The organism is Lactobacillus sp. PV037, from assembly GCF_014522345.1.
Classification (GTDB): domain Bacteria; phylum Bacillota; class Bacilli; order Lactobacillales; family Lactobacillaceae; genus Lactobacillus.
The window spans coordinates 1-115,343 of the sequence record NZ_CP041987.1 but is presented as its reverse complement, the minus strand read 5'-3'; the positions used below and the strand labels follow the sequence as shown (position 1 = coordinate 115,343).

The following is a 115,343-nucleotide window of genomic DNA, read 5'->3' as shown; positions in this document are numbered from 1 at the left end:
TCGTTCTTGGATTAACTTCTTTTGAATTTGCAACGAGTCTAACAATAGTTGCTCATCCCCAGAACCAATTGTCATCTCACGAATGTCACTTAAAGAAAAACCAAGGTACTTTAAAAGGAGAATTTGCTGTAACTTAGCAAAATCACGGTCAGTATAGCGTCGTGCACCACCACTTGTATAGGCAGATGGTTTTAATAAATTTTTTTGATCATAATAGCGAATAGTACGAATTGATACGTGTGCTTTTTCGGCGAATTCGCCACTGGTGTAGTATGTTGGCATGATTTTCTCTCTAAAAAGCGTTAAAAATAGAACTAAACTTTCTGGTATTGAGTATTTACAGAGACCCCTATCTTCCTTACTTTTCCTTTATTAATCAGAATTTGTAATAATTTTCTTACCCGATAAGGGAGAGTATCTATAATTTTTGAATGTCCTTGTGTGACTGATTACCATTTTAAAATTGCTTTTAAACCAATTTAGTATCTCTAATAGTTACTTCGATAGCATTCGGACTTATAAAATACTTTATTCAATGAAAAAAGCTACACTTCTTTATGAAGCGTAGCTTTTAACCTGAGTCAACTAGGCACGAAGCTTCGTTGACCAACGTCATTAGCGCTGATTCCTTAGTAATTATTATAACTCAACGTTTTAAATATTCAATCATTTTGTTTAAATTAGCCATAAATTCAATCAATGTTTCTTCATCATTATACCAATTATGTCTCTGGAATCTTTTTATTAAACTCTTTCCTTTCTGGTATTGAAAATTTCCTAGCCTTTCACTTTGAAGTAACTTATGAAGATAGAATACCGAAACTAAATCAACCATTTTTTCATAATACATGTCTTTATTTTTAATTTTCATGCTATTAGCAATACCGGTAATCTGAGCGGGCTTTTTATTTATTTTATCTGAGTTAGACAATAAATTTACCAAAATAGGTGTATTATGTGCACAAGCATTTCTTATATTCTTACAATATCGTAAAAGTTTACTAATCTTTTTTAACTTTATATTACTTTTTCTATTATTATAAAAGTATTCAGTAAATGCTGTTAATCCACCAAATGAAGTTGTTTCCAAATAGACCCATATAGGCGGATTTTCCGAATATTTATTGCTCATCTCTCTTAAATACTGATTAGTTTTCAAATTATTAATAGTAGCTTCATACTGATTATATCCAAATGAAGAACTATTTCTAAAATCTTGAACTACTTTGTAACCATCTTCATCATCTAAATAGTTAGATGTAAGATCTAATATTAAAACCTTTACAGAATGCTCTATATCTAAACATAATTCTAGCAAGTATTGTCTCAATTGCATATCAATTGCTGCCAAATCAGTTAAATAAGCAAAATCCAAATTTATGTATCTACCATCTTTATCTTTTTTTAAATTTTTCCTATATGACGCCAACTTAAAGTAATAATTCAACGTTCTAAGACATTTCTTAGCATCATTCTCTGTCATATGATTGAAAGTAATCCCCTTTTGCTTCATATGTTCTAGTAACTGAGATGTTGTCATCATCTTCTTCAAAAAATCATCCATTCTATATTGAGACTCGTAATTCTTTTCAAATAACTTTAAAAGCTATATTTATAATCATATTACTACACTTAGTATAGCAGACCACCTACCAGAAGCTTGTATGTGTCAATACTTTTTCGGTAGTTTTAAACCATTAGTTTAATATTAAATTACTAATATTGACTTAAAGCATATATTTAGTAGTCCCCATACGAGCCAGTATTAACCAAAATGGCATTGAATACTTGACTACTAAGTCATTTTTAAACTTTAGCTAGCTGAAAATTGTTAGAAAGCTGGCCATTTTTCGCAACACAGCAGCTAAATATCGTAAAGGTATCACGTACATTAGAAAAGAAAAACTCGTCATGGCTGATAATTCAGGACGAGGTAAAACACATATACCCCATTGGTATCGGATTCAAGGCTTGTCAAGCAGGCAAATCTATGCTGTTCAAAAATACTTCTATATTGTCAACTGAACTTACCGAAGCCAAGAATAAATATCAACTAGCCAAGCTTGAAAAGAAGATTCAGAAAGTAGATCTCCTAATCCTTGATGAAATGGGCTATGTCAGCTTTGAGAGTTACCAATTAGAGCTCTTATTGAAAATAATAGCAGATCGAAGTGAGCGTGGCAGTACTATTGTCACGACTAATTTGCCATTTTTAGATTAGACAAATTTCAAAAAATGAATCGCTTGTTTCAGCTTTGGTTGATCGATTGACTTTCCGCTCCTACGTTCTTGATATGGATGGAGAGTCATATCCTTTACAACATTCTAAAATGAACAATTAAATTTAATAAGTGGTTCAAATATTGACTGTCATTCTAACGTAACTACTTCAAATATTCATCGTCAATTACAAATGCTTACATTTACTCTAATTTATTAATAATATCTCTTGACTATTATATTAAATAGCTTTTCACATCTTTTATTAATAAAATCAATGTCATTAATTATAAACCTTTTATTTAAAAGATAGGGAATAATTGGATTCATATTTTTTCTCATTTTTAATTCTAAAGAAGGTGTCTCATTTTCAATATTCCAACAATTTCTTTTATTAAAACTCCCCCTATTATCAATAGCCATAGGGACAGAAAATGCAACAAGCCCTAATATAAAAGTATCCATATCTTTATGTCTTTCTATTAATTTTTTGAATTCAGTTGGTATACGTTCCTTATTCAAAATTCTTTCTAATTCTATCTTCCTCTTTAAATCTGCATAGGGAAGCCATATAAAATCTTTATTTAACAAATCTCTATTTGTTAATAATTTATATAAATCAATATCATAAACAAATATTAAATCACTAACTTTTTTCCATTTACTTTTATACTTTATAGGAATAATAATATTCGACAAAAAAATCCCGTAACTTTTGTCCCAGTTCTTTAATCTTTTCATTTCTCCCTTAAACACATTATCATCTGAATTTTTCTGACCAATACTTTGAAAATAATGGATATGATTTGTATCTTTCTTTAAATAGCCGCTTGATACCATTTTATCTAACTGATTGATGTAATCTTTTAAAGAATGAGGATTTGTAAATGTCTTACATTCAATTAAAACTGGCACATTATCATTATCAATAACTAATAAATCTGTTTCTTGTCCATTTTTCTTATATAAAGTATGTTGACATCTGTATTTTTTTCAATAAACAAATTGTAATAATATTTTTCATACTGATTACCGATAAAATCTTGCCAAGTAACTAATTTATCTTTTACTTCAATTCTATTCTCTACGTCCTTAGCTTGACGCATCAATTTCGACATCACATAAACTGGATCTAAATGAACTATTGAAGGTAAAAAAACATATTTTCCATAGATAAATGGCTTATCTAACAAATCACACTCTTTTCCAAAAGATAACTTATTAATCATAATCTCACGTTCTTTAGAAGTTAAAGAATTATTTTGAGAATATTTAATTTTTATAAATAAATTATTTTTCCTTATATTTTTCTGACTTAACGTAGTAATTTGAATATCAACCAAGAATTTTAACCATTTTTTTAATTCAACATTATATAATTTTTGATTAGAATATTTTTGTAAAAGTTTTTGTTCACTTGAACTATACTCTTTAAATGTTGGTTTGATTGGAATATAAAAAATAGATGCTAACCCTTGAAAAATATAATCTTCTATTCGCGGAAATTTGTCTAAATGAGTTTTAAAATTTACTTGTCTTACTTCAGAGTTTGTCAACATGGTACCTAAGTAACACTTTAATTCTTCCGTTACAGCATCTATTTCAATGTATCTTTTAACTTTTCTCAACTTTGCATCAGCATATTTCCATAAAGAAATTATTAACTTATATTGTTCTTTGTTAATAAAATACTTGTCATAACTAATCTTGTTTAATTCCGTCAGTGACAAAATAGTATTAAAACCATGCAAATAATCCGACATATATCGACAATTTGTTTCATAGTCTATTGAGGAAAAGTCTATTGCTGGAAAAATTTTAAATCTAATCATACAATTTTCAAATTTCCTAGAGATCTTTTTCAGAAGTTTAATTTCTAAAATCATTCTTTTCACTTTCGAACGTTGCCTACAAATTAAATCATCTCTAGATTTTAATCTTTTTAATAATTTTAAATATTTTCTAAAATTACCACTTAAATTTCCATCATCATCAATCAAAATATCCGTCCATTTAATTAAGTCAAATAATCTATCAACTTTTTCAACATTATTATTATTAGATAAATTTAGTTTCTTATCTTCAATAAATTCCTTTGCTTGTAAAAAGAATTCAACTTTATTCGCATTAACCATCTTCTTGGTAGCGATAAAATTCCATTCATCATAAAAACTAATTATTTTTTGTCTTTTTTTAAACTTCATAAATGTTCCCACCTATATCCAGTACTCTCCTAGTACCATTTTACACTTTATTACTCGTGGTGCTAGTTAAGTCGTTCTGATTATAAAAAGTCCAATTAGACTAGACTCAAAGTGTAAAAATCAATAAAAAGAGGTCTGATCTAATTGTGAAGTGCCATAAAAAAGTTAGACATTTTATAAAATTTTAAATATTTGATAGTACACGATTTCTGTATTTTACAGGAGTCGTGCATTTTAATTTGTTTGAACGTCGAACATTATTAATATACTTACTTAATACCTGCTTTATCTCTTCAAGAGAACCTATCTTAATACGATCTTTTCATTAATTTAAATATTGTTTCTCCTGGCGCATTATCATGACAATTACCCTTCCTTTATAAGAACTGTACCCAGCTGTATTCTTATGATAAATCATAATTTTAATACCCATATCACGCATAATTTTACGAACAGTTTCCTTGGCAAGATTGATACCAATATCTTTTAAAGCGCCCCAAATACGCCGATAACTGTATGTTTATAACCGTATGTTTCATTGCTTTCATCATAGTAAATAGGATTAATTTGCTCTTTAACTTTAGCGTATTTATCGCACTTATTAATTCGATTTTTTAAGTTATCATAATATGTTTTTCGATTAAGCTTAAGCAGACTAAATAAGGTATTCAGCTTTACAGTTGGCACTTTAGCCCGAATATCCTTGATAATTAGCGTTTTTTCTTTGTTGGATAGCGAGGATAACGGGCAGCCACTTTTTTTAAGACAAGATTCTCCAGTTTTAATTTTTCGATTTCCGCTTCTTGTTTAATAATCTTCTCTTCATATTTTTGCTTCTCACTAAGTTTTATCTTTTGAGCTTGTTTCTTTTTAGGTTTCTTAGGCATTTTGGATGGATGTCCTTTCTGCTTAGGAAGTAAACCAGCCATACCTTCTTTTTTAAACTTATTAACCCAAGTGTAAACCTGAGAAGAATTTATATTGAACTTGGCAGCTACTGGAGTTATTCCTAAATTAGGATTATTTAAATAATAGCGTACCACATTTAACTTAAACTCAGGAGAATAGTTCATCTTCTTATGTTTAATTTTAAGAGATTCAAGGCCATTTTCATCAGCCTGATGAATCCATTTATATACCATAGAGTAAGGAATATTGTACTTTCTACTTAATCCCTTTATTGAATCTTGATGATTAAAGAATTCAGAAACAATCTTAATTTTGAACCCATTAGAATATTTAGTCATAAAAAATACCTCACAATCGTTAGATCTATGTCTAACAATTATGAGGCACTTCATAATAATTGGTGTCTTTCCTTCTTGATTAAACTCTTTCATCATCCCAAGCACAATACTTTTTAATTTTTGTAATTATAGGTTACTTTTCAATAGATTTTCCGCCGAACTTAAATTATTTTCTCAAATTGCATAAAAAGATACAATCCCTACTTTTTTTACATCCTCCTTGGTTAACCAATAGCCATTCTTTCTCTTCCCATAGTTTTGTATTCTATCTTTTCGATAATTAGCTGGAATTTTAGGATTAAAATTACTCTTATTTAATTTTTTACTTATTTTCTTATTTATATCATATAGATAAGCACCTTCAAATTGATCTCCAATTTTATTATCACCGGTTTATATCTCCATTTGCCTAAAATCAAACAAGCTTGAATAATGAAAATTACCAAATAAAGTTGATAATAAAAATTCTTTAGCAACAAATTTTACTAAACAAATAATTTTATTGGCAGAGTCTGTATAATGAGAAGTTAAATAATATTTTTTATTATATACAAAATCAGCTAATATATTTCTAGATATAAACTAAGCTACATTGACTTAGATTAAAATTTATTTTTATCTTCATTTAATTTTAATGTAATATTTAAGTTAATTATAAATTTCATCATTTATAGTAAGTTCTTAAAATTTTATATCTAAATTCTAAAAACTATATCATGAATAGAGTAATTTACTGCATATAAAAAATAACTCTTATAATCAACACTCTCTTCTAAAAAAGCACTTTACTTATTCATATTTTCTTCTGCATAAAAATATGCCGAGCTTGACTTTCCCGATTTAAACTTTCTATCAAATTTTTGAACAAGTTTTTCATCATTAGCAATAATACGGTCATCTCCAGAAGTAGTTATCATTCTGTTCCTCCCTTTAACAAAATAATAAGTTGTGTTCCCTTCAGAGGCATACATATATCCAATTTCATTTGCAGAAGATCTAAATTTTATAAATAGTGACTCCCAATTTTTAAAATCACTCTTTGGAACCAAAACCATTGCGCTATTTTTCGAAACTCCATGAATCCTATAGCGTTCCACTTGATTATCATGAGAAAAAATTATTTTTAAAGAATAAATACCATTTTGAGAAATGTTATTTATTCTAAAAAAATATTCATCTTTTTGTTTTAACCTCTCCTTGATATTTTGAGGAGTACTTTCTTCAAAATAATTAGGTCTTAATACTCTATCACCTTTTGATATTCTAGTTGTACGTTCATAGAAAAATCTCGGTCGTTGTTTTTCTATTTCAAATGCTCGAGATAATTCTGTTTGTTTTCTAAACTGATATATTCCCCATACAAATACAATAAATGTTAAAGTTACTCCTACCCAATCTGCTAAACTTCCCACTGTTATTGTAATCTTCTCCTTATTAATTTAGCTTTAACTACGTTAAGATAACGACTTTTTTATAACTACTTAAAAATTACTGAAATTAATGCTGTAATTATTCCAAATATCAATGCAGTTCGTGGTAATGAATCATGTTCTTGTTTATCTTTGGCAACCCAATCTCTCACCATAGTAACAATCCATATTATATCCATATTAATCACTGTTAATATTCCCCACATTATTAACACCATTGTAACTGTTATTTCTCTAGCCTCTGCCCATCCTACTATTAAACTCATCGTAGTAAAAAACATTCCTACATTTGCTACAGAAGCAACTATTTGATATATATTTTTATATTTTGTCTCCCTATTACTTATCATATTCCTCTCTCGAAAATACTCTAAAACTGTAATAAGTAATGGGAAAAATATTAAGAATAGTGTCATAATTAAAATAACGAATTGTTCACTATTTTTATTTGTTTTAATTTGAATTATTAGTATCTTACGTAAATAGTTTTGATACTTATCAAAATTTGCTCCGTAGAAAATAACTATAATTCCTATTAAGCCAGTACTCACTATAATAGCAAATGCTATTCTTTTAAAAATATATCTATAATTTATTATAAAATTAATCAACTTATTTAGTATTTCTTGCAAATCATTTTTTAGATTCTTAATTATTTTATTGATGTTAATCTTTTTATTACTGTCATTAACTCTTACGCTGTTATTTAATTCATTATTATTTTTACTACTGCTGTATTTTTTAGAATTTCTTTTACTGTTACTATTATCCTTATAATTTTCATTATCATCCTCTACCCATAAAATACACATTAAAATAGTTGCTACAACTATAAAAACAGACACTCCTACCACGTTTGTGATCATCATAAAAGAAAACTTTGGAAATTTTATAAACAAGTTATAAATTAATAGCATAAGCATTAGGAGGGTAAAAATACTTACTGATATTTTTCTCCAGGTTTGCTTTAAACTTTCACTCTTTATGGTTACTAGTAAAATAAAGAAACTGCATAAAATAATATTTATTCCTACCTTTAGAATAGAACCTAACCTTATATTTTGATACCACCCAAAAAAATAATGTAGTATCATTATGAAAATAGTACTAAAAATTACTGATATAGATAGTTTCTCGATTTTCTTCAAGATATGCTTCCCCCAAAAAAACATAAAACCCCACCCATTTTTCAAATGAACGAGGTTTTAAAGCAAGTATATACATATTTTAGCTGGTTTAATTATATCTTATTTTTGAAATCTTTGCTTAAATTTTTCTAAATAATTGTAAGCAATTTTATTCTTACACAAAACTAAAATTGCCCCATAAATTCCAACTGAAAGAAATACAGAAAAAATAGTCCTTAGAACTAATGAAGAAATACCTATTTTTAATAGCCAATAAATAAGAACAATTCCCACACATCCAAAAATTGAATTTAATACATTTTTTCTAGTTTGCTTTGATCGTAAAATTGGTCCAACATAATCTCTAGCAAACCGACCGTTAAAAGTCATAACTATAAACTCTGCACTATCAAATTTATAAAATACTATAAATTAAATTTTTTTATTTCTAGATAATAAATAAGAATCGGTATAATTCTTATACCATTTATTTTGTTTTAAAACGTTATATAGTTCTCTATCAGTTCCCGCTAAATCACTTATTGATTCTAATTTAATTGTATACTTTGACATTTGAACCAATTCAATAAAACTTTTTCTATATTTTTTTGATTTAATTTGTTGTGCAATTATTTTTTGAATTGGTTGTTTAAGAAATATATTATTTTTTCTATACCAATTAAATACTCTTGGATGTGTCGCATATCTAAACTCAAATAAAAGAATCTCTATTAAAAAATCCCCTATCTTTTTACTATCTTTATTTAATCCTATTTTTAATTCTTTATTTAAATCATCAAAAAAACTGTCCCATATGTTTTTCAATAAAGTAATATTAGTAGTAAACTGAAAAGAATTGTTCTTCTGCATACTACTTTTTATCCACTCTATTACAAATTTATAATCCTCATTCTGTTTTACCATTCTTAAAATACTATGTATTTCTTTATATGAATCATTTTTTAAATTTACTAAAGTAGTTAATATTTTATCTGAATAAGCATATTGAAAATCTGCTTCAGCAGACATAAGAGCATTAATAATTTCTTTAGGATTATTAACTTGAATATTATGCAAAGGACTTCTTTGGTTAATAACATTTTGTACAAATCTTGTATCCTCTACCCCTAATTTATAAGGAGTCGGAGAAATATAGTCATAAAATGTTAAATCTATTAAATTATTAAGAACCAAAAATCTTAATATTTCTCTATTATTAATGTAACTAATAGCCTGGTATAATTGTTTATTACTATTTTTTATAAAATTAAGCCTTTCATTATTTTTGGTTATATATTTAAATATAGTTCCAATTTTTGCATTTTTTAAAGTAATGTTTCCAATATCATCCTTATGTTCGATGAAATAAGCAATATTGGATTTTTTTATAGATATTCCTTCAAAATCCTGAGGAAATAAATTTTTGTAAATAATCATGGCCAATAATTTTTTTTGAGATATAGCATTTAATTTACATGTATAAATATCCAATTCCGAAATAAGATTAACTATTTCTCGTGGATCATATATATAAATACCTAATCTATATAAAAAGGGATCATCAATATCAGAATTTCTTAAAGAAGGATATTTATTAATTTCTCGTTTAAAATATTCTTTTGAATTTTGGAAACTGTTAATAGGCATTAGGGGTAAAATATAATCAAAGAACTTAGCTCTTTTCATTGCCACTTGATTTTCATCTCGATTCTTATTTTCTATATCCTTTTGTATATCATTTGCAAAAATTGAATCCTTTAGGGTATAAATAAAAACAATTTTATTTCTCCCCCTATTCAAATTAATATTTAGAGCCCTTAAACGTTGAAAAATTAGAGCATCATCATACCGATCAAGGTCTTCAAATATTACAAATTTTATTTTTCTTTTAAAAATTGATTTTCTATTAAAAAATAACTTAATTCATCATGGTATAAAACAAATAAATTAATATTAGCATCCTTATTACTTTCATTTACTTTAATTTGCAATTGTGTTGGACCAAATTTTGTTGAAATAGTCCAGACTAATTTGGTTAGTGAATGAATTAAAAAGTATATAAGTAAAAATAATAAAAGATTGCCTGAAATAAAAACTCCAATTTTAAATGGATTAAATAAAGAGGTAATTGCTTTATAACCATGAATAGAACCAAAAATAGATAGAACAAAAAAATTAACTAAAAGTAGAAATCCCATCAACCAACTAGTTTTATATTCTTTTAAACGTGTTATTTTTGAATCCGGATAATACCATGGATTAACATTAAACAATAATTGATCTATTATTTCCTTTTCTAATTCTTCTTCTATCTTTTTATTATTTTTATTTGAATCAAAAAAATTAGATAAAGAAATAAATCTAAAATCAACTTTACCTTCTTTTATATTCTTACGTGCTTTTTTATAAGAATTAAAATTACGAAACTTTTTTGATTCCAATTTTATTTTTTCTCTATTTGTAAAATATGTAAGTAAAAAACTCGTCTTCCCTGTGTCATACGCTCCACTAATAGCAAGATTAGTAATCCTTTCATCTTTCAAGGCAGTATCTAGTTTCTTCCACTCTACTTCTCTATTCTCTTCCTTTATATTTTTATTCAAGTTATCATACGGATATAATGCTCCTGGTGTCCTTTGAAAGGTGTGTGATATTTTGATTTCTTTATATTTTCTTTCTTTTTTCAATTTCTTCTCCCATAAACAGTTTTTTCTACTATTATAAAAATAACTTTAAATTCTATTTACTAAATATAGTTATCGTAAATATAATAAATTATAATTTAACAAAAAATACACTAGATTTGTTATAGTAACAAAGATGTGTACGACTAAATATTTTTCTTAAACTTATAAATTAAAGTTTTTTCATAGGATACTAGACATTTTTTCTAACTTACACAAGGCTTATAGTCAAAATATATCATAGATAAGCATTAACCAACTAAAATTCATAAATAAAATTAAGGATTAATTTCGTTTTAACATCGAAACTAATCCTTAATTTTATAAATATTAGTCAACACTCTGTAGTATTTTTTAAAGTTTATATAATATCTAATTATTCTTTTTAAACTTTTTAATGCCTAACTAGCATGCTTGCTCAATATAATGAACACCCATAATAATGCTGCTGTAAATATAATTATAATTAAACTTCCACAAATATCTATTCCTGGTTGCATAAATAATTTAAGTACAGGTGCAAAAATGAGAGCTTTAAGCATGAACTCTATAACATCAAATGTACTTAAACTTACCATAACTTTATTTTCTGAAGCACTTTTAGTAAACGTTGCAATCCCATAACATGTAATATCTAAAGCAATTAATACAAGATAAATCTAACATAACTATTCATAATAGCCTCCAATATTTTTAATATTATGTAAGAATGCAAAGTAAACTTGTAAAATTACCATTTATTCTAAAAGCTAAATTTTTTCAAAAGTCAAATATATAATTTAAAATTATATATTATTTATATTCTCTCTTTTTCCACTTTTTTTACCAATTTATATTCTCCAGTTAATACCATTAAAACAATAAACACTCCCATCAAATATATTCCCTTAACTAGTAAAGATAAAAATATATTTGAAATATTAAAATGATACAGTCCTACTGCAATTTCCATACCAAATAATATGATTAAATCAGGTAATATATTTCCAAAAAACATACTCATCTTGTACCCAAAACCTAATTTTATAAGCATATAATAAGCAGTAAAGAAGTGGCAAATATAGGCAATAGCTACAGCTCCGGACAATGCCACAATTGACTTACCCAAAAAGATTCCTATCAATATTGCTACTACCGTAATCCCAGTATTTATGCATGAATTCAAAAATAAAAGACGAGTATTTCCTATTGCTTGAAAAACTCCCCCCGCGCTTGAGTTCAACATTTGAGGTACAATTGCTATAGATAAAATCTGGAAACAAATAATTGAACTCTTCCAATTACTTCCATACATAATTGTTATAATTTCTTTACTTGATAAAAAACAAAATGGGGCAGCAAAGGCACTTAAACAAAACAAAATTTTAAATACCTTTAAATATTTATCATAAATTATTTTTAAATTATCTTGAAAGTCAGATAAAATCGGATGGAGTACCGGAGTTACAATTCCTGTTAAGTTATTCACAGGATATAACATTAAATCATAAGCCTTATTATAGTATCCTAGCTGAACATCTCCCATAAACTTTCCAGTTAATAGGTTATCTAAGTTTCTAGCAAAATAATTTACAAAGTTAAAAGCAAATTGATAACTTGAATAACTGAGTACTTTTTTTACACTTGAAAATTGAAATCTCAATTTAAATTTAGGATGGGTATCAATATAATTCCAAAGGAAAGTAAAAATTGATGTTACAATCGCTTGAATAACTAATGAATAATATCTAAAGCCATTCATTGCAAGTATTACTGTTAAAATAGATGCCAGCAAGTATACTACTACAGTTCTAACCGCGATTACCATAAATTCTTTATTTTTATTTAAAATACCATTTGGTACCATATTCATCGCATCAAATAATAATGAAATGCTCAAAAGCAACGTTAAAGATACATATGCATTATTATGGTAGAACTTACTGATAGGAACAGCTAATAAAGAAAACAGCAACATTAAAATAAGGGAAATATAAATTGTAAAAGAAAAAATATTGTTTATATCATTAGAAGTTAATTTTTTATTTTGAACAATTGCTACTCCAAATCCCATATCTGCTAAAGTGGAAAAAAATGTTGAAAATACTGTTACAACTGCTACTATTCCATAATCCCCAGGAGAAAGTAATCTTGCCAAAATTGCGTTTACTATAATAGAAAGAAATATTTTAGAATATTTTCCAACTCCATTTATTATAGCCGCTTTCTTAATAGATATATTTTTCATTCCGTAAGTTTACTTTCTTTTAATACCTTTTCATATACCTTTGTAGAGTTCAAAAGGTTTTTTGTTCGATTTATTTTTTGATCTAATATTGATTTAGAAGCCTTTGAGGTACTAACTGCTTGTAGGTGCTCAACTTCATATTCCGGAGAATAAACCATAAGTAGTTGTTCTCTATCACACCGAACTTTTAAAATATCCTCTTCTCGATATAAAAAAGTTCTGCTATCATAAAGTTCATTATATTTTTCAAAATAATTTTTTGAAAAAACTTGAAAGGCTCCATGCAAAGTTTTTGTTTTTGTTCTATCTTTATAGATATGATTAGGCCACTTGGGAATTTCAAAAGATTCTTTATAATTCAAAAACTTCTTAATCCGTAATTTTATCAAGTATTTATTTAAATTACGGATTTTTTTATGTAATTCATGTATATTTCTTGTTTCGTTTTCACCCGGACTCTGATAAAAATTACCACGTTTTGAATAGATTGATGGACCTAAAACTCCAAATTTTTCTTTTGCATACTCATTTACTATCCATTCAAATAATCCTTCTTTTTTTGCATACGCATCGCTATTAGATACAATTATAAAATCAGGATTCATATATTTTTTTATTTGATCATAGCCATAATTATTTCCCTGTGCAAATCCTAAATTTTTTTTAGTTTTTTCCACTTCTACAAGTGGATCGTTGGTAAATTCCTTTTTTAATATATCATAAGAACCATTATCAGATGCATTGTCTACAATAACAATTTTTATCTTAAACTCATCTTTAATTTGTTTTTTTAACCAATAGACGCTCTCTTTTGTTTCTTCATAGGCCAAATAATTTAATATAATTATTCCAATAGAAACTTCATGCATTTTTATCTTCTTTCGTCCTTTCCTGACGTAACATTTTAAATAATAAGATGTAGTTAAATTTTTCCAAGAAAGTCACTAAAAATTAATCATAAATATTACTTAAACAGAAAAATTAATTTTCCTGATAAAATCAGATTTAATGTCATTCCACCAAAAAACACTTAAAAATTAAATATCTATTATTGATTGTATTAATTTCCCTACCTGATGCAAGTTTAAAGTGATTAAAAATAATATTAACCCATAACTGGGATTTAACACTTTCTGTAATTAAAAAACTTATACGAAACAATAGAATTATTCATATTTACCTTAAAAGTTACATATGTTACATATAAGATAGACAATAATTGGAAATAAATACTTAAACTTTACTTTCTTTTAATTAATTTAGTGCTAAACTGTTCAATTACTTTATAGTTTAACATAATGAATTTTTCACTATCTTTAATCTTCTCTAAAAATATCTCTCGTATAAACTTTATCTTTTACATCATCTAACTTATTACTATATCGATTAGCAATAATACTATCAGATAATTCTTTAAATTTATCTAAATCATTTACCACTTTGTTACCAAAGAAAGTAGAACCATCTTCCAAAGTTGGTTCGTAGATAATAATATCTGCACCTTTGGCTTTTACACGTTTCATAACACCTTGGACAGAACTTTGGCGGAAATTATCACTATTAGCTTTCATAGTTAAGCGATAAACGCCAATAGTGACCTTCTTTTCTTTATTTGCATCAAAAATATTATCTTCATCATAAGAATAATACCCAGCTTTCTCTAATACTTGATTAGCAATAAAGTCTTTACGAGTATCGTTAGATTGAACAATCGCACTTATTAAGTTTTGTGGGACATCTTGATAATTAGCCAATAATTGTTTAGTATCTTTTGGTAAACAATATCCACCATAGCCAAATGAAGGATTATTATAGTAATCACCAATACGAGGATCTAATCCAATTCCATCAATTATTTCCTGGGTATTAAGTCCCTTTTCTTCCGCATAAGTGTCTAATTCATTAAAATAACTTACGCGCAATGCTAAATATGTGTTTGCAAATAATTTAACTGCTTCCGCTTCAGTAAATCCAAGAATAAGAGTAGGAACATCTTTATCCTCTGCTCCTTCTTGTAATAATGAGGCAAAAGTATTAGCCGCTTCAACTAACTTAGTATTTTTTAAATCAGTTCCTACAATAATTCTAGAAGGATGAAGATTATCATAAAGCGCATGACCTTCACGTAAAAACTCTGGACTAAAAATAATATTTTCAGAGTTAAATTTTTTACGAATTGCTTTAGTATAGCCAACTGGAATAGTTGACTTAATAATCATAATTGCATTTGGATTAACTTCTTGTACTAGCTTAATTACAGCTTCTACAGCAGATGTATCAAAGAAATTCTTTTCGCTATCATAATTTGTAGGAGTAGCAATTACTACAAAATCCGCATCTTTATAGGCACTCTTACCATCAGTAGTAGCTTTTAAATTTAACTCTTTATTTGTAAGAAAGTCTTCAATTTCTTTATCAACAATTGGAGACTTATGATTATTTATTAAATCTACTTTTTCTGGCACAATATCAACTGCTGTCACTTCATTATTTTGTGCTAACAAAGTAGCTAAGCTTAAGCCAACATATCCTGTACCTGCTACAGCAATTTCACATTTAACCATTTGCTATTTACACCTCACATTAAATCCATTATTTTTACAAACTTATCTACATCAGAATTAAAATTGTTTATTTGAGAAAGTGTTTTCCTTCTATACTTATCAAAATAATGAACATACTCATCATAATTGTCACACATATCGACTATCAGTTCACAAATTTTAGAAACATTTTCTTTTTTTAAATCAAATTTAAACTTTTTAGGAATAGGAACATCTTCGGAATTTTCTGCAGCTCCAACTGTAGAAGTAATGATATTACAATAATTCACACTCGCCTCTCTAGGAATTCTTTCTGGACCAGGGAAATATCCCAAATCTAAATATACTTTTGCTTTTTTTAAATACATTAATAATTCCTCATGGTTAAGTCCCTTTAAAGGCTTAAAAATATAACTTGAATAATTTTTATTCATATATTTTAAAACTTTTTTAATGAAATATGGTGAAGCTTTTGCAGGATTATAAACTATCAAGTTTTCCTTCACTGTAGATAAAGCTTTTTTATCCTTTGCTTCAACATCAATAGGTCCACATAAATAGGTCATTTTTGATTTCTGAATGCCTTGCTCCAATAGATATCTATGAACATACTCACAATTATATAGATGATAGTCTATATTTTTTAGTTCTTTTGGAAAAATATATGAGACAGCCGGTTCTTTCAGTTTTATGTGAACATATCTTAAATAATTAAAAAAATTGGGTTGATTAAAAAATTTAGTTCTAAATTTTGAACGCCACCAAATATTATTTTCTAAATAAAAATATAATGACAACCACCAAATAACTTTTCTTATATTATGGAATTTATCTAACCATCCTGTATCACTTTCAGGTACTATAAGAATATTTTCTTTGTTATCATCTATTTTTGTTGCAATTTTTGCATTGCTATCTGCATAAAGTAATTTATTTACTTTATCTCTTTTGCCTTTTAGACCATAATACATGTATACATCAATTCCATTTTCAACTAATCTGTTCCCTAATTGATGTAAGCTCCGAGTACCACCACTCTTATTGTACGGACAAACAATATAGGCTTTCATAAATTTCTCCCTCTATTTCCTTTTAAATAAAAATAATTACTTATTTTTAAATTCCTTTAGCCACTCAAGATACTTATATTTTCTTTCTTGCGTAGGTTCTAGTATCATGCCCTCAGCCCATTCATTCCAAGCATTAATAAACAAATATTCTTGATCTTTTATTAAATCCATATATTTAATAAATTTAGCGTGATCATATGGAGTAATTACATATCCACGTTGTTTATGTCTAGGTGTATTATCCCATTCAAACCATAACCCATTCGCTATGTCTTTTCCAAGGGGTTCATGATGCAACTTAATATCCATCAAGTTGTTTCCATTAATTATGTAAGGCTTATGAATCCATCCTTTTTCTCTAATTTTCTTATTAAAATGGTGATAGGTACGTCTAAAAATATTATGGTGTATATATTCAGATTGTGAAATCAAAGGTTCTCTAAAAAAAGTATATTGAGTAACACCTGATTCACTATTCTTAAATTCTTGAAGATTTTCTGAACCAGAATATGTTTCAATTAAACATAAGCCACTAAAACCCTCTTCTTTGCAACGTTTATCAAAATAATTAAATAATGCATTTTTCTCTTCAAAATCAGGATTAAATATCATGAAAAGAGGTTTATTATTTCTTTTTTCGTATCTTGAATCCTTAAAAAAGGGAAGTAAATACTGAAAATGTTTCTCCCAATCTTTTTTTGTTCCATAAGTTTGTTCCTGTAAAATATCAGTTTTACCTTCCCATGAACGTTTCCATGTATGATTAGCCCAACAAAAGAAAAAATGCTGAGGAATTTCCTTCCATCTCAATAGATTTTCAGCTGGCTTTTCCAATAACATTTTTCCTGTAAAATAATAATGGTAATAAATAAATCCATCTAAGCCATACTTATTCATCAGATTAGTCTGCCATTCCATCGTTTTTTTATTTAACAAATTATAATAATTATTATTTAATGGATGCTTAGGTTGCTCCTGTCCTTTATACAAGGGGGAAGCTTTACGGACATTCGTCCACTCAGTAAATCCTTTACCCCACCACTTATCATTTTCAGGAATTTCATGAAATTGTGGTAAAAAAAATGCAAATTTTTTCAATTAATATACTCCTTCCTCTTAACTCACTTAGTACTAATATTGAGCACCTAATCAATTAATACTCTAGTGTATTGTTCTACTCTTATCAAAATTATTTTTTATAATCTTATAGCCTATTAAATATTCTAACTATAAAATAAAAATACCTATATTTCCCACTTAATTCACTTATATCAATAGGATGCATCTTTATAAACTTTCGTGCTTTCTTTACGTCAGCATTTAATTGGCGAAACCCACTTTTATATATAAGTTGCAAACTATTTATTATCATCGCCGGAAGAGCTTTATTTACCAAAAAAGGATATTTTTTTTCTATAAAATTAAACTGATTATATCTAAAATCAAAAGCATCTTTTATGTCTTTTATATTAGTAGAATGCATAAGACTATCACTTCTTTGGAAATAAAAATATAGATATTCATCAATGAAGGCTATCTTATCAGCACGATCAACAACTTTATACATAATTCCTAAATCTTCAAATTTTTTACCAATTGTAAACTGTAAATCATTAAATAAGTCTTTTTTATATATTTTATTACAAGTATAACTCCCCACTACGGAATCATCTAAAATTAAACTTAGTGCTTCACTTTTAGAAATCTCTTTGTACTGTTTTTCATTCAAATAACTTCTTTTTTTATTAATTAGAGTTCCCTTTTCATTTACAAAAGATAATTTAAACATTCCCATATCAGCTTTTGTATTAATTACCGCATTTAAAGTGTGTTCACACAAATACGGAGATACCCTGTCATCACTATCAACGAATATTACCCACTTACCTTTTGCTTTACTTATGGCATTATTTCTAGCTGCAGCAACCCCTTGATTTTCTTGATAAAAATAATGTATTCTCTTTTCCTGACTAAATCTTAAACATTCATTTTTAGTATTATCCGTTGATCCATCATCTATTACAATAATTTCGATATTTTTATAACTTTGATTAACTAAAGAATTTAAACATTCAAAAATATATTTTTCACCATTGTACACTGGAACAATTACACTAATTAATTCATTTTTCATTTAGCGCCTCTTCTTTCTCTATATTTCTTTAGTTTAAATTTAGTTAGTATCTTGGCAAGCACATATATCTCCAGAATAATAATCAAGGTATTTTTAGACCACAATAAATAAAAACGTTCTACCACTGAATAATAAAAAGGTCCTATAGCAAGATAAGAATAAATTAAGGTTGTAACATCTAATATATAGGGATTAAATTTTTTCTTCTTTATTATCAAATAATATAGTGAATAAAATAGAGCTTCAATGCTAGTTAGAATAATTATTCCCCATACACCAAAATCACTATAATACCTTCTAAATGGCGTATATACATTACCTAATGCCCAGTTATTAAACACACGAAATTCCAAATTAGAATGGGAGGGAATATTAAATCCAAAGCTTTCCCATAAATTAGAAAAAGTTTCCTGACCTATATAAAAATGAGGTAGTCCCCCCCCATTCTTTAAAAATAAATCAAATAATTTAATAGGGGCACCTATATATATGGCCAAGTAGTCCCATGTAGAATATGTACTTGTACGTCCAACAACTCCTCTAAAAATTGAAAAACTTATTAATGCTAATACTAATCCCACTATAATTTTTAAAGTGGCTTTTTTACTTAACTTTTTATTCTTATTTAATTGCTTGTATTTTACGTAATACATAATTATAAAGGCTAAAAATAGTTGAATTATGGGATTTCTCCCACCTGTCAGTAATGAACAAGCAATAAATATAATTATCGGTGTAAAATGTAATATCTTCCATACAAAATTACTTTTTTTCTTAGCCACTAAAAATTGGACAATAATCCCCATATATATATATGCTAGTGCTGTCATTAATCTATAACTATTAAGTGAAAACGAAGAAAGACCTGTTCCCGCATCACCTAAGGAACCAGCGTCTCTATAATTTCCTATCATTTCACTTAAAGAAGAGTAACTTCCTATCATAAGACTATGATTTCTCACATTCTTAAAATAAGCTATAAACCCAATAACTTCAAAAATAATCAAAAGACAGCTTATTACTGGATTAATATCCGCATAATAAGTTGAATTTTCTTTTTCAACATAATCATAATTAAAGTTCTCTTTTCTAATAGAAACCTTTGAAAAGATAATAAATACTATAATTCCGACTAGTGTATAAGTAGTTATTCCAAGTATTAAAAGACTAAAAGTCGTATTTCCAATATCTATTCCCCAAGTATTAGATTCACTAATAAAAAAACAAATACTTATAATATACATTCCCAATACTATATTAGATGGAAATGCCCAATCTCTTTTTGTTACATTGAAAGAAATAAACAAGTAGATTATGACGATTAGCAAAAAGACATACATCTTCATATCTTTCTCCCTTTTTACTTCTAGTTATATGCTTTATGTCTTTGATTTAAATCATTATAATATTATAATTTTACAAAAATATAATTTTCTATTCAGCCTACTCCGAGATAAAGTTTATCTATCTTTTCTATATTGTCTTTCTCTAATTTTCCGAAAAATTTTATTAGGAATTAATCCTATGAGTATAGGCTTAACAATATACGGTAATCCTTTAAAGCCGTACCCCAAACTTTTAAATCCTTTATATCGTAATTTAGCTTCATTTATTCTATCCTTCATAGGGCGATACTTTTTATACGGGTTTCGATCAATATAATATTTATACAAATTATCTTGAATATTGTAACCTTTATAACCTCCTGCATATAATCTTAAGAACAAATCATAATCTTCCCCCCGCATCGTTTCTTTTGCAACTCGATATCCCTTAACTTGCTTTAAAGTTTTCTTTCGAAACATAACCGAAGGATGAATATACGGATTACTCCATAAAAATGAATCCTTAGTTGGTATTTCAGGTGTTTTATATTCTCCCCATCTACCATCTTTATCAAAAACAGTAGCCGTTGTTCCTACAAAATCATACTTAGTATTTTTATCTAAAAAATCTACTTCTCTTTCCAAGCGTGTTACTTCCGATATATCATCATCATCTTGAGCTGTAATATAATCTCCTTTTGCCACTTTAATCATCTGATTTTTCGCATAAGCTAATCCATGATTATGGGAAGACTCTATAACTTGAATTCTCACATCTAAATTTGCTAATTGATTTATATATTGAGACGTTTTTCCATTATCTGTGGATCCATCATTATATATAATTAATTCCCAATCCTTAAAGGTTTGATCTAGTATAGATTGTACACTATTGTATATTTGAGAATAATTTTGACAATTAAATGTTGACATTAGAACTGAAATTTTTGGCATTTTTTATCCTTCACATTTTTTCTACATTCAAGGTGCTATTAATTTTATTCGTAACTTAAAATATATTATTGATTCAAATTTAACCTTATTTCTTCTTGATTGTCATTTGTAAGTTTTAAAATGGTATTGCTAGGTACTTCTCCTGATACTACACATCCTGCTCCAATAACACAATTATCCCCTATACTCGTTCCTTTAAGAATAATGACATTACTACCAATCCAACAATGTTTTCCAATATTTACTGGTGCCGACTTATATCCCTGATATTTTATAGGTACATTGGGATCTCTAAATCTATGATTATGATCATAAATTTTGACACCTTCACCAAATAATGTACCATCACCAATTTTTATAGTTTGAAGTGAATTTATTGAACAATAATTATTAAAAAAACAATTTTTTCCAATCTCTACTTTACCATCTTTTCCTATAGTTACACTCAATCCTTTTCTCCAAGTAGTATGAGCTCCTATTATTAATTTTTTCCAAAATAAAATTAATAATACCCACTTTTTTAAAACAGCTTTTCCATGATAATAAGCACTTAAAATTTTCATTTTATTTTCCTAGATATATTTTTATATACTCTTTTTTCATAACTTCTGTATTATAATGATTAATAATTTGTTTATAGGCTTTATCTCTTACCTCTTCACAATTTAAAGAATTGGTCAACAATATTTTGAGTATATTAATAAAATCATTCTTTGTGCTCCCAATAAATCCATTAATATTATTTTTTATCACATCATTATTTCCAGGAATATCAGAAACAATACAATACTTTTTTAAGTACATTGCTTCTAATAAACTCATTGGTAGCCCTTCCCATTTAGAAGGTAAAAAAAACGCATCTGTACTTTTAGCAATTTCTAGTGCCTTTTTTCTCTCTACCCAACCGGTTATTGTAATATTAGGTGCCTTCAATTTTTCACGTAATTCTCCATCACCAATCCAAATAAATTTAATATTAGGTAATGCCTTTGCTACTTCATTAAACATCTGAGGATTTTTCTGTTCACTAATTCTTCCTAATGTAAATACTGTAAATTCATTATTTTTGGGTATATCTTTTATGCTATCAAGTTCTTCTATTTCAATCCCATTTTCTACATATACGGCATTTGGAGTTAACTTTAAAGTTTCGCGATGCTCTCCCAAACTACAACTAATCGTAGTCGTATTTTTTCGCGCACTTATCTTTTCAATTAATTTATAAGCAATTCTTTTAGACTTACTTGAATTTTGCATTAAAAAACTGTAACCATGGGGTGTATAAAAGACTTTATGCTTTTTATTGTTTATTCCCCATCGTCCTAGGATACCAGCTTTACTACTATTTAAATGAATGATGTCTGGATTTATTTCTTTTACTACTTTTCGCAACTCAACAAATGCTTTTAAGTCTTTTTTTAAGTTTACTTCTCTTGTAAAATCTTTAATTTTAACCCAGTGAATATCTTTAGGAAAATATTCTTTAAAATTTTGAGGTGTTTGTTTTCTTAATCCATAAGCAATATAAATATTAAAATCATTGTCTAATCTATTTGCCAATTCAGCTAAATATGTAAATATTCCCCCACCGAATGCTTCCACAACATAAAGAAGTTTGAGTTTACTGTTTTTATCAATTTTTTTCATAAATTTATTTTCTTTACTTAGTATAAAAGCCAGTCGACTAAACTAGCCAACTGGCTTTTTCTAATACCCACTATTTGGTTTAAACAATACACCAACAGTCTTAAAGATAATTCCCATATCATAGAAAAAGCCACTGTTGTTAATATAGTCTAAATCTAATTCTACCATTTCGTCAAAGTTAGCATCATTGCGCTTAGTTACTTGCCAAAGACCTGTACAACCTGGAGTAACTTTTAAACGTTGTTTATCATATTCTGTATATTCTTCAACTTCAGAAGGCAAAGGTGGACGTGGCCCAACTAAGGACATCTCCCCTTTAAAGACATTTACCAATTGTGGTAATTCATCTAAGGAATGACTTCGAATAAAGTGCCCAATCTTAGTTACCCGCGGATCATCTTTAATTTTAAACATGGCTCCATCAATTTCGTTTTGATCTTCTAATTCTTCAACCATTTGGTCTGCATTAGGTACCATGGAACGAAACTTGTAAATCTTAAACTTCTTGCCATCCTTGCCAACTCTCTCTTGGCTATAAAAGACTGGACCACCATCTTCTTTATGGACTTTATAAGCTAAGTAGCCAAATAAAGGAGAAAGTAGTACCAAACCTGCGCCACTTCCAACTATATCTACACTTCTTTTAAAGAAACGGTAGAAAGGACGTTTCTTAACTTTTTTAGGGTTAAGTTCAACTTTTGTCACGTCCTCTTCCTCCATTCCTTGACTTTCTAAAATATCCAAAACTTTTTCTTCCTTCTAAGAGGTTGCCAATCTAAACTAACATTTTCTCCATTAATAATATCTTGAGCATTTTGCTTAAAAATGGCTACTACGTCACTCCCAGCCTCTTTACTCAACTTATCATATGCTTCAGTCATCTTGCTCTCACGCTTAGCTAAGCTATGAGCATCTGACGCAAAGGTTGCAACTTGCCCCGCTGCAATTAATCTCTCACTTAAATCTGCAATCTTGTTACCAAAGACTCCCACATAAGAACTGGCAGTAACTTGAGTTAAACAACCTTGTTCCAAAAATTTCTGTAGTAGCTCTGGCTCTTTCAAGATGCGACTATTTCGTTCAGGATGCACGATTATTGGCGTAATTCCTCGTGCTAACAACTGATAAGTCATCTCTTTTGCATATAAGGGTACATCTTCACTAGGCATTTCTAGTAACATGTAAGTTCCATCTTCATCACAAAATAGAATGTCATCACTATCCAACGCAGCTGGGATCTCACTACTTAACCGAACTTCTTGACTAGGGAAAATGGTTAAGTCAATTTTTTCTTGTTTTAATTGTTCTTGAAACTGCTCAGTTAACTTAATTACATCTTTTTTGTGATTGCTATAACGCCCATTTAAATGATGAGGTGTCATTAAAGCATGAGTAATTCCATCTTCAACTGCAGCTTTTGCCAGCTGAAGTGAGGTTTCCATATCAGGTGAACCATCATCAATCCCTGGCAAAAGATGAGCATGAATATCAACTAAAACCATTTTATTTTCCTTTGTCATCGTAGCCATAGCCATATCCGTAACCATAGCCATTGGCCCCTGTACGCACATCATTCATAATATAACCCAAGATACGTGTCTTAGTCATCTTTAGTAATTCAACTGCACGCGCAATTCCAGCTTTTTGGGTTACTCCTTCACGTACAACTAAGATTACCCCATCCATTTCACCAGCCAAAACTTGACTATCAGAAATTTCTAAGACAGGTGCCATATCAATGATTACCATATCATAATGGTTTGAGACATTATCCAAAAAGTCATGCATTCTCTTAGAACCTAGTAGTTCTGAAGGGTTTGGTGGAATTGGACCAGATGGTAATACTGATAAATTGTCTACTACTCCTGATTTAACTATATCGCTTAGATTTATTTCAGCTGATTCAGAAGTTAAAATTGTTGTTAACCCTGCTTTATTAGGAATATTAAAGGTTTGATGAAGAGTTGGACGGTGTAAATCAGCATCAATTAGTAAGACCTTTTTACCAGATTGTGCCATCGTTACAGCTACATTCGCAGTAACGGTTGATTTCCCTTCAGAAATATTAGCCGAAGTAAAAGCTAATTTTTTAATTTGTTCATCAACACTCATAAAGTTGATGTTAGTTCTGATTGTTCTAAATTGCTCTGCAACAGGGCTTTTGGGTTTGGCAACTGTGATCAGTTTAGCACCATGTTGCATTGTTTCATTTGTACCACGTTTATTACGTCTAAATCCTGCCATTGGGTGCCTCCTTAAACACGCTTACCTTTGCTTTTATCATCTTTACCATTAACTTTAAAATTGTTAGATAAGCGGAAATGAGTAACTGTTCCTAAATTAGTTAATCCAAGATCTTGGGTTAAGTATTCATCACTTCTAACAGTAGTATTCATTGCATCCCGAATAATAATTATTGCAAAACTAATTAAGAAACCAATTACAAGACCTGCAGCTGTAAACAACTTAGTGTTCGGGAAACTTTTTGCTCCTTTGTTAGCAGTTGAAACAATTGTCACGTTATTAACGTCCATGACGCTTGTAATCTTCTTCTTGAAAGAATTTGCTACTGCGTTAGCTACTGCTTGAGCTTTTTCAGGAGTATTAGCTTTAGCAGTAATTGTAAATACTTGGGAATTTTGCTGAGTTTGCACTGAAATCATCCCTTGTAACTTTTGGGAACTAATTTCATAACTCTTTCCATCACGTTCAACAACTGCTGGGGTAGCCTTTGAAACTAAAACTCGATTACCAGCTGCATTACGACGATAGACAGCTTTTTTAGCTTTTTTAACTACTTTAACTGGATTTGCTAAGTAAGATGATGCATCTTTTAAAACCACTGGACTGGTAATTAAATCCTTATAAGTATTAATTACCTGAATATTGGCTTGTTGCATTGTATATGCAGCGTTCGGATCGTTGCGATCCTTTTTTTGGTTAACAAGGATTTGCGTACTTGAACTATATTTTGGTGGAATTACAAAAGCAGCGACTGCAAAGCCAATAATTCCTAAACCAATCGTCCAAATAATAATCCGCCAAATATTGCTTTTTACTAAATTCCAGAGATATTTTAAGTCAATTGTATTTGTTTGTGTTGCCTTTTCTTCCATTAATTAATATTCTCCATCGTCCATTACGTTAATTCTATTAATTTCTAAGGATTGACGAATTTCGTTGTTAATACGTTGACGTTCTTTCTTATCAACCACTTCAACTTCCATTTGACCATATTTTTGATTGTTGATCATCTTACTTACTCCTTGAGCATGATCTGTTACTTCATGCTTAGTAGCTTGGCGATAATCTGTTCCAATCTTATACATTTGGGATAAAGTTAAGTCGGTTTGCATTTGAGTTGAAATTGATTCTAAGAAATCCTTATTCAAAAGTGTCTTAGGGGAGACAGACTTCTTAAGTAAACCAACAATAATTCGACGATCACGTTCTTGACGGCCATAATCTTGGTTAGGGTCCCCATGGCGCAATTGGGCAAATGCCAGAGCTTGTTTACCCATCATATGATAAGTCTTACCTTCTACAAAACTATATCCCATGTTGTTAAAGGTAAGAGGAGAAGTTACAGTAACTCCACCTACTTGATCAATGGCTTTCTTTAAGCCACCCATATTCATCAAAATATAACCATCAATTGGAACACTATAATATTTATCAAGTGTCTTAATTGTTTCACTTACTCCACCCAAAGTATAAGCAGAGTTAATCTTAATTGGTGAAACATTTGGATAATCAGGTAAACTTGCCTTCATATCACGTGGAATTGAAGTGATTCTAGTTGTTTCAGTCTTAGGATTAATTGAAAGCATCATAATGGTATCAGTTCTACCTTTCCAATGCCGATTCATTGCTCCTGTATCAATTCCTAGTAATAAAATATTAATTGGCTTCTTTTCTGCTAGTAATTTATCCAAATTACTTCTTGATTTATTACTTTTAGTAGTTTTAGATACTGGCGTATACATGTTATCACTAGCATCACGTAAGTTCTTATACATGTACCCAGCAAAGAATAGTGCCACTACTGCAGCTAAGCCAATAATAATCCAAAATACTCGCCAAAACTTCTTACGTCGATGATGGTGTCGACGGCGATGTTTTGATGAATTTCCTTTTTTATTTTCTTGATTGTCCATTACTTACTCACTTTCAAAGTAAAACCATTTTTGCCATTTAAGTGAATAGCTATTATTATAGTACACTATTTTTGGCAATAATATCGGTAATTTTAACAATAACTACTGTATTTTAATACTATTAGCTAGTTTACACAAGTTGTCAATTACCTCAAAAGTGTTTAGACTTGAAAGAAAAAGAAAATTTATTGAGGTTTTATTTTATGAAAACAATTTATTTAGTTCGCCACGGACAAACTTTTATTAACCGCTATGATAAAATGCAAGGCTGGTGCGACACCCCTCTTACTGAGCAAGGAATTGCGGGTGCAAAAAATGCTGGTAAAGAATTAACTAATGTTGATTTCGATATTGCGATTTCTAGTGATTTAAAACGTGCTAGCGATACATGTGAATATATTATAGAAGAAAATATTAATCGTAATGAACTTCAGCATATTGCTACACCATTTTTTAGAGAGCAATTTTATGGCTTTTTTGAAGGAATGAACTCTGATGAAGCCTGGCGGATGATTGGTGGCGGCCATGGCTATCCCAGACGAGAAGACTTGTTTACTCATGTGGACATTGATACTGTGAAAGATTACATGAAAGAAGCAGATCCTTATCATGATGCTGAAGATGCTCAAGAATATTGGAAACGTGTTGACAAGGGATTTGAGATGATTAAACAAATGGAAGGTGCTGACAAAATTTTACTTGTCAGCCATGGTTTTACCATTCGCAGTATTGTATCTCGCTTTGCACCTGGACAATATAACTTAGCTCACGGTCCACAGAATGCTTCAATTACTATTTTAAAGATGGATGATGAAGGAAAGATTAATGTAGATAGTTATAACAAAATGACACTAGATGCCTAATTCTAAAATATTTATTCCACTATTTTTACTTAAAAACCTCGCTACTAACTTATCCAAAAGTTGATAGCGAGGGTTTTTATCCCCAATTTAGCTCATCATATTTTCTTTGAATGAATTCTTTAAACAAAGGAAGTGTATAGCCTAACTTGCCTCGAATAATAGGTTTGATTAAGCCATATTTAATTAATTTAGTCCGGTAGCCATTTACATATTGCTTACTCTTGCCCATGTCTTCAATTATAGTACTAATTGTTCCATCTTTACCCATTGCATACAAAAATTGAAAGTCTATTTCTGTTAATTCGTGAGCAATTACATCATAGGCTTGGTTAAATAAAATATCTTTGAAGGCTAACTGTGAATAGTCCCATGCCTGAGCAAAATCTTTTCTTTCTATTAAATTTTCAAACATCAAGTCTCCAATTAATTGGAAAGCGTAGGCGTATCCTTGAGTAGCTACAGCCATTTTTTCAGCTTCTCTACTACTAATACCTAATACCTTCATGTAAGTTTGAGCCATTGATAGTGGTTGTAGGTTCTTAATATGAAACCGATCAGCACGAACTAAGAAAGTTAAGTTGTGAGTACTAGACAGTTCAGAAACTTCTTTTAATAATCCCGTCATAATAATCGAAACTTGAAGTTCATTGAGACTCCAATCATTGAATTCTTCTGCTAGTTTCTGGATTGCAGGTGTATTCGAAACCTCATCAATACAAAATACTACTCTCAAATTTGCTTGTTTTAATAACTTTAGAATTTTTGTTATTTCAGTTTTATAGTATATTTCATCATGTTTTTCACTGGCTTCTGCAAAATTCACCGAAATGAAAGGAAATTTAATTGAGATTGAAGTATTCCACTTTTTTACTTTTTCTAACATCGGAGCTAATTTAATATACATTATTCTAAACAAGTCATCAGTATTGTGAAGAGTAATCACAATAGTGTCCTCATACTTGTTCAATTCTTGTCCTATTTTATTCATAAAAACGGTTTTTCCTGAACCACGTACACCAGTAATGAAAAGAGAATAGGTAGGATGTTTTTTTGAGCGATGAATTTTATTAGCATATTTTTTTGCATCTTCATTAAAATCTAAATACAATTCCGGAATTCCACCAAATTCTGCATCAAATGGATTTTCTTCGTACATTAATTTCACCCTCTCACTTTACTTCATTTTACTTTTTTGTCCAATTCTTTACTTCATTTTACTTCATTTTACTTTTTTGTCCAATTCTTTACTTCATTTTACTTAGCAAAAACTCTAGCTAAAAAGCTAGAGTTTCAACCTACATTAATTCTTCACGTGCTTGTTCACGTTTTCTAAGCCATGGCATTACAAAACCAAGACCAAACAACACAAGGACAGTAATAATATTCATAATTAATTGGTGACTAAAGCCACTAGTTCCAAAAGCTACATTTTGTGGAATAAAACCTAGTGTTGCACATACAAATGTAAAGATTAGACACCAGAATCCGACAGTTAGCGCACCAGTTTTATTTTTGATGAACACATAACTTGAATGATATTTTTCTTGTTGCATCCGCATTGCTACAAAGGCAAAGAATACCCAACAAGTTTTATATGGAGAAATGATACCATTAACATTCAAAAGCCAATTGTAGATGGTATTAATATTAGGCAAAGTTCCAGTTAACAATAGTAAAAATAGGCTAAGTCCTGCAGTAATAGTATAACTATGGATTGGGCGACCGTTTTTATTCTTTTTTGTTAGCCATTTAGGCATAAATTTATCTGCTACATCCCCTGCAAACACTCTACTTGAAGCATCTAGCAACACTGCTAGTTGCGCCATCATAAAGACTGCCTGCACTACTGCAAAGATATACATCAAAATTTTACCCATTCCCAAACTTTGTCCTAGTAGCTGAAAGGCGTAGTAGGGGCCATTCATCTTAAAGTCATTTGGAATATGGTGAGCATTGAAAAACATCGCTAAAGCTAATGTCCCAAAAATCGTCAAAAATCCTGTCATCAATGCCAACATCCACATTGACTTAGGGAAATCACGCTTGGGATTTTTCATTTCAGAGACATAAGGTGCAGCTAATTCTGCCCCAGAAATTGCAAAAATCAAAAGTCCTGTTGTTGAAAAGTAATTCAAACTAAATGATGGCTTAAAGGCACCCCAGTTAAATGGTTGGGTAGCAATGTGGTGTCCGTGCATTACCGCATAACCTGCCAAAAGCACAAATAAAAACGACATGATAAACATTGCCCCACCACCAATTAAGGAAAGGACTTCCAGAGAATTTTTTAATAAATTTTCTAGCAAAATAAAAGCCAGAATGATTACAAAAGTTAAGATTCCAAACCAGAAGGTGGACATCTTTTTGTCTAAAGAATTATTTCCTAAAATCATCCAACTAAAAGAAACAATGACTGAGTTTGAAACATCCACAATATAAGGCACACTTTGAACCCAATACATCCAACTTGTCCAGTATCCTAAAGTGTCATTACTACTATGCCGTACCCAAGATGCAAGACCTCCAGCTTGATTATCAAACGTTAAGCTCATTTGTGCAGAAATTAACGCATAGGGCAAAACGTATGAAAAGAATAGAAAGATCCATGAGATAACTACTGAAAGCCCTTGGTTTTGAAAAGGATAAAAAATATTTTCAAAACTAATAATTGTTACAAAGTCAATTAAAGCAATAATTGGCCACGCCATATAGTGCTTCTTCTTAGGCTCAATGTATTCCATATGTTCCATAATTAAAAATTTACCTCCAAAATAAGTTTATTTTAATATTTCTGGGAAATACTTCTTACTTTGGTGGCTTTAATGGCAGCAATGGACTCAAAATTTTCACTTGTACTGCTCTCCAAAATCTTTATAATTTATCCATGAAAGGACATCTGTCCAAATTATATAGATTTTATAAAATTATTCAAGACTATTTTTCATTTAGACTAATCGGAGGTTTTTGTGAATTATTTAGATATTGCTCTAGGCAAAGATATTACCTTACCCCAAACTTCACAATGGAATTTTGTAAAGCTTACTGCTGATGTCAATCCAGCCACGCTAGCTGCCATTGTAATTGATGGTAAAAATCAGGCTGAACTTGAACTAATTCAAAAATTAAAAACTACTACTGGTCTCAATCCTCCCCTTATCAAACTTCCTTCTAATCCGGATGAACAAATGTTACAGAAAGTCTTTGCTCAAGCCAGTGCTTACTATGAAAAGATGGTACCCCAATATTTGCGAGATTTAATCAGCTTTTCTCAAACTCAACCAATAAGTTTTACTACTCCTGGCCACCATAATGGTCAATACTACGATAAACATCCCTCAGGAGTCGTCTTCAATCGCTTTTTTGGCAAAAATTTAATGTACGCTGACACCAGTGACACTGTTCCCCAACTTGGTGATATGATGACTCACGAAGGTGGGCCGTTAAGTGCTGAACAACAAGCTGCAAAGACATATCATGCGGACAAAGTTTATTTTTGCACTAATGGAACAACTAGTGCCAATTCAATTTGTAGTAGTGCCTTGCTAACAGAAGATGATTTAGTATTATTTGATCGTAATAACCATAAGTCGCTTTATAATAGCGCTTTAGTAATGACAGGAGCACACCCTGTTTATTTACCAACCGACCGTAACGCTTTGGGACTCATTGGCGAAATAAATTCTCAGGCTCTTAATGAAGAAGCAATTAGAAAAGAAATTGCCAAAGTTGATCCCCAGCGTGCAAAAGCTAACCGGCCCTTCCGTCTAGCCATTATTCAACTAGAAACCTATGACGGAATTTTTCAAAATCCAAAATATATTATTAACAAAATTGGACACTTGTGTGATTACATTTTATTTGATTGTGCCTGGGCTGGCTTTGAAAACTTTTTACCAATTATGGCAAAGATGTCTCCGCTTAATTTAGAATTAGGCCCTGACGATCCAGGAATTTTGGTCACCCAATCACTGCACAAACAACAAGCTGGGATGGGCCAAGCCTCACAAATTTTAAAAAAAGACAGTCATCTCAAGGGGCAACGCCGTTATGTAGATCATAAGCACTTCAATAATGCCTACCTTAAATTTGTAACAACTAGTTATTCTTATCCGCTTTATGCTTCACTAGTTGTTAATTCTGCTTTGACTGCTGGTAGTGGCAATAAGTTATGGTGGGATAAAATTCTACGACTAGGGATTGATTTTCGCAAGCAACTTTTAGCTAAATCACAGCTTTTCAGACCTTTTGTTTCTGAGAACTTTGCTAACTACACTACAGAAGAACTAGCAACTAATCCCCAACTTTGGGAACTTACTCCACAAGACAAGTGGCATGGTTTGAGCCAAATTGCTCCTCACCAAGCAATTATCGACCCAATGAAAATCACCCTTGCTACACCAGGAATTGATAATTTTGGAGCAAAATATACTGCCACTGGCTTACCGGCACCTATTGTTTCTGAATTTTTAATGGAAAAAGATATTATTCGTGCGAAAAATGACCTTTATTCTTTGCTTTTCTTATTGACCCCAGGTGATACTGAACAGGATTTAACTATCTTATTGGATGCACTCTTAGAATTTGAAGAACTTTACTTACAAGATGCTCCTTTAAGCCAAGTTTTACCAAAGTTAGCTGCGCAATATCCTGAACGTTATCGCGATTACACTATTCAACAGTTGGCCAATGAAATGCATAGATATTACTCCGGTAATAAAACTTTTTCTCTTCAAAAAGATTTATTTGCAAAAAAGGTCTTTCAAAATTACTCTTTGACACCAAAAGTTGCTGACCAAAAGTTTATGAAAAACCAAAGTGAGTTAGTGGACTTAGCGCAAGTAAAAAATCGCATTGCTTTAGAGGGAGCTCTACCTTATCCACCAGGGATTTTTGTAGTTGCACCAGGAGAAATTTGGACTAAGACAGCTCAGCAATATTTTGAAGTTCTGCTTGGCGCAATTGAACAATTCCCTGGATTTGTACCGGAAATTCAAGGAGTCTATTTTAATAAAGATAAAAATGGTACACTAAAGGTCCAAGCGGAAGTTTTGAAAGAAAATAATTAAGGAGAAATTGCAAATTATGAGTTTATCTTGGAAAGAAAACTTACCTCAAGAATTACAAGAAAAAGTTGCTACGGTTGAAAAGAAAATTCAACCCCGATTAGAAGAAATTGACAATCAAGTTCTTTATAATCAACAACGTGTTTTAGACTTATTTAGAAAGCATCATGTTGCCGAAGAAGATTTAGTTTCATCAACTGGTTATGGTTATGATGATGCTGGGCGTGATAAATTAGAAAAAATCTACGCAGACTACTTTAAAGTTGATGATGCCTTAGTACGTCCTCAATTTGCTTCTGGTACACATGCTATTACTGTTGGACTTTTCAGTATGCTCCGTCCCAAAGATACCCTTTACTACTTAACCGGTACTCCTTATGATACAATTCAACAAGTAATCGGTTTAGTTGGTGACAAACCAGGTAATATGCAAGAATATGATATTAATTTCAAAACCACTGAATTGAAAAATGGCGAAGTTGATTACGAGCAAGCTCGTCAAGATATCATGGATCCTACTATTAAAGTGGTAGCAATTCAACGTTCTCTTGGATATTCAACTCGTGCAAGTTTTACCGTTGAAAAAATCAAAAAAATGATTGAATTTATCAAAGAAGTTCGTCCTGATGTGAACATTTTTGTTGATAACTGCTATGGTGAATTCTCCGAAAGTATTGAACCTACCTTTTACGGGGCTGATTTAATGGCCGGTTCTCTTTACAAAAATGCTGGTGCTGGTATTGTAAAAAGCGGTGCTTTCTTAGTTGGACGTCAAGATTTAATTGATGCAGCCGGCAGTCGCTTAACAGTTCCCGGAGCTGGTAAAAGTGAAGGTGCTACATGGGGCTATCTACGTGATATGTATCAAGGTTTCTTTATGGCACCTCACACCACTGGTGAAGCAATTAAAGGAATGATTTATACTGCAGCTTTATGTGAAGAAATGGGAATGGATGTAGCACCAAAATGGGATACACCAAGAACTGATATTGTTCAAACTGTTACCTTTGGTAAACCTGACCCAATGGTGAAGTTTTGTGCTGCTATTCAACACTATTCTCCAATGAACTCCTTTGTTGATCCTATTCCTTACCATCAAGAAGGATATGAAGATCAAGTTGTAATGGCTTCTGGGAGCTTTATTGAAGGTTCTACTATTGAACTATCTTCTGATGGACCACTTCGTGACCCTTACATGCTTTATATTCAAGGCGGTCTCTCTTATGCACATGATAAAATTGCCATTACCCGAGCAGTAAAAGATACTTTTTATAATGACAAATAGCAAAAATGATCATCTAATCTAAATAGATGATCATTTTTTCTATAGAAAAGTAATAACATGTTGTTTCGGCCGTGAGGATACCCTTTTGATAATAATTTATCCCCTTACCTAAGCTCATTATTGATAAAAATACTATTTTGTTAATAATTATGTTGTTACTCTAAGCTAATTATCGACAAAACCCCTATTTTGTTAATAATTATTCTTGATTATAAACACTATTCTCAACAAATACTAATTTTGTACGTTATACTTTTCCTCACTTAGCACAATTGACCGATATATTAACACGGTAATAATGTAATAAATTACATATAATACTCCAAAAAGAGTAAAGGGAATCCAAATTTGATTATACGGATTAGCAAAAATTATCTTAAAAAGTTGTAAACCACAAATTACATCTAATACTCCTAAAAGTGCCGGTAAAGCAAATAGAACACCAATCTCTTGGAAAATAGATACTGTTAACATTCTGGATTGAACACCAATTTTTTCTAACATCCTATAGCGAGGTACATCTTGGGCAGCACCGCTTAATACCTTAAACATTAATGTAGAAGCAAGCATTGCTAAAAATGCTAATCCTAAAAAGAAGCCCATAAATTCAAAGCCTGCTGCTAAACCTGAAATTGTCTCATAAATATCTACTTTTGTGTTGAGAGAATTTTTGAAATCAGTTGGCATCCCTGCTAACCCCAAAGCCTGCAATTTTTTAATATTAGCAAAATTTTGCTTAAAATGTGCAAGCTTAAGTAAGTATATCTTCTCAGTTTTGCCTTTTGTCTGAGCAAACTTTTTAGTTGAAACTACTGTAAATTTTGCTCCCAATTTTGGTAAAAATTGTGCAAATTCGATATTTTGATCAGAATTCTCAGTCATTACTTGCTTAAGTGAATAAGTAACTGTTTTGAACTTATACTGACCATTTTTTTCATAGCTTTTTTGCGTTTTAATTCCTTGGTCAATACTCTCTTCTGATACATAGTAACGTGCATTCCCTTCTGAATCTTTGCCTACTTCTTTGGCTGAAATTACGGCTTGATGTTGCACCTCTACTTTTTTCAATTGTTTTTTAATTGCTGCATCTTTTTGGTACAAAATAGCGTCATAGTAAACAGACTGTAATTGTTCATCAGTCAAGCGATTAAAATTCAGCCCAACAGTAATCGCTCCTAAGGCTAAGGCAAAAAGTAAAGAAATAACTGATAGCAACCGTGTATAGCTTTTCAGACGAAATTTTAATTGTCCCAAAGTAAAAGAGTGGAGCTTGTGATAGTGAAATTGCTTAGTGTTACGTAACATATCAATTACCACACTAAAGACAGCATCAAAAGTAAAATAAGTTCCAACAACAATCGCAAAGAAACTAATTCCAATTCCCGCATTCTTGAGTTTAATAATATTAAAAATTGCCCAATATCCTAATGCTAAAAGTCCAATTCCTAATAAAGCTTCAATACCACGCCAAATCTTATTTTTGCTAAATTGCACCGGCTTGGTATCTTCTTTTAAAAGTAAGATAATCTTGGTCTTAACTAACTGACGACGATTCCAAAGAGCTGCCAAAAAGAATAATGCTGTAAAAAATATTCCTGTGCCTATTATTGCCGGGAAATAAAAGCCAATGAATTGATGGATTAAAAGACCCAACGACTTCACTAAGAGAGTTGCTACCCATTGAGTAAGTCCTATTCCAATAACAATACCAATTCCTGTTGCAACTAACCCTACAATCAATGTCTCTACGAAAATTAATATTCCTATTTTTGCTGGCCGTGCTCCTAACATCATATAGGTGCCATATGTCTTTTTACGCATACTTAGCAAAAAATTATTGGCATAGATCAAATAAATTAAAATAATAATGGCTAGCAATGCAATTCCAAATTTAAAAATTTGCTGCGTCATTGAAAATTTTACAACTGCTACGTTACTCTTTAAAAAGCTTTGATTAAGGGCAATTGACAAAAACATATAAAAAATTGCACTAGCCAGCGTTAACCCAGAAAATAAAATTAAGTAATCTTTGAAACGAGTTTTAATGCCATTGAGAGCTAATTTAATAAGCATTTATTTTCCTTTCTTTTATCGTTGACCTAATTTACTAATAATCTTTTGATAGAATTCTTCCCGACTCTCATTATCCTTTCGCAGTTCTTGACCGATTTTACCATCTTGGATAAACAAAATTCGATCTGCATAAGAAGCAGAATAAGGATCGTGGGTAACCATTAAGATCGAAACCTGATCATTTTTATTTAAATCACTCATTGTATTTAAGAGTTCAGTCGCACTTTTTGAATCTAAGGCTCCTGTTGGTTCATCTCCAAACAAAATTGCTGGATCATGAATTAATGCACGGGCAGCAGCGACCCTTTGCTTTTGACCACCAGATATTTCGGCAGGATATTTTTCCAAAATTTTTTCAATTCCCAAGCGTTTAGCAATTTTTCTAACTTTTATTTCTATTTGTTTGGTTTTTACATTTTGCAAAGAAAGTGGCAAAGCAATATTTTCTTGGTTAGTTAAATTATCTAGCAAGTTGAAATCTTGAAAAATAAAGCCTATTTCTTGTCCACGAAAATCTGCTAATTGCTTTTTCTTTAGTTGAGTAATATCTTGGCCATTGATGACTACTTTCCCACTTGTTGGCGTATCCAGTGTTGATAAGATATTTAAAAGAGTTGTTTTACCAGAGCCAGATGCTCCCATAATTCCCACAAACTCTCCTTTTTGTACTTCAAAATTGATTCCTCTTAATGCTGTATATTGTCTCTTTCCCTGTTTTCCATAAGTTTTCACAAGATTCTCTACTTTAACAATTGTTTCCATACTTCACCTCATTAAATTGATATAGTGTAATACTTATCTCATACACTAATATAATACCGATCAATAAATCTCTTGTAAAGTATCCAAGGCCAATTTTTTGACTTATTTTTAATTTGGATTATTATGAAAATGAGAAGCATCTCATAAAGAATTAAAAAGTAGTTAAAGAGATCACTATAAAGTTGGACAATACCAATTAAATCCACGTAGTCAGCTTAATAATTACTATGTGTTAGTGTATTTTTTCTACAATTACTACAAACTAAATTTAACAACAATTTCGTTTTAACGATTATGATTATTCAGGTAGAGGTAATCATAGCTGGACAATTTTCTATGTATTTTTTTAGAAATAGGAAATAATAGAACTGGCATTTCCTCAACATTCTAACCTCAACCAAAGGTAAATTTCCTTATTCAATTTTATTTTTTAATACTTTTTAATTCTTTACTCTCTGAAGGAGTCTTATGCAATCTAGCTAGTCAGATTGCATAAGACTCTTTCTTTTTGCTTGAATGAGTTTTCTCAACTATAATTATTTAAGCAATCACATAAAAAGTAGGTGAAAATAAATTTGATAACTAATAAAATACAAAAGAAAAAGGCCTTTTTGGCCGGAGTCAACATTAATGAGCCTAATTTTGATTACTACATGACTGAATTAGATGAATTGGCTCAAGCTAATAATTTAGAAGTAGTAGGACAAGCTAGCCAAAATGCCGAAAGCATTGTCGCAGGAACATATTTTGGCAAAGGAAAAGTTAATGAAATTAAACATTTAGCCCAAGGCCTTGGAGCAAAAGTTCTCATCATTAATGATGAACTAACTCCTACTCAGATTCGTAATTTAGAATCACTAACTAAACTAGAGGTTCTAGATCGTACAGAGTTAATTCTAGAAATTTTTTCAAATCGTGCCAAAAGTCGCCAAGCTAAATTACAAGTCCAACTTGCTCGCCTTCAATATGAATTACCACGCTTGCATCCATCCGAAAATAATTTGGATCAGCAGCGTGGTGGTGGCGGATTTGCCAACCGTGGTGCTGGTGAAACTAAGCTTGAAATGAATCGTAGAACAATTGGAAAGCAAATTAGTGCTATCAAGAAAGAACTTAAAGCTATCACTAGACAAGAAGAGATTAAATCATCAAGACGTAATAATTCAAATCTTCCTAAAGTTGCCTTAGTTGGTTATACGAATGCTGGTAAATCAACTACAATGAATAACTTATTAGCAACTTTTACTGAAAATTTTGAAAAGAAGCAAGTCTTTGAAAAAAATATGCTTTTTGCTACCTTAGATACTAGCGTTCGGCGAATTGACTTAAATGATGAATCTAGTTTTATTCTTTCAGATACAGTCGGCTTTATCTCTAAACTTCCACATAATTTAGTTGAATCATTTAAAGCTACTCTTCAAGAAGCTAAAGATGCAGATCTTTTAGTAAACGTTGTAGACAGTGCTGATCCAAATATGGTTCAAATGATTGATACCACCAAAAAAGTCCTGGCAGAATTAGGGATTAGTAATATTCCCATGATTACTGCATACAATAAAGCCGATTTAACCGCTAGAAACTTCCCTCAAATTGAAGGAGATGACATTCTTTATTCCGCAAAAGATCCTCATTCAATTAACTTGTTAGCTGATCTAATTACTAAACGTATATTTGCTAGCTATGAAAAAATTGATCTCCTCCTACCAATTAACGCTGGTAAAGAAATCTCTTATTTGCATGAACATGGTCAAGTAAGTAAAGAGGATTACCAAGATGATGGCATTCATGTTAGTGTGCGTTTAAGTCAAAAAGACATGCAAAAATTTAAACAGTACATAAAATAAAAAGTCAGGATTATTTCCTGACTTTTTTAGTATGTTGCTTATTCTTCTTTGTTTTCTTAGCATGATGTTTTTTATGGGGCTTATTTTTTACTTTTACTGAGACTACAACACCTGGGCGCATCATCCATCCACTTAAGACTCCACTTTTATTAGCCTTGGAGGAATTGTACCCCATATTCATTCCTTCAGTACGAAACTTATATTCAGCATGAGGAGTCAATTGTTCTACATCCGTAGAAATAACTGCTTTTAACTTCATTCCCTTTACAAACTCCACATAAGCACCAAAGCCACGATAAAAGTTCACTTTTCCCTTTTTAGTTTGATAATAAAAATCTACAGTAGTTGTTGAACCAATTTTTCCTTCATTTAGGTACAAATCTGAAAAAGTTTTATGCTTACTACGATATGCTTTTACTGTTTGTCCCGCATAAACTGTAATTGCCTTTTTTGATTTATATAGTTTTAAATTACTGGTAGCAGCACTTGCAGAATTACTAAAGATACAAAGTGGTAAGATAGCAGCAAGTAAAATAATTAATATTCTAGAGATAGTTTTCTTTTTCATAGTTCAAAGTAAAAATACGCCTAAACAGCGTATTTTTTAGTTTAATAAATTTTAGTATACAATTACAGGTTCATGAGTTGAAACATTATCCCAAACACTCTTAATTTCTGCTGGTCGAACGTTTACACACCCATGAGATCCACCTTTAAGATATGCAGTCTTAGACCAATCGGTTCTCCAACTTGCATCATGGAAACCACAGCCATCAACAGTAAATGGCATCCAATAACTTACTTTAGAGGCATAGCTTGAACCATCATCATTGGTTCCTCTTAATACACTAGGAGTTTGCTTATAACCAATGTACCAAACACCAGTTGGTGTAGCATCTGAGTCACCTTTGGAAGTAGTTACAGTACCAGTTACTACATCATCTAGCGTAACCACTGGTTTATTATTTTTATAGATCCACACTTTTTGAGCACTCAATGAAACTACAATATAATCTTTTCCTAAACCATGATTTGCTGTGATACCATACCCTGTTCCTTCATCAGTAAAGCCATCTCCAAAGATAGTACTTTTACCATCTACAGTTTTAGCACCACTACTCAAGCCATCTTCAATTGCTTTTACTGCTTGCGGAGTATTAATTGCCCAACCATAACTTTTATTTTGGATAGTAATGGTTTTACCAGTTGGGGTTTTGAAAGGATAAGAGGTACGTAAAGTGTTTACCTTTGAAGCAATAGCTTTAACTTGTTTAGTCAAAGTAGAAGCATCCAAGTAAACATATTTACCATCTTTGTAAGTTACCTTATTTAATACATCTTTAGCTTTAAAAGTATAATCTTTGCCAGCTAATTGATAAGTAGTGCTTCTCTTAGCAAGAGTAGATAATTTTTTAGCAGATTCATCAAGGTCTTGACTACCATAATTACGCTTAGTAGCATTTGGCATTCTGGTATATTGTTCATCAAAGTAAGTCTGAATTTGTTTTTTAGTAACCTTTTCTTCTCCTACTTGACTATAGATAACTTTTCCATTTTCTAAAGTTACTTGATTTTTACCAAGTTTATTAACTTTTTTGTAGGCTTGGTTAACAGTCAACTTACCAACACTTACGTCCATAATTTTAACATTTTCATTAAAATGGGACTTGTTATATTCTTGTGCAGCAGCATCTTGTTGAGCTTTTACATGCCCAGCAATTAAGCCTCCAACAACAAGCACTACTACCAAACCAACTATTGAAATTATCCAGGGAGTATAATTTCTAGCCTTTGGCATTTTCTCATTCATTATTCTTCTACCTTCTTTAAATCAATTCTACTTAGTCAACAATTTACGCTCTCATAGAACTTTTCTTTCCAGAATTTGTTTCTGATGTAGTTCATTATACCATCTCAAGCTAAGCAAGAATAGAGATACAGTAAAAAAGACCACTGATCGCATCGCCCAGTGGTCTTTCTCTATTCATTAAAGTACACGCACTCCGTATGATGGGTAGAAGTAGCTACTAATAGTAGCAGTAGTTACATTTTGACCTGGTTGTGGAGCATGAATGTATTGGTTGTTACCTAAGTAAATACCTACGTGGTAGTTACCCCAGAATACTAAATCACCTGGTTTTAAGTTTGAAATAGAAACTCTCTTACCAGCATTTAATTGTACATAAGTTGTACGACCAATATTCTTACCAGCAGCTTTGCTAAATACATAGGAAGTAAGTCCTGAGCAGTCAAAGCTAGATGGACCAGTAGCACCCCATACGTAAGGTTTACCAATTTGTTTCTTGGCTAAGTTAATAACTTTTTGAGCAACAGCTGAAGTATTAGTAGTGGTTGCTGCTGGAGCTTGAGAAACAGCTTTAACTGCCTTTTTCTTAGCCTTAGTCTTAGTTACAGTGTAAGTTGCGTCCTTTTCAGATACCCAAGCATCAGTTCCGATCTTGTACCAATGAACACCAGTTGAATCAACGGCATTATCAGTTACCTTATAAGTAGAACCAACTGCTAAAACTTTTGCAGTAGCTTTGCCGTGGTTGTATGAAGAACTGGCATTAACTTGTTTGTTAATCTTAACAGTCTTCTTTGTAGCTGCTTGCACATTGTGATGAGAAGCATCATTGTGTGAAGTAACTGCTACACCGGTTAAAGTTAAAGCAGCTGCGGCAGATAATTTGATAAAGTGACGTTTGATATTCAAAAAAATTCCTCCAAATAGGTTAGTTAAATTTGTAAATTTGTTTAAATTCGTAATTTCTTAATTGACAATTTTTATTGTAGACGTTCTTTGTTACAAAACTGTTACAAACATAAACCGAGCTAATTACAAAAAGCCATAAAAAATTACAAATAGATAGCAATTTTTTCAAATATTCATGATTCGCTCTTTTTGAGCTTATTAATTACTTTATCAAGAGCAATCTTTGTTTCTTCCCAGTCATTATTTTCTAACATATGAGCTTTCTCGGCTAACTCATTATTTAAATGTAAATCTCTTTTAAACTCCGCACTAGATAATCGTTTTTTAATTTCCACAACATCATCACCACGTTCGAGCAAGCGTTGCGTCAAAATTTGCGGCTCATTGACGGTTAAATAGATGAAATAAACTTTATCTCTTAAAGCATCTAAATATGACTTTACTCCATCTGTTTCAACTATTAGTGAAACAAGATCATTTTTTTCCCAGGCGCGTTTTAAAGCTTCTTTACTTGAACCGTATTGATAGTCCCCATATTTCACATGTTCAAAAAAGTGTAGTTTTTCAAAACTTTCATCACTTTCAAAGTAATAGGATTTTCCATCTACTTCTCCTTTTCTTTTAGGTCTTGTAGTATGAGTCACTACCCTAGGAATTTGATATTTTTCTTGCAAGTATTGCGACACCGTTGTCTTCCCTACACCACTTGGTCCCGCAATAATGATAATTCTACGCAAGCTACTACCCCTCTTTCTTGAAATACGATATTATATATATTAGTATTTCAGTGTTATTGAACACAAGAATTTTTTGAAAAAAGGTGTTAATTATGAAAAAATCTGAAGTTAAATTAGGACAAATTGTCGCTGCTACTTCTGAAGAAGAATTAAAATATCCTTTTGAAGGAAAAGTAGATAAAATTTATGAGAACTCTGCTTTGCTTGCAATTACCTCTTACGATCCTAAAGATGAAACTGCTGTTAGTGAATTAAATCATAAGATGGTTGTTAACTTTAAAAAATTGAAAAAAGTTAAAGCTCCTGCTAAAACAAAAGTAGCAGCTACAAATGATATCAAAGTTTCAAAAGTTGATGAAGATGATAAAAAATCTTCTAAGTAATTTAAAAGAGCAAGAATTCTCTTGCTCTTTTGTTATAAAAGGAATTCAATTTTATGCAAAAAAAAATTCAGAAATTTTTATTTTGGTTTATTTTAATTCAACCCTTTTTAGATTTCTACTGGCTTAATACTCCTCCACTATCAGAAATCTTACCTTTTTCGTTTCCAACCATCATTCGAATAATTGGAATTATATTTTTGGCAGGGATGTATTTAAGTAAAAAACAAAGCTGGCGACTTCTTAAGCGGCAATGGTGGATAATTGGTTACTTGATTATCCTTACTCTGTACTGTATATGTCACTTAGTACATGTAGCTCAATTTAAGTCACTTTCAGCAACTAGCTATCATTACTCACTAACTGCAGAAATTTTCTATCTTGTTAGAATGTTTTTACCGTTAATAGTTTTATACATTACTAAATATTTAAAATTCAGCGAGCAAACTATTGAGCACCTAGTACAAATTTTAGTAGGAACTTTTTCGGGAATAATTGTAATTACCAATCTTTTAGTAATTTCTTTACGCTCTTATGGTGATGGGCGAATTGGTGCTAACTTTTTTGCGTGGTTTACTCCCCACTACCTTTCCTACACTTTAACTGCTTCAAAAGGATTTTTTTACTTTGCTAATACCCTATCTGCTATCTTATTTATGCTAGCAGCTTTAATGATTTACTTTTTTATCAAAAATTTCAATTGGATCAATGGAATTTTGGTATTTTTATTAGGTTGGAGCATGTTGATGCTGGGGACTAAAACTTCAACTCTTGGTTTTATTATTGTCCTTGCAGCTTGGTTTATTCTTTATTTTATTCATGCTTTTATCTTTAAAAATATTCACTTTTCTTGGAAAATTATTACTTGTCTAATTGCACTTGGAGGAATTTACTTAGCTATTATTCCTGCTAGTCCAATGATTGCTCGTCAAAAGGCTGATGCGATGATGTTAGAGCGTGAAAAGGGGACAAAATACAGTGAACCTGTCCTTAATAAGAAATTAGCTACCGGTCTTAAAAAGACTAAAACAAAATCTGAGCGAGAGCAGTATTTAAAGTCTTTCATTAAGGAAAACTACCGCCACTACAGCTTAGATGAAAAATTTGTCAAAAAATCATACTCCTATAAAAATGATCCTGAATTTTGGTATGGTTTGATGACTGGGACTTCAACCTTAACTCGCCTTAACAACCGTTTTACTGAACAAGCAATGTTAAATCAGGTTGTAAAATATAACAACAATTCCGGCGACCGCTGGCTAGGAATTTCCTATGCTCGGACTTCTAATATTTTCAATTTGGAACGCGATTTTATTTATCAATCCTATAGTTTAGGGTGGATAGGAGCAATCCTATTTCTTGGAATATATATTATTAGTGAAATTTACGCTCTTATTGCCTGGGTCAACAATAAAAATAATCATAAATTATTAAATTCAGCTCTGTTACTGGCAAATGGAATTTGCTTAGTGGCTGCCTTTTATTCAGGAAATGTGATGGACTTTTTAACCGCAACTATTTTATTAGGATTTTTCACCGGTTATATGTTAAGTTTAATTACAAAAAAAGAATCTGCAGACTGAAGTGCCATAAGAAAGTTAGACACTTTATAAAATTTTAAATACTTGATAATACACGATTTCTGTATTTTACAGGAGTCGTGTATTTTAATTTATTGGAACGACGAATATTATTAAACCAAGTGACATACTTACTTAACACTTGCTTCATCTCTTCAAGAGAGCCAATCTTAAGTCGATTTAGGCATTCTCTTTTCATTAGGTTGAATATAGTTTCACCTGGCGCATTATCATGACAATTTCCTTTTCTAGACATGCTTTGTGTAATATTCATTTCTTTAAGACGGGCTTGATAACCAGCATTTTGATATTGAAAACCTTGATCAGAATGTAAAATTGGTCGTGCATCTTTTGGTAAATTTACTTCAAGTTCATCAAGCATCCTATAAATAGTCTTCATCTCAGGAGAGTAACTAACTGCACAAGCCAGTATTTCCAGAGATGCTTCATCAACTATTGGTGAAATATAGACTTTTTTGCCATTAGTTAATTTGTATTCTGTTACATCGGTATGCAAGACCTTATAAGGGATAGTCTCATCAAAGATCTGATTAAGAATATTAGGAGCCTTTTTGCCAACGCTACCTTTATAAGAACTGTACTTAGCTGTATTCTTATGATAAATCATGGTTTTAATACCCATATCACGCATAATTTTACGAACAGTTTCCTTAGCAAGATTGATACCAGTATCTTTTAAAGCGCCCCAAATACGCCGATAACCGTATGTTTCATTACTTTCATCATAATAAATATGATTAATTTCTTTCTTAACTTTAGCGTATTTATCGCACTTATTAATTCGATTTTTTAAGTTATCATAATATGTTTTTCGATTAAGCTTAAGCAGACTAAATAAGGTATTCAGCTTTACAGTTGGCACTTTAGCCCGAATATCCTTGATAATTAGCGTTTTTTCTTTGTTGGATAGCGAGGATATCGGGCAGCCACTTTTTTTAAGACAAGATTCTCCAGTTTTAATTTTTCGATTTCCGCTTCTTGTTTAATAATCTTCTCTTCATATTTTTGCTTCTCACTAAGTTTTATCTTTTGAGCTTGTTTCTTTTTAGGTTTCTTAGGCATGTTGGATGGATGTCCTTTCTGCTTAGGAAGTAAACCAGCCATACCTTCTTTTTTAAACTTATTAACCCAAGTGTAAACCTGAGAAGAATTTATATTGAACTTGGCAGCTACTGGAGTTATTCCTAAATTAGGATTATTTAAATAATAGCGTACCACATTTAACTTAAACTCAGGAGAATAGTTCATCTTCTTATGTTTAATTTTAAGAGATTCAAGGCCATTTTCATTAGCCTGATGAATCCATTTATATACCATAGAGTAAGGAATATTGTACTTTCTACTTAATCCCTTTATTGAATCTTGATGATTAAAGAATTCAGAAACAATCTTAATTTTGAACCCATTAGAATATTTAGTCATAAAAAATACCTCACAATCGTTAGATCTATGTCTAACAATTATGAGGCACTTCAGACTAAGCAGATTCTTTTTTATGCTCAAATTAGTGAGTTACTTCTTTAACAAAGGTCCGATCTGGAACGCGAATTAAGTAATATTTAGTAGCTTGTCGACCACTATGAAGGGCTAAGCCATTGTACCAGTTCTTTTTATAGGTTGCTGTATAAATGGCGACGTAAGCTTTTTGATATTCCTTATCTGCATTTTTTAAAGCCTTGGTTGAAAATGGAATAACGTTAGATGCTATATTTTTAGGATCTGTACCATCAGAAATAGTAGCGTAAGTACTTTTTACAGTATAACGACTGCCATTGCTGTAAAAATTATAAGTCTGAACTGGACGCATCCCTTTATCAGAATTAGCTGTCACATAGTATGACTTGTGACTGTTAGTACTTAAAATTAGTGGCTGATACTCCACCTCACTAGTAATTAAAGTATTATCTTCTAAAACTGGTTGACTAAAGAAAGTTAAAAAGATCATTCCACTTGTAGCTGCTAAAAAGATAAAAACTTCAATCGCATCTACAAATGTTGTTTTCCATTCAAAGCGTTTGCGATCCCTAACAATCATCATTAAATGTCGCTTACGAATGTTTTGCACAATAAATACTAAATACAAAACAATTGCCAACCAGGCAATAATTCCTAAGATATTCCAACCAATGCTCATTTTAAATCCTTCACTTTTCTTTACTTACTAGTTTCCTTTTTGGCTGCAGTTTTTTTAGTTGTTGGTTCTGGCTTTTTATAAGAGCGAACTTCTTTTAATTTTTCAACAATATTTTCTGCCAAAATTTCACTAAATTTTTCTGCGTCAGCAACTATTTCATCTACACTTGCCAAAATATCAATTCTAAAATGCGAAACATTAATATAGTCTGAAATTGTTTCAAAATAAATATTTACTGGGACTGAGGTCTCATCATCAAAAAAGTTACTAATCTTCTTATAGTTGGCAAATGGCAAGTTAATAATATTACTTTCCAAAGCAAATGTTACTGGTCGCTGTCCACTAACTGCTAACTGCGTTTGAATCAATGAATCATGGTTGCTAGCTTGCACAACTTCTTGAATCATTTTACTAGCAAATTTTTTGATTTTTGTTTTATTTAGTTCACTATATTTTACAGTTTCTAAATCCTGTAAATAATCTTGATCTTCAATTTTTTTGGTAATTGCTTCTTGATTAATTTTCACAGTAAATCTGTTCCTTTTCACATTATTTCTTTTATTAACCATAATTGATTAAGACAAAAGTTTCAAGAAAAACAAAAAAGAGATTGGAAATTCCAACCTCTCTCAAGCAAAGAAGATATAAATATATCTCAGGGTCTTCGTTTCACAACCGAAGTAGCCCAACATCAACACTTCCCGTGTTTTAGTATCTAAACTTAGATGTCTTTTGTCAAAGAACGCACTTCGCGTTTTTCCTCGACTCGTCGCTAACAAATATTATAACATATTACGTTTCCTTTTTCTACCATTTTTATATTTAAAAAAGAATTCAATTACTAATTGAGCTAACATAAAGCCCATCGCAATCGCAATTGTAACAATTGCTACTTTTAATAACAAATCTTCCCCTTCGGATAACTGACCACTAACTAAGGCACGGACAGCTTGATAGGCAGGCACGCCCGGAACCAAGGTTACAATTCCAGGAATATTAAAGATTATTGCAGGACATTTTTTTCTAATTGCAAACATATATCCTAAAATTCCAATTGTAAAAGCACCTAATAAGTTAGATCCAAGTCTACCAAAACTAGCTTGGGTCCCAAACCAATAAACCATCCACCCACTGGCTCCGGTAATTCCACAAGCAACTAATGCACGATGTGGAACATTAATAATCAGTGCAAACCCAACAGAGGCAATCCAGGAAAACGAAAGATTAATTAAAACATCTAACCAAGATGGTATCATTTAAAGCCCTCCTGCAAATACTTTAATCGCAAACCCAATTCCTCCTCCAAGTGCTACAGCGGTTAGCAAGGCTTCTACTGCTCGTGAAATTCCCGATAACAGATCACCAGTGAAAAGGTCTCGCAAAGCATTTGTAATTGCCACACCTGGAACTAAAGTCATTAAGGCTCCAATAATAATATTATCTACTTTTAAAATTGGCAATAAGTGGCATAAGCAAATCGTACTGGTTGCCATAACGATTGCAGTTACTAATTCTGCTAAAAATCTCACACTTGTGTAACGCTTCATCCCCAAGAAAAAGCCATAGCTTCCTCCACCAATAATCGCTGCTGGTAAAAAATCTGCCCAATCATATGCTCCCATAAACAAAATCATTAATGTTGGACTCATAATCGTTGCCCCCAATATTTGAAGCCAAATTGGAAAATCTGGGAGTGCACGAGATATTTCTTGCAATTTTTTCCGTAGCTGTTTTAGCGTAATTTCTTTGGCTGCGAATTTTCGTGAAAGCTCATTAACACGATCTACTAGCTCTAAATTAATATTCCGATTCTTTACCTGGGTAATTTGAGTATAGGAATGCTGACCTAAACTCATGAAGATTCCTGTGGGCGTAATAAAGCAGCGTGCTTCTTCTACTCCGGCATTATGTGCAATTCGGAGCATTGTGTCTTCAACACGGTAAATTTCACTTCCACCTTCAAGCATCAGCCGTCCTGCTTTTAAGCAAGTATCTAAAATCTCATCCGCTTGCTTTTCAGCTAATTTTGTTTGTGTCATCTCTTAACCTCAATTACTGCATATTTTCAATGTCAATTGTTTTATCAATCCAATCTCCCCGGAAAAAATCACGCTCGTGACTTACGATAATTACCCCACCTGAAAATGCTTCAATCGCCTTGCGCAATGAATCTTTAGTAGCAACATCTAAGTGGTTAGTTGGCTCATCTAAAAATAATAAATTGGCAGGTTCAAAGGCCATCTGGGCTAATTTAACTTTTTCTTGTTCTCCTCCTGAAAGTTCCTTGAGCGGACTCATTGCTTGTTGGGCAGTTAACCCCATTCGTGCTAAGCTTTGGCGAAGTTCTCTTGGACGTAAACGAGGAAATTCTTCTTGCAAATATTGTAAGGGAGTCATGTTCTTATTTGGCCAAGCTAAATCTTGTTTAAAATAGGCTAATTTAGCAGTAGTAGAAAGCTCAAAAGAGCCATAGATCGGTTTTAATTTTCCCAATAAAGTTTTAAGTAAGGTAGTTTTTCCAATTCCATTAAAACCAGTGACTGCTACTTTTTCACCATTTCCAACGCTAAAATTAAAAGCCGACTTAACTAAAGCTTTATCATATCCAATTACCAAATCACGTGTTTGAAGTAATAAATTGGAAGCTGTTGCTACATAAGGGAAAACAACATGAGCCTTTTTATTAGTTTTAGGAGGATTTAAAAGTTCCATCTTAGAGAGCTGTCTTTCACGTGACTTTGCACTCTTTGATCGTGATCCAGCCTTATTTTTTCGAATGTAAGCTTCTGTTTTTTTGATTTTTCGCTGCTGATTAGCATAAGCTTTCAAATAACTTTCTCGATCTGCTTCTTTTTGCCGCATAGCATGTTTTAAATCACCACTATAACGGGTAATAGTTCCAAAATCAATATCAATTATGCAATTAGTTATTCGTCCTAAAAAATCATAATCATGAGAGACAACGATAAAAGCTCCCTCAAAATCATTTAAGTAATCTGCTAGCCAATCAATATGATTAACATCAAGATAGTTTGTTGGTTCATCTAACACCAAAACATCTGGACTTTGAAGCAATAGCTTAGCCAAAATTAATTTTGACCGCTGACCACCTGACAATTTTTCGACATCATGCTCAAACCCTACTTCAGCTAATCCTAATCCTGTAGCCACACGTTCTATTTTGGTATCAATATCATAAAATTCTTTTTCTTTTTCAAAAAGTTCACTAAAAGCTGTTTGCAAAAATTGTTTAATTGTCATTCCAGGGGTTAATTTAGCATATTGATCTAAATATCCTACTTTAATTTTATTTTGCCACTTAATTTGACCGCTATCTTGGGTAATTTCTCCTGTTAACATTCTAATTAAGGTCGACTTTCCCACACCATTTTGGCCAGTTACACCCATGTGATCTTCTTTATTTAAAACAAAACTTGCATTTTCATATAAAGTTTTATCAACAAAAGTTTGACTTACATCTTTAACAGTTAATAAGCTCATATTTCCTCCGTAAGTTCAGGTTATTTAATAATAATTTTATGCGATTCATTGCTTTCTTCATCTTACCAATAATTAGTATTTTTACCACAAATTATTTAAAATTGGTTGACTTAATTAAAAAAAATACTAAGATAGACTTATCAACAGATACATAAGAAAAAGGAAACTAGTTTCATTACTAGCTTCCTTTTTTATTTGCTACTGCTACTTGAATAAGGAATAGTATCAGAATTTTGATCGTAAACTACATAATTTTCAAATGCTGAAGGATCTTTCCAATCAAGATCTTTTTGTAGCTTATTTTGTCTTGTTTCCTCATTTTCTAATTTTTCTTTTGATAAATCTAAGTTAGTTCTTGTTAAATCAGAAGTATGCTGTAATACAGAAGTTGGAGCAACTTGCATAGCGGCATCCCCTATCCAAGCATCGTGTCCTTGAATGTAGCCACTCTTAACGTTTTTACCTGCAGAGCGATAATTCATTGCAATAGCCGTCATATCATCCGCTGTTAGGTTAGTGCGAACATATTTTGAAAAAACTTTCAAAATTTTACGATAATTTCCACTCATCACATTCACATTCATCCCTTTTTTGACAATGGCTTGAATCACTTGGCGTTGCCGCTTTTGACGTCCATAATCTCCGCGAGGATCATCATGACGCATGCGAACATAATTCAAAGCTTGTGACCCACTTAAGTGACGCCAACCTTTTTTAAAATGGTCGTTATAGGTAAAAGTAAATGGTACTTTAACATCAACTCCACCTAAGGCGTCTACTAAATTTTTTAAGGCATCCATTTGAACTTCCATTGTATAATCAACAGGAGTATTTAATAATTTCGAAACTGTGGCTGCTGATGCCTCTGAACCACCTACTTGATAGGCAGAATTAATTCTAAACATAAAGTATTTCCCGCCATCTTTACCATCGCCTTGAACATCTACAAGTAAATCACGAGGAATTGAGGTCATGGTGGCTTTTTGCTTCTGTGGATTCAAAGTTGCTAAAATCATTGTATCTGAATTTCCACGGTCATGACGTCCTTCAATTCCTTGATCTACTCCCAAAATCAAAATTGAAATCGGCTTTTTATTAATGATGGCAGTTGAAGTGTTTTTCCCAGGATGATAAGCATCTTGTGCACTTGAAAGAGCTGCAAAATAAATTCTTACAAAGTACGCAATTCCTATTCCTAATACGATAATGCCAATTAATCCTAAAAATTTAGGAAATTTTTTCCCTTTTTTGATCTTTGTCGCTTCCGCAGCAAAAAAACTATTTCTCTTTAGCTTCTTTGGCTTCTTCTTTTTACTCTTTTGAGGCTGCATTCCTATTTTCTCCCTTTTTCACACATTTTAATTATCGACAAACTTTTCCTATTTCGCAAGTCCTAACTAATAGCTTATAATTATTTTTAAAAAAGGAGAATTTTTATGGTATTACCAACAAGAAACGAAGTTAGCGATTCTTTAAAATGGGATCTAAGTCGCATTTTTAAAAACGACCAAGAATGGGAAGAAGAATTTAAAAATATTTCTCAGAAAATTGCTAAGATTCCAACTTATAGTCAGAATTTTACCCAATCAGCAACAAATCTATATAACGGGCTAACAGCCATCACTTCAATTGAGCGCCAGCTAGAAAAGCTTTATAGCTATGCTACTTTGTCTAGTGATGCTGACACTACAAATACCCACTATTTAGGTTATGTTGCACAAGTTCAAGATTTAGTTACTAAAATGAACGCTAATAGTGCCTTTGTAGATCCAGCAATTTTGGAAATTGACGAAAAAACATTAACTCAATTTATTGAGGATGATCCACGACTTGAACTTTTTACCCATAAATTTGAAGAACTTACCAAAAAGCGCCCTCATACCTTATCCGCAGATAAAGAAAAGATAATTGCTGATGCAAGCAGTGCACTTAATAGTTCTGCCAATACTTTTAATATTTTAACTAATTCTGATATTGAATACGGCTTTACTCAGGATGATAGTGGCGAAATGGTTCAATTATCAGAAGGAATTTACTCAACTTTGATTCAATCGGCCAACCGATCTGTGCGTAAAAATGCTTTTACTACTTTATATGATAGTTATGCTCAATTTAACAATACCCTTGCTTCAACTTTAGCAGGAAATGTCAAAATGCAAAATTACCAGGCTCAAGTTCATAACTATAACTCAGCTAAAGAAGCTTCTTTAGCTGCTAATAATATTCCTAATATTGTTTATGATACCTTGATTAAACAAGTTAATGAGCATCTACCACTTTTTCATCGTTATATTGCTTTGCGCAAAAAAATATTAAGTCTGCCTGATTTACAAATGTATGATATGTATGTACCCCTAACTGGAAAGCCTGCCTTATCATATAACTTTGAAGAGGCAAAAATTGAAGCTAAAAAAGCACTTGCGATTTTAGGAGATGATTATTTAAAACAAGTTGATTATATTTTTAATAATCGTGTAATTGATCCTATCGAATCAAAAGGAAAAGTCACTGGCGCATACTCTGGTGGGTCTTATGATACTGATGCGTATGAGCTTCTTAACTGGACAAATGATGTCGATTCTCTCTATACCTTAGTCCATGAAACAGGCCATTCAGTTCATTCAATGTACACTCGACAAACGCAACCTTATATCTATGGTGACTACCCTATTTTTGTTGCTGAAATTGCTTCAACTACTAATGAAAATCTTTTAACGGAATATTTCCTAGAAAATATTCAAGATCCTAAAACTCGGGCTTTTGTCCTAAATTATTATTTAGATGCTGTTAAAGGCACTCTCTTTCGTCAAACACAATTTGCTGAATTTGAGCAATTCATTCATGAAGCTGATAGCCAAGGAATTCCACTTACTGCAGAAACTTTAAATAATGCTTATTCAAACTTAAATAGTCGCTACTACGGTAAAGATGTCGAACCAGGTGGTGATATTGCGATGGAATGGAGTCGGATTCCACATTTTTACTATAACTTTTACGTTTACCAATATGCTACTGGCTTTGCAGCTGCTTCCGCTTTGGCAGATGGCATTATGCATGGCGATTCTACGCAACGGGATAAATACCTTGAATTTTTAAAAGCTGGTTCTTCCGATTATCCAGTTAATTTAGTAAAAAAAGCTGGTGTGGATATGACGAAACCAGATTACCTTGAAAATACCTTTAATACTTTTGAAAAGAGACTCAATGAATTAGAAAACTTGACTAATACATTATAAAATGTCTAGGATACTTTTGAAGAAAAACGGTTAAACCGTTAGCTAATCAAGACAATAGTTAAGATTGGTTACAGAAAAAAAGCTCCAACATAAGTTGGGGCTTTTTTGCATTATGTTCTATTAATTCTTTTATTCCCATTCAATTGTTGCTGGTGGCTTAGAAGTAATATCATAGACCACTCGATTAATATTAGGAACTTCATCAACGATTCGAGTAGAAATTCTGCTTAAAACATCCCAAGGAATTTGAGCAAAATCTGCTGTCATTCCATCAATTGAAGATACGGCACGAATTCCAATTGTATACTCATAAGTGCGCCCATCCCCCATGACACCAACAGAACGCATCCCTGGTAAAACAGTAAAGTACTGCCAAATGGACTTATCTAAACCAGCTTTTTTAATTTCATCACGTAAAATTGCATCACTATCACGAACAATTTCTAATTTTTCTGGTGTTACTTCCCCAATTACCCTAATTCCTAAACCTGGACCTGGGAATGGTTGGCGCCACACAAGTTCATGGGGAATACCTAATTTTTCACCAAGTTCACGTACTTCATCTTTGAATAACTTACGCAATGGTTCAATCAATTTAAATTTCATATCCTTAGGCAAGCCCCCAACATTATGATGAGATTTAATTGTTCGCGCAGTACTTGTTCCACTTTCAATAATATCAGTATAAAGTGTTCCCTGAGCTAAAAAGTCTACATCAGTTAATTTTTGAGCTTCTTCATTGAATACATCAATAAATTCTTTTCCAATTATCTTACGTTTCTGTTCAGGATCAGTAACGCCCTTTAACTTACTCAAAAATCTATCTCCGGCATCAACGCGAATAATATTCACACCTAAATCGCGACTTAAAGCAGTCATGACTTGGTTACTTTCACCTTTTCTCAGCATCCCATGATCAACAAAAATTGCTGTTAATTGATCACCAATTGCTCGATGTAATAAAGTTGCAGTAACACTAGAATCTACGCCTCCAGAAAGTCCTAAGATAACTTTTTTATCACCAACTTGTTTACGGATATTTTCAATTTCTACTTCAATAAAATCATCCATCGTCCAGTTAGCTTTTGCATGACAAATTTCAAAGGCAAAATTTTTCAAAATGTCGAGCCCATATTCTGAGTTACGAACTTCAGCGTGAAATTGGATGCCATAAATATTTTTCTCATGATTTTCAATAGCAGCAATCGGACAATTGTCAGATTTAGCTACTTTTTCAAAACCTGTTGGTACTTGCGTAACCAAATCGCCATGACTCATCCAAACTTCTTGCTTAGTTGGTAGACCTTTAAATAAAAGCGAATTTTTAGCGACTACTTCAATTTCTGCCCGACCATATTCTGAGTTAGGTGCTTTTTCAACTTTACCACCTAAGTTGTGAGCGATTAATTGCATCCCGTAACAAATTCCTAAAATTGGAATTCCTAAATTAAAAATCTTTGGATCCACTTTAAAAGCTTCTGCATCATAAACACTATTGGGCCCACCTGAGAAAATGATTCCCTTAGGATTTATTTCCTTAATTTTATCTAGTGAAATATCATGAGGTAAAAGTTCTGAATAAATGCCAAAATCACGTAAGCGTCTAGTAATTAATTGATTATATTGACTCCCAAAATCTAATACTATTATTTTATCAAAATCTTTATGTGTGTTTTCCACTTGAAACCTCTTTCTTAATGGATATTGTTGCTATAGTTAGGGGCACTTTTGGCAATTTGAACATCATGGGGATGTGATTCACGCAAACCAGCATTAGTAATTTGAACAAATTGACTTTCCTCAATTAATTCGTGAATATCTTTTGCTCCTACATATCCCATTCCTGCTCGCAGGCCTCCATCAATTTGATAAATAATGTCACTTACATCACCTTTATAAGGGACCAAAGCTTCAATTCCTTCAGGAACTAATTTATTAGCTTCATTAACCCCACCTTGGAAATAACGATCGGAAGATCCATGTTGCTGTGACATGGCCCCAATTGAGCCCATGCCACGATAAGATTTGTATTTTTTCCCTTCATTTACAAAAATTGTTCCCGGAGCTTCCGTAGTTCCTGAAAGCATAGAGCCTAGCATGACAGCATTTCCGCCTGCTGCCAATGTTTTTACCACATCTCCTGAGTACTTTATTCCACCATCCGCAATGATTGTTTTATGATACTTTTTAGCAGCTTGAGCAGCATCATAAATTGCTGTAATCTGTGGTACTCCTACACCTGCTACTACTCGTGTAGTACAAATTGAACCAGGACCAATACCTACTTTGACAACATCAACACCGGCTTCAAATAGCGCCTCTGCTCCACTTTGAGTAGCTACATTTCCCGCAATTAAAGTAATATCTGAAAAATGTTTCCGGATCTCTGCAATTTTTCGCAAGACACCGGCTGAATGACCATGAGCTGTATCAATAACAATGGCATCTACACCGGCTTTAATTAAACCATTTGCTCTTTCAAAAGTATCACTCGTAATCCCAACAGCCGCTGCTACAAGCAGACGATTATTTTTATCTAAACTCGGATGCGGTAGATCTTTATTAATAGTTTTAGATTTTACAGTTACGACCTCTTGCGCCTGCGCTGGAATAGATAAATTTTTATGAATAACACCTAAGCCACCATTTTCAGCCATTGCAATTGCCATTTGTGCTTCAGTAACTGTATCCATCCCTGCCGAAATTAATGGTAAATGTAACTTCAAGTTTGGGGCTAGCTCAACTCCCAGTTCAACTTCATTAGGCAAAACATGACTTTCAGCTGGAATAAGTAACACATCATCAAATGTTAAGCCTTTTTTAGCAAATTTATCTTCCCATGTACTCATTGTAATATCCTTTCAAAAACTTAATTTTCACTTATTCCGATAAAAAAAGCTTTATTGTCTCTAAGGCAATAAAGCTTTGGTATTGACCTATAGTCCAGAATTTCCGGTTCTGGGTAGAGACTGTCGACCATATTTCGACGTTATATAAGTGAATTTTATTTAAATAATTGTTTAACAGTTTAGCATGTTTTTTCCTATCAAGCAAGTTACGAAAAACATAAGCTACTTTCTTAAACGATGGATAAAATAAGCTACCAGATAAATTACAACCTCAATCATTGAAATGAAGAAGGTTACTGGTAAATTTGTCAAATAACCCAAAACTAATCCTACCCATACTCCAAAAAGAGCAATTCCAATTGACCAAATAGTCATCGAGCCGATACTGCGTCCTAAATAACGAGCAGTAGACGATGGTAGAGTCAACAAAATAAATACTAATAATGACCCAACAATCTGCGATCCAATCGCTACAGCCATTGCCAATACAATTAAAAAAATTATTGAGACTAAACCTGTATTCAAGTGATGACTTTTTGCTCCAATCGGATCAAAGGAATCATAATTTAGACTCCTTAAGACTGCTGCAATGAGCACTAAGACAATAATTGATAAGATGACCATCTGAATTACACCAGAACGATCAACACCAATAATACTCCCAAATAAGATACTAGTAGCGTAGCGGCTGTTTTCACCTGAAATAGCTAAAAATAAGACACCTAACCCAATAAAAAGGGCACTTATGGCTGAAATTGCAGATTCTTTTTGGTTAGTTTTAAGGGTTAATTCTCCTACACCTAAGGATCCTAATAACGTAAACAAAAGCATTCCCCATAACGGTTGCCAACCAAAAAAGGCCGCAAACGCACCACCAGCAAATCCAATTTCAGACAAAGTATGGGCTAAAAAACTATAACTACGCGCTACTACATATACTCCTACTACACCACAGGTTATAGCAATAAATGTACTTGCTAAAAAAGCATAGCGCATAAATGCATATGAGACCATTACTCACTTCCCTCCTTATTAAAGTTTGCCATCTTTCCAGCCTGCATTTCTTTATTTTCAAAAAGCAAATAATCCTTCATATATTTTCTTGCTAAAGGAATATCATGGGTAGTAAACAACACAGTGATGCCGTGTTCTTCATTCAAATGCTTTATTAAAGCCATTAATTCTTCCTTAGCATTCGGATCTAAACTTGCAGTTGCTTCATCCAAAATAATAAAATTAGGATTATTAATTAAGGCCTGAGCTAAATAGGCACGCTGTTTTTGCCCTCCGGAAGCCTCTCCCATTCGAGTATTTTGAATTTCAGTTAAATTAGTTTCTTGTAAAATGTGATTTACACGCTCTTTAATTTTTTTATTTTTAAATAAAGGTGTATTAAGTTCGATAAAAGATTTAATTGACAAGGGATAGTCTGCTTCTAAATTCCTAAACTGCGGAACATAGCCAATTTTAGTATCCGGAGAAAATGTTACTTTCCCACTAGTTGGATGAATCATACCCATCAAAATTCTAATTAAGGTTGTTTTCCCAGTTCCATTTGCACCTAATAGCGCAGTCATTGAACCTTTTTCTAAAGTAAAGTTGACATTCTTGAAAACTATTTTATCCTCAAATTTCATTGATAAGTTCTCAACAGTCAATGCGGTATTTTCCAATTTCACCCATCCTTTCTAATGTAATTAATCTTACCACAAAAGAAAAAGCACTACGACACCGTAGTACTTTTTCTTTTGAATCTAATTGTTTATTCATCTGGATCTTCAGATACAGGTTTCTTCCAAAGACTCATAATTACACCAGCTAAAATTGAACCGATAATAACTGATAAGAAGTAACCCCAAATATTAGTTGCAAGTGGTGATACCCAGAATCCACCGTGAGGAGCAGGAACTCCAACATGCCAAATTCCTACTAAAGCACCAGCAATACCTGAACCAATCATACATGATGGAATAACACGACCTGGGTCTGCTACAGCAAATGGAATTGCACCTTCAGTAATGAATGAAAATCCTAGTACCCAGTTTGAAACTCCTGCACGACGTTCTTCCTTAGTGTATTTATTCTTAAAGAAAGTAGTACCAATCGCAGTAGCAAATGGTGGAACCATTCCTCCAACCATAACAGCAGCCATTAAGATAGCAGCAGTAACTGATTTTGGATCGTTAGCAAATGCACCGGAAGCAAATACGTAAGCAGCCTTGTTGAAAGGACCACCCATATCAATAGCCATCATGGCTGCAAGAACAGTAGTCAAAATAGCTAAGTTAGCAGTACCCATACTGTTTAAGAAGTGAGTAATAGCTAAGTTAATTCCTGAGAAAATTGGGTTTACAATGTAGTACATTAACAAAGCAATAATCAATAATCCCAAGATTGGATATAGAAGCATTGGCTTCATACCTTCAACAGATTTTGGTAACTTAGCAAAGATCTTCTTAAGCAAGACCATAATGTAACCTGCTAAGAAACCTGCAGCAAGTCCACCTAAGAATCCTGATGGTGAAGCAGTTTTAGCACCCATTACACTGGCTGTGTAAGTGCCACCATATGCGCCACCATAAACTGTAGCCATAAAACCACCAACAAAACCTGGCATTAAGGCTGGTAAATCACCAATTGATTCAGCGATATAAGCAGCTAGTACTGGTACCATGAAAGCAAAGGCCATATTACCTGCATTGTTTAAGAAAATAAATGCTGGATTGTTTGCTCCACCAGCAAAGTAGTTTTCCACAATGAAGGAAATAGCCATTAAGATACCACCACCAATGATGAATGGCAACATGTGGCTAATACCACTCATTAAGTGTTTGTAGATGGTTGCCCAAACACCTTGTTTTTCTTTACCACTATCATCAGAACTTGAAGCACTGCTATCAGCATGATAAATTGGAGCTTTATTTTCCAAAATATCTTCAATCAATTCTTTAGGGTGGTTAATCCCATCAACAACTGGCTTAATTACAACTTCTTTACCGTTGAAACGTGGCATATCAACCTTTTTATCAGAAGCAATGATAACACCCTTAGCTTCTTTAATTTCTTCTGGGGTTAATTTATCCTTAACACCTTCAGAACCATTTGTTTCAATGCGAACGTCCACACCCATCTTTTTACCGGCTTTAATTAAAGCTTCTTGGGCCATATAGGTGTGAGCAATACCGTTGATACATGCAGTAACTCCAACGATTAAAGGTTTCTTTTTATCATCTGGAGTTGAGTCTTTCTTTGATGCTGCGGCTTTTCTTGCTTCAGCATCAGCTTTATCTTGGGCATCTTTTTCTGCTTCAGCTAACTTAAAGATATCAATAACTTCTTCAGGTGATTTAGCTGCCTTTAAAGCATTAACAACATCGGGATTGATTAACAAACTTGATAATTTTGCTAAAGCTTGTAAGTGAGTATTATCAGCACCAGCTGGAGCTGTAATCATAAAGAATAAGTGAACTGGTTGACCATCTAAAGCATTATAGTCAATTCCCTTAGGACTTTTTGCAAAAAGCACTGCGGCACGATTAATATATTTATTACGTGCGTGTGGCATTGCAATTCCTTCACCAATCCCAGTGGTTGATTCATTTTCACGAGCCCAAATTGATTTAATGAATTCATCTTCATTATTTACAACCCCTTGCGCTACTTCTAAGTCAGCCATTTCTTTAATAGCTTCCTTTTGAGTAGTTGCTTTAAGGTCCATAATCATTAAATCAGGACTTAAAAGATCCTCAATTTTCATATCATTTCCCTTTCTTAAAAATTACTCTACTTCTTCAACTTTAATGTCAGGTAAAGTTGCTTCGATTTGACTTCTAACTGCAATATCTTCAGTAAAGGCAGTAGCTCCTCCACAAGCCATTCCCATTCTAAAGGCTTCAACAGGATTCTTAGTCTTATAATAAGTACCCACAAATCCTGCAATCATTGAATCACCTGCACCAACTGAGTTTACTGCAGTACCAATTGCAGGAGTTCCATGATAAACATGGTCCTTAGTTACTAAGTAACCACCATCGCCCGCCATTGAAATCATGACATTTTGGGCACCCATCTTGAGCAACTTTTTAGCAGCTTCAAGCATTTCTTCATTATTTGAAAAAGTAGTATGGAACAAATCAGCTAATTCATGATGATTTGGCTTAATAACTAAAGGTTTGTATTCCAAAGTATCAAGTAAAGCTTCTCCAGTAGTATCAATTGCAAATTGGGCACCAGCTTCTTTAATAGTTGGTAATAATTGCTTATAAAAATCAGTTGGTAAACTTGGTCCTAAACTACCACTTAAAACTACAATATCGCCCTCTTGCAAATCATCTAAGCGAGCTTTAAAAGCAGTAATTTCTTGCGCATCAATCTTAGGACCAGCCGCATTAATTTCTGTTTCTTTTTGAGCATGAATCTTAACGTTAACACGGGTATCATCACTGATAGTCACAAAATCACTTTCGATTTTTTTGACATTTAATTGGCGAACTAATTCTTTACCAGTAAATCCTCCGACAAAACCCCAAGCTGTATTTTCAACAGAGAGTTGATTAAGAATTTGTGATACATTAATTCCCTTTCCACCTGCTAAAAATTGGCAATCATTAGAACGGTTTACTTCTCCAGCATTTACTTTTTTTAATTGCATTACGTAATCTAGTGCTGGATTAACCGTAACAGTATAAATCATTATTTTGCCTCCTCAAACTTTAACTCCTTTGGTAGAAGAAGTTTTTGCTTACTTGATAATTGATTGGTAATTAAAACTGCATTTTCTGTATTAGATAAACTTGCAAAATTTGAAGTTCCAATCTTACTGTCATCCATTAAGATAAAACTTCTTTTTGCTTGAATAATAGCCGTCTGTTTTATCTCAGCTTCACTTGGATCTGGGGTAGTAAACTTACCTTGTTTATTTAAACCATTGGCTCCAATAAATGCAGTTGAAAAATTCATTGCTTGCATCTGCTTGATGGTAGAACTTCCAATAACCGCATTGGTTTGTTGCTTAATCTCTCCACCTAAAATTTGGGTTGAAATTCCAGCATCAATACATGCTAAGGCTGTATCTACTCCGTTAGTAATTACATGAAGGTCAGGAATATCTTTTAAAAAATTAATCATTTCATAAATAGTTGTTCCTGCATCTAAAAACAAATGCTCTGCTGAACTAATCTTTTTTGCAGCATACGCAGCAAGTCGATGTTTCTTGTCAATATTTAAATTAAATCTTACTTGTTGCTCTACATCACGAGAATAATTTTGCACTGAGCGTGCACCACCATGGACTCTAACAATAAGTCCACGCTTCTCCATCTCAATTAAATCTCGTCTGATGGTTGATTCTGACGAATTTGTCAATTTACATAACTCTGCTACTCGGCAGATGTCTTTATCATTGATGTAAGCAGCAATCGCTTGTTGACGCTTTTCCGTCAGCATCTCTTACCACCTCTATCTAATATGATAACCGCTTACATTATAAAAAGCAATCAAAATTAATCATTTTTATTCAAAATTAATCATTTTAATTCAAAATAATTCATTTTAATTCAAAAAAATAATTTGAGTTAAAGAACTCAAATTATTTTTACTTATACAAATATTTTTTTGTGGCCTCTTTAGGATCCATCCCATTACGGATGTTTTGCGCTAATTCTATAGAAACATCTGCAATAATTGATTGAGGATCAATAACATTATAAGGATGATCTGGTGCCTGCTCTTGAGCTAAAGAAAGTTCAGTACAACCTAACAGTATCACATTACAGTTATATTTATCATGCATTGTCTTTAAAATCTTATGGTAAAGTTTTTTATCAACAATCCCTTTTTCTTTAATATTACTGTAAATGAGCTCATTAACCATAGGCTGGATTTCAGGACCACCTAATTCAACTTTTTTTCCAACTTTTTCTAATTCATCAGCATACAGATGATCATAAATTGATCCTTCAGTAGCAATTAAGCCAATTTTATCTTCTTTAGGATAATTATCTACAAAATTATGAACTGCAATTCTCATCATATGCAAAAAAGGAACGTCAGTTAATGCAGCTAAATCATCATAAAAATAGTGAGCTGTATTGCAGACCATTATAATAAAATCAGGATTTAGCTTCGATTGATTTTCTATATCATCTTTTAAATCATAGAAAAAATTAGGTTTAGTATGATCCATAATATATGCTGTTCTATCTGGAACTTGAGCATCATTTACAAGTAAATAATTTAAATAGTCCTGGTCACGTTCTGCTTTTATCCGATGATTAATCAATCTCACATAGCTCTCAGTAGCAAGGGTCCCCATGCCACCAATTATTGAAAAAAAGTGTTTCATACTTTCTTTTCCTAACTAATTAGTCTTCGCCTTTTTCCAATTCTTTAAGAATACTTTCAGCAACCTTAATATCAGTTGGATATGGCGTATCAATTCCACGAATCTTTTGGAAAGGATCTGCTCCCTTTCCACAAATTAAGACTACATCATCTTTTCCAGCCAATTCTATTGCTTCATGGATAGCCTTTTCACGATCCAGCTCGATCTCAACATCTACTTTATCATGGTCAATGCCTGCATCAATTTCTTCAGCAATACTCAAAGGATCTTCAAACCCTGGATCATCAGTAGTCAAAAATACTTTATCAGCATAAGCTGTTAAACTTTCACTAAAGCCTGGACGCCGTGAAACTCCCTTATCTCCTGGAGCTCCTACCACTACAATAATTCTTGGATTATTAAATTCTTTTCGCATGAAACTCATTAAAGCCATCATTGAAGCTTTATTATGAGCATAATCAACAACAATTGTACCATGCTTCTTACTTGGCAAAGTTTCCATACGCCCTGGAATTGTCACATGGCGAATTCCTTTGGCAGCTTCTTCATAATTCTCTCCAGCTAAGCCGGCACCAATTATTGCTGCCGTTGCATTGATTTCATTAAAGTCACCAATCATTTGCAAAGTATACTCACCAGCAATTGGAAGTTTCTTTGCCTTGTCAGTTACACACTCCAAGTCAAATTTAGTTTCAGCCATATCAGTCTCTACTGACTTAAAGCGAAAATCAATTGGACTCTTTAAATTTTTTGGACTTTCAAAATCACTTCTTGCAAATAAGTAAATACTATCTGGTTGAGTAGTAGTTGTTGCAGCTGCATAAACTTCTTGGAAGTGATCGGTCATCGCATTAATGATACATTTACGAGAATTTACCATTAATTGTAATTTACAATGCAAATAATCATCAAAGTTAGGATGTTCATTTGGTCCAATATGATCAGGAGTAATATTTAAGAAAAATCCTAAATCATAGGTTAATCCAAATACACGGTTCTTTTTATAAGCTTGTGATGAAACTTCCATGACTAGGTGGGTCATTCCATTGTCAACTGCAGTTCTCATATCTCTAAACAGGTCTAAAGACTCAGGAGTGGTTAAGCTAGACTTAAAAGTGTCTTCAGGTTTAGGACCTACAACATCATCTACCGATGAAATTAAGGCAGTACGGCCACCATTAATTTTATCGAGCATCCCCTTCAAAAAGTAAGCAGAAGTAGTTTTTCCTTTGGTTCCAGTGAAGGCCACCACATATAAATCGTCTTGTGGAAATTGGAAAAAGGCTGCAGAAAGAAGTGCCATTGCCTTTGAAACATCACGCACAATCAAGGCATGCATTCCCTTTCCTTCTGGATAAGGTTGCTCAGCTACATAACAGATGGCTCCATTATCTTTAGCCATTGAAAGATAAGTTGGTCTAAAGCCTTGTCCTTTACAGAAAAATAGGGTATTAGTTTTAATATCACGTGAATCATATGAAATATAATCCATTTTTGTAGGAACAGCATCTTGAACAGCGCTTGACTTGAGCAAGTGGTGTTCTTTTAATATTAAAATACATGTGTTTAAAGAAATGCTAGATTCACTCATTTTTTCTCTCCAAAATTAAATCTTTTCAGCTTAAATTATACCACATCATTTTTGAGGAAGGGATTCTGTAATTTTTAAAGGTAAACGAATAATAAAACTTGTCAATTTTTGGTTTGACTGACAAGTTATAGTTCCCCCATGTAACGCTACGATACTTTGTGTACTGGCTAAGCCAAGCCCTGTGCCACCAGTTTTAAGATTACGAGAAGATTCTACACGATAAAATCTTTCAAAAATTTTTTCTTGTTCTTTCTTAGGAATCGGAGTTCCGTTATTCTCTACTCGTAATTCAACTTGATCATTATTTACCTTATTTGCAATTAGAAAAATTTTAGTTGCCCCATGCCCATACTTTAGTGCATTCGAAATTAAGTTATTCAAAACCCGCACGATTTTTTTAGCATCTGCATCAATAGTTAAATCATTGGGCCGACAAGCAATTTCAAAAGTAACTTTATTTTTTTCTGCTTCTAATTCAAATCCTGCAGCCACTTGTTCTAACATTGATTTCACATGGAGGGGTGCAGTAGTTAATTTATTACGATTTGTTGAACGTAGTGTTGTATATTCAAACAAATCTTCAGCCAAAGACTTCATTTGTAAAGCCTTTTGATAGGCAATATCAATATATTTTTTACTTTCTTCTGGAGTTGGATTTCCATCTTTTAACAAACCTAAGTATCCAATAATTGAGGTGAGAGGTGTTCGAATATCATGTGATACATTCGTAATCAAATCATCTTTGGATTTTTCAATTTGTCTTTCTTCTTCTAAAGAAGCAACAGTCGAAGCTACCAATATATTGATTGAATCTACAACGTGTTGTAGCTCTGTTCTTACTGTAAAAGGAATAGGATGATCAAAATGGCCATTAGCAATATAGTGCAATTCTTTAATCACATGACGCAATTGCATTTGATGATAACGGCGAATTAGCCGCCAGTATACTACAGCCATATCAATTATGAGCATTCCACCGACAAACAATCTTTGCCATGACCATAAATGGTAACCACCTGCAAAGGTCACATTTTTTTTGAAGAAAAAAATACCATTTTCTAAGCCTGGATTATTGATTACTATTAAATTGATTAAAATTACCAGTGAAAGATTTAAAAGTAATAATAAAATTACTGTTACAATTCCCTCACCCAATAGTTCGCTTTTTTCGCGACCAGTTAATTTAACCTTTTCTTTTTTCATTATTCTACTTCTACTTTGTAGCCAACACCCCAAACGGTTTGAATAACTTCTTCTCCATTAGTAGCTTTTTGAATTTTATCACGCAAGTGCGAAACGTGAACCATAACCGTCTTAGCTGAGACAACAGATTCTTGTTGCCATACTCGTTCAAAAATTTCTTCAGCACTAAATACTCGGTTGGGATGACTAGCTAACATGTACAAAATTCCAAATTCGAGGGCAGTCAATTGCACAGATTTTCCTTCAATTGTTTTAACTTCATGTGAATCCTTATTAATTACTAAAGGACCTACTTCTAAGATATCAGGTTTGTTATCAACTAGTTTCTTTTCACTGCGGCGTAACAATGAACGAACACGTGCCATTACCTCAAGTGGATTAAATGGCTTAACAACATAATCATCTGCTCCAGTGATTAATCCTTGAATTTTATCCATATCACTTGTTTTAGCAGAAACTACTAAAATTGGAATTTCAGAATCCTTACGTACTTCTTTGATTACTTCAATTCCCGTCATTTGAGGCATCATAATATCTAAAATCATACAACCAATTTCCGGAGTAGTTGATAATTTGGTTAAAGCTTCTTTTCCACTATAAGCAGGAATTGGTTCATATCCCTCATTTTTTAAATAAATACTTAATAATTCAACAATTTCTTTATCATCATCAACAACTAAGATTTTCATGCAGAATTTTCCTTTCTGTATTAAGTTCATTAATTACTATTATTTCTATTGTACATAGTTTATGTGAATTATTTTAGATCAAGCAAATAATTTAAAAATTAGTTAAAAAAAGCGTCGTCAGACGCTTTTTTAATCTAGTTCTTTCTTACCAGTATAGAGTTGGTAATAATAACCCTTTTGTTTGAGAAGTTCTTCATGATTACCACGTTCAATAATATGTCCATGATCTAGTACTAAAATTAAATCTGAATTAACTATTGTAGAAAGACGGTGAGCGATCACAAAACTTGTTCTCCCAGCTAGTAAGTTGTCCATCCCAGCTTGGACCATCTTTTCAGTTCTGGTATCAATACTTGAAGTTGCTTCATCCAAAATCATTACTGGTTCATCAGCAATCATTGCTCGAGCAATACTTAATAATTGCCGTTGCCCTTGAGATAATTCACTTCCATCTCCATCAATTACAGTATTATACCCATCTTCAAGCTCACGAATAAATTCATCAGCATGAGATAAACGTGCTGCTTGATAAACTTCATCATCACTTGCATCAGGTTTACCAAAACGAATATTATCCATAATTGTTCCAGAGAATAAGTGTGTTTCTTGTAAAACAATTGATAATGAGTGACGTAAATCATTTTTTCTAATTGTTTTAATTGGAACACCATCATAGGTAATTTCCCCAGATTGAATATCATAGAAACGGTTTAACATGTTAGAGATAGTAGTTTTACCAGCTCCAGTTTCACCTACCAAAGCAACCTTCATTCCAGGTTTAGCATTGATGTTAATATCGTATAAAATTTGATGACCAGGAACATAAGAAAAATTTACATCCTTAAAAATGATGTGTCCTTTAATTGGAACTTTCTTAATGCTCCCATCTTTTTGAGGTACATCCCAAAACCAAGAATTGGCTACCTTATTACTTTGAGACATAATAACGTCACCATTATCTACTTCTGATGGCTCATCTTCTAACTCAAAAATTCTTCCTGCACCAGCTAGTGCTAAAACAATTGAATTCAATTGTTGTGAAATTTGAGAAATTGGCATTGAGAATGACTTCGATAATTGTAAGAAAGAAGCAATTGCACCTAAAGTTAAGGGTGCCCAACCATTAATTGCAGCTGCTCCTCCTAAAAACGCAATCAAAACATAAAGTAAATTACCCATGTTACCCATAATTGGGAACAAAATGGTTGCATAAGTATTAGCCTTACCAGACGCAATTCTTAATTCATCATTATAATTATCAAATCCTTTTTCTACTTCTTTTTCATGAGAGAAGACTTTAATGACTTTTAACCCATTCAACATTTCTTCATCGTATCCATTAATTTGACCAAGTTTATTCTGTTGTAATTTGAAGTAGTAAGCAGATTTTTTAGTTAAAAATCTTACAATTCCAATTGATAAAGCAAAAACAAATAAAGAAAAGACGGTTAATTGCCAGCTTAAAATAAACATTGCACTAACCACAAAAATCAAACTCAACAAGGAGTTTAAGAATTGCGGAATTGATTGTGAAATCATCTGCATTAAAGTATCAATGTCGTTAGTGTAGCGACTCATAATATCACCATAGTTATTTTGATCAAAATAAGCTACTGGGAGTGATTCCATGTGAGCAAACATTCTTGTTCTCACATCAAATTGTACTTTTTGTGCCAATACAGCCATTAAAACAGTGAAAAGATAGTTAGCTAATGCACCAATTGCAAAGATTCCTCCCATTACTAAAATTGCATTGAGTAATGGCGTAAAATCAGGATTACTTTGCTTAGTTAAAGGTGTGATGTATTCATCAATTAATCTTTCAATAAATAATGATCCATATACTGTTGCTCCTGCACTAAGCACAATACTGACCATTGAAACGATAAACATGCTAGGACTTGTACGCAAAATTAATTTCAAAAGTCTTCCTAATGTCTTAGCGTGTTTTACTTTAGGTTTTCCTTGAACTTCAGTCACTAATTTTCACCTACTTTTTTTCTTGGAATTCTACAATCGAACGATAAAGTTCATTTGTTTTCATTAATTCATCATGGGTTCCAATCGCTTGAATCTTACCATGATCCATTACAATAATTCGATCAGCATCTTTAATTGAAACTATTCTCTGGGAAATAATAATCTTTGTAGTCTGTGGCATATCATTTTTTAATGCTTCCCGAATATCACGTTCTGTCGAAGTATCTACTGCTGAAGTAGAATCATCTAAGATTAAAATTTCTGGATTTTTCAAAAGAGCACGGGCAATAGTTAAACGTTGTTTTTGACCCCCAGAAACATTATTACCACCTTGCTCAATCATTGTATTATAGCCATCTGGCATTTCTTCAATAAAGCCATTGGCATGAGCAATTTTAGCAGCCCTAATTATTTCTGCATCAGTCGCATGTTCGTTACCCCACATCAAATTTTCTTTGATTGTTCCAGTAAACAAGACATTTTGTTGAAGAACAACTGCTACTTTATCTCTTAAAGCCTTTAAATCATAAGCCTTCACATTATGACCTGCAACCCGAACTTCACCTGATGTCGGGTCATATAATCTAGGAATCATTGAAACTAGGGTTGACTTAGATGAACCTGTTCCACCAATAATTCCAATTGTTTCACCAGGTGCAATATGAAGATTAATATCATCTAGAGCATAATGTTTGTCATTTGGACTATACTTAAAACTCACATGATCAAAGATAACATCCCCATTAGTAACATCCATTAATGGCTTCTTAGGATCAGTAATAGCCGGCTTTTCCTTGATAACTGCTGCAATTCTTTTACCACTAGCATCTGAAATAACCAATTGTGTAGTAATCATTGCCAAAATATTCAAACTAAATAAAACTGAATTTGAATATGAAAACATTGATACTAATTGACCTGTTTGTAAGTTTCCACCAATAATTTCTTTAGCCCCAAACCAAGAAATCAACAGCATTGAAAGATCTAAGACCGCAATCATAATTAGTGAGTTTAAAGACATAATTTTTTGTGCAGTTGAAAATAGAGTGTAGATGTTGCCCGAAGCTTCATCGGCTTTTTGAATCTGTGATTCTTCTTGAACGTAAGTTTTAACTTCACGGATTCCCCGCACATTTTCACGCACAACCTGATTTAACTTATCGTATCCTTTAAAAATTTTAGGGAAATATGGATATGCATTTTTAATAATTAAAAATAATGCAAGTACCAAAATTGGTCCTAAAATCACAAAAATAAGTGCTAAATGTGGACTTACTATGAATGACATAATTACTGAAATAATTAGCATTAGTGGTGCACGAACTGCAATACGGATTATCATCTGATAAGCATTTTGAATGTTTGTCACATCTGTTGTTAAACGCGTAACTAAACTTGCACTAGAAAATTTATCAATATTTTCAAAAGAATAATCTTGAATGTGATAAAACATATCTTTTCTTAAATTGGCTGCAAATCCTGCTGCTGCATGCGCTGAAACATAACTAGCGCTAGCTCCCAAAATAAGTGAAATGATAGTCAAAATCAATAAGATTAATCCCCACTTGTTGATATAACCCATATTCCCTTTTAAAATTCCGCGGTCAATTAAAAGACCAACTAAGTAAGGAATTAACATTTCAATTAATACTTCACCAGCAACAAGTACTGGAGAAGTAAGGGACAATTTTTTATATTGCCGAATAGATTTTTTTAGTGTATTGATCACAGGCACTTCTCCTTCCCTTGAATAAAAAAGACGCTAAGCGTCTTTTTTATTATTTATTTTTTGCATTGTTTACTGCACGTTGGCGTAATGGATCAATGACATGATATTTTTGTTTGAAATAGCGTCTTCCAAGAAAGGCTATCACTGCTAAAACAATTTCAACCCATGGATTAATTACCGGATTAATCACTCTCAATGCTGGTAAACTCGTTAAAGTGATCCAAGCAAATATTACAATTAAGACTCCAATTCCTCCTAAAATTAATTTCCAAATAGCTGGACGTTCATCTTTAGGTTGAACCAAAATATTATTGTAGTACGCCATAATGATTCCAAATAATACTGCTACAGAAATAAGGGTTAAAATTCCTAAAGTTTGTCCCCCTTGTAAAGATTTTTGTGGAGTAAATAGTTGAACTAGACCAAACATTCCAAGGAAAAATGTTAAATAAAGTAACACATTATCTACAGCTTGCATCCAGAATTTTTGCTTTATCGGCTTAGCCTTAGGATGAGCTAACTCTTTGGCTTTCTGAATTGGTGATTGATGGTACAAAGTAGCTGCTGGAACTCCCTTGTACTGGGCAATAACGATTTCTGGCAAAATTATATCTATTGTCTCAGTAACTTTTTCACTAGGTAGCCCTTCATTATTATTTAGGGCTTTTTCTAAGCGAAAAATGTAATCTACATTTTTATTACTTAGCTGCTTTCGTAATTGTTCTGGTGATGCCTGTTTTATTTTTTCAATATTTGCCGCACTTTTTTCTCGTTTTTGAAGACGAGCTTGCTGCTTTTGGCTAACTTTGGCATTTGCGTTCTTTTTTTCAACATTTACTGCTTCAGCAGCTTTTTTATCTTCTTGGTTAAGTGAGTTTTTTTCTTTATTCTCGTTTTCTTGACTCATCTAACCCCTCCTAGACATTGAATCTAAATTCGATGATATCGCCATCTTCAACTAAATAATCTTTTCCTTCAAGACGAAGTTTTCCAGCTTCTTTTACTTTTTGCATAGTTTCTAATTCGTCCAAATCATCGAAGGAAACTACTTCTGCACGAATAAATCCACGTTCAAAGTCAGAGTGAATTACTCCAGCAACTTGAGGAGCTTTCATTCCTTCATGGAAGGTCCACGCACGAGTTTCAGTTCCACCAGCTGTAAAGAATGTTCTTAAGCCTAAAAGGTGGTAAGCTGCCTTAATTAAACGATCTAGGCCTGATTCTTCTACACCTTCCATTTCTAAAAATTCTTTTCTTTCTTCATCATCCATAGCTGCAATTTCTTCTTCAGTAGCTGCACTAATTCCTAAAGCTTCAGCGTTTTCACTTTCTGCATGCTTTTTAACAATTTGGAAATATTTGTCAGCTTCTGGATCAGCCATTGACTCTTCTGCAATATTTGCTACATAAATAACTGGTTTAGAAGTTAGAAGGAAGAGACCTTTTACAATCTTTTTCTCGTCATCATTAAAGTCAATTGATCGAGCTGCTTTTCCTTCTTCCAAAACTGGTTTTAATTTTTCTAAAACTGCCATTTCTGCTTTAGCTTCCTTATCACCTTGTTGAGCAATTTTTTGTACCTTACCAATTCGGCGATTTACAGCGTCTAAATCTGCAATAGCTAATTCTAAATTAATTGTATTAATATCTTCTTCTGGATCTACTTTACCACTAACAGAAGTAATATTAGGGTCATCAAATGCTCGCACTACATGAACAATGGCATCAGTCTGGCGAATATTTTCTAAGAATTTGTTTCCTAATCCTTCACCCTTTGAAGCACCTTTAACTAATCCTGCAATATCAGTAAATTCAAAGGTGGTATGAACAACTTTTTTAGCAGGAATTAATTCTTGAATGCGAGCTAATCGTTGATCTGGAACTTCCACCATCCCCACATTTGGTTCAATTGTGGCAAATGGATAATTTGCCATTTCTGCTCCCGCTTTTGTAATTGCGTTAAACAAAGTTGATTTTCCTACGTTTGGTAATCCTACAATACCAGCAGTTAATGCCATTTTATTTTCTCCCTTATTAAAAATTAATCAAAATGTGGAATAACAATATTTTCCTTAGGTACATAATGAGCCAACTTTTTATTAGCTGGATCATTTTCTTTAGCTAATAATTTTTTTACTTTCTTATTAAACTCAGCATGGGGCATCATAATAATTCTGCCACATCCCATACACTTAAGTTTAATGTCAGCACCTAATCGCAATATTTCCCACTTATTTTCCCCACAAGCATGGGGCTTTTTCATTTGTACAATATCTCCTAATTGATACATTTTCAACCTCAATTATTTATCTAGATTTACTCCTAATAAATCTAAAATTCTATTTAACTCTTGCGTAGAATCAAAGTTAATTGACAAATGTCCCTTACCTTTTTTACTTTCAGTAATATTCACTCCCGTACCAAATCTATCTTTGAGCTGGGATTCACTAGCAACAATAAAAGCTGACTTTCTTATAACTTTTTTCTTAGTTAACTTGTTTTTTTCATTAAGCTTATTAACCAGTGCTTCTAATTGTCTAACTGTAATACCTTCACTTACTACTTTTTTAGCTAGTTTATCAATTCCTTCTTTATTTTTTAACCCTAATAAAGTTCTAGCTTGTCCCATGGATAACTGACCATGCTGAAGCATCCGCTTTGTTTTTTGGGGCAAAGTTAGTAAGCGTAAGTAATTAGCAATATAAGGGCGAGACTTTCCCAATCGTTTAGAAACTTCTTCTTGAGTAAGGCCAAGATTTTTTTGCAAGGTATCATAGGCTTGAGCTTCTTCTAATGGAGTTAAATCTTCTCTTTGTAAATTTTCTAAGATTGCCACTTCCATCATTTGTGCTTCATCAAAATCACGAATGATAGCAGGAATTGTTTTTTCTTTAGCTAGTTTAGATGCCCTAAATCTTCTTTCACCAGCTATAATTTCATAGCCATTGAGAGATTTACGCAAAATAATCGGCTGAAAAACTCCATTTTCTTTAATGGATGCTGAAAGTTCTTGCAAACTCTTTTCATCAAAAGTTTTTCGTGGCTGATAAGGATTAGGTCTAATATCAGTTAAAGTAATCTTTTGAACTTCTTCACCTTGGTCATTTTTCACCTTAGGTGCATCTTCAAATAATGCCTCTAATCCGCGCCCTAATCCTCTTTTCTTCAAATCCTTAGAATTCTTTACCATGTGCACTTAATACCTCTTTTGCTAGTTCATCATACACTTTTGCTCCACGTGATCTAGGAGCATATTCTGTAATTGCCTCTCCATAACTTGGAGCTTCAGCAAGCTTTGTAATTCTAGGAATAATGGTCTGATAAACTTTTTCTCCAAAATATGATTGAACTTCTTTCACTACTTCAGCGCCTAAATTTGTTCGTGCATCCAGCATGGTCATTAATACACCTTCAACATCTAGGTTTTTATTAAAGTGCTTTTGAACTAAACGAATTGTATTTAAAAGCTGGCTTAACCCTTCCATAGCATAATATTCACTTTGAACTGGGATAAGAATTGAATCTGAAGCGGTAAAAGCATTGATTGATAATTGTCCTAATGAAGGTGGGCAATCAATAAAAATAAAATCATATTGATCATTTACTTCATCAATTCCTTGTTTTAATCTAGTTTCTCGTGCCATCATTGAGGTCAATTCCATTTCAGCACCTGCTAATTGAATTGTAGCTGGTACAATATCTAAGTTTTCAACTTCAGTATGATGAATAGTCGAAGCAATAGGCACTTCATCAATCAGAACATTATAGACATCTTGATCAACATCAGACTTTTCAATTCCAAGTCCAGATGTTGCATTCCCTTGTGGATCTGTATCTACTACTAAGACCTTATAGCCATGCTTTGCTACACTAGCTCCTAAATTAATTGTAGTAGTGGTTTTCCCCACTCCACCTTTTTGGTTAGCAACAGATATAATTTGAGCCATTAGTCCTCCTGCTTTCTGAGCATTTCAATGGTAAGAGTATATGAATCTTGATTCTTATCTTCTTTATATTTAACTTCCATTCCTGATTGTTTAGCCTTCTCAATTGCTTCTTTAAAAGTATTAATTTGTAACCTAAAGTCTTTAGGTGTACGCATCCGAACAGTTGGTTTTTTAACTTTTTTCTTTTTAACTTCTGGTTTTTCTTCTTCAGCTAAAAAGCCATCAATATCCTTTACTAAACGTTCAGTATCCTTAACATTCAAATGTTGCTCAATAATTATTTGAGCAGCTCTTTCTTGATCCGCTGGTGTTAATTTTAAAAGAGCTCGTCCATGACGTTGCGTTAAAGTCCTATTTACTAATAATTCTTGAATCTTAGGATCTAGTTTTAAAAGTCTTACCTTGTTAGCAATATAAGATTGACTTTTTCCCACTTGCTTAGCCAATTCTGTTTGCGTTAATTCATTTGATTGCATTAATTGAACATAAGCTTGTGCTTCATCAATTGGATTCAAATCTTCTCTTTGAAGATTTTCAATCACAGCTAACGAAGCTACTTTTTCATCATCCATCTCTTCAACAATGGCCGAAATTTTATTCCAGCCTAGCGATTTTGCAGCCCGATAGCGTCGTTCTCCTGCAATAATTTCATACTCGTCATTCTTTTGTGGACGAGAACGTAAAATGATTGGTTGGAGTAAACCTTGTTGTTCCAAAGTTTGTGCCAATTCTCCAATTGATTCCTCACTAAATGTTTTTCTTGGTTGATAAGGATTAGGAACTATTTTACTTAATTCAATTTCTTGAACTTGTTTTTCCTTAGGAACATCATTTTTTCGATTAAAGAATAATCCCATACTTTCCTCCACTTTATCTCATTATAACGGCTTGCGAGCAGGCGTACCTGCTTGACGCGGGTATTTTTTAGGGGTTATTGCCACCTTTTTTATGACAATTAAAGTTCTTTCATCTGTACTATTTGGTAGCACCAACTCTTTTACTTCTTGAACTTCTCCACCTAAAATTTTAATCGCCTTTTTTGCATCATTTAATTCTTCTTGAGCTTTAGGACCCTTTAAAGCAATTAAATATCCATCTTTTTTCACTAACGGCAAACAATACTCACTCAATACGCTCATTCTTGCAACTGCACGACCAGTTACCAGATCAAATTTTTCACGTAAAGCTGGATTTTTTCCTGCATCTTCTGCTCGACTATGAACTAATGTAACGTTTTCCAATCCTAACTTTTCAATTAAAGCCTTTAAAAAGTTTAATCTCTTTCCTAAAGAATCAATGATCGTTACTTTTAAATCAGGTTGCAAAATTTTAATAGGTAAACTTGGAAATCCAGCTCCTGCACCTACATCACAAAGAGTTTTATTACCTTCAAAAAGCTCCTTAAATTCTATTAAAGGAGTTACACTATCATAGAAGTGCTTACTGTATACTTCTTCTTTATCAGTAATTCGTGTTAAATTTACCTTTTCATTTGTTGCAATCAATTCTTCATAATATGTAGCAAATTGTTGCTTTTGTTTCTCAGTTAATTCAATTCCATTCTGAGCAAGATTTTTTGTAAAAATTTCTGGATTCATTTTTTCACCCGTGAAACCTTGTTTCACACCTATTTAATGTACCGCATTTTACGGTCATCGACAATATTAATTAAATAATTCTTCTTATTTAATTATGTAGTATTTTTAAAAAAACGTCAAAAATCTCATTAAAAATTTCTTTTTTTAAATTCTAATCTATAATAGAGCAAAGAAAGGTTGTAGTTAGAATGATCATTACTATTTTAGTGCTCTTATATCTTGGTTATGAAACCTATAGTGGCTATAAAATCGGATTTGCACAACGAATTATCAATATGATTTTTTCAGCAATTATCTTTGCGGCCGCAATTTTAGGACAAGATCCCCTAGGTAACTTGTTATACAGTAATTTTTCTGGAAACGTTGTTCCTACTTCTGGAAACATTAGCTTAGAACTAATGGCTTATAGATTTTTTGCTTTCATTGTTATTTGGCTTTTCGGAAAGTTAATTATTAAAACCATTCAAAGCTGGCTTCCTCGAAGAGATCCTAATCGCAAAGGATTAGGGCCATTATTAGACCATGTATTAGGAGCTTTAGTTTCATTTATCGCTTCTTATTTCGTTGTCTATGTTGTTTTATCAATGTGTGCCATTTTTCAAAATCAGTGGTTTATCCAACAAACAATCGATGCACCATTTTTAAGATGGATCATTTATAGTACACCTGGTCTCTCTAATGGTGTTTTCAAAACGATCTTCGGAATTAGTCGAACTGTAGGCTAACGAAAAAGGTGTCTAGTTTAATGCTAGACACCTTTTTTATACTCCCACTCTTTTTATAGTGCGATCTTTATAAATTATAATTGCTCCATAGCGACCTTTTTCACTATTTTGCCAATGATCTATCAAATCCGGGCAAAAAAACAATCGTTTACATTCTAACTCAGCTTGTATTGAATCTTTAGTAAAAGTAGTTACAGAAAAAAGGTTAGTTTCTAAAGGATAGCCTGTAGCTGGGTCAAGTAAATGATGGTAAACTTTCTCGCCCACTTGTAAAAAACGTTCATTTACGCCACTTGTTACTACTGAACATTCATTAACAGTAGCTAACGTAATATTTTTCCCTCGCTCTTTTTGCGGATCTTGGACTCCTACTAGCCAGCGTCCATCTTTTCTTTTAGGGGACTTATTTACAAACAAAATATTACCCCCTAAATTAATAATACCTGCTCTGACATCGTAAGCATGCCACAAATCACAGATCCTATCAGCAATATAGCCTTTAGCAATTCCACCTAAATCTAGTTCCATCCCAGAAGCTCGCAAAAAAATACTTTCTGTTTCCTGATTAATTTCAATATTTTTTGGATTAGTTAATGCTAACTTTTCTCTAATAGTTTCCTTACTGGGTACATGGGCATCCTCAAAGCCAATGCGCCAACTATTAACGACAGGACCCATTAGAGCATTGAATCCATAATTTTTTTGACTCTCTAAAATAGCTATTTTTGCTAATACAAAACTTGGGTGAGAGATAGTAACTTGGTTTTTACCAGCTGCTTGATTAACTGCTATTATTTCTGAATAAGATCTATTTACTGTAAACAGATCTTCATAATGATCAATTAACTTGACAGTCTCAGCTAAGATTGACTCATATCTGCTTCCCCAGACTTTTAAGGTGATCTTTGTTCCTAAGGCATAGTGCGTTGTTGTTAGTACATCTAAATTAGTCATCAGCTAAGTAATTATTTCTTAAACTTTCTTCAATATCAGGAGTAATTTGGAGTGCAGTCCGAATATAATTTTGGATGCTTCCCCATCTTTCTTTCATCAAAAAAATCCCTGTATCCAAATATTCATTGGCAACACTACCCAAAGATCGAATAGCTGCTTGTAATTGGAAATTACCACCATTTGCAATTACCCTTTTAGTCATTTGAGCCCGGTAATCATCTAACATTAAATTTGAAAACAAATAGTCTTGTCGAATTATTTCTAAGTCTACTCCCAAAATAAATAGAAGATAAAATGTTACCAGTCCTGTTCGATCCTTGCCTTCAGAACAATGAAAAATAGTTGCTCCTGATTTATTTTCTGCTAAGGCTACTAAAACTTTATGAAAAGCTGCCTGAGCACCTTTATCTAGCACAGAACTCCGATATTGCAAACACATCTTTTTAAAGCCTGCATATTGATCTTCAGCATATTTAGAGCGCAACTGTGCTAACCGTTCTTCAACATCTGCATCCCCACGGGCATGAATAGGGATCACCAAATGTTTTGCAGCTAAAATTTTACTATCAGGTTCAGCTTTAACTTCTCTTAAAGACCGTAAGTCAATGATTTGATTTACTCCATATTTCTCTAGAAAAGCTACATCACTTTGGGGCAGTTTGTATAATTTACCTGTTCTAATTAAACGTTGCTTTTTAATTCTTTGTCCAGATTGGGTAGAATAATTTCCTAAATCTCTCGCATTAGGAACTTTCTTTAGTGGTAAAATAAGCGGATCTATCATTTCTTTGCCTATTTTTTACTTTGATCCACAAACTTAACAAAGTTAGAAAATGCTTGATCAATTTCTTTAATTGTATCTTGATCCACTAACTTACCAGTTTCTTTATCAAACTTATCAGCAACATGTCCAATTAAAACTTCATTACCTGGTAAAACATTGGCTGTTAAATCGGGAGAAAGTAAGATTTCACGCATATCCTCCTGGGCACGACTAGCACCTTGAATCCCATAAGAACCTCCTAAGACCATAACAGGTTTCATATAAAGAGCGCTTTTATCAAAATTACTTTTACCAAGCCATTCCATAGCATTTTTAAGTGGAGCAGTAATTCCATGATCATATTCAGGGGTGGAAATTATTACGCCATCTGCTTGACTAACTTTTTTTCTAAAATTTAAAACAGCATCATTTTCACTAGCTCCATTCTTAAAACGAGGAAGATCATTAATTTCTAGAATTTCGATTTCTGCCTCATCTTTATAATGGTTAGCCATAAACTTTTCGATTAAACGATTAAAAGAAAAATCTGCATTTGTTCCAACAATAGCTACTAATCTCATTATTTTCTCTCCTCTTTTCTAGAACTAACTGTATTATAAAATTCATCAAATTCTTCCAAGAAATATTTCAAGAATTTAGCAGTTCCTTCTGGCAAATTACCATCTTTATCAAATTGTTGGTGTGATGCTCCCATCATAAACTCATCATTGTTAAAAACAATTGCACCAATTCCTGGTGAAGCTAAAACATTTTTTAACCGCACTTGAGCGCGTGCTGATCCTTGAGGTTCTTTGGCTCCTCCAATAACTAATAGAGGCTTTTCTTTAAATGGATGTTCTGCTGAAGATAACCACTCCACTACACTTTTTAATGAAGACGGCACTGAATTTTGACTTTCAGCAGTTGAAATAATTACCGCATCTGCTTCATTAATCGCCTGTCCCATCTTTTTTAAATCTTCAGGTTCATTTACGCCCTCTTTAAACATGGGCATTGCTGCAGCTTCCATAATTTTAACATCGTATTTATCATTAAAATTTTTCTTAATATATTCTAAAAGTTGAGTTTGATCAGAGTTAATTTCATTACTCCCTGCAATTGCAAGAACTTTCATTTAACTTTCTCCATTTCTACTAAATTATTCTTTACTATTATACGATTTATTTTTTCTAGAACCAAAAAAGATACTAGTGGCCCTAGTATCTTTTTACATTATTTTCCAACTTTATCTAAGTGGAAACGGTCATTCTTCATTGAATCCTCTAATTGAGATTTTAAAACAATAACAATTTGATCTTCTGAAAAATTAGACATTTGATTTAATTGCAAAGTAGCTAATCCAGTTGCAGATACCCAATTAGAGATTAGGATATTATGAATTCTTTCGTCAGAAAAGTCCGTTTTCCCAAATTGTTCCTTAAATTTTTCTTTTCCTAATTCCATTAATGTTTGTGAAATTCTATCAGTACCAAAAGTATTATTTACAAACATTGCTTTAAATAAACCAACATGATCCTTTACAAAATAAATATAAGAAAGATCTAAATCAATTAATGGTTCTCCTGTAAAGTGTTGTTGAAGAGTTCTGTTCTTTAATTCATCAGAAATTTTTGCTAATACTTGCTCTTGCAAGTCTGACATATTCGAGAATTCTAAATATATTGGTTGAGTAGAACAATGTGCTGCTTTAGCAATATTACGCGCCGTTAAGCTTTCTACACCCTCTCGAACAGCAAGCTTGTAAGCGGCATCCAAAATTTTCTTTTTATCTATTTCTTTTCGTCTAGCCACTTTTTCATCCCCTATTCACTCTATACATTAAGTAGTTATCGATGTTATATAACGTTAGTTACTTTACATTATATATTAAATAACAAAAATGTCCAACCTCTTAGAAAAAATTCTTCCAACTACTTAACTTTTTCTTCAAAAAAATCTGTATTATTCATTTTTTTAAATTTCTAAATCTAAAACTGTTATAATTAATACACTATTAACGACCTAATGTATTTGTAGGAGAGGAATTTTATATGACACATCAAATTGGACGTTCTTCATGTACTTCTATTTTAATTGGAAAAAATGCTACAACTGACGGAAGTGTAATTATCGGGCGCAATGAAGATGCAAAAACTGCTTGGCCTAAACATTTAGCTTTTAACCAACATGAAAGAATTGAAGATAATTTTTTCAAGTCAAAAGACAATAAATTTGAGTTAACTTTACCCCAAGAAAAATATGCTTATTCTTCTACCCCGGAGTGGACAGATAAATATGGTATTTTTGAAGAAGACGGAATCAACGAATTCCACGTAGCAATGAGTGCTACTGAAAGTGCCTATGCTAATGACCGAGTACAAGCTGCTGATCCATTTAATGAAAAAAGTGGGATTTTAGAAGAAGCAATGGTAACAGTAGTTCTACCTTATATCAAAACTGCTCGTGAAGGTGTAGAAAGACTGGGGAAAATCGTGCAAGAACATGGAGCAGCTGAAGCAGATGGAATTTTATTTGCTGACAAAAATGAAGCTTGGTACATGGAAATTGGTTCAGGCCATCACTATGTAGCCCAACGTATTCCTGATGACTCCTATGCTGTTGTGGCCAACCAACTTGCAATTGAAAAGGTTAATTTCAGTGATCCAGCTAACTTTATTACTTCACCTGGCTTACAAGAATTTGTAAAACAAAATAATCTTTGGCCTCAAAACCAACCTTTTAATTTTCGGCTAATTTTTGGTACCCACGACGATAGTGATTTAACTTACAATACCCCTCGCGTTTGGAGTGGGCAAAAACTTCTTACCCCTTCCCATGAACAAAGCCCTACTACTTTCAATCTTCCTTTTATTCAAAAACCAGACCATCCAATTGCCATTCAGGATGCGCAACGCGTGTTAAGCGATCATTATAACGGTAGTCAATATGATTTAAGTAAAGCTAAAAATCCTGCTCGTTTCCGTCCTATTAGTATCGCTACAACGCAAGAATCTCATCTATTGCAACTTCGAAATGATGATATGTACCACTGGTTAGCAATGGGAATTCCTTCTCAAAGTGTATATATTCCATTTTACCCACAAGGGACAAAAGTTCCTACCATGTTTAAGTACGGTAAGAAAGAATTTACCACCAACTCTGCTTATTGGGTCTTTAAAGAGGCAAGTGTATTAGTAGATCGAAATTGGAGTAAGTATGGTAGTTTACTTACCAATACTCAAAAACAAACCAATGAGCAACTTGTCAAATTACGTTATGATACTGACAAAAAATTACACAAATTATCTCAACAAGAAGAAAAATTAAAGCTTATTAACACCGCTAATCAGAAACTAGCAAACTGTGCAATAAAAAATTATCAACAATTAATCGCACAACTAATTACCTTACAAACTGAAGATTCTCCTTTAAAATTTAAAATTGATCCTAATTTATAAAAAATTAAAAACGTAGCTTAAGAGCTGCGTTTTTTTGTTATATCTGACATTCTTCCATCAATCATTTCATACACCTTATCAGCATACTTTTCTAACCGTAAATCATGCGTAACAAGTAAAATAGCTTTGTGCTGCTGGCGCGCTAAATCCTGGAACATTTGTCCCACTTCCTCTACACGTTCACTATCTAAGGAAGCTGTTGGCTCATCAGCCAATAAAATTTGTGGATTAGCAAATAATGCCCGAGTAATGGCTACCCGCTGTTTTTGACCACCAGATAATTCTTTCGGATACTTTTTCAATAAATTAGTAATTCCCAATTTTTTTAAAAGCTGATCTAACTTTTCTTGAGTTAAGTTATTTTTCTTAACTTTCTCTACCAATTTAAATTGTTCGTTCACTGTTAAATATGGAACCAAGTTGTAGGCTTGTAAAACAAATCCAATATCATTTAGCCGTAATTTTTCTGCCTGCTTGTTTTTTAAATGACTAACATCTTTACCATTAATTAACACTTGTCCACTGGTTGGTCGCTGCAAAGCTCCTGCAATTGTTAAAAAAGTACTTTTCCCTGCTCCAGAAGGTCCAATAATTAAAACAACTTCACCCTTATTTGCTTCAAAATTAATATTTTTTAAAGCTTGAACTTGTGCGTCACCTTTCCCATAAATTTTATTAACATCTTTTAAAGTAATTACTGGCATCTTTATCCTTCTTTCTTTAGCCAATTGCTTTCGCTGGATCTACTTTCATAATTGAGCGAATTGGGATTAAACCACCAATAATTCCTGTAGCAATCATCCCTGCAAAGCCACTAATCATGATCCATGGTGCAAAATCAAGCGGTACCGCTGCTGGTAATACTTTTGTCATAATTAACATTACTACCCAGGCAATAACTGTTCCTAAAATTACTAAAATTAATGATTGCCCTAAGGTAGCTCCTATTAATGTTTTCATTGGAATTCCTTGAGCACGTAAAACCGCATAATTTGGAAGTTTTTGAATAGTTAAGATATATAAAAAGACTGCAATTACAATTAAAGATATTACATATAAAAAGCCAATCATCATTTCAAAAGTTAAATTTTGTGCCATATAACCTGGAAGCTTTTTAACAAAAGTATTGCGGTCATAGGTTTTTGTATTTGTAGAATCTAGCTTAAAGCTATTTTTTGAGATAATCCCTGAGGCAACGGCATTAGGCATCATTGGCCGAATTGCCTTCCAAACAGATAACTTGCCGTAGATAATTGGTGCAATATTAATCTTGGCATTTTTTACAAAACCGACGATTTTATATTTTTTCTTGCTGCTATTAAAAGTTACTTCATTATTTAAGCGATATCCCTTTTCTTTTAAAGCAGTATCAGCTAAAACTTCATTATTTTTTGTTGGTTTTGTTCCTTCTACAATATCTAAGTTTTTATAAATATATTGTTTATAATCTAAACCAATAAATTGTGCTGAAACTGTACCATCTCCTGAATGTTTTACAACAACTGGTGTTTGACCCACGTATGCTTGCTTTTGGTTATTTAACGTGGTATCTTTCATATCCTGTTTGGTAATCACCGATTGGGCAAGATTAATATTTGAATTTTTATTCAGTACCACTGAATTCGTATCCCAACTATTAATTGCTTGTGTATTTTCAGAGGCCAAGCCTGTGGAGAGCGAAGCTAACATAAAAATTAAAAAAGCAATTAAAAAGATCATAAAGGTTATTAATCCGTACCGTAATTTTTCATATTTAATTTCTTTTAACGCTAAAAACATCAATCCACCTCAAAACTCTACTTCTATTCTTTCTAGGCATAATATTTATTATAGAAAACTAAACTCTGCTTTTGCTCATCCAAATAAAGCTTACAGGCACAACAATTTCCCATTTGAGCAAAAGATGTCATATCTCCCTTACTAATATAATGGGCACAAATCATGCGACTAACTACTCCATGACAAACTATTAGTATTTTACCACTTCGATGCTTTTGGACTAGTTCATTCATAAAACTTACGAGCCGTTTTTCAAAATGCTCTTTGCTCTCAATATCTTTTGCATACTTATACATATTAGTATTGGTAAAGCCATTTTTATCAAAAGCGTCAGGATATTTATCTTTTAAGTAGGAGACTGGTTGCTCATCCCATGACCCAAAATCAAATTCTTTAATTCGGTCATCAACCTGATAAGAACGTTCACCTACAAAAATTTTAGCCGTTTCTTGAGCTCTTTGTAAAGGACTCACATAAATAGCATCAAATAGACTGGCATCAAAGTTTTTTGCTGCATTTTCGGCATCTTCTCGCCCTCTTTTACTCAAACTTGGATCTACCCTAGCACCTTGAACCTTTCCTTGTGCATTTAATTCTGTTTCACCATGTCTTAAAATTACTACTTCCATTATTATACTTTCCCCATTAATAAGTCACTACTTTTCAATTTCTCTTATAAAAAGTATACAATACTCTTAGAAATGGAGGTTAATTTTATGACTCAAGTAACAGTTCAAAGAGATGGCTTAACACTAGTGGGAGACTATATTAAGCCTAATCAAGAAACTTATGATCTAGCCATTCTTTTTCACGGCTTTAAAGCAAATCGTAACTCACCAATTATTAAAGCAGTAAGCGATAGTCTGAACCAAGCAGGACTAGCAACAATGCGTTTTGATTTTGATGGTTGTGGCGATTCAGAAGGTAAATTTGAAAATATGACTGTACCAGGAGAAATTGCAGATGCCAATGCAATTTTCCAATTTGCCTTAGCAGATCATCACGTTAAAAATATTTACTTAGTAGGCCACTCACAAGGTGGTGTAGTTGCTTCAATGCTTGCAGGGCTCTATCCTAATGCAGAGTTAATTAAAAAAGTTGTCTTACTTGCTCCTGCTGCCACCCTACGTTCAGACGCACTTAAGGGAGATTTACAAGGAATTCCCTATAATCCAAATGATATTCCGGAAGCAATTCAAATTGGTAACTTTACTGTGGGAGGTTTTTATCTAAGAACTGCGCAAATTTTACCAATTTATGATGTTGCCAAGCGCTATCAAGGGCCTGTTTGTCTAATTCATGGTACTAACGATCAAGTAGTGAGTCCTAACGCTTCCAAAAAATATCATGAAGTTTATAAAAATAGCGTCTTACACCTAGTAGAGGGAGCAGATCACCGCTTCACTCCTCCTTATCAAAAGATTGCTGTTGATTATACAACTAATTTTCTTCACTAAAAATGAAAATGTACCTCCCGATGCAAGGGAAGGTACATTTTTTATTACACTAACTTTTTTCGAATCTTTCCAGAAATCCAATCGATTAGAATTACCATTACAATAATTCCTAATAAAATGATCCCTACTCTGTTCCATTCGCGATATTGAATAGCGATGATTAATGGATATCCAATACCACCTGCACCAACTAAACCTAGAATTGAAGCTGAACGTACCGAAACATCAAAACGATAAAGCGTAGTCGAAATTAACGCTGGCATTAAATTAGGCATCGTAGCAAACATTGTGATATTAAAACGTGATCCACCTGCTGCCACTATCGCCTCATTGACATCCTTTTCTAAGCTTTCAATTGACTCTGAATACAGTTTAGCTAACATTCCAATTGAGTGGAATCCAAGTGCAAATACACCCGCTGGGGCTCCAGGGCCAACTGCTTTAATAAACATCAATGCTAAAACAATTTCAGGGAAGGCTCTAATAATTGCTAAGATAGTTTTTCCTGTTCTAGAAACATACCACTTCTTATGTTTCCCAGTTGCGGCCCAAAATGCAAGAGGAAGGGAAATAAACGCTGAAATAAATGTTCCTAAAAATGCAATACATAATGTATCCCATAGTTGTGAAATTAAGTCTTCTCCCGTACCGTTATAAACATATGACCAGTCGGGATGAATAATTCCATCAAAAATTGCACCTGTAATTTGCCCAGCTGTAGGTTTGATGCCAGAAAAATCTAACCCCGTGCATGACCAAACAACTAGTAATGCTACAATAATTCCAATGCACCAATTAATTATCTTCTTTTTATTTCCAGTATTTTGTGGGGGTAATTTTTTTACTGCATTATCCATTATTTCATCAATGCCTCCCTAGATTTACTTGAAATATAGTCAATTATTAACACTACAATAATAATCACAAAAATGATTAACCCAGTCTTTTCATACTCAAATACTTGAAGTGTCTGCTGTAAGTAAAGTCCGATACCACCTGCACCAATATAACCAAGTACTGTTGATGCACGAACGTTAATTTCAAAAGCGTAGAGAACATCTGAAATAAAATAAGTCATAATTTGTGGCAATACCGCATAATGAATAACTTGAATTTTACTCGCTCCACTAGCTGTTAAGGCCTCAATTGGGCCAGGATCAATGGTTTCAACAGATTCATAAAATAGTTTTACTACAATTCCAAAAGTGAACACTGACAGTGCCATAATACCAGCGATTGGTCCAATCCCCACAATTGCTACAAAAATCGCACCCAATAACAAATCTGGGATTGTGCGAATTACATTCATAATTAAACGCAAGATTCCAGTTACCGCTTTATTTTTAACAATATTTCTTGCAATTAATAAACCATAAATAAATGAAATTACTGATCCAATAAATGTTCCTAAGATTGCCATCTTCAAAGTTTCAATTAACTTAGGAATTGCTAAGGTTGCATAAGACCAATCAGGATGGAACATTTGAACCAAAATTTCTGAAAAATTATCAAAATTATTTGGATCAAATAACTCACTAATATGTGCCCCTGTATCTCCAATTGACACTACACACCCAACTATTAGCACTAGAATCCAAACAATCGTCCAGGTCTTTAACTTTTGTTTAGGTAACTTTTCCTTATTCATTTACTTCCTCCAACTTTTGTCCTTGATATATTTGATCAAAAATTGAATCAGGTGTTTCACTCATCTTTCCATCATAGACAATCTCGCCTGCATGTACCCCAATTACACGATCCCCAAATTCTTTAGCCAATTCAACACTATGGAGATTGGCTAACACAGTCATCCCATACTCTTGATTTAGCATTTTTAAATCATGCATAACATGGCGAGAAGTTTGTGGATCAAGTGAGGCTGTTGGTTCATCAGCCAAGATAATTTTAGGATCTTGTGTCAAGACTCTGGCAATTGCTACACGTTGCTGCTGTCCACCAGATAGCTTATCTGCTCGTACATAAATTTTTTCTCCAAGATTTACTCTTTGTAATGCTTCATAGGCTCTTAATTTATCTTCCTTTGAAAATAAATTAAAAGTAGTCTTCCACGTTGGATAATATGCTACTCTCCCAGTTAACACATTTCTTAAAACGCTGGAACGTTTTACTAGATTAAAATTTTGAAAAATCATACCAATATCACGTCTAATCAGGCGCAACTGCTTTCCACTTGCCTTAGTAATAGATTTACCATCAATTTCAATGTCGCCTTCACTAATATCTTGCAAACGATTAATGGAGCGTAATAGTGTCGACTTCCCTGCTCCCGATAAACCAACTATTACTACAAATTCACCCTTATTAATTGTTAAATTAATGTCCTTTAGGCCAACTGTACCATTAGGATAGACTTTTTTAACATTTCTTAATTGAATCATTGGTTGATTTTTCATTTATCTACTCCTTAACTTAATAATTAATTTTTCATATTTGAAATAACTTTATTATAGTCACGTACTACATTGAAATCGGCATCTTTTGTAGGAACATAAGCTTCATGACTATAGATTGATTCGATTAATGCTTTACCCTTCTTAGATTTTGAAATATTAACCATTGCCTTCATCAATTTTTTACGAAAACTTTGTGACATATCTGGTCTAACTGCAATTACGTCATTAGGTATTTCTCTTGTAAAGTAAATTGGTACAACTTCTTTTTTAATATTTGGTTGATCTTTAAGTACAGAATTTCTTGCATCCCCAAATACAAATGCAGCATCAGTATCCCCATTTAAAACATTTAAGACGGCTTCATCTTGTCCAGTAACAGTTACTAATTTACTATCTTTAGGAATGTTTAATCCTTTTTTATAAAGCTCTGCAATGGGAAAGACATATCCAGCAGATGATGTTGGGTTCTGAACTGAGATGCTTTTTCCTTTTAAATCTTTCCACGATTTAATTTTTGATCCCTTTTTAACAAGAATTTCTGAAGTATAAGATCTTGTTAATGCCTTGGTCCAATTTCCATCTGGTTTCGTTACAGAAAAGCGCTCTGCTTGTAATAAAACGTCTGCTGCATGAAGTTTATCATGAGCTAGAACATAACCGTTAGGTGGTAAAAATCCTGCATCAATTTTTTTAGACTTCATTGCTTCGACTACAGTGGTATAGTCTGTCGACATTGTTACATGAACTGGTATTCCCAATTCTTTAGATAGCAATCCTTCTAAAGGCTTAGCTCTTCCTTCCAATTTATCAGCTGCCTGACTTGGGACAAATTGAATTTGAAGCTCTTTGGGAGTATAAGATTTAGTCTTTTCTTTATGATTTCCACAAGCAGTCATTACTGTAGTGATTAGTACTAAACCAATCATTACAATAATTTTCTTTAACCCTCTCATTTAAATCCTCCGAAACTTAGCATTACTAAATAAATGATAGAAAAAAAGACTTAAAAGAGACACCGGATAATGTTTCTAATAAGTCTTTTATGCGAACAGCAAAATATAAAAGTATAATTTTTAAAGAAGGCACAGATGAGAATGAGTCGTCAAAAACGCATACGTTAGATCTTTTAAGTTGTGATCTAGCTGGCTGACGCATTGTTTAATACCTCCTTAACAAATTTACTTTCACTTTTGTTGTATTATATAGTACTAAATATTTGACAATTTGAAAATATATATTTCTAAATTTAACCCGATTTTTTTATTGGTACCAACCAATTCTAAATGAAAAGATCACTGAATAATAAAATTCAATGATCTTAATTTAGGTTATTATTTTTTTCTAAACACTGGTTTTAAATCTTTGACATCACTTGCGCTTACCCAAAAGTTTGCAGACTTGTTTTTAACATGGTAGTAAATCTTTTTACCATTTTTTACTGGTGTTTCTAATTTAAAACTTTTTGCTTTAATCTTATATTTATTCTTCTTGAAAGTATAAGTTGCTTTAGTAGACTTCTTGGTACTTCTAGTTTTTCTATATAGGGTGTAGTAATAGGAAGATTTTTTGCTACTTTTCTTTTTAGCAGTATAGTAAAGAAATCTCTTTTTCAAATCTGCTTGTTTAGCTTCTTCTTCTTTTTGAAGTTTTTCCTTATACTCTTTTTGAGCATTATTTAAATTAGTTTGAATGTTGGCAGAATACTCATCTCTTGTTGGAATAGAAGTAGATGCATTTACTTCATCTGCCAAAATAAAAATCCCGTATTCTTTTCCAGCAATTGTTTTTCTTTCTATAAAGTATCCCTTTACATGTTGGTTGTTTTCTTTACTGGTAAATTCATAAGAATATTGAACCTTAATGGTTTCACCAGCTTTATAGTCACTTTTTTCTGGTGTAACAGCATTTGCTGAATCAACTTTTAAAATAACTGGATTATTTTCTTTAACTGTCACATTCACAGTAGAAAAAATAGGTTCAAAATGGATTGTGCCTTTTTCATCTTTAGTAATGTTAACAGTTTTATCTGTTGAAGTACCAATTATCGTATTAGCTGCTTTAACAATGTTAGGTGTCATACTGATTCCAGTCCCGATTAAAAGAGCAGTCGAAACTTCAGCCAAAATTTTAACAAAATTATTTTTTTTCATCATTTTCTCCGAATATTATATTAAATCATTAACCTTAAATATCATAACACATGTTACCTTTATTCAACTAGCTTCTTTTCTTTTATCATTCACTTTGTGGTAGCATATTAAGTAAAGAAACTTTAGAAAGAATTGATAATTATCATGAGTGAAGATTTATATGCAGATAACCCTGAAGATTTAAATATTGGGATCGTTTTACAATACCATATTAACTGGGAAGGTAAGATCGACAGCGATACCTTGATCAAAAAAGCTCGGAATAATGGTTTTCGTGGTGTAAGTGTTCGTAACGCTACTAAGGAACAAATTACTAGTTTACAAAAAGCCTGTGAAAAATATAGCATTAAGTTTTGTCAATCACGTCCCGCTTTACGTCTTTACGATGCTGATGATATCACCAAAATTATTATTGCTCGTTTTGAAAAACGCAATGCTTATTTTGAAGTGGACTTAACTAAAGAAGGACATTTAACTTCTGAAGACAGTGACCTTTTACTTCACTTGCGTAACTGGCTTGATTCGTTTGGACATGCTTTTTACGAAGCACGACCTGAAAAAAATATTACTAGTAATCCTCATGCTTATATTTTTAAAAATGCAATTGCACCTTACCAGATTTATATTTTTATTCATCAACCTCTTCCAGAAACTATTACATTAGTTGGAATGCCCGAAATAAAACGTGCTATGTGGATTGATAGTCGCACTGAAATTGATTTTAACCAAAATAAAGATCAAGTAACTCTTGAACTGAAGCGTAACGATGAAGATAAAAAATTCAACATCTACGGCATTCGTTTTGAAGCCCACCGACCTGAGGATGACTTAGGTCCTACTAAATATTAACTAGAAAATACTAAAACATAATTTGTCAGTTGCGCCGCATAGCTATTTGCTTGATTAAATTTTTTAATAGTTTGTCTAGTTTTTTCAATGTCATCTGTAATTATTCCATTTACATGGTAGTACATCATCTTTTTCATAATCTTAGAATTATTTACTGTCCAAGCATAAACAACTTTCTTCTGTAAATGCGCCTGCCAAACAAAGCTATTATTCAAAGTGGAGTATTCCATGGCATAGCCATCAGCTAAACTATGAGGGTAAGTAAAATTATAAGGCTGGATATAGATTAAAAATAATCTTGGATTAAGCTGATGTAGCTCTTCAATTACATGGTAATCAAGCGACTGAACTTGATAATTTTTACTCAAAATTAATTTTCCATATTTTTTATTAAATCGCTTTAACATCCCTGAAGAATCCTTTGGGGTTGTTTTTATTTCAAGCAAAAGTTTCTGATGCAATTTTTGCGCTTCTTTTATATACTCATCAAAACTAGCAATTTTCCCCTGATAACCCTTTTCTGCAATTGTTATCTTTTGTAATTGACGCAAAGTTAAATCATGGGGAGATAAATTTTTACCTGCTAATTTTTTTAAATTTTCATCATGCAGTACTACAAACTTTTTATCAGCAGTTTCATGAAGATCAATTTCAACATAATCAGGTTTTAACGAGGATGTTTTCTTTAAAGCGGTTATCGTATTTTGGATGCCATTTTTATCACTAACCCCTCGATGTGAAATAATCAATGGCTTCTCAAACTTGATTTCTCTAAGATAAAAACTATTGTTCAAAAAAATTAATCCTGCTTCTACTAGTAAAAGGGCTCCTAAAAAGTATTTCCTATTACGCTGAAAACTAACTTTTCTACTATCTTTTTTCTCGTTATCTGTTTTATTCAACAACATCAAACTGCTCACGACAAAACTATAGCTAATTCCCACAAAGGCGATCATCTGAATTAATACTAAATTAACCTGTGCAAATCCAAAGGAAAAATTTCTTGGCAATAAGTCTACTCCAGTTTGAAAGGCAATGATTGCTCCATAGCCAATTGCCGTAGTAATACCAGCAAATATTTCTATTAAAAATAATTGCTTAATTATTCTTAACCCATTTTTTCTCCTAGTCCATTCCCAGCTTTTTTTACGTGCCTCTTTTGCAGATAAATTCTTATTAATCATTAACGGCAGAATAAAAATACTGCGAAATCCCAAATATAAAATTAGTAAATAGCTGCTTACTAAGAGCATAAAAAGTATCCCATTTCTTGTCATATAATCCATAATAAATTGTGGTAAATGGATCTTTGCCAATAATGGCGTCCGATAGACAAGATCTGCAAATGGAACAATTAAGAGAAAATAGATTATCAAATAAACCAAAGAACTTATTTTTACTTTTTTAAGTACTCCTTTAGTTCGAAAAATAGTTTTCCTTAGTCTAAACCCCTGTTTATTAATTTCCTCTATTCCTATCATCAAATAACTAAATTCACCATAAATTACAATAATTATTGCTACCAATTCTACCAGCAATAATAAACACACCAAGGGATGAGTAGTTAACATGATAACAATATTTTGATAAGAAATGAAGGGAACTTTTCCCGCTTGTAAAATAAATGTTGTTAAGAATCGAAAAAATGGAATTAGGATTAACTCTAAAAATAGACTCACACTCAACAATAGACCAATATACTGCCAAAAATTTTGAAAAAATTTCCTAGTCCATAATTTTACTTCTTTCAATTTTTATTCACCCATTTTTTCTAATGCAAATTCATTTAATTTTTTAACTTCTTGTTCTAAATTCTCATTATCATTACATTGAGAAAGTTTATAGCCTACAAAATAAGGTGAGGCATAGAAACGTGGAATTATTTTACAGCAGAATCCTTCACCTTCAAAGCGTGGATAGAAAAAGAGATTATAAGAATCTGTTCGTCCGTTATACATTTTTTCTAGGACATATTGCGCACTGATTTGAATCCAATCAGCCCACAGATCAGTTTCCCCATTATCCAAAATATTTACATTAATCTCTTGATAACCTTGAATTGGGTGCGTAGAAAAATTCACTTCAATATTTTCTTTTTTCAATACTGTAATGCCTTCAAAATTATTAGCCTGAATATATTTATATCCATCTTCTTTTTCTAAGCCGACAATTTGCATATGGGGGTGAATTAAGGAGCCACTAGATTTAGGACCATAATTTTTATACCATAATACACTTTGAAACCGTTCAGTCTTTTCTGTTTCCCAATAACAATCGCGTGCAAAAGCAATTAACTTTCTATTTTTATTTTTATCATAAGTCGTTATATCGCCATTATGATCATCTGATTCTATTAATACAGTTTGTAAAGTATCAGTCAAAGTAGGATAACGATTGTGGAGCCAAATCATTTCTTCTTTTTGCTTATAAATATCAGTCAAGTGCTCCACGTCACAAAATGGACACACGTTGTTCTTGTCCTTTCTAAATGTCGATGGTTTATTTTTGGCAATTTTTAATTTAAAAATTAGAGGATTATTTTTCATAATTTTCCTTTCAAACAAAAAGTAGATAGTTTCCTATCCACTTATTACTTAATTAGCAAATTTATCTTGTGTCTTACTACGAAAAAGTGCAATCACAAATACTAAAATTCCGCATCCAATTGCAATGTAGGCCATGTATCCAACGCTGAAAGCTTGATGAACCTGCGCCTGGTTAAGTTGGTTATTTGCTGCAAAAACATTTGCCCAATGATAAATTAAAAAAGGTGTTAATGCAAAACAAATCATTGAAATTGCTGAACTAATCAATAACGCTCTTCTCGAATATGGTTCTCTAAAAAATTGTGCTAAAACACAAATAGCTGGTGCTACCATCAATACAAACATCCAAATCATAATTGCGCGGCCACCCGGATCATTCATAAACTGAGCACTATTTGTTGCATAACGGTAAGTTCCCCAAAGCGATCCACCTAGTAGTTGATTTAATGTTGAAAGAATGTTTGCCCCCTGAGCAGCATAAGCATTATTTGTTCGAGCTGCTGCTCCCTGAATTAAGTTCAAAGAATCTTGTGAGCCAATAACTTGAAAATTAATAGTTATTACTTGGCGCATATATGTGGCTAAAAACATTAATAATGAGCCACCCAACTGAAGTGCCTTTAGTAAATTTAGTGTTCTTGACCCACCCAATTTAAATTCAAGACTAAAAATCCTCTGCGGATGTTTACTGAGTACAATAATCAAAATACCAACAATAAATAAAACTCCTAAAATGGCTAAACCAAGCCACCACTTTGCCATTATAAATAAAAGCGCCAATACAATGAACGCAACTGTTACATAAGATCGATCTAAGCAAATATCCCAAATATTTAACTTACCTTGACGCTCTACTTGCTTGCGATATTCTTCTCTGGTAGGGATTTTTTTAGAATGCGGAGTTTTTGAATTTGCCATGTTCTTACTCACTTTCTGATTTCTTTCGTCTTTATCTTAGCAAACTCCATACCAATAGACTATTACAAAAGTTAAAAATTTGTGTAATTTTTTGTGATAAAATAATCACCGAATATTATTAATGAATATTGGAAGTGACTCTTTGAATAATACAGATTCTGTAAAACTACCAACTGGCTGGCATAAAACTTTTATTACCTTATGGGCCGGGTGTTTTATTACTGGTCTAGGGTATTCGATGACTATGCCATTTATTTCACTTTTTATGGAACAACTTGGCAATTATAGTAAATTTCAAATTAACCTTTATTCTGGTTTAGCATTCGCAATGACTTTTATTGCCCAAGCCATTATCTCACCTTATTGGGGAAATTTAGCTGACCGGAAAGGACGTAAGCTAATGTGTATGCGAGCAGCTGGGGTAATGAGCTTGACCATTTTTATTACTGGATTAGCCCAAAGCGCTATTTTTATCATTTGTATGCGTTTTTTACAAGGGCTATTTTCCGGCTACATTAATAATGCAACTGCCCTAATGGCTGGTGAAACACCTCATCAACGTAGTGGCTGGGTAATGAGTCAAATGATGACTGCAGGAACTGCTGGTAATTTAGTCGGTCCATTACTAGGAGGGGCTCTTTCTAGTGCCTTTGGATACCGTATTCCTTTCTTTATTACTGGAGGATTAATGTTTATGGTATTTTTAGGAACTTTGTTTTTAACTAAAGAAGACTTCACTCCAATTCCAGCTAAAAAGATGAAGCCAATGAAGAGGATTATGCAAGAGCTACCTGATCTACGCTTAATTATCATTATGTTCATTACCACTATGATTGTTCAATCTTCCACTATGTCAATTGATCCAATCGTTTCCCTCTATGTAAAATCTTTGATGCCACATAGTCATAGCGTTGCACTAGTCGCCGGAATTGTTGCAGCTACTCCAGGACTCGGAACAATGCTAGCTGCTTCAAAAATTGGTCACCTGATGGATAATGTGGGAGCAAAAAAGGTGTTACGGTGGGGATTGTTAGTAGCTACTATTCTTTTTATTCCCATGACTTTGATTGCCAACGCTTGGTCCCTAGCTTTTTGGCGTTTCTTACTGGGGATTGCAAGTGCTGCCTTGCTTCCCGCTGCTCAAACTATTCTTACTTTAAATGTTCCACCTGAAGCCTTTGGTAGAATCTTTTCTTATAACCAGTCCTTTCAAGCAATTGGATCTGTTCTAGGATCATTACTTGGCTCATTAATTTCAGGTATTTTTACTTATCAATGGGTTTTTGCAGCTACTGGCGCTATCTTATTAGTAAACCTAATTATTGTTTTATTTGATAGAAGAAAAAACATTATAAAAGACTAGAACATTGACTGCTCTAGTCTTTTGCTTTACTTTTTCACCTTAATTACAAATCCATTTGATAAAAGTTGGCCAACCAAATAATTTTGTCCAATATCAACTTGTTTTTCCAAACCAATTGCTCCTCTTGTTGGATTAAAGTAGCTATCTAATACTTTAGTTTCGCCAATTCTTTTTACCACTATTAGTTCACGTTCAGGGCCCGTGATCTTCACTCTTCCAGTAGTAAATAGTTCTTTGTGATCATCAATATACTGATTTAATCCTCTTACCCTTATCATTAAGTCTTCGGATAAGTCTTTTCCTTCATACTTTGTCCCATCAACGACTGCAATAAAGGCCAAAATTAAGAATTTTCTTTGCTCATCTTTGAATTTATCCAATAACTTGCTAATTTCCTCTTGGGATTCTTTACCAAAAGCTTCTTGACTTTGATTTAGAAAATCAACAAATTCTTTAGTATCAATTTTTCTATCGACACAATACTCTGTGAGCCCTTCAATTAATTCATTCATTCATTTTTTCCTCTACATAACAACTTACCTTCTATTTTTAATTTATTTTGTCTTACTTCCTTGCACATTTCAATTTTTTACTAGCTTAGTAAATAAAATGTTTACTTAATAATATCAATAGTTACTTCCTTCTCAAAAGCTATCTTAAAAAATATCCCACAGTCGTTCCAACCGTGAGATATTTTTAATTAGTTAATTATTCTTTTTGTAACAGCGATTAAATCATCACCATGATTCTTATTTTCACCGTCAATCTTTTGAACATTTGCATAACTTGGAGTGTTCGTAATAACTACCATTACAGTTGGATCGTAACCAGCGTCAATTACACCTTGTACATCCACTGTTCCTAAGACATCACCTTTTTCAACATGTTGTCCTTGTTTTACCTTGCTGGTAAAGTTCTTACCCTTCAAGTTAACTGTATCAATACCAATATGAATTAAAACTTCTGCACCTTCGTCAGACTTAATTCCATAAGCATGTTTAGTTTCATAAGCAACTGTAATTTCACCAGAAACTGGGGAATATACTGTACCTTCACTTGGAACAATTGCAGCACCTTTACCCATAGCTTCAGTTGAAAATACTGGATCATTAACTTCTGTTAAACTCTTTGCTTCACCAGAAACTGGAGCTGCTATAATTTCATCATGTAGTTCTTTGTTTTCTTTGATAATCTTTTCTGCTTCTTGTTGTTGTTCAACAGCTTCGCCTGCAGAAACAACTTCTTGTTTTGGATTTACCAAAGCCATATGACTACGTCCGTATACATAAGTTACAGCAAATGCTACTACAAAGCTGATTAGTTCAGCTACCAGGTACATTGGAATTGAATGTGCATTAATTGATAAAAATCCAAGCAAACCTGCAGAACCTAAGGATACTGAAATAACTTTCATAATTCCTGCAAAAGCTGCCCCAACTGCAGATCCCACTAAAGCGCAGAAAAATGGGAATTTAAGTTTTAAGTTAACACCAAATAGTGCTGGTTCAGTAATTCCAAGTAAAGCTGAAATTCCTGATGATGATGCTAAACTTTTCATCTTATCATTTTTAGTTAATGACCAAACTGCAAATGTTGCAGCACCTTGAGCAATATTAGCCATTGAGGCAACTACAAAGATAAAGTCACCTGCACCTTGACCATTTCTAAAGGCAGTAATCAATTGAGTTTCAAATGCTGGGAAACTTTGATGAAGTCCAGTCATCACAATTGGTGAGTACAAAGCACCAAAAATTCCCATACCTACAAATCCTAAAGTATTGTAGAGCCAAACCAGACCATAAGTTATCCAGTTAGATACTTCACGAAAGACAGGTCCAATAATTATAAATGTTAAGAATCCTGTAATGAATACAGAAAGAAGTGGAGTAAAGGTAAAGTCCACCGCTTGTGGTAAATGTTTGTGGAAGAATTTTTCTAAAATTGCTAAAACCCATACTGCTACTAAAACTGGAATAACTTGGTAGTAGTAATTAGTTTGGGAAACATGGAGACCAAATAAATTCCAAAAATGTCCTCCTTTTGTTCCAACATCTACTAAATTTGGAGATGTCATCATCATACCCACAGCAGCACCCAAATATTGATTTGCTCCAAAACGTTTAGCAGCGGAAATACCTACTAAAACTGGCATAAAAATAAATGGAGCTGCAGACATGATTTGAATCATTTCAGAAGCACCAGCAATTTGTGGCACCATTTGGATAACTGATTTCGGACCAAATAATCCTGGTGAAGTTAAAAAGTTATTTAAAGCCATTAACAAACCAGCTGCAACTAGTGCTGGAATGATTGGTACAAAAATATCAGATAAAAGTTTAATAAATGACATTATCGGATTAAACTTTTGATTCTTTTCAGCTACCTTCTTTAGATCATCTGTAGATAATGGAGATAACCCTGTCATTTTAATTAATTCATCATAAACGTTATTTACATCCCCAGGACCAATAATAACTTGGAACTGACCATTAGTTTTAAAAGTTCCTTTGATATCAGGATCTGCATCAAGCATTTTAACATCAACTTTACTGTCATCTTTTAAAACTAATCGCAAACGGGTTGCACAGTGAGCAGCTGCGACTAAATTGTCTCTTCCAACAGCTTTAATCACAACTTCAGCAACTTTTTTGTGATCCATAGTGTTGTTCCTCCTCATTTTTGAAAGCGTTTTATATTATATCTATTATATTAGCGCTTTCAAAAAATATGTCAAGCGTTTGACAGAAAAAATATTTTATTTTTTCTTACTTATTCTTTAACAAGCTCACTCATCAGTTCAACGTTTGACATCTGATAGTATTTACCTTAAACTTGCTTATATCAAAACGAATGCGTTTACATTTTAAGATTAAGGTGATAATTTATGGAATGGTCTCGAGAAAAAAGATATACTCCCTACAATAAATGGGATGCAGAAACTTTACTAAAGTTGCAAACACAAGCAGCAACTTCCCCTTATCAAATGCACTATCATGTGCACCCTCTTTCAGGATTAATGAATGATCCAAATGGATTTTCTTATTTTAACGGTGAATATCACTTATTTACTCAATCTTACCCATTTGGACCAGTTCATGGCTTAAAATCTTGGGCACAATTCGCCTCAGATGACTTAGTGCACTGGCACTATTTAGGCCAAGCTATCTTTCCAGATAGCGATTTAGATAATGCAGGTGCATATTCTGGCTCTGCTTTAGAAAATGATGGTAAGCTTTTACTAATGTATACAGGTAATCATCGCGATCCTGACTGGACACGGATCCCTTATCAAATCATTGCAGAAATGGACGAAAATGAAAATATCACTAAACCTGCTAAACCTGCCCTTCTGCCCCCTGATCATGTTAGTGAACACTTCCGTGATCCTCAACTAATTAAACATGATGGAACTTACTTTGTATTAATCGGGGCACAAGATAAATTAACCAAAGAAGGTAAAATTGATATTTTCAAATCTAAAGATCTAGAAAACTGGCAAGAAGTTGGCTATCTTGATTTTTCCAAACAAAAAATGGGGTATATGATTGAATGCCCTAATATTATTTGGGTAAACAAGAAACCTGTCTTAATTTTTTGTCCTCAAGGATTAGAAAAAAATATATCAAATTATAGTAATATTTACCCCAATATGTATTTAATTGGTGACAAGGTTGATTTAAACACAGGTAGTTTTTCTACTACACACTCATTACTTAATTTTGATGATGGTTTTGATGTTTATGCAACGCAAGCTTTTAATGCTCCTAACGGAGAAGCTTACGCTATTGGATGGGTTGGACTTCCTGATTTATCTTATCCAACTGATAAAGAAAACTGGGCAGATGTCTATACTCAAGTTCGGCGTCTTGAAATTAAAGATAATCATTTATACCAACATCCAGTAGATTCAATCAAAGAACTCCGCTATCAAGAAAAGGAAATAGTTAATACTCCAATTATTTCCGATAAAAGTGGACGCCAATATGAATTAAAGTTACACATTGATGCAGATCAAGCCTCTACTTTATTTTTAAATGCTGATGATAAATTAGAACATGGCTTAAAAATTACTTTTAATACAAGAAAAAATGCTAGCTTAACTGTTGACCGTGGTCAATTAAAAGAAGCTGTTAACCCTGAATATGGTACTGAAAGATCTATTCACTTACCAGATAATCAAGCCTTGGACCTAGATATTTTTGTTGATGGTTCTTTAGCGGAAATTTTTGTTAATGATGGCCGTCACGTCTTAACCTTGCGCTTTTTCGCTGATAAAAAGGACCAAAAAATTGCCTTTTCTGAAGCTGTCAAATACACAGGCTACCTTTGGAAGATGCATTCAATTCTTTAGGTGAAAATTATGATCAAATTAACTGATGTCGCAAAGAGAGCTCATTGTTCTCCCACTACAGTTTCCCGGGTAATAAACAACTATGGCTATATAAGTGAAAAGACTCGCAACAAAGTCTACCAGGCCATGAGAGAATTAAATTACCAACCAAATACTGCTGCGCGTTCACTTCAAGGCAAGAAAACTAAGCTAATAGGTGTAATTTTCCCCGATGTAGCGCATCCCTTCTTCGGAGAACTAGTTAGTAAAATAGAAGATTCTCTTTTTCAAGCTGGTTACAAAATGATTCTCTGTAATGCCGGAAAAAATAAAGAAAAAGAAAAAATGTACTTGCAAATGTTAATGGCAAACAAGGTAGATGGAATTATTGCTGGTGCGCACAATTTAGGTATCGAAGAATACAAAAAAACTGGACTCCCAATTGTCTCCTTTGATCGGAAACTTTCCCCCAATATTCCAATTGTAACTTCAGATAACTTTCATGGCGGAGAACTAGCTACTAAAGACCTCTTTCAAAACGGCGCTTCCAAAATTTACTTTGTTGGTAATCCAATTTCTGATGGTCATCCTACTGACCGACGCTTAAAAGGCTACCAAAAAGCTATGGCTGATTTACAGCTAAACCAACATATTTATCCTGTAATTTTTGGTGATACTCCGGCTCTTAAAGAAATGGCTATTGAAAAACTACTAAAAAATCATCAAGTTGATGGAATTGTAGCTGCAGATGATCTAACAGCCCTCTTAATCATTAAAATTGCAAAAAGACTAAAAATTTCTATTCCCCAAGAATTGAAAGTCGTCGGTTTTGATGGAACAAATTTTATTCAAACCTACTATCCAACTCTCTCTACAATTGTTCAACCAATTAGTGATATTGCCCAAATATTAGTAAAACTTTTAGAAGAAAGAATTAAAAATCCTGACTTAACACTTTGTAATTCCCCCTACATTTTGCCTGTCAAACTTTTAAAAAGTACTTCTTCTACCGCTCTTTAAAAAGACTACCGTACCAATTTAATGTACGGTAGTCTTTTTAGTTTAAATAGTTTTCTCGAAAATATTTAAAGTCACTTTCTGTAAATCCTAATTCATTAATAAAGTAATTTTTGAATCCTCCAAAACTTTTGAGGGTTTCAATGAGTGCTAAAATTGATTCTTGATCAGCGGCAGTCACATTCATCTTTTCAATCATTTCTTCTAGATCATTGCCAGAGCCATATTGGTCCTGCCAATTAAGAAGTTCCACTTTATTAGTTAATAAGTAGTCTTTTGTGATTGTCTCTAAGTCCACACTTAGACCTATTAAAATTAGAGCTGCTACTATTCCTGTACGATCTTTGCCCATCGTACAATGAAAAACAAGTGCTTGGTCTTGCTTTAAGGTTAATAACGTTTCAAAAACTTTCCTAAAAGCCATTTTAGCTACAGGATTTAAAAGAGCCTTTTGATAAATTTGCCCCAAATAGGTCTTCACCAAAGGTAAAGGTTCCACTAATACACTTTTTTCATTTATTTCCGGAGAAATTTTCTCATCTCCTTCTTCATAAAGATGAACATCAATTTTTTTAACATTTTTCCATACTCGATCAGGGGCAATTGTTTGTTCATAATTTGAACGTAAGTCTAGATCCTCTACAATATTCAACGCAGAGAGTTTTTCCAAATCCCTTTTTGTAAGGTCTGCTAATGAATCAGAGCGGTATATCTTATGCCACTTTACTGTTTTACCTTCCTTATTTTGATATCCACCTAAATCTCTAAAATTACTTGCTCCTTCTAATTTTACTAAACGTTCATTTTTCATATCTTTTTTCCTTCTTTAGTTTCTTTTCTGTGACTAAACTTCTATACTATAATAAAACAACAAAAAAGTATCAATAGAAAGGAGTTTTTTATGGCTCAATTTACACAAGCTCTTACTATTGCAGGACATGACAGTGACGGTAGCGCAGGAATGCCTGCTGACCTTCATGCATTTTACGCACGAGGTGTTTATGGCATGGGATTATTAACAGCCGCTGTAGCAGGGAATTCTAAAGGAATTTTTGACCAACAAATTATGCCTGCAAGTTTTATTAACAAGCAATTCGAAGTCTTAAATGACGACTTTGATATTAAAGCAACAAAAACAGGAATGTTAGCTAATAAAGAAATTATTGATTTAGTAGCGCATAATCTCAAAAAGTATCATATGAAAAACATCGTGTTAGACCCTGTAATTATTACTAAACATGGTGCAACTTTATTAGCTGATGATGCTTATCAAGCTTTTTTAGAAAAACTTGTTCCGTTGGCTACCATTATTACACCAAACTTTTTTGAAGCACAAAAATTAACTGGTTCACAGCTAGACAGCGATGATGAGATTCAGCGTAGCGCAAAAATGCTTCAAAATATGGGTGCTAAAAATGTTCTTTTAAAGGGTAAACATCCTGAAGGATCTACTGAAGTGCGCGATTACTTACTTCTAGAAAATGGTAATGATATCTGGCTAACTAAACCATACGTTGCTACTGATCGGGTAAATGGAACTGGTGATACACTTTCTGCTGTTATTACAGCTGAATTAGCTAAAGGTACTAATATACTTACTGCTGTAAAAATTGCTAAAGATTTTACCTATCAAGCAATTGCTCATCCAATTGAAGTAGGAAGTAAGTGGGGGCCAATTAACCATCTTAAAGCTCAGGAAATTAGCAATAAAGAATAATAAATTAGTCTTAGGAAATTACTCCTAGGACTTTAATTTTAACTACATTGCATATATTTTTCACCCTATGCTAAAATTAACTATATTTTTAATCAATATTTCATTATTAAGGAGGACAGCTATGTCTGACCACAAAATTAAAATTGCATATTTATACGAAGACTTAATGAATACTTACGGTGATTCTGGGGACGTTAAAGTAATTGCTTATCTTTTAAAAAAACAAGGTTATGAAACTTCAGTTGACAATATTTCACTAGAAGACAAATTTAACGCTCAAGACTATGATTTTATCTTTTTCGGTGGTGGGCAAGATTTTGAACAAACTGTAATTGCTAAAGACTTATTACGCCATCGCGATACCTTAAAGAATTATATTGAAAGTAATAGTCCTATGCTCTGTATTTGTGGCGGTTATCAATTAATGGGTTCTTATTATAAAACAAATTCTGGTGTAACTATTAAAGGATTAGATATTCTTCCACTTCATACTATTTTTAAGGCTGACAAGCGAATGATTGGAGATACCCGTTTTAAAACCGAATGGGGTGAAGTTAAGGCATTTGAAAATCACTCTGGTCAAACGTACTTTGATGACAAAGAAAAAGTTCGTCCTTTTGGAAAGATGATTGAAGGCTTTGGCAACAACCCTCAAGATCAGCAAGAAGGATTACGCTACAAAAACTTTATTGGATCTTATGCCCATGGACCTTTATTGCGTAATATTAATGTCGCACAAGGAATAGTTAAGTTAATATTACAGCGACATGAGGAGCGATTAAAGAATGAAATTCAATCCCTTTAGAAAAGAAAACCTTTCTCGTTATTTAGGAACTGATAAAAAATTTGTCAAAACTTTAGGTGCAGGCGATTTATTAGCTTTAGGAATTGGAGCCGTTATTGGTACCGGGATTTTTATTTTACCAGGCACTGTAGCGTCCACTGAAGCTGGTCCCGGCGTTACATTATCTTTTGTTATTGCGGCTATTGTGTGTGGTCTTTGTAGTATGTGTTATGCTGAGCTTTCTTCCAGCATCCCTGTTGCGGGAAGTGCCTATTCTTATGGTAACTTACTTTATGGCGAAATTATTGGTTGGATTTTGGGATGGGCCTTAGTATTAGAATATATGTTATCAGTTGCCGCTGTTTCAGCTGGTTGGGCTGCCTATTTTCATTCTTTAATTAACAGTGTGGGCTTGCATTTGCCACACCAATTAGAGAACGCCTATAATCCTGCCAGTGGAACTTATTTTAATTTAGTTGCTGTTATCAGCGTGTTTTTAATTGCTTTACTCTTATCACGGGGTTTAAAAACCTCAATTAAATTAAATAATATTGCTGTTGTAATTAAAATTGCTATCATCTTTATTTTTATAGGAGTAGGGTTATTTTTCATTAAGCCAGCTAACTATAAACCCTTTACTCCTTTTGGTGCTAATGGAGTTTTCCATGGCGCTACTACCGTTTTCTTTGCCTTTCTTGGATTTGATGTTGTTTCTGCTTCAGCCGCAGAAGTTAAAAATCCTAAAAGAAATATGCCCATCGGGATTATTGGGACTTTAATTATTGCGGCTATTTTGTATATGGCGGTCTCAATTGTATTAACCGGAATGGTTCATTTTGATAAATTAAATGTTGCTAATCCTGTAGCTTTTGCTTTAAAGCAAGTTAACCAAGGATGGATTGCTGACTTACTTTCAATTGGTGCAATTGTAGGGATGAGTACAATGATGCTTTCCATGATTTACTCCAGCTCACGCCTTATTTATTCAATCGGACGTGATGGTTTACTTCCTAGCTTTTTAGGGAAAATTGATAAACATGGTCTACCAGAAAATTCTCTCTGGATTGTCACCACTATTATTGCTTTAATGGGTGGAATTTTTTCATTAGACGAACTTACTAATTTAGTTTCAATCGGAACTTTATTAGCTTTTGCCTTTGTTTCCTTTGGAGTAATTTTATTGCGCCAACGTAGTGATATTCCAGATGCAAGTTTTAAAGTTCCTTTCTATCCTGTAATTCCAATTATTTCCACCTTGGCATGTATTGGAATGATGTTCTTCTTACCAATTAAAACTTTCATTTTTGCTGCAATTTGGTTTGGCTTTGGTCTCTTAATTTATTTCGTATATGGATATAAACATAGTAAATTAAATACACAAAAATAGTGCTCCTTACCGAGCACTATTTTTTATGTCTTATATCGTGAATTATTTCTTTTAAGTAATATATAATTGCTAATGCAAAAATTGGAATAAAGATTGCTAGGATATATTCCTGTTGTAGAGTAACTCTAATCAAAAAAATTAGGATAATTAAACATGATCCTCCCTTATAAATATTTTCCTGTAACTTAGAAGCACCACCCTGATGAATCATTCTTCGAATTATAAATACACTAATGACAATTATTATATAAATTATATGTTCTGATAAAAAATGTAACATTTTTCCTTTTAAACGCAATTACATATTGACTAGCATTTTTATTTCTTTTTTCTTTCTTCGAGCAAAAGTAACTCTAATATTTCCTGGGAAAACCAACCATTTCTTGATCAATTCGGTCTTTCTTTTAATCTTTCACTTTTTGGTTGCCAACTTAAAGCCATTACTGCCAAAATAATCATTACTGATCCAATCCAATCAATTGGAACCATGACCAATCCAAACACTAATACAGATCCTAACGTTGCAGCTACCGGCTCAAAAGCATCAAGCAAAGTTGCAGTTGATGGTTTAATGTAGCGTAAGGACCCCATCATCCATTGAAATGGAATAATCGTGCCAATTACTATTACTCCTAACATTAACCAAAATACCATTTGATTTTTAGGCAAATGAGGCCAAGAAGGATGAACAATTACTAAAGAAATTCCTGCTAACAGGAGACCCCATCCCGTTACTACAAGACTTGAGGTATGATCCAATAGTCTTCTAGGAATCAAAGTATTTGTAGCTACTCCCACGGCTGATAAAAAGCCCCAAAATAACACAACAGGAGTCAAAGAAAGATGATTAAAGTTTCCATGGGTTGCTAAAAAGAAAACACCAATAAATGCTCCTACTGCTGCAAGAATATCTAACACACGCAGAACTTGGTGCTCAAAAACTACCATGTAAATCATCACAAAAAAGGGTCCCACAAACTGCAAAATAGTTGCTATAGACGCATTTGCCTGCTGTACAACTACAAAGTAGCAATATTGTACGGGCAATAGTCCTAATAATCCATAAGCTATTACAGTTACCATATCCTTTTTATCTGTCATTACTTTAAAGGGCTTTTTTCCGGTTGCTTGAGCTAAAATTAATAACACAATTCCGCTAACTATCATTCTTACCTGTGTTACCCAAATTGGAGTGATTTCAGCGCTGATATTAAATAAACCTTTAGCAAATAAACCAGAAACTCCCCAAAATACACAAGCTAATGCCGCTAAAAATGTCCATAATCTTTTTTTCTTAGCCATCTTTTTCCCTCTCTTTTTCTAAGCATCATCAATCATAACAGAAAAAAATAATTTTTTCTGCATATTTTTAGTTGCAATTTTTTCTTAAGAGGGTTTTAATATAATTAACATAATAATTAAACAGCTATGAAAAAGAAGAGTAAATAATTTATTTCTTTCAGTGAGTTAATGATAGTGAAAATTTAGCAGACCCTGAATTATTGAAAAACACTTTTTCCTCAAGCCGCTCACCCAACTAACGATGTTAAAGTAAGTGATAGCCGTCGCCGGTACGTTACCAAACCGGGAGAACATGTTGGTGTTCTCTAATAAGTTGGTCTATACTTGCTATAGACAATTTGGGTGGTACCGCGGAAAAAAGCCTTTCGTCCCTGTATTCAGGGAAGTGAAGGGCTTTTTCTTTACTTCAAATTTTAAATTTAAGGAGTAATTTATTATGACATTGATTTTACCAGAAGGTTACCATTCAGCTTTAAACATTCGTGATACAGAATCAGCAATTGGGTTTATTAGACAAACATTTCAAGACAACCTCAGCGAAGCCTTAAACTTGCAACGTATGTCTGCCCCAATGTTTGTCGAAAGAAAAACAGGTCTAAATGATAATTTAAACGGTGTAGAGCGCCCCGTTGCATTTGATATGAAATCAATGGACAAAGATAACATCATTGAAGTAGTTCATTCATTGGCAAAATGGAAACGACTTGCGCTTAAACGTTACGGCTTCAATATGCACGAAGGTTTATACACTAATATGAATGCCATTCGACGTGATGAAGATGTTGACAACTTCCACTCTATTTATGTAGATCAATGGGATTGGGAAAAAATTATCTCTAAAGAAGAACGTGATTTGAGCACCCTATATAAAACTGTTGAAACTATTTTTGAAGCCATTAAAGCCACTGAGCATAAACTTCTTAAGCGTTACCCTGGTTCTATTTATCGTCTTCCTGAAAAAGTAGAATTTGTTACTACTCAAGAATTGGAGGACAGATGGCCTAGTTTAACGCCAGAAGAACGCGAAAACAAAATTGCTGAAGAACTCAAAGCAGTATTTTTAATGAAAATCGGTGATAAGCTACAACGTAGCGGTAAACCACATGATGGCCGTGCTCCTGACTATGATGATTGGCAATTAAATGGCGACCTTATTTTCTGGTACGAGCCTCTTAACCGTAAAATTGAAATTTCTTCTATGGGGATCCGCGTTAGTGAAGAATCATTGAAACGCCAATTAATAAAAGCTGATGCTGAAGAAAGAGCCGAATTACCTTTCCATAAGATGCTTCTCAACGGAGAACTTCCTTACACTATTGGTGGTGGTATTGGCCAATCAAGACTTTGCATGATGCTTTTAGGAAAAGCTCATATTGGTGAAGTGCAAGCAAGTATTTGGCCACCTGAAATGATTGATGCATGCGAACGTCACGGAATTAATTTATTATAATATCACATAAAAATCGTCAATATTTTGGTTTTATTACCTTAATATTGACGATTTTTGTATTTTATTTAGCTTAAGTAAGACTTTTTTCACAGCCTTTATTTTTCTTTGCTTCTCATTGAGCGAGAAATGATAAACATAATTAGTGGCAAGAGAATGAATCCAAATATCATCATTGCAACCGCATACCAATTAATCCCTACTATTTTATTATTTACAATAATTCCAAATTGTGCTTTCCAATTGTATTCGATTAACAAGAAAATAACAATTATTACAGAAATTATTGGTAAAATTACATCAGTAAATAAATTTCGATGGCCTTTTAAAATAGGTTCCGCACTTTTTCCACGATAGAATTGAATCACAGCAATTGGAACAACAATGAACCCTAAGAATCTTACCATTGCACTTAGGGTAATCAAATTAGTCATATTATATTCAAAAGCTAATGGAATTAATATTGCTAAAGCAACTGATACAAAAAATGTTCGAATAGGGAAATTATTCTTTGTTCTTTTAGTTAAACTTGCAGATAGCTGCTTTTCTCTTGCCATCGCTTCTAAAATACGTGGAGCATTAAAACTGGAAGCCACATTAATTCCAAACATTGAAATTAATGCTCCAACTAAAATTACATCTCGTAAAATTTCATTTTTAAAAATAGCTGCAATTGCCACAACTTGTGTTGTAGTCATTAAAGCTTTTGGATCTAGCACCATTGCTACCGCTACTACTCCAATATATATCACGGCAATTACTAAAATTGCCAATGGAATTGCCCGAGGTAAATTCTTATCTGGATCCTTCATGTCATCAGATCCCGATGCTACTGATTCAAATCCTGTAAAGGCATAAAACGCCGCTACAATTGCCATTACAAAACCTGTAGTAGTTAACGGCGGTACAATTTTATGACCATTTTGGGTAATATTATTTACTTCAGATAAATTGCTTGAAGCCCCTGTGATTATTAACAGAATCACTCCAGCAATAATAATTAATACTAAAGCCGCTAATTTCCCAATAGTCGCTAAGTTCATTACCCATTTTAAAACTTTTTGACCAAATAAATTAATCACTGTAATTATTGCCATTAAAATTAAAAAGCCAATTGTCACACTTAACTTTTTATTTGGGTTTCCACCAAAAATTGAAATTGTTGACTTTATAACACCTACAGCCATTACTCCCCAAGCTACACTTGCAGAAAAATATCGCAAACTTCCCATGTAAAATCCTACATTATTCCCAAAAGCAGCCTTGGAATAAGCATAGGCTGCTCCCGATTTTGTAACATATTTTGCAGCTGCAGAAAAAGAAATTGCTAAAATTGAAGCAAAAATTGCCGCAATAAAATAAACTAGTAAAGCTTGTGATCCTGCCTGCTGAACTACACTTCCAGGCGTTAAAAAGATTCCTGAGCCAATAATAGCATTAATCGCTAATAAAACTATCGACCAAAAACCTAATTTATCACTTTCATTTTTATTCATAGTAATTTATTCCTTAGTTCTTTTTAGCATTATCAATTATATGTTTAAAAAGATTATTTTGTACTTTACTTACTCTATGAAGCATTTCTGGATGCCATTGTACCCCAATTACAGACCCATCGGAATTTTCAATTCCCTCTACTACTCCATCTACACAGCGTGCAGTTACTTTAAAATCAGAAGCAACATCTTTTAGTAGTTGATGGTGAAATGAATTTGTTTGTAAGCTATCTGTCTCCAGCAACTCTGCAATCTTGCTTCCTTTAAGTGTTTTAACAGTATGAGTAACTAAAGTAGGAGTTTGTCCTTGAGAATGCTTTAAAGTCTTTTCTGGGCGATAGCTCAAATCTTGATATAAAGTTCCCCCATGGGCTACATTAATAATTTGTGCTCCTCTACAAATTCCCAAAACAGGAATATGGTTTTCTTCTGCTAACGTTAAAAGTAACATATCAAACTTATCCCGTTCTGGCCAGATGTTTCCTAATTTCTGCTCTGGTTCTTCACCATAATTATGAGGATCTACATCATGTCCGCCTGACAAAATAAGTCCTTGCACATTCTTCATCTGTTCTCTTATTACTTCTTCATCCTGATTAAATGGAATAATAAATGGAATTCCTCCATTTTGGATTACAGAATCAATATAATCATCATTTACATAGCTTCGATGGTACCCTGGGAAAATTCCTCCATCATCAATTATAACTGATCCTGATATTCCAATAAGTGGTTTCATAATCTTCTACCTCCTTAATCATTCTAAAATTAATATACAAAAAAAGCCCACTTACGACAAGTAAGAAAGGCTTTTTTGCTTACTTTTTAATACTCTTATGTTTTACTAAATAAAACAGTACAGCAATGATTAATACTCCTGCCCCTACACTCACTGAAACTCGCGTCTCTGGATTAATAAACATAAATATTACAATTACTGTTAACATAAATAAAGCAAAATAATTTGAGAATGGATATAGAGGTAATTTAAACGGATGGTCCTTCATTAATTCTATATTTTCTTTTCTAAATTTTAATTCTGCTAATAAAATTACAAACCATGCTACCATCCCTGGTAAGACAGAGGAACTATAAACTGTAACAAATAATTCACTCATTGATTTATTAATTGTAGAAGCAATTAAATTTAAAATAAATCCAATTAAAATTCCCCCGGTAATTCCAAAAATTGCATAATTTGGAACGACTCTTTTAGAAATATGCTTAAATACTTTAGGTGCTTCCCCCGCATGTGCTAATTTAAAGAGCATTCTACTTGAAGAATAAATACCTGAGTTAGCTCCTGATAAAGCTGCTGTCAAGATAACAAAGTTAATGATACTTGCTGCTGCTGTTATTCCCACCTTCATAAATGTTTCCACAAATGGGGACTGCATGGCTTGAAGTTGATTCCAAGGATAAATTGTCACAATTACAAAGATTGCTCCCACGTAGAAAATTAAAATGCGCCACAATACTGTTCTTACACTTTTAACAATAGCTTTTTGTGGATCAGCAACTTCTCCGGCAGAAATTCCGATTACTTCGATTCCTTCATAAGATCCGACAATAATCGCCATTGAAAAGAAGAAACCTTTTATACCACCAGCAAAAAATCCACCATGAGACCACAAATTACTAAATCCAATTGGCTGCCCATGATTTCCTACACCAAATAAAATTACTAAAAAGCCTAAAATTATCATTAGAATGATTGTTACTACTTTGATCATTGCAAACCAAAATTCTAATGATCCATACGCCTTAGCACTTGCAATATTTGCTAATACTAAAAAGCCAATAATAATTAATCCAGTCCATAAATCGCTAATATTTGGCCACCAAACTTTTAAGTAACTTATGGCTGCGATAACTTCTGAAATTCCAACAACAATATATTGAAAAACAGCAGCCCATTCTGCCAAATATCCTGCTAACGGAGAAATATAATCAGTTGCATAATCAGCAAATGATCCTGTCGTTGGGTTCACATAGAGCATCTCCCCTAGTGCTCGCATAACGATATAGAGAATCACTCCTACAAACATATAGGCTAATAATACTGATGGCCCTGTCCACTTAATGGTCGAAGTAGAACCCATAAAAAGTCCAACTCCAATTGCTCCACCAAGAGAAATCATTTCCATCTGTCCTGCTGACATCGATCGTTTTAACTTGGGGGCTGACTGTTTTTCTTTTTCCATACTTTTATCCTTTCTTACGGTGTCTAACCAAATAGACTAAAACTGCTACAATTAAGACAATCGCTCCTACAGCAACTGAAATTCGAGTTTCTGGATTAATAAACATAAATACTACAATTAAAATTAAAACTATAAAAGCAAAATAATTAGATAGGGGGTATAAAGGCAACTTAAAAGGGTGATCTTTTAACAGATCAGGGTTATTTCTTCTAAATCGTAACTCTGCTAATAGGATTACAAACCATGGAATCATTCCTGGTAATACTGAGGATGAAAAAACTACAACAAATAAGTCCTGAGTAGATTTATTAATTGTTGCTGCTACTACATCCAATAAAAATCCAACAAATATTCCCCCGGTAATTCCCATAATTGCCCGGTTGGGAACAATTCTTTTCGAAATATGACCAAATGTTTTAGGCGCTTCTCCATCATGCGCAAGTTTAAAGAGCATTCTACTTGAAGAATAAATACCTGAGTTAGCTCCTGATAAGGCTGCTGTTAAGACAACAAAATTTATCACACTAGCCGCAGCTGTAATTCCTACTTTAGCAAATGTAGTTACAAATGGTGAACCCATACTGCTCAATTCATCCCAAGGATATATAGTTACAATTACAAAGATTGCTCCCACATAGAAAATTAAGATACGCCATAAAACAGATTTTACACTTTTTACAATTGCCTTTTGTGGATCAGCAACCTCTCCGGCAGAAATTCCTAAAAGTTCAATTCCTTCATATGAACCTACAATAATAGATAAAGAAAAAATAAATCCTTTTAATCCTCCCGTGAAGAAACCTCCATGAGCCCACAAATTGCTAAATCCTGTTGGCTTTCCATTATTACCAACCCCAAAGAAGATAACTAATAAGCCCAATACAATCATTAAAATTATCGTAATAACTTTAATCATCGCAAACCAGAATTCCAAAGATGCATAAGCCTTTGCACTAGCTAAGTTAGCTAATAGCAAAAAAGCAATAATTATAATTCCAGACCAAAGAACATTGATATTCGGCCACCAAAACTTTAAATATTCTGTTGCGGCTACTACCTCAGACATCCCAACAACAATATACTCAAAAACGTTCGCCCATTCAGCTAAATACCCCGCTATTGGATGAACATATTCAGCCGCATAATCAGCAAATGATCCTGTTCCTGGATTTATATAGAGCATTTCTCCCAGTGCTCTCATTACTACATACAAAATAATTCCCACAAATAAATAGGCAAGCAAAACAGAAGGCCCAGTCCATTTTATGGTAGCTGTTGCACCCATAAACAAACCAACACCAATTGCCCCACCAAGTGAAATCATTTCCATTTGGCCTGCGGTCATCGAACGTTGCAAACTTGGATTTGACTTACGCGTTTTCATTTTATTCTCCCATATTAAAACTAATACCTTAAATAATACTAGTTAAAAATAAATGTTACATTAAATTTAATTTTAATACATGGCTCCTTCCTTGACAACTCTAGATCCTATTTTTCTTTTTAATAACAAAAAAACCTGAGTATACACTCAGGTTTTTATCATTTTTCCATAAAGCCGCGTTTCAATTTTTGCCAAAACGATAAAGATTTTCTGATATTATCTGCTGGAATATGCTTCCTAATAGCTCGTAAAGTTGGTTTTACATGGCGAGCTGCAAAGTAAAAATCTCCATTTCTCTTTGTACGAATTTGAAATCTCGGAATATACTTTCCTTTAAAATATACATCAGCAATGATTAGATTAATTTCATTCCAAGGTATTTGAACATAATCCTTTATATTATTTTCTCGATAAAATTCAAATCCTCTGTTACCAATCATAATTTTCCCATAACTTGGCATCCCCCGAAACCAAGTTCCAGAGTCAACATATTCTACTGCTGAATTTAGTGACTGAACCATAGTCCTCCTCTTTTATTAAGAACTATCTTTATTAGAACAAGCCAATTACATGACCCACAATACCTAAGATAAAGATACCAATAATGATAATAATTGGTGATACTTTTTTCTTCAGAAGCCACATACATAAGAAGGTAAGTAAAATAGCTGCAAGCCCAGGAATCAATTGATCAAGGTTTTGTTGAAGAGTAGTCTCCTTTACCTTTGTCAAGGACATGCCATCTCCTTTATTCCATTCTAACAATGCTTTTTGGATTCCCTTGGCACCTGCTGGAAGACTATTCCAATCAATATATGCTCCTTTTTGGAGAGGAGTTCTTGACACTACAGGCTTAAAATCAATATTTACCCATCTTTCGATCAATGCTCCAATAACAAACATCCCCATCATTGAAGCTCCACGAGTTATCTTTTGTAATAGTCCACCTGAAGCATCTTCAGTAATCTTTGTTCCTGCGTTATAACCTAATTCTTGAGTATACCATAAGAAGGCAATTCTAATTACATTCCATAGAACAAAGAAAACAATTGGTCCTAAAATATTTCCACTTAAAGCAAGAGAAGCTCCCAAAGAACCAATAATTGGTCGAACTGTGTACCAAAATACCGGATCACCTACTCCGGCTAAAGGTCCCATCATACCAACTTTAACTCCAGAAATGGCTTGATTATCTACCTCTGCACCATTTGCTCTATCTTCTTCTAAAGCTAATGTTACTCCCAAAATTGGAGCTGCCAGATATGGGTGTGTATTAAAGAATTCTAAATGACGCTTTAAGGCACCACTCATATCTTTTTTCTCAGGATAGAGCTTCTTTAAAGCTGGGATCATACTATAAGCAAAACCACCATTTTGCATTCTTTCATAGTTCCATGAACCTTGAATAAATGTAGAACGCCAACATACTCTCCATCTATCTGCCTTACTTAATTTAATTTTATTGTCTTTTTTTAAAGTCGTTTCTGCCATCTTGCTACCTCCTCTCGGTTTAATAGTCATCTAAAATGTCACCGAGTGGATCTCCAGATCCACTATTACTGTCACTATTGTTACCCTTGTTTGAGCCTTCTAAAGCTAAGTACATTAAGGCCATTGCTAATCCAATCCCACCAAGGGCAATTAAAGTTAATTCCTTAATAGCAGCAAGACAGAAACCAATTGCAAAGAAAGGCCACACTTCACGACTAGCCATCATATTAATAACCATTGCATAACCAACCGCTACTACCATTCCCCCACCAATCGTCATTCCATCATTTAACCACTGTGGCATAGCTTCTAATCCTTGACGAACTACGCTAGCAGGAATGGTCAAAAGTAATGCTGCTGGAATAGCAATTCTTAATCCTTGAAGAGCTAATGCAACATATTGCCACATATCAATTCCGCGCCAATTTGCTTTTTCAGCTTGATTATCCATTTTATGAACGATCCAAATTGAAATTGTTCTTACCAACATTGTTAAAAATAGTCCTGCAACTGCTAATGGAATTGCAATACCAATTGCAGTACCAATTCCTTTTTGACCTTGTCCACCTTGCACTAAAATAATAGCAGATGCTACTGATGCTAAGGCAGCATCAGGTGCTACCGCAGCTCCAATATTTGCCCAACCTAGTGCAATCATTTGAAGGGATCCACCAAGAATGACACCTAAAGTTAGGTTACCTGTGACTAATCCAATTAATGTACATGCGACCAATGGTTGTTGAAATTGAAATTGATCTAGGATTCCTCCCATACCAGCTAAGAAAGCAACAACCACTACCAGAATCATCTGTATAGCATTCATATTATTTTCTCCTATTTACCTTGCTTCTTTAATTCATTTTCCGCTTTTGCCAAAAGGCTATCAATATTTTCTGGGCTATCACTCGGTACCTTTCGTACATCAAATTTTACTCCCATTTTTTTCATTTCTTTGATAGCATCTACATCTGCTTGATCCATTGCAATAGCCTTATTTACATTTACTTTTCCATCTGCATATGCAATAGACCCAAGATTAATTTCCTTTATATTTACTCCATCTTTAATCGCTTGAAGAGCTTCTTGAGGATTTTCGAAAAGTACTAGCGCCTTAGTATCTCCAAAGCGTGGATCTTTATCCACCTCTACCATTTTTTTAATAGGAATAGTATTAGCTGGAACCCCTGCTGGAGCGGCTTCTCTAATCATTGATTTTCTTAGTTTATCTTTTGCTACTTTATCAGAAACTACAATAATTCTTGAAGGATTGATACTCTTGGTCCAGCCAGTTGCTACTTGTCCATGAAGAAGACGAGTATCTATTCGAGCTAATCCATATTTTATGTGCCCATCTCCCAAGACTGTTCCTTCCGGAATTGATCCTTGTTTTCCAGGAGATTTTTCTTTAGATTGAGCCACTGTATCTTTTGGCATCAAACTTTCTGGTTGGGTCTTTATCCCATCACGTCCCGGTTTAACAATGGCACTGGCAATTTCATCAGCCTTTTCACTAGCCATTCGTTGCCCCAAGGCTTCAATAACCATTGGCAAATTCATTCCAGTAACAATTGCCCAATTATTACTCGAATGTTCCTTTACCAGATTGTTAGCTTGATTAAATGGAGTTCCTCCCCATAAATCAATTAAAAATAACACTTCATCTTGATTATCAAAAGACTCAATTGCCTTTTTCATCTTCGCTTTAATATCATCTGGGCCTTCATCAGGTTTCAATATACAAGGAACTAGATTTTCTTGTTTACCAAAAATCATCTCTGCAGATTGAAATATACCTTCAGCAAATCCCCCATGACTCGCTAAGATAATTCCTACCATCTTGATTTCCCCCTTAATCAAAAATTGCACGAAATACCTATAAATTAGGAATGTATACGTTTACTTTTATATAATACCACATTCTTAATGAAAATGCTTGCATAAACCTTATAGATACTTTATCAAAATTGAATTTCTAGAAGAGAGGGAGGAAATTATAATATTTTTTCCTTATCCAAAAAATTAAAGTCTTTTCTCAGCGGATTAATTTTACGAGGAGGATCATGAGGGAGCCAAGCAAATTTTTCTTCTAAAAATCATAATACCTTTCCTTGTTAACGCTCTTATCTTTTTATCCAGTAAAAGAGATGTATATTAAAAGGTATCAACCGCACAATTGGTTCAATCTAAATCTCAAAAAGAAGAATTTAAAATTCTATAAATAGAAAAAGTATCACTTCTCCTTAGGAGAAGTGATACTTTTTCTATCTGTTATATTAGTATAGAACCAACATACTCGTGAATATCATTCCCGAGTA

The 115,343-nt window shown here is 32.8% G+C and carries 106 protein-coding genes, 1 pseudogene, 1 riboswitch and 1 other annotated feature (1 of these 109 running past the window's edge); of the genes and pseudogenes, 19 read left to right on the top strand and 88 right to left on the bottom strand.

What is annotated here, in order from left to right:
• Window positions 1-282 carry the 5' portion of a MerR family transcriptional regulator gene (locus tag FP435_RS01080; RefSeq protein WP_265483920.1) on the bottom strand. Its footprint begins 894 nt before the window's first position, so only the first 282 of its 1,176 coding nucleotides appear in the window; the start codon lies at window positions 280-282; its stop codon lies off the left edge, out of view.
• A 364-nt stretch (window positions 283-646) separates the two neighbouring features.
• Window positions 647-1,564: an Abi family protein gene (locus tag FP435_RS01075; protein ID WP_265483919.1), complete on the bottom strand. Its 918-nt coding sequence runs from the start codon at window positions 1,562-1,564 to the stop codon at window positions 647-649.
• A gap of 264 nt (window positions 1,565-1,828) precedes the next feature.
• Between FP435_RS01075 and FP435_RS01070 the strand changes: the two genes are divergently transcribed.
• Window positions 1,829-2,221, top strand: a complete 393-nt coding sequence (locus FP435_RS01070) for an ATP-binding protein (RefSeq protein ID WP_265483918.1) — start codon at window positions 1,829-1,831, stop codon at window positions 2,219-2,221.
• Between the two features lie 215 nt (window positions 2,222-2,436).
• Here FP435_RS01070 and FP435_RS01065 read toward each other — a convergent pair whose 3' ends face one another.
• The 23 genes and pseudogenes from FP435_RS01065 to FP435_RS00955 form a co-directional block, all read right to left on the bottom strand.
• A complete protein-coding gene (locus FP435_RS01065; protein ID WP_265483917.1) occupies window positions 2,437-3,135 on the bottom strand; it encodes a hypothetical protein in 699 nt (232 codons plus the stop codon).
• A gap of 17 nt (window positions 3,136-3,152) precedes the next feature.
• Complete coding sequence (locus FP435_RS01060) at window positions 3,153-4,424, bottom strand: hypothetical protein (protein ID WP_265483916.1); 1,272 nt, start codon at window positions 4,422-4,424, stop codon at window positions 3,153-3,155.
• Window positions 4,425-4,608: 184 nt separating this feature from the next.
• Window positions 4,609-5,671: pseudogene (locus FP435_RS01055) on the bottom strand (helix-turn-helix domain-containing protein).
• A gap of 785 nt (window positions 5,672-6,456) precedes the next feature.
• Complete coding sequence (locus FP435_RS01050; protein ID WP_265483915.1) at window positions 6,457-7,083, bottom strand: hypothetical protein; 627 nt, start codon at window positions 7,081-7,083, stop codon at window positions 6,457-6,459.
• Window positions 7,084-7,148: 65 nt separating this feature from the next.
• Window positions 7,149-8,249, bottom strand: coding sequence for a hypothetical protein (locus FP435_RS01045; RefSeq protein WP_265483914.1), 1,101 nt, complete (start codon window positions 8,247-8,249; stop codon window positions 7,149-7,151).
• A 99-nt stretch (window positions 8,250-8,348) separates the two neighbouring features.
• Window positions 8,349-8,618 (bottom strand): hypothetical protein, encoded by a 270-nt coding sequence (locus FP435_RS01040; RefSeq protein ID WP_265483913.1) that lies wholly within the window; start codon window positions 8,616-8,618, stop codon window positions 8,349-8,351.
• A 42-nt stretch (window positions 8,619-8,660) separates the two neighbouring features.
• Window positions 8,661-10,061, bottom strand: coding sequence for a hypothetical protein (locus FP435_RS01035; protein WP_416209745.1), 1,401 nt, complete (start codon window positions 10,059-10,061; stop codon window positions 8,661-8,663).
• A gap of 44 nt (window positions 10,062-10,105) precedes the next feature.
• Window positions 10,106-10,915, bottom strand: coding sequence for a hypothetical protein (locus tag FP435_RS01030; RefSeq protein ID WP_265483911.1), 810 nt, complete (start codon window positions 10,913-10,915; stop codon window positions 10,106-10,108).
• A 793-nt stretch (window positions 10,916-11,708) separates the two neighbouring features.
• The gene (locus FP435_RS01025; RefSeq protein ID WP_265483910.1) at window positions 11,709-13,139 is read right to left on the bottom strand and encodes a lipopolysaccharide biosynthesis protein; all 1,431 of its coding nucleotides are present in this window, start codon (window positions 13,137-13,139) and stop codon (window positions 11,709-11,711) included.
• On the bottom strand, window positions 13,136-14,008 hold the full coding sequence (locus FP435_RS01020; protein WP_265483909.1) for a glycosyltransferase: 873 nt from the start codon (window positions 14,006-14,008) through the stop codon (window positions 13,136-13,138). Before FP435_RS01020 ends, FP435_RS01025 begins: the two co-directional genes overlap by 4 nt.
• 447 nt (window positions 14,009-14,455) lie before the next feature.
• On the bottom strand, window positions 14,456-15,703 hold the full coding sequence (locus FP435_RS01015) for a nucleotide sugar dehydrogenase (protein ID WP_265483908.1): 1,248 nt from the start codon (window positions 15,701-15,703) through the stop codon (window positions 14,456-14,458).
• Between the two features lie 14 nt (window positions 15,704-15,717).
• Entirely contained in the window at window positions 15,718-16,752 is a 1,035-nt protein-coding gene (locus FP435_RS01010) for a hypothetical protein (RefSeq protein ID WP_265483907.1), read from the bottom strand.
• Window positions 16,753-16,788: 36 nt separating this feature from the next.
• Window positions 16,789-17,850, bottom strand: a complete 1,062-nt coding sequence (locus FP435_RS01005; RefSeq protein WP_265483906.1) for a glycoside hydrolase family 99-like domain-containing protein — start codon at window positions 17,848-17,850, stop codon at window positions 16,789-16,791.
• A 106-nt stretch (window positions 17,851-17,956) separates the two neighbouring features.
• Window positions 17,957-18,886 (bottom strand): glycosyltransferase family 2 protein, encoded by a 930-nt coding sequence (locus tag FP435_RS01000; RefSeq protein ID WP_265483905.1) that lies wholly within the window; start codon window positions 18,884-18,886, stop codon window positions 17,957-17,959.
• Window positions 18,883-20,232, bottom strand: coding sequence for an O-antigen polymerase (locus FP435_RS00995; protein ID WP_265483904.1), 1,350 nt, complete (start codon window positions 20,230-20,232; stop codon window positions 18,883-18,885). The genes FP435_RS01000 and FP435_RS00995 overlap by 4 nt, the downstream gene beginning before the upstream one ends.
• A 114-nt stretch (window positions 20,233-20,346) precedes the next feature.
• Window positions 20,347-21,165, bottom strand: a complete 819-nt coding sequence (locus tag FP435_RS00990) for a glycosyltransferase (protein ID WP_265483903.1) — start codon at window positions 21,163-21,165, stop codon at window positions 20,347-20,349.
• A gap of 65 nt (window positions 21,166-21,230) precedes the next feature.
• The gene (locus FP435_RS00985) at window positions 21,231-21,728 is read right to left on the bottom strand and encodes an acyltransferase (RefSeq protein ID WP_265483902.1); all 498 of its coding nucleotides are present in this window, start codon (window positions 21,726-21,728) and stop codon (window positions 21,231-21,233) included.
• 1 nt (window position 21,729) lies between these two features.
• Entirely contained in the window at window positions 21,730-22,812 is a 1,083-nt protein-coding gene (locus tag FP435_RS00980) for a glycosyltransferase (protein WP_265483901.1), read from the bottom strand.
• 60 nt (window positions 22,813-22,872) lie between these two features.
• Window positions 22,873-23,532 carry a sugar transferase gene (locus FP435_RS00975; RefSeq protein ID WP_265484616.1) on the bottom strand — a complete coding sequence of 220 codons (660 nt, stop codon included), beginning with the start codon at window positions 23,530-23,532 and terminating at the stop codon, window positions 22,873-22,875.
• A gap of 11 nt (window positions 23,533-23,543) precedes the next feature.
• Window positions 23,544-24,314, bottom strand: coding sequence for a tyrosine-protein phosphatase (locus tag FP435_RS00970; RefSeq protein WP_265484615.1), 771 nt, complete (start codon window positions 24,312-24,314; stop codon window positions 23,544-23,546).
• A gap of 1 nt (window position 24,315) precedes the next feature.
• A complete protein-coding gene (locus tag FP435_RS00965; RefSeq protein WP_265483900.1) occupies window positions 24,316-25,056 on the bottom strand; it encodes a CpsD/CapB family tyrosine-protein kinase in 741 nt (246 codons plus the stop codon).
• A gap of 11 nt (window positions 25,057-25,067) precedes the next feature.
• Window positions 25,068-25,928, bottom strand: a complete 861-nt coding sequence (locus tag FP435_RS00960) for a YveK family protein (RefSeq protein WP_265483899.1) — start codon at window positions 25,926-25,928, stop codon at window positions 25,068-25,070.
• A 3-nt stretch (window positions 25,929-25,931) separates the two neighbouring features.
• A complete protein-coding gene (locus FP435_RS00955) occupies window positions 25,932-26,969 on the bottom strand; it encodes an LCP family protein (protein WP_265483898.1) in 1,038 nt (345 codons plus the stop codon).
• Window positions 26,970-27,172: 203 nt separating this feature from the next.
• Between FP435_RS00955 and FP435_RS00950 the strand changes: the two genes are divergently transcribed.
• Window positions 27,173-27,832 (top strand): histidine phosphatase family protein, encoded by a 660-nt coding sequence (locus FP435_RS00950; protein WP_265483897.1) that lies wholly within the window; start codon window positions 27,173-27,175, stop codon window positions 27,830-27,832.
• Window positions 27,833-27,908: 76 nt separating this feature from the next.
• Here the strand turns inward: FP435_RS00950 and FP435_RS00945 are convergent, their stop codons facing one another.
• Both FP435_RS00945 and FP435_RS00940 read right to left on the bottom strand, forming a co-directional pair.
• Entirely contained in the window at window positions 27,909-28,988 is a 1,080-nt protein-coding gene (locus FP435_RS00945; protein ID WP_265483896.1) for a P-loop NTPase fold protein, read from the bottom strand.
• A gap of 139 nt (window positions 28,989-29,127) precedes the next feature.
• Window positions 29,128-30,582, bottom strand: coding sequence for an APC family permease (locus tag FP435_RS00940; protein WP_265483895.1), 1,455 nt, complete (start codon window positions 30,580-30,582; stop codon window positions 29,128-29,130).
• Window positions 30,583-30,798: 216 nt separating this feature from the next.
• On the opposite strand from FP435_RS00940, the gene FP435_RS00935 reads away from it, so the two are divergent.
• Both FP435_RS00935 and FP435_RS00930 read left to right on the top strand, forming a co-directional pair.
• Window positions 30,799-32,898, top strand: coding sequence for a putative ornithine decarboxylase (locus FP435_RS00935; protein ID WP_265483894.1), 2,100 nt, complete (start codon window positions 30,799-30,801; stop codon window positions 32,896-32,898).
• Between the two features lie 16 nt (window positions 32,899-32,914).
• On the top strand, window positions 32,915-34,180 hold the full coding sequence (locus FP435_RS00930; protein ID WP_265483893.1) for an aminotransferase class I/II-fold pyridoxal phosphate-dependent enzyme: 1,266 nt from the start codon (window positions 32,915-32,917) through the stop codon (window positions 34,178-34,180).
• 234 nt (window positions 34,181-34,414) lie between these two features.
• Here the strand turns inward: FP435_RS00930 and FP435_RS00925 are convergent, their stop codons facing one another.
• Both FP435_RS00925 and FP435_RS00920 read right to left on the bottom strand, forming a co-directional pair.
• Entirely contained in the window at window positions 34,415-36,253 is a 1,839-nt protein-coding gene (locus tag FP435_RS00925; RefSeq protein ID WP_265483892.1) for an FtsX-like permease family protein, read from the bottom strand.
• 15 nt (window positions 36,254-36,268) lie between these two features.
• Window positions 36,269-37,015: an ABC transporter ATP-binding protein gene (locus tag FP435_RS00920; RefSeq protein WP_265483891.1), complete on the bottom strand. Its 747-nt coding sequence runs from the start codon at window positions 37,013-37,015 to the stop codon at window positions 36,269-36,271.
• Between the two features lie 575 nt (window positions 37,016-37,590).
• Between FP435_RS00920 and hflX the strand changes: the two genes are divergently transcribed.
• Complete coding sequence (gene hflX / locus FP435_RS00915) at window positions 37,591-38,859, top strand: GTPase HflX (RefSeq protein ID WP_265483890.1); 1,269 nt, start codon at window positions 37,591-37,593, stop codon at window positions 38,857-38,859.
• Window positions 38,860-38,869: 10 nt separating this feature from the next.
• Here the strand turns inward: hflX and FP435_RS00910 are convergent, their stop codons facing one another.
• From FP435_RS00910 to FP435_RS00895, 4 genes are all read right to left on the bottom strand, one after another.
• Complete coding sequence (locus FP435_RS00910) at window positions 38,870-39,427, bottom strand: hypothetical protein (RefSeq protein WP_265483889.1); 558 nt, start codon at window positions 39,425-39,427, stop codon at window positions 38,870-38,872.
• A 51-nt stretch (window positions 39,428-39,478) separates the two neighbouring features.
• Window positions 39,479-40,669: a L,D-transpeptidase family protein gene (locus FP435_RS00905; RefSeq protein WP_265483888.1), complete on the bottom strand. Its 1,191-nt coding sequence runs from the start codon at window positions 40,667-40,669 to the stop codon at window positions 39,479-39,481.
• 177 nt (window positions 40,670-40,846) lie between these two features.
• Window positions 40,847-41,575, bottom strand: coding sequence for a C40 family peptidase (locus FP435_RS00900; protein ID WP_265483887.1), 729 nt, complete (start codon window positions 41,573-41,575; stop codon window positions 40,847-40,849).
• A gap of 173 nt (window positions 41,576-41,748) precedes the next feature.
• On the bottom strand, window positions 41,749-42,312 hold the full coding sequence (locus FP435_RS00895) for a guanylate kinase (RefSeq protein ID WP_265483886.1): 564 nt from the start codon (window positions 42,310-42,312) through the stop codon (window positions 41,749-41,751).
• Between the two features lie 92 nt (window positions 42,313-42,404).
• Here FP435_RS00895 and FP435_RS00890 point away from each other — a divergent pair, with 92 nt between their 5' ends.
• Window positions 42,405-42,695 (top strand): DUF2187 domain-containing protein, encoded by a 291-nt coding sequence (locus tag FP435_RS00890; protein ID WP_265483885.1) that lies wholly within the window; start codon window positions 42,405-42,407, stop codon window positions 42,693-42,695.
• A 53-nt stretch (window positions 42,696-42,748) separates the two neighbouring features.
• Entirely contained in the window at window positions 42,749-44,275 is a 1,527-nt protein-coding gene (locus FP435_RS00885; RefSeq protein WP_265483883.1) for an O-antigen ligase family protein, read from the top strand.
• Window positions 44,276-44,309: 34 nt separating this feature from the next.
• Here the strand turns inward: FP435_RS00885 and FP435_RS00880 are convergent.
• The 7 genes from FP435_RS00880 to FP435_RS00850 all read right to left on the bottom strand — a co-directional run bounded on the left by FP435_RS00880 (window position 44,310) and on the right by FP435_RS00850 (window position 51,259).
• Window positions 44,310-45,715 (bottom strand): IS3 family transposase gene (locus FP435_RS00880; RefSeq protein WP_265483882.1). Its coding sequence is split into 2 segments (ribosomal slippage): window positions 44,310-45,235 and window positions 45,235-45,715, totalling 1,407 coding nucleotides; the frame shifts between segments, so codons are not numbered across the junction.
• 82 nt (window positions 45,716-45,797) lie between these two features.
• Window positions 45,798-46,427: an LVIS_2131 family protein gene (locus tag FP435_RS00875; protein ID WP_265483881.1), complete on the bottom strand. Its 630-nt coding sequence runs from the start codon at window positions 46,425-46,427 to the stop codon at window positions 45,798-45,800.
• A gap of 20 nt (window positions 46,428-46,447) precedes the next feature.
• Window positions 46,448-46,954 carry a hypothetical protein gene (locus FP435_RS00870; protein WP_265483880.1) on the bottom strand — a complete coding sequence of 169 codons (507 nt, stop codon included), beginning with the start codon at window positions 46,952-46,954 and terminating at the stop codon, window positions 46,448-46,450.
• Window positions 46,955-47,209: 255 nt separating this feature from the next.
• On the bottom strand, window positions 47,210-47,680 hold the full coding sequence (locus FP435_RS00865; RefSeq protein ID WP_265484614.1) for a threonine/serine exporter family protein: 471 nt from the start codon (window positions 47,678-47,680) through the stop codon (window positions 47,210-47,212).
• A 3-nt stretch (window positions 47,681-47,683) separates the two neighbouring features.
• Window positions 47,684-48,466: a threonine/serine exporter family protein gene (locus FP435_RS00860; RefSeq protein ID WP_265483879.1), complete on the bottom strand. Its 783-nt coding sequence runs from the start codon at window positions 48,464-48,466 to the stop codon at window positions 47,684-47,686.
• A gap of 13 nt (window positions 48,467-48,479) precedes the next feature.
• On the bottom strand, window positions 48,480-49,928 hold the full coding sequence (locus tag FP435_RS00855; protein WP_265483878.1) for an ABC-F family ATP-binding cassette domain-containing protein: 1,449 nt from the start codon (window positions 49,926-49,928) through the stop codon (window positions 48,480-48,482).
• A 191-nt stretch (window positions 49,929-50,119) separates the two neighbouring features.
• A complete protein-coding gene (locus tag FP435_RS00850) occupies window positions 50,120-51,259 on the bottom strand; it encodes an LCP family protein (RefSeq protein WP_265483877.1) in 1,140 nt (379 codons plus the stop codon).
• 105 nt (window positions 51,260-51,364) lie between these two features.
• On the opposite strand from FP435_RS00850, the gene pepF reads away from it, so the two are divergent.
• On the top strand, window positions 51,365-53,164 hold the full coding sequence (pepF, locus tag FP435_RS00845; RefSeq protein ID WP_265483876.1) for an oligoendopeptidase F: 1,800 nt from the start codon (window positions 51,365-51,367) through the stop codon (window positions 53,162-53,164).
• 129 nt (window positions 53,165-53,293) lie between these two features.
• On the opposite strand, the gene guaA is transcribed toward pepF, so the two are convergent.
• The 20 genes from guaA to rsmG form a co-directional block, all read right to left on the bottom strand.
• Window positions 53,294-54,844: a glutamine-hydrolyzing GMP synthase gene (gene guaA, locus FP435_RS00840; protein ID WP_265483875.1), complete on the bottom strand. Its 1,551-nt coding sequence runs from the start codon at window positions 54,842-54,844 to the stop codon at window positions 53,294-53,296.
• Between the two features lie 14 nt (window positions 54,845-54,858).
• Window positions 54,859-56,013 carry an IMP dehydrogenase gene (guaB, locus tag FP435_RS00835; protein ID WP_265483874.1) on the bottom strand — a complete coding sequence of 385 codons (1,155 nt, stop codon included), beginning with the start codon at window positions 56,011-56,013 and terminating at the stop codon, window positions 54,859-54,861.
• A gap of 70 nt (window positions 56,014-56,083) precedes the next feature.
• A riboswitch (purine riboswitch) is annotated at window positions 56,084-56,181 on the bottom strand.
• A 54-nt stretch (window positions 56,182-56,235) separates the two neighbouring features.
• Entirely contained in the window at window positions 56,236-57,027 is a 792-nt protein-coding gene (locus FP435_RS00830) for a metal ABC transporter permease (RefSeq protein WP_265483873.1), read from the bottom strand.
• Entirely contained in the window at window positions 57,027-57,650 is a 624-nt protein-coding gene (locus tag FP435_RS00825) for a metal ABC transporter ATP-binding protein (RefSeq protein ID WP_265484613.1), read from the bottom strand. Before FP435_RS00825 ends, FP435_RS00830 begins: the two co-directional genes overlap by 1 nt.
• A gap of 125 nt (window positions 57,651-57,775) precedes the next feature.
• Entirely contained in the window at window positions 57,776-59,770 is a 1,995-nt protein-coding gene (locus FP435_RS00820) for a PTS fructose transporter subunit IIABC (protein WP_265483872.1), read from the bottom strand.
• Between the two features lie 21 nt (window positions 59,771-59,791).
• Window positions 59,792-60,706 (bottom strand): 1-phosphofructokinase, encoded by a 915-nt coding sequence (pfkB, locus tag FP435_RS00815; RefSeq protein ID WP_265483871.1) that lies wholly within the window; start codon window positions 60,704-60,706, stop codon window positions 59,792-59,794.
• Window positions 60,706-61,458, bottom strand: a complete 753-nt coding sequence (locus tag FP435_RS00810; RefSeq protein WP_265483870.1) for a DeoR/GlpR family DNA-binding transcription regulator — start codon at window positions 61,456-61,458, stop codon at window positions 60,706-60,708. Before FP435_RS00810 ends, pfkB begins: the two co-directional genes overlap by 1 nt.
• A 148-nt stretch (window positions 61,459-61,606) precedes the next feature.
• On the bottom strand, window positions 61,607-62,356 hold the full coding sequence (locus tag FP435_RS00805) for an aspartate/glutamate racemase family protein (RefSeq protein WP_265483869.1): 750 nt from the start codon (window positions 62,354-62,356) through the stop codon (window positions 61,607-61,609).
• Window positions 62,357-62,375: 19 nt separating this feature from the next.
• Window positions 62,376-63,947 carry a UDP-N-acetylmuramoyl-L-alanyl-D-glutamate--2,6-diaminopimelate ligase gene (locus FP435_RS00800; protein WP_265483868.1) on the bottom strand — a complete coding sequence of 524 codons (1,572 nt, stop codon included), beginning with the start codon at window positions 63,945-63,947 and terminating at the stop codon, window positions 62,376-62,378.
• A gap of 45 nt (window positions 63,948-63,992) precedes the next feature.
• Entirely contained in the window at window positions 63,993-65,150 is a 1,158-nt protein-coding gene (locus FP435_RS00795) for a sensor histidine kinase (protein WP_265483867.1), read from the bottom strand.
• Window positions 65,150-65,839: a response regulator transcription factor gene (locus FP435_RS00790; protein WP_265483866.1), complete on the bottom strand. Its 690-nt coding sequence runs from the start codon at window positions 65,837-65,839 to the stop codon at window positions 65,150-65,152. Before FP435_RS00790 ends, FP435_RS00795 begins: the two co-directional genes overlap by 1 nt.
• A 129-nt stretch (window positions 65,840-65,968) precedes the next feature.
• Entirely contained in the window at window positions 65,969-67,819 is a 1,851-nt protein-coding gene (locus FP435_RS00785; RefSeq protein ID WP_265483865.1) for an ABC transporter ATP-binding protein, read from the bottom strand.
• Window positions 67,820-67,829: 10 nt separating this feature from the next.
• Window positions 67,830-69,548 (bottom strand): ABC transporter ATP-binding protein, encoded by a 1,719-nt coding sequence (locus FP435_RS00780; RefSeq protein ID WP_265483864.1) that lies wholly within the window; start codon window positions 69,546-69,548, stop codon window positions 67,830-67,832.
• Window positions 69,549-69,597: 49 nt separating this feature from the next.
• On the bottom strand, window positions 69,598-70,455 hold the full coding sequence (locus FP435_RS00775; protein ID WP_265483863.1) for a DUF1129 family protein: 858 nt from the start codon (window positions 70,453-70,455) through the stop codon (window positions 69,598-69,600).
• Between the two features lie 10 nt (window positions 70,456-70,465).
• Entirely contained in the window at window positions 70,466-71,566 is a 1,101-nt protein-coding gene (ychF, locus tag FP435_RS00770) for a redox-regulated ATPase YchF (RefSeq protein ID WP_265483862.1), read from the bottom strand.
• A gap of 23 nt (window positions 71,567-71,589) precedes the next feature.
• Window positions 71,590-71,838, bottom strand: coding sequence for a DUF951 domain-containing protein (locus FP435_RS00765; RefSeq protein WP_265483861.1), 249 nt, complete (start codon window positions 71,836-71,838; stop codon window positions 71,590-71,592).
• 12 nt (window positions 71,839-71,850) lie between these two features.
• On the bottom strand, window positions 71,851-72,738 hold the full coding sequence (locus tag FP435_RS00760) for a ParB/RepB/Spo0J family partition protein (RefSeq protein ID WP_265483860.1): 888 nt from the start codon (window positions 72,736-72,738) through the stop codon (window positions 71,851-71,853).
• On the bottom strand, window positions 72,722-73,495 hold the full coding sequence (locus FP435_RS00755) for a ParA family protein (protein WP_265483859.1): 774 nt from the start codon (window positions 73,493-73,495) through the stop codon (window positions 72,722-72,724). The genes FP435_RS00760 and FP435_RS00755 overlap by 17 nt, the downstream gene beginning before the upstream one ends.
• Window positions 73,495-74,352 (bottom strand): nucleoid occlusion protein, encoded by an 858-nt coding sequence (gene noc / locus FP435_RS00750; RefSeq protein ID WP_265483857.1) that lies wholly within the window; start codon window positions 74,350-74,352, stop codon window positions 73,495-73,497. Before noc ends, FP435_RS00755 begins: the two co-directional genes overlap by 1 nt.
• Before the next feature lie 21 nt (window positions 74,353-74,373).
• On the bottom strand, window positions 74,374-75,093 hold the full coding sequence (gene rsmG / locus FP435_RS00745; RefSeq protein ID WP_265483856.1) for a 16S rRNA (guanine(527)-N(7))-methyltransferase RsmG: 720 nt from the start codon (window positions 75,091-75,093) through the stop codon (window positions 74,374-74,376).
• A gap of 188 nt (window positions 75,094-75,281) precedes the next feature.
• Here rsmG and FP435_RS00740 point away from each other — a divergent pair, with 188 nt between their 5' ends.
• A complete protein-coding gene (locus FP435_RS00740; protein WP_265483855.1) occupies window positions 75,282-75,818 on the top strand; it encodes a CvpA family protein in 537 nt (178 codons plus the stop codon).
• 36 nt (window positions 75,819-75,854) lie between these two features.
• Here the strand turns inward: FP435_RS00740 and FP435_RS00735 are convergent, their stop codons facing one another.
• The 5 genes from FP435_RS00735 to FP435_RS00715 all read right to left on the bottom strand — a co-directional run bounded on the left by FP435_RS00735 (window position 75,855) and on the right by FP435_RS00715 (window position 79,347).
• Entirely contained in the window at window positions 75,855-76,772 is a 918-nt protein-coding gene (locus FP435_RS00735; RefSeq protein ID WP_265483854.1) for an FAD:protein FMN transferase, read from the bottom strand.
• Entirely contained in the window at window positions 76,765-77,556 is a 792-nt protein-coding gene (locus tag FP435_RS00730; protein ID WP_265483853.1) for a tyrosine-protein phosphatase, read from the bottom strand. The genes FP435_RS00735 and FP435_RS00730 overlap by 8 nt, the downstream gene beginning before the upstream one ends.
• 8 nt (window positions 77,557-77,564) lie before the next feature.
• The gene (locus tag FP435_RS00725) at window positions 77,565-78,116 is read right to left on the bottom strand and encodes an NADPH-dependent FMN reductase (RefSeq protein WP_265483852.1); all 552 of its coding nucleotides are present in this window, start codon (window positions 78,114-78,116) and stop codon (window positions 77,565-77,567) included.
• Window positions 78,116-78,670 carry an NAD(P)H-dependent oxidoreductase gene (locus FP435_RS00720; RefSeq protein WP_265483851.1) on the bottom strand — a complete coding sequence of 185 codons (555 nt, stop codon included), beginning with the start codon at window positions 78,668-78,670 and terminating at the stop codon, window positions 78,116-78,118. The genes FP435_RS00725 and FP435_RS00720 overlap by 1 nt, the downstream gene beginning before the upstream one ends.
• Before the next feature lie 98 nt (window positions 78,671-78,768).
• Window positions 78,769-79,347 (bottom strand): TetR/AcrR family transcriptional regulator, encoded by a 579-nt coding sequence (locus tag FP435_RS00715; protein WP_265483850.1) that lies wholly within the window; start codon window positions 79,345-79,347, stop codon window positions 78,769-78,771.
• A 239-nt stretch (window positions 79,348-79,586) separates the two neighbouring features.
• Between FP435_RS00715 and FP435_RS00710 the strand changes: the two genes are divergently transcribed.
• Window positions 79,587-80,993, top strand: a complete 1,407-nt coding sequence (locus FP435_RS00710; RefSeq protein WP_265483849.1) for a C69 family dipeptidase — start codon at window positions 79,587-79,589, stop codon at window positions 80,991-80,993.
• A 17-nt stretch (window positions 80,994-81,010) separates the two neighbouring features.
• Here the strand turns inward: FP435_RS00710 and FP435_RS00705 are convergent, their stop codons facing one another.
• The 3 genes from FP435_RS00705 to FP435_RS00695 are packed head-to-tail and all read right to left on the bottom strand — an operon-like array spanning window position 81,011 to window position 83,401.
• Window positions 81,011-81,697 carry an ABC transporter ATP-binding protein gene (locus tag FP435_RS00705; protein WP_265483848.1) on the bottom strand — a complete coding sequence of 229 codons (687 nt, stop codon included), beginning with the start codon at window positions 81,695-81,697 and terminating at the stop codon, window positions 81,011-81,013.
• 16 nt (window positions 81,698-81,713) lie between these two features.
• Complete coding sequence (locus tag FP435_RS00700) at window positions 81,714-82,772, bottom strand: ABC transporter permease (protein ID WP_265483847.1); 1,059 nt, start codon at window positions 82,770-82,772, stop codon at window positions 81,714-81,716.
• A 32-nt stretch (window positions 82,773-82,804) separates the two neighbouring features.
• Entirely contained in the window at window positions 82,805-83,401 is a 597-nt protein-coding gene (locus FP435_RS00695) for a histidine phosphatase family protein (RefSeq protein ID WP_265483846.1), read from the bottom strand.
• Between the two features lie 87 nt (window positions 83,402-83,488).
• Between FP435_RS00695 and FP435_RS00690 the strand changes: the two genes are divergently transcribed.
• Window positions 83,489-84,229, top strand: a complete 741-nt coding sequence (locus FP435_RS00690; protein ID WP_265483845.1) for an alpha/beta hydrolase — start codon at window positions 83,489-83,491, stop codon at window positions 84,227-84,229.
• Window positions 84,230-84,273: 44 nt separating this feature from the next.
• Here the strand turns inward: FP435_RS00690 and phnE (FP435_RS00685) are convergent, their stop codons facing one another.
• The 5 genes from phnE (FP435_RS00685) to FP435_RS00665 all read right to left on the bottom strand — a co-directional run bounded on the left by phnE (FP435_RS00685) (window position 84,274) and on the right by FP435_RS00665 (window position 88,793).
• Window positions 84,274-85,086: a phosphonate ABC transporter, permease protein PhnE gene (gene phnE, locus FP435_RS00685; protein ID WP_265483844.1), complete on the bottom strand. Its 813-nt coding sequence runs from the start codon at window positions 85,084-85,086 to the stop codon at window positions 84,274-84,276.
• The gene (phnE, locus tag FP435_RS00680) at window positions 85,086-85,877 is read right to left on the bottom strand and encodes a phosphonate ABC transporter, permease protein PhnE (protein WP_265483843.1); all 792 of its coding nucleotides are present in this window, start codon (window positions 85,875-85,877) and stop codon (window positions 85,086-85,088) included. Before phnE (FP435_RS00680) ends, phnE (FP435_RS00685) begins: the two co-directional genes overlap by 1 nt.
• Window positions 85,870-86,643: a phosphonate ABC transporter ATP-binding protein gene (gene phnC, locus FP435_RS00675; protein ID WP_265483842.1), complete on the bottom strand. Its 774-nt coding sequence runs from the start codon at window positions 86,641-86,643 to the stop codon at window positions 85,870-85,872. Before phnC ends, phnE (FP435_RS00680) begins: the two co-directional genes overlap by 8 nt.
• Window positions 86,644-86,666: 23 nt before the next feature.
• Window positions 86,667-87,596: a phosphate/phosphite/phosphonate ABC transporter substrate-binding protein gene (locus FP435_RS00670; RefSeq protein ID WP_265483841.1), complete on the bottom strand. Its 930-nt coding sequence runs from the start codon at window positions 87,594-87,596 to the stop codon at window positions 86,667-86,669.
• Window positions 87,597-87,974: 378 nt separating this feature from the next.
• Window positions 87,975-88,793, bottom strand: coding sequence for a hypothetical protein (locus FP435_RS00665; RefSeq protein WP_265483840.1), 819 nt, complete (start codon window positions 88,791-88,793; stop codon window positions 87,975-87,977).
• A 144-nt stretch (window positions 88,794-88,937) separates the two neighbouring features.
• Here FP435_RS00665 and FP435_RS00660 point away from each other — a divergent pair, with 144 nt between their 5' ends.
• Entirely contained in the window at window positions 88,938-89,642 is a 705-nt protein-coding gene (locus FP435_RS00660) for a hypothetical protein (RefSeq protein ID WP_265483839.1), read from the top strand.
• Here FP435_RS00660 and FP435_RS00655 read toward each other — a convergent pair.
• The 3 genes from FP435_RS00655 to FP435_RS00645 are packed head-to-tail and all read right to left on the bottom strand — an operon-like array spanning window position 89,639 to window position 93,106.
• Window positions 89,639-91,393 carry a glycerophosphodiester phosphodiesterase gene (locus FP435_RS00655; RefSeq protein WP_265483838.1) on the bottom strand — a complete coding sequence of 585 codons (1,755 nt, stop codon included), beginning with the start codon at window positions 91,391-91,393 and terminating at the stop codon, window positions 89,639-89,641. The two genes, FP435_RS00660 and FP435_RS00655, sit on opposite strands and share 4 nt — an antisense overlap.
• Before the next feature lie 3 nt (window positions 91,394-91,396).
• Entirely contained in the window at window positions 91,397-92,188 is a 792-nt protein-coding gene (locus FP435_RS00650) for a DUF4931 domain-containing protein (protein ID WP_265483837.1), read from the bottom strand.
• Between the two features lie 48 nt (window positions 92,189-92,236).
• A complete protein-coding gene (locus FP435_RS00645) occupies window positions 92,237-93,106 on the bottom strand; it encodes a cytochrome C5 (protein ID WP_265483836.1) in 870 nt (289 codons plus the stop codon).
• A gap of 142 nt (window positions 93,107-93,248) precedes the next feature.
• Here FP435_RS00645 and FP435_RS00640 point away from each other — a divergent pair, with 142 nt between their 5' ends.
• Window positions 93,249-94,469, top strand: coding sequence for an MFS transporter (locus FP435_RS00640; protein WP_265483835.1), 1,221 nt, complete (start codon window positions 93,249-93,251; stop codon window positions 94,467-94,469).
• Window positions 94,470-94,495: 26 nt separating this feature from the next.
• On the opposite strand, the gene FP435_RS00635 is transcribed toward FP435_RS00640, so the two are convergent.
• Together FP435_RS00635 and FP435_RS00630 are read right to left on the bottom strand one after the other, a co-directional pair.
• A complete protein-coding gene (locus tag FP435_RS00635) occupies window positions 94,496-94,981 on the bottom strand; it encodes a hypothetical protein (RefSeq protein WP_265483834.1) in 486 nt (161 codons plus the stop codon).
• A gap of 188 nt (window positions 94,982-95,169) precedes the next feature.
• On the bottom strand, window positions 95,170-97,128 hold the full coding sequence (locus tag FP435_RS00630; protein ID WP_265483833.1) for a sucrose-specific PTS transporter subunit IIBC: 1,959 nt from the start codon (window positions 97,126-97,128) through the stop codon (window positions 95,170-95,172).
• Between the two features lie 225 nt (window positions 97,129-97,353).
• On the opposite strand from FP435_RS00630, the gene FP435_RS00625 reads away from it, so the two are divergent.
• Complete coding sequence (locus FP435_RS00625) at window positions 97,354-98,820, top strand: sucrose-6-phosphate hydrolase (RefSeq protein ID WP_265483832.1); 1,467 nt, start codon at window positions 97,354-97,356, stop codon at window positions 98,818-98,820.
• Between the two features lie 9 nt (window positions 98,821-98,829).
• Window positions 98,830-99,819 (top strand): LacI family DNA-binding transcriptional regulator, encoded by a 990-nt coding sequence (locus FP435_RS00620; protein ID WP_265483831.1) that lies wholly within the window; start codon window positions 98,830-98,832, stop codon window positions 99,817-99,819.
• Between the two features lie 37 nt (window positions 99,820-99,856).
• On the opposite strand, the gene FP435_RS00615 is transcribed toward FP435_RS00620, so the two are convergent.
• The gene (locus tag FP435_RS00615) at window positions 99,857-100,627 is read right to left on the bottom strand and encodes a tyrosine-protein phosphatase (RefSeq protein WP_265483830.1); all 771 of its coding nucleotides are present in this window, start codon (window positions 100,625-100,627) and stop codon (window positions 99,857-99,859) included.
• A gap of 90 nt (window positions 100,628-100,717) precedes the next feature.
• Here FP435_RS00615 and thiD point away from each other — a divergent pair, with 90 nt between their 5' ends.
• From thiD to FP435_RS00600, 3 genes are all read left to right on the top strand, one after another.
• Complete coding sequence (gene thiD / locus FP435_RS00610; RefSeq protein ID WP_265483829.1) at window positions 100,718-101,533, top strand: bifunctional hydroxymethylpyrimidine kinase/phosphomethylpyrimidine kinase; 816 nt, start codon at window positions 100,718-100,720, stop codon at window positions 101,531-101,533.
• Window positions 101,534-101,654: 121 nt separating this feature from the next.
• A complete protein-coding gene (locus FP435_RS00605; protein ID WP_265483828.1) occupies window positions 101,655-102,338 on the top strand; it encodes a type 1 glutamine amidotransferase in 684 nt (227 codons plus the stop codon).
• On the top strand, window positions 102,319-103,704 hold the full coding sequence (locus FP435_RS00600) for an APC family permease (protein ID WP_265483826.1): 1,386 nt from the start codon (window positions 102,319-102,321) through the stop codon (window positions 103,702-103,704). Before FP435_RS00605 ends, FP435_RS00600 begins: the two co-directional genes overlap by 20 nt.
• A 387-nt stretch (window positions 103,705-104,091) precedes the next feature.
• Here the strand turns inward: FP435_RS00600 and FP435_RS00595 are convergent, their stop codons facing one another.
• On the bottom strand, window positions 104,092-105,006 hold the full coding sequence (locus FP435_RS00595; protein WP_265483825.1) for a DMT family transporter: 915 nt from the start codon (window positions 105,004-105,006) through the stop codon (window positions 104,092-104,094).
• 117 nt (window positions 105,007-105,123) lie between these two features.
• Window positions 105,124-105,382: a binding site (T-box leader), on the top strand.
• A 60-nt stretch (window positions 105,383-105,442) separates the two neighbouring features.
• On the opposite strand from FP435_RS00595, the gene asnA reads away from it, so the two are divergent.
• Window positions 105,443-106,456: an aspartate--ammonia ligase gene (gene asnA, locus FP435_RS00590; RefSeq protein WP_265483824.1), complete on the top strand. Its 1,014-nt coding sequence runs from the start codon at window positions 105,443-105,445 to the stop codon at window positions 106,454-106,456.
• A 95-nt stretch (window positions 106,457-106,551) separates the two neighbouring features.
• Here asnA and FP435_RS00585 read toward each other — a convergent pair whose 3' ends face one another.
• From FP435_RS00585 to FP435_RS00550, 8 genes are all read right to left on the bottom strand, one after another.
• Entirely contained in the window at window positions 106,552-107,949 is a 1,398-nt protein-coding gene (locus FP435_RS00585) for an APC family permease (protein ID WP_265483823.1), read from the bottom strand.
• A gap of 13 nt (window positions 107,950-107,962) precedes the next feature.
• A complete protein-coding gene (locus tag FP435_RS00580) occupies window positions 107,963-108,688 on the bottom strand; it encodes a gamma-glutamyl-gamma-aminobutyrate hydrolase family protein (RefSeq protein WP_265483822.1) in 726 nt (241 codons plus the stop codon).
• Between the two features lie 79 nt (window positions 108,689-108,767).
• Window positions 108,768-110,153, bottom strand: a complete 1,386-nt coding sequence (locus FP435_RS00575) for an amino acid permease (RefSeq protein ID WP_265483821.1) — start codon at window positions 110,151-110,153, stop codon at window positions 108,768-108,770.
• 4 nt (window positions 110,154-110,157) lie between these two features.
• The gene (locus FP435_RS00570) at window positions 110,158-111,537 is read right to left on the bottom strand and encodes an amino acid permease (protein WP_265483820.1); all 1,380 of its coding nucleotides are present in this window, start codon (window positions 111,535-111,537) and stop codon (window positions 110,158-110,160) included.
• A 158-nt stretch (window positions 111,538-111,695) separates the two neighbouring features.
• A complete protein-coding gene (locus tag FP435_RS00565; protein ID WP_265483819.1) occupies window positions 111,696-112,058 on the bottom strand; it encodes a DUF956 family protein in 363 nt (120 codons plus the stop codon).
• A 31-nt stretch (window positions 112,059-112,089) separates the two neighbouring features.
• On the bottom strand, window positions 112,090-113,028 hold the full coding sequence (locus FP435_RS00560) for a PTS system mannose/fructose/sorbose family transporter subunit IID (protein ID WP_265483818.1): 939 nt from the start codon (window positions 113,026-113,028) through the stop codon (window positions 112,090-112,092).
• 19 nt (window positions 113,029-113,047) lie between these two features.
• Complete coding sequence (locus FP435_RS00555; RefSeq protein ID WP_265483817.1) at window positions 113,048-113,851, bottom strand: PTS mannose/fructose/sorbose transporter subunit IIC; 804 nt, start codon at window positions 113,849-113,851, stop codon at window positions 113,048-113,050.
• Window positions 113,852-113,862: 11 nt separating this feature from the next.
• The gene (locus FP435_RS00550; RefSeq protein ID WP_265483816.1) at window positions 113,863-114,864 is read right to left on the bottom strand and encodes a PTS sugar transporter subunit IIB; all 1,002 of its coding nucleotides are present in this window, start codon (window positions 114,862-114,864) and stop codon (window positions 113,863-113,865) included.
• Between the last annotated feature and the right edge of the window lie 479 nt (window positions 114,865-115,343).

Excerpts from the sequence above, each read along its gene's own strand:
- FP435_RS01075 (WP_265483919.1), bottom strand. The coding sequence starts at position 1,564 with ATGGATGATTTTTTGAAGAAGATGATGACAACATCTCAGTTACTAGAA.
- FP435_RS01060 (WP_265483916.1), bottom strand. The coding sequence starts at position 4,424 with ATGAAGTTTAAAAAAAGACAAAAAATAATTAGTTTTTATGATGAATGG.
- FP435_RS01040 (WP_265483913.1), bottom strand. The coding sequence starts at position 8,618 with ATGACTTTTAACGGTCGGTTTGCTAGAGATTATGTTGGACCAATTTTA.
- FP435_RS01025 (WP_265483910.1), bottom strand. The coding sequence starts at position 13,139 with ATGAAAAATATATCTATTAAGAAAGCGGCTATAATAAATGGAGTTGGA.
- FP435_RS01020 (WP_265483909.1), bottom strand. The coding sequence starts at position 14,008 with ATGCATGAAGTTTCTATTGGAATAATTATATTAAATTATTTGGCCTAT.
- FP435_RS01015 (WP_265483908.1), bottom strand. The coding sequence starts at position 15,703 with ATGGTTAAATGTGAAATTGCTGTAGCAGGTACAGGATATGTTGGCTTA.
- FP435_RS01010 (WP_265483907.1), bottom strand. The coding sequence starts at position 16,752 with ATGAAAGCCTATATTGTTTGTCCGTACAATAAGAGTGGTGGTACTCGG.
- FP435_RS01000 (WP_265483905.1), bottom strand. The coding sequence starts at position 18,886 with ATGAAAAATGAATTAATTAGTGTAATTGTTCCAGTGTACAATGGTGAA.
- FP435_RS00995 (WP_265483904.1), bottom strand. The coding sequence starts at position 20,232 with ATGAAGATGTATGTCTTTTTGCTAATCGTCATAATCTACTTGTTTATT.
- FP435_RS00990 (WP_265483903.1), bottom strand. The coding sequence starts at position 21,165 with ATGCCAAAAATTTCAGTTCTAATGTCAACATTTAATTGTCAAAATTAT.
- FP435_RS00985 (WP_265483902.1), bottom strand. The coding sequence starts at position 21,728 with ATGAAAATTTTAAGTGCTTATTATCATGGAAAAGCTGTTTTAAAAAAG.
- FP435_RS00980 (WP_265483901.1), bottom strand. The coding sequence starts at position 22,812 with ATGAAAAAAATTGATAAAAACAGTAAACTCAAACTTCTTTATGTTGTG.
- FP435_RS00975 (WP_265484616.1), bottom strand. The coding sequence starts at position 23,532 with ATGGAGGAAGAGGACGTGACAAAAGTTGAACTTAACCCTAAAAAAGTT.
- FP435_RS00970 (WP_265484615.1), bottom strand. The coding sequence starts at position 24,314 with ATGGTTTTAGTTGATATTCATGCTCATCTTTTGCCAGGGATTGATGAT.
- FP435_RS00965 (WP_265483900.1), bottom strand. The coding sequence starts at position 25,056 with ATGGCAGGATTTAGACGTAATAAACGTGGTACAAATGAAACAATGCAA.
- FP435_RS00960 (WP_265483899.1), bottom strand. The coding sequence starts at position 25,928 with ATGGAAGAAAAGGCAACACAAACAAATACAATTGACTTAAAATATCTC.
- FP435_RS00955 (WP_265483898.1), bottom strand. The coding sequence starts at position 26,969 with ATGGACAATCAAGAAAATAAAAAAGGAAATTCATCAAAACATCGCCGT.
- FP435_RS00950 (WP_265483897.1), top strand. The coding sequence starts at position 27,173 with ATGAAAACAATTTATTTAGTTCGCCACGGACAAACTTTTATTAACCGC.
- FP435_RS00945 (WP_265483896.1), bottom strand. The coding sequence starts at position 28,988 with ATGTACGAAGAAAATCCATTTGATGCAGAATTTGGTGGAATTCCGGAA.
- FP435_RS00940 (WP_265483895.1), bottom strand. The coding sequence starts at position 30,582 with ATGGAACATATGGAATACATTGAGCCTAAGAAGAAGCACTATATGGCG.
- FP435_RS00930 (WP_265483893.1), top strand. The coding sequence starts at position 32,915 with ATGAGTTTATCTTGGAAAGAAAACTTACCTCAAGAATTACAAGAAAAA.
- FP435_RS00925 (WP_265483892.1), bottom strand. The coding sequence starts at position 36,253 with ATGCTTATTAAATTAGCTCTCAATGGCATTAAAACTCGTTTCAAAGAT.
- FP435_RS00920 (WP_265483891.1), bottom strand. The coding sequence starts at position 37,015 with ATGGAAACAATTGTTAAAGTAGAGAATCTTGTGAAAACTTATGGAAAA.
- FP435_RS00910 (WP_265483889.1), bottom strand. The coding sequence starts at position 39,427 with ATGAAAAAGAAAACTATCTCTAGAATATTAATTATTTTACTTGCTGCT.
- FP435_RS00905 (WP_265483888.1), bottom strand. The coding sequence starts at position 40,669 with ATGAATGAGAAAATGCCAAAGGCTAGAAATTATACTCCCTGGATAATT.
- FP435_RS00890 (WP_265483885.1), top strand. The coding sequence starts at position 42,405 with ATGAAAAAATCTGAAGTTAAATTAGGACAAATTGTCGCTGCTACTTCT.
- FP435_RS00885 (WP_265483883.1), top strand. The coding sequence starts at position 42,749 with ATGCAAAAAAAAATTCAGAAATTTTTATTTTGGTTTATTTTAATTCAA.
- FP435_RS00875 (WP_265483881.1), bottom strand. The coding sequence starts at position 46,427 with ATGAGCATTGGTTGGAATATCTTAGGAATTATTGCCTGGTTGGCAATT.
- FP435_RS00860 (WP_265483879.1), bottom strand. The coding sequence starts at position 48,466 with ATGACACAAACAAAATTAGCTGAAAAGCAAGCGGATGAGATTTTAGAT.
- FP435_RS00855 (WP_265483878.1), bottom strand. The coding sequence starts at position 49,928 with ATGAGCTTATTAACTGTTAAAGATGTAAGTCAAACTTTTGTTGATAAA.
- FP435_RS00850 (WP_265483877.1), bottom strand. The coding sequence starts at position 51,259 with ATGCAGCCTCAAAAGAGTAAAAAGAAGAAGCCAAAGAAGCTAAAGAGA.
- pepF (WP_265483876.1), top strand. The coding sequence starts at position 51,365 with ATGGTATTACCAACAAGAAACGAAGTTAGCGATTCTTTAAAATGGGAT.
- guaB (WP_265483874.1), bottom strand. The coding sequence starts at position 56,013 with ATGAGTACATGGGAAGATAAATTTGCTAAAAAAGGCTTAACATTTGAT.
- FP435_RS00830 (WP_265483873.1), bottom strand. The coding sequence starts at position 57,027 with ATGGTCTCATATGCATTTATGCGCTATGCTTTTTTAGCAAGTACATTT.
- FP435_RS00825 (WP_265484613.1), bottom strand. The coding sequence starts at position 57,650 with ATGAAATTTGAGGATAAAATAGTTTTCAAGAATGTCAACTTTACTTTA.
- FP435_RS00820 (WP_265483872.1), bottom strand. The coding sequence starts at position 59,770 with ATGAAAATTGAGGATCTTTTAAGTCCTGATTTAATGATTATGGACCTT.
- pfkB (WP_265483871.1), bottom strand. The coding sequence starts at position 60,706 with ATGATTTATACTGTTACGGTTAATCCAGCACTAGATTACGTAATGCAA.
- FP435_RS00810 (WP_265483870.1), bottom strand. The coding sequence starts at position 61,458 with ATGCTGACGGAAAAGCGTCAACAAGCGATTGCTGCTTACATCAATGAT.
- FP435_RS00805 (WP_265483869.1), bottom strand. The coding sequence starts at position 62,356 with ATGAAACACTTTTTTTCAATAATTGGTGGCATGGGGACCCTTGCTACT.
- FP435_RS00800 (WP_265483868.1), bottom strand. The coding sequence starts at position 63,947 with ATGAGTGAATCTAGCATTTCTTTAAACACATGTATTTTAATATTAAAA.
- FP435_RS00795 (WP_265483867.1), bottom strand. The coding sequence starts at position 65,150 with ATGAAAAAAGAAAAGGTTAAATTAACTGGTCGCGAAAAAAGCGAACTA.
- FP435_RS00790 (WP_265483866.1), bottom strand. The coding sequence starts at position 65,839 with ATGAAAATCTTAGTTGTTGATGATGATAAAGAAATTGTTGAATTATTA.
- FP435_RS00775 (WP_265483863.1), bottom strand. The coding sequence starts at position 70,455 with ATGAGTCAAGAAAACGAGAATAAAGAAAAAAACTCACTTAACCAAGAA.
- ychF (WP_265483862.1), bottom strand. The coding sequence starts at position 71,566 with ATGGCATTAACTGCTGGTATTGTAGGATTACCAAACGTAGGAAAATCA.
- FP435_RS00765 (WP_265483861.1), bottom strand. The coding sequence starts at position 71,838 with ATGTATCAATTAGGAGATATTGTACAAATGAAAAAGCCCCATGCTTGT.
- FP435_RS00760 (WP_265483860.1), bottom strand. The coding sequence starts at position 72,738 with ATGGTAAAGAATTCTAAGGATTTGAAGAAAAGAGGATTAGGGCGCGGA.
- FP435_RS00755 (WP_265483859.1), bottom strand. The coding sequence starts at position 73,495 with ATGGCTCAAATTATATCTGTTGCTAACCAAAAAGGTGGAGTGGGGAAA.
- noc (WP_265483857.1), bottom strand. The coding sequence starts at position 74,352 with ATGGGATTATTCTTTAATCGAAAAAATGATGTTCCTAAGGAAAAACAA.
- rsmG (WP_265483856.1), bottom strand. The coding sequence starts at position 75,093 with ATGAATCCAGAAATTTTTACAAAAAATCTTGCTCAGAATGGAATTGAA.
- FP435_RS00740 (WP_265483855.1), top strand. The coding sequence starts at position 75,282 with ATGATCATTACTATTTTAGTGCTCTTATATCTTGGTTATGAAACCTAT.
- FP435_RS00735 (WP_265483854.1), bottom strand. The coding sequence starts at position 76,772 with ATGACTAATTTAGATGTACTAACAACAACGCACTATGCCTTAGGAACA.
- FP435_RS00730 (WP_265483853.1), bottom strand. The coding sequence starts at position 77,556 with ATGATAGATCCGCTTATTTTACCACTAAAGAAAGTTCCTAATGCGAGA.
- FP435_RS00725 (WP_265483852.1), bottom strand. The coding sequence starts at position 78,116 with ATGAGATTAGTAGCTATTGTTGGAACAAATGCAGATTTTTCTTTTAAT.
- FP435_RS00720 (WP_265483851.1), bottom strand. The coding sequence starts at position 78,670 with ATGAAAGTTCTTGCAATTGCAGGGAGTAATGAAATTAACTCTGATCAA.
- FP435_RS00710 (WP_265483849.1), top strand. The coding sequence starts at position 79,587 with ATGACACATCAAATTGGACGTTCTTCATGTACTTCTATTTTAATTGGA.
- FP435_RS00705 (WP_265483848.1), bottom strand. The coding sequence starts at position 81,697 with ATGCCAGTAATTACTTTAAAAGATGTTAATAAAATTTATGGGAAAGGT.
- FP435_RS00700 (WP_265483847.1), bottom strand. The coding sequence starts at position 82,772 with ATGTTTTTAGCGTTAAAAGAAATTAAATATGAAAAATTACGGTACGGA.
- FP435_RS00695 (WP_265483846.1), bottom strand. The coding sequence starts at position 83,401 with ATGGAAGTAGTAATTTTAAGACATGGTGAAACAGAATTAAATGCACAA.
- FP435_RS00690 (WP_265483845.1), top strand. The coding sequence starts at position 83,489 with ATGACTCAAGTAACAGTTCAAAGAGATGGCTTAACACTAGTGGGAGAC.
- phnE (WP_265483844.1), bottom strand. The coding sequence starts at position 85,086 with ATGGATAATGCAGTAAAAAAATTACCCCCACAAAATACTGGAAATAAA.
- phnE (WP_265483843.1), bottom strand. The coding sequence starts at position 85,877 with ATGAATAAGGAAAAGTTACCTAAACAAAAGTTAAAGACCTGGACGATT.
- phnC (WP_265483842.1), bottom strand. The coding sequence starts at position 86,643 with ATGAAAAATCAACCAATGATTCAATTAAGAAATGTTAAAAAAGTCTAT.
- FP435_RS00670 (WP_265483841.1), bottom strand. The coding sequence starts at position 87,596 with ATGAGAGGGTTAAAGAAAATTATTGTAATGATTGGTTTAGTACTAATC.
- FP435_RS00665 (WP_265483840.1), bottom strand. The coding sequence starts at position 88,793 with ATGAAAAAAAATAATTTTGTTAAAATTTTGGCTGAAGTTTCGACTGCT.
- FP435_RS00660 (WP_265483839.1), top strand. The coding sequence starts at position 88,938 with ATGAGTGAAGATTTATATGCAGATAACCCTGAAGATTTAAATATTGGG.
- FP435_RS00650 (WP_265483837.1), bottom strand. The coding sequence starts at position 92,188 with ATGAAAAATAATCCTCTAATTTTTAAATTAAAAATTGCCAAAAATAAA.
- FP435_RS00645 (WP_265483836.1), bottom strand. The coding sequence starts at position 93,106 with ATGGCAAATTCAAAAACTCCGCATTCTAAAAAAATCCCTACCAGAGAA.
- FP435_RS00635 (WP_265483834.1), bottom strand. The coding sequence starts at position 94,981 with ATGAATGAATTAATTGAAGGGCTCACAGAGTATTGTGTCGATAGAAAA.
- FP435_RS00630 (WP_265483833.1), bottom strand. The coding sequence starts at position 97,128 with ATGGATCACAAAAAAGTTGCTGAAGTTGTGATTAAAGCTGTTGGAAGA.
- FP435_RS00625 (WP_265483832.1), top strand. The coding sequence starts at position 97,354 with ATGGAATGGTCTCGAGAAAAAAGATATACTCCCTACAATAAATGGGAT.
- FP435_RS00620 (WP_265483831.1), top strand. The coding sequence starts at position 98,830 with ATGATCAAATTAACTGATGTCGCAAAGAGAGCTCATTGTTCTCCCACT.
- FP435_RS00615 (WP_265483830.1), bottom strand. The coding sequence starts at position 100,627 with ATGAAAAATGAACGTTTAGTAAAATTAGAAGGAGCAAGTAATTTTAGA.
- thiD (WP_265483829.1), top strand. The coding sequence starts at position 100,718 with ATGGCTCAATTTACACAAGCTCTTACTATTGCAGGACATGACAGTGAC.
- FP435_RS00605 (WP_265483828.1), top strand. The coding sequence starts at position 101,655 with ATGTCTGACCACAAAATTAAAATTGCATATTTATACGAAGACTTAATG.
- FP435_RS00600 (WP_265483826.1), top strand. The coding sequence starts at position 102,319 with ATGAAATTCAATCCCTTTAGAAAAGAAAACCTTTCTCGTTATTTAGGA.
- FP435_RS00595 (WP_265483825.1), bottom strand. The coding sequence starts at position 105,006 with ATGGCTAAGAAAAAAAGATTATGGACATTTTTAGCGGCATTAGCTTGT.
- asnA (WP_265483824.1), top strand. The coding sequence starts at position 105,443 with ATGACATTGATTTTACCAGAAGGTTACCATTCAGCTTTAAACATTCGT.
- FP435_RS00585 (WP_265483823.1), bottom strand. The coding sequence starts at position 107,949 with ATGAATAAAAATGAAAGTGATAAATTAGGTTTTTGGTCGATAGTTTTA.
- FP435_RS00580 (WP_265483822.1), bottom strand. The coding sequence starts at position 108,688 with ATGAAACCACTTATTGGAATATCAGGATCAGTTATAATTGATGATGGA.
- FP435_RS00575 (WP_265483821.1), bottom strand. The coding sequence starts at position 110,153 with ATGGAAAAAGAAAAACAGTCAGCCCCCAAGTTAAAACGATCGATGTCA.
- FP435_RS00570 (WP_265483820.1), bottom strand. The coding sequence starts at position 111,537 with ATGAAAACGCGTAAGTCAAATCCAAGTTTGCAACGTTCGATGACCGCA.
- FP435_RS00565 (WP_265483819.1), bottom strand. The coding sequence starts at position 112,058 with ATGGTTCAGTCACTAAATTCAGCAGTAGAATATGTTGACTCTGGAACT.
- FP435_RS00560 (WP_265483818.1), bottom strand. The coding sequence starts at position 113,028 with ATGGCAGAAACGACTTTAAAAAAAGACAATAAAATTAAATTAAGTAAG.
- FP435_RS00555 (WP_265483817.1), bottom strand. The coding sequence starts at position 113,851 with ATGAATGCTATACAGATGATTCTGGTAGTGGTTGTTGCTTTCTTAGCT.
- FP435_RS00550 (WP_265483816.1), bottom strand. The coding sequence starts at position 114,864 with ATGGTAGGAATTATCTTAGCGAGTCATGGGGGATTTGCTGAAGGTATA.